The 110095-nt window shown below is 72.1% G+C and carries 112 protein-coding genes, 6 pseudogenes and 1 riboswitch (2 of these 119 running past the window's edge); of the genes and pseudogenes, 35 read left to right on the forward strand and 83 right to left on the reverse strand.

The window, feature by feature from the left end:
• A protein-coding gene (gene pcrA / locus ACGRHY_RS09940) for a DNA helicase PcrA (protein WP_394635031.1) crosses the window boundary here: on the reverse strand, positions 1–1464 show its 5' portion. It extends 1086 nt beyond the left edge of the window; the window shows 1464 of its 2550 coding nt (coding positions 1–1464); the start codon lies at positions 1462–1464; the stop codon falls past the left edge of the window.
• Positions 1465–1523: 59 nt separating this feature from the next.
• Here pcrA and ACGRHY_RS09945 point away from each other — a divergent pair, with 59 nt between their 5' ends.
• From ACGRHY_RS09945 to ACGRHY_RS09965, 5 genes are all read left to right on the forward strand, one after another.
• Positions 1524–2132: a DUF1707 SHOCT-like domain-containing protein gene (locus ACGRHY_RS09945; RefSeq protein WP_394635032.1), complete on the forward strand. Its 609-nt coding sequence runs from the start codon at positions 1524–1526 to the stop codon at positions 2130–2132.
• Positions 2133–2342: 210 nt separating this feature from the next.
• Positions 2343–2484, forward strand: a riboswitch (cyclic di-AMP (ydaO/yuaA leader).
• Between the two features lie 10 nt (positions 2485–2494).
• A complete protein-coding gene (locus ACGRHY_RS09950; protein WP_394635033.1) occupies positions 2495–3694 on the forward strand; it encodes a C40 family peptidase in 1200 nt (399 codons plus the stop codon).
• Between the two features lie 829 nt (positions 3695–4523).
• Positions 4524–5333 carry an ABC transporter ATP-binding protein gene (locus ACGRHY_RS09955; RefSeq protein ID WP_394635034.1) on the forward strand — a complete coding sequence of 270 codons (810 nt, stop codon included), beginning with the start codon at positions 4524–4526 and terminating at the stop codon, positions 5331–5333.
• Positions 5330–6091 carry an ABC transporter permease gene (locus ACGRHY_RS09960; RefSeq protein WP_394635035.1) on the forward strand — a complete coding sequence of 254 codons (762 nt, stop codon included), beginning with the start codon at positions 5330–5332 and terminating at the stop codon, positions 6089–6091. The genes ACGRHY_RS09955 and ACGRHY_RS09960 overlap by 4 nt, the downstream gene beginning before the upstream one ends.
• Positions 6092–6106: 15 nt before the next feature.
• Entirely contained in the window at positions 6107–6898 is a 792-nt protein-coding gene (locus tag ACGRHY_RS09965) for a MerR family transcriptional regulator (RefSeq protein WP_394635036.1), read from the forward strand.
• A 260-nt stretch (positions 6899–7158) separates the two neighbouring features.
• On the opposite strand, the gene ACGRHY_RS09970 is transcribed toward ACGRHY_RS09965, so the two are convergent.
• The gene (locus tag ACGRHY_RS09970; protein WP_394635037.1) at positions 7159–7512 is read right to left on the reverse strand and encodes a hypothetical protein; all 354 of its coding nucleotides are present in this window, start codon (positions 7510–7512) and stop codon (positions 7159–7161) included.
• A gap of 466 nt (positions 7513–7978) precedes the next feature.
• On the opposite strand from ACGRHY_RS09970, the gene ACGRHY_RS09975 reads away from it, so the two are divergent.
• Entirely contained in the window at positions 7979–9313 is a 1335-nt protein-coding gene (locus ACGRHY_RS09975; RefSeq protein WP_394635038.1) for a hypothetical protein, read from the forward strand.
• A gap of 138 nt (positions 9314–9451) precedes the next feature.
• On the opposite strand, the gene ACGRHY_RS09980 is transcribed toward ACGRHY_RS09975, so the two are convergent.
• Both ACGRHY_RS09980 and ACGRHY_RS09985 read right to left on the reverse strand, forming a co-directional pair.
• Positions 9452–9676: a hypothetical protein gene (locus tag ACGRHY_RS09980; RefSeq protein ID WP_394638212.1), complete on the reverse strand. Its 225-nt coding sequence runs from the start codon at positions 9674–9676 to the stop codon at positions 9452–9454.
• A 68-nt stretch (positions 9677–9744) separates the two neighbouring features.
• Positions 9745–10197: pseudogene (locus tag ACGRHY_RS09985) on the reverse strand (pectate lyase); the annotation flags it as partial.
• A gap of 26 nt (positions 10198–10223) precedes the next feature.
• Here ACGRHY_RS09985 and ACGRHY_RS09990 point away from each other — a divergent pair.
• Together ACGRHY_RS09990 and ACGRHY_RS09995 are read left to right on the forward strand one after the other, a co-directional pair.
• Positions 10224–10352, forward strand: a pseudogene (locus ACGRHY_RS09990) (SigE family RNA polymerase sigma factor); the annotation flags it as partial.
• A 4-nt stretch (positions 10353–10356) separates the two neighbouring features.
• Positions 10357–11082 (forward strand): hypothetical protein, encoded by a 726-nt coding sequence (locus ACGRHY_RS09995; protein ID WP_394635039.1) that lies wholly within the window; start codon positions 10357–10359, stop codon positions 11080–11082.
• A gap of 30 nt (positions 11083–11112) precedes the next feature.
• Here the strand turns inward: ACGRHY_RS09995 and ACGRHY_RS10000 are convergent, their stop codons facing one another.
• On the reverse strand, positions 11113–12600 hold the full coding sequence (locus ACGRHY_RS10000; RefSeq protein WP_394635040.1) for a PspC domain-containing protein: 1488 nt from the start codon (positions 12598–12600) through the stop codon (positions 11113–11115).
• A gap of 94 nt (positions 12601–12694) precedes the next feature.
• On the opposite strand from ACGRHY_RS10000, the gene ACGRHY_RS10005 reads away from it, so the two are divergent.
• From ACGRHY_RS10005 to ACGRHY_RS10015, 3 genes are all read left to right on the forward strand, one after another.
• Positions 12695–13996: a PspC domain-containing protein gene (locus tag ACGRHY_RS10005; protein ID WP_394635041.1), complete on the forward strand. Its 1302-nt coding sequence runs from the start codon at positions 12695–12697 to the stop codon at positions 13994–13996.
• 10 nt (positions 13997–14006) lie between these two features.
• Positions 14007–14693 carry a LuxR C-terminal-related transcriptional regulator gene (locus tag ACGRHY_RS10010; protein ID WP_394635042.1) on the forward strand — a complete coding sequence of 229 codons (687 nt, stop codon included), beginning with the start codon at positions 14007–14009 and terminating at the stop codon, positions 14691–14693.
• 67 nt (positions 14694–14760) lie between these two features.
• The gene (locus tag ACGRHY_RS10015; RefSeq protein ID WP_394635043.1) at positions 14761–16023 is read left to right on the forward strand and encodes an AAA family ATPase; all 1263 of its coding nucleotides are present in this window, start codon (positions 14761–14763) and stop codon (positions 16021–16023) included.
• A gap of 234 nt (positions 16024–16257) precedes the next feature.
• Here ACGRHY_RS10015 and ACGRHY_RS10020 read toward each other — a convergent pair whose 3' ends face one another.
• Positions 16258–16689 carry an ATP-binding protein gene (locus ACGRHY_RS10020; RefSeq protein WP_394635044.1) on the reverse strand — a complete coding sequence of 144 codons (432 nt, stop codon included), beginning with the start codon at positions 16687–16689 and terminating at the stop codon, positions 16258–16260.
• Positions 16690–16896: 207 nt separating this feature from the next.
• Here ACGRHY_RS10020 and ACGRHY_RS10025 point away from each other — a divergent pair, with 207 nt between their 5' ends.
• Together ACGRHY_RS10025 and ACGRHY_RS10030 are read left to right on the forward strand one after the other, a co-directional pair.
• Entirely contained in the window at positions 16897–17769 is an 873-nt protein-coding gene (locus ACGRHY_RS10025) for a helix-turn-helix domain-containing protein (RefSeq protein WP_394635045.1), read from the forward strand.
• Positions 17770–17779: 10 nt separating this feature from the next.
• On the forward strand, positions 17780–17977 hold the full coding sequence (locus ACGRHY_RS10030; protein WP_394635046.1) for a DUF397 domain-containing protein: 198 nt from the start codon (positions 17780–17782) through the stop codon (positions 17975–17977).
• 192 nt (positions 17978–18169) lie between these two features.
• On the opposite strand, the gene ACGRHY_RS10035 is transcribed toward ACGRHY_RS10030, so the two are convergent.
• From ACGRHY_RS10035 to guaA, 4 genes are all read right to left on the reverse strand, one after another.
• Positions 18170–18733 carry a dihydrofolate reductase family protein gene (locus ACGRHY_RS10035; RefSeq protein WP_394635047.1) on the reverse strand — a complete coding sequence of 188 codons (564 nt, stop codon included), beginning with the start codon at positions 18731–18733 and terminating at the stop codon, positions 18170–18172.
• 106 nt (positions 18734–18839) lie between these two features.
• A complete protein-coding gene (locus ACGRHY_RS10040) occupies positions 18840–19448 on the reverse strand; it encodes a Uma2 family endonuclease (RefSeq protein ID WP_394635048.1) in 609 nt (202 codons plus the stop codon).
• 123 nt (positions 19449–19571) lie between these two features.
• On the reverse strand, positions 19572–20183 hold the full coding sequence (locus ACGRHY_RS10045) for a Uma2 family endonuclease (RefSeq protein WP_394635049.1): 612 nt from the start codon (positions 20181–20183) through the stop codon (positions 19572–19574).
• A gap of 121 nt (positions 20184–20304) precedes the next feature.
• Positions 20305–21933, reverse strand: a complete 1629-nt coding sequence (gene guaA / locus ACGRHY_RS10050) for a glutamine-hydrolyzing GMP synthase (RefSeq protein ID WP_394635050.1) — start codon at positions 21931–21933, stop codon at positions 20305–20307.
• A gap of 321 nt (positions 21934–22254) precedes the next feature.
• Here guaA and ACGRHY_RS10055 point away from each other — a divergent pair, with 321 nt between their 5' ends.
• Positions 22255–22557 (forward strand): chorismate mutase, encoded by a 303-nt coding sequence (locus ACGRHY_RS10055; RefSeq protein WP_394635051.1) that lies wholly within the window; start codon positions 22255–22257, stop codon positions 22555–22557.
• A 343-nt stretch (positions 22558–22900) separates the two neighbouring features.
• Here ACGRHY_RS10055 and ACGRHY_RS10060 read toward each other — a convergent pair whose 3' ends face one another.
• The 5 genes from ACGRHY_RS10060 to ACGRHY_RS10080 all read right to left on the reverse strand — a co-directional run bounded on the left by ACGRHY_RS10060 (position 22901) and on the right by ACGRHY_RS10080 (position 32932).
• Positions 22901–24763 carry a GMC family oxidoreductase N-terminal domain-containing protein gene (locus ACGRHY_RS10060; RefSeq protein WP_394635052.1) on the reverse strand — a complete coding sequence of 621 codons (1863 nt, stop codon included), beginning with the start codon at positions 24761–24763 and terminating at the stop codon, positions 22901–22903.
• 56 nt (positions 24764–24819) lie between these two features.
• Positions 24820–26523, reverse strand: a complete 1704-nt coding sequence (locus ACGRHY_RS10065; RefSeq protein ID WP_394635053.1) for a succinic semialdehyde dehydrogenase — start codon at positions 26521–26523, stop codon at positions 24820–24822.
• Between the two features lie 144 nt (positions 26524–26667).
• Positions 26668–29031, reverse strand: coding sequence for a serine/threonine kinase C-terminal domain-containing protein (locus ACGRHY_RS10070; RefSeq protein ID WP_394635054.1), 2364 nt, complete (start codon positions 29029–29031; stop codon positions 26668–26670).
• Positions 29032–29172: 141 nt separating this feature from the next.
• A complete protein-coding gene (locus ACGRHY_RS10075) occupies positions 29173–31020 on the reverse strand; it encodes a serine/threonine-protein kinase (RefSeq protein WP_394635055.1) in 1848 nt (615 codons plus the stop codon).
• 196 nt (positions 31021–31216) lie between these two features.
• Positions 31217–32932 (reverse strand): glycerol-3-phosphate dehydrogenase/oxidase, encoded by a 1716-nt coding sequence (locus ACGRHY_RS10080; RefSeq protein WP_394635056.1) that lies wholly within the window; start codon positions 32930–32932, stop codon positions 31217–31219.
• Between the two features lie 214 nt (positions 32933–33146).
• Between ACGRHY_RS10080 and ACGRHY_RS10085 the strand changes: the two genes are divergently transcribed.
• Entirely contained in the window at positions 33147–34409 is a 1263-nt protein-coding gene (locus ACGRHY_RS10085) for a nucleotide sugar dehydrogenase (protein ID WP_394635057.1), read from the forward strand.
• Positions 34410–34536: 127 nt separating this feature from the next.
• On the opposite strand, the gene ACGRHY_RS10090 is transcribed toward ACGRHY_RS10085, so the two are convergent.
• The 4 genes from ACGRHY_RS10090 to ACGRHY_RS10105 form a co-directional block, all read right to left on the reverse strand.
• Entirely contained in the window at positions 34537–35646 is a 1110-nt protein-coding gene (locus ACGRHY_RS10090; protein ID WP_394635058.1) for a GuaB3 family IMP dehydrogenase-related protein, read from the reverse strand.
• A gap of 111 nt (positions 35647–35757) precedes the next feature.
• The gene (gene guaB / locus ACGRHY_RS10095) at positions 35758–37287 is read right to left on the reverse strand and encodes an IMP dehydrogenase (protein WP_394635059.1); all 1530 of its coding nucleotides are present in this window, start codon (positions 37285–37287) and stop codon (positions 35758–35760) included.
• A gap of 133 nt (positions 37288–37420) precedes the next feature.
• On the reverse strand, positions 37421–38017 hold the full coding sequence (locus tag ACGRHY_RS10100; RefSeq protein WP_394635060.1) for a sigma-70 family RNA polymerase sigma factor: 597 nt from the start codon (positions 38015–38017) through the stop codon (positions 37421–37423).
• A 397-nt stretch (positions 38018–38414) separates the two neighbouring features.
• Positions 38415–39026: a response regulator transcription factor gene (locus ACGRHY_RS10105; RefSeq protein ID WP_003948568.1), complete on the reverse strand. Its 612-nt coding sequence runs from the start codon at positions 39024–39026 to the stop codon at positions 38415–38417.
• A gap of 387 nt (positions 39027–39413) precedes the next feature.
• Between ACGRHY_RS10105 and ACGRHY_RS10110 the strand changes: the two genes are divergently transcribed.
• Positions 39414–39719 (forward strand): WhiB family transcriptional regulator, encoded by a 306-nt coding sequence (locus ACGRHY_RS10110; RefSeq protein WP_093660691.1) that lies wholly within the window; start codon positions 39414–39416, stop codon positions 39717–39719.
• A gap of 97 nt (positions 39720–39816) precedes the next feature.
• On the opposite strand, the gene ACGRHY_RS10115 is transcribed toward ACGRHY_RS10110, so the two are convergent.
• Positions 39817–40737: a LysR family transcriptional regulator gene (locus ACGRHY_RS10115; protein WP_394635061.1), complete on the reverse strand. Its 921-nt coding sequence runs from the start codon at positions 40735–40737 to the stop codon at positions 39817–39819.
• Positions 40738–40817: 80 nt separating this feature from the next.
• On the opposite strand from ACGRHY_RS10115, the gene ACGRHY_RS10120 reads away from it, so the two are divergent.
• Together ACGRHY_RS10120 and ACGRHY_RS10125 are read left to right on the forward strand one after the other, a co-directional pair.
• The gene (locus ACGRHY_RS10120; RefSeq protein WP_394635062.1) at positions 40818–41507 is read left to right on the forward strand and encodes an MOSC domain-containing protein; all 690 of its coding nucleotides are present in this window, start codon (positions 40818–40820) and stop codon (positions 41505–41507) included.
• A 47-nt stretch (positions 41508–41554) separates the two neighbouring features.
• Positions 41555–42325 (forward strand): SDR family NAD(P)-dependent oxidoreductase, encoded by a 771-nt coding sequence (locus ACGRHY_RS10125; protein WP_394635063.1) that lies wholly within the window; start codon positions 41555–41557, stop codon positions 42323–42325.
• A gap of 183 nt (positions 42326–42508) precedes the next feature.
• Here ACGRHY_RS10125 and groL read toward each other — a convergent pair whose 3' ends face one another.
• On the reverse strand, positions 42509–44134 hold the full coding sequence (groL, locus tag ACGRHY_RS10130) for a chaperonin GroEL (protein WP_394635064.1): 1626 nt from the start codon (positions 44132–44134) through the stop codon (positions 42509–42511).
• A gap of 106 nt (positions 44135–44240) precedes the next feature.
• The gene (groES, locus tag ACGRHY_RS10135) at positions 44241–44552 is read right to left on the reverse strand and encodes a co-chaperone GroES (protein WP_093660681.1); all 312 of its coding nucleotides are present in this window, start codon (positions 44550–44552) and stop codon (positions 44241–44243) included.
• Between the two features lie 258 nt (positions 44553–44810).
• Here groES and ACGRHY_RS10140 point away from each other — a divergent pair, with 258 nt between their 5' ends.
• The gene (locus ACGRHY_RS10140; protein WP_394635065.1) at positions 44811–44990 is read left to right on the forward strand and encodes a hypothetical protein; all 180 of its coding nucleotides are present in this window, start codon (positions 44811–44813) and stop codon (positions 44988–44990) included.
• 7 nt (positions 44991–44997) lie between these two features.
• On the forward strand, positions 44998–46209 hold the full coding sequence (locus ACGRHY_RS10145) for a class I SAM-dependent methyltransferase (RefSeq protein WP_394635066.1): 1212 nt from the start codon (positions 44998–45000) through the stop codon (positions 46207–46209).
• A gap of 228 nt (positions 46210–46437) precedes the next feature.
• Here the strand turns inward: ACGRHY_RS10145 and ACGRHY_RS10150 are convergent, their stop codons facing one another.
• The 4 genes from ACGRHY_RS10150 to tsaB are packed head-to-tail and all read right to left on the reverse strand — an operon-like array spanning position 46438 to position 49091.
• The gene (locus tag ACGRHY_RS10150) at positions 46438–46707 is read right to left on the reverse strand and encodes a hypothetical protein (RefSeq protein WP_394635067.1); all 270 of its coding nucleotides are present in this window, start codon (positions 46705–46707) and stop codon (positions 46438–46440) included.
• Entirely contained in the window at positions 46704–47825 is a 1122-nt protein-coding gene (gene tsaD / locus ACGRHY_RS10155; protein WP_394635068.1) for a tRNA (adenosine(37)-N6)-threonylcarbamoyltransferase complex transferase subunit TsaD, read from the reverse strand. Before tsaD ends, ACGRHY_RS10150 begins: the two co-directional genes overlap by 4 nt.
• On the reverse strand, positions 47818–48345 hold the full coding sequence (gene rimI / locus ACGRHY_RS10160) for a ribosomal protein S18-alanine N-acetyltransferase (RefSeq protein ID WP_394637985.1): 528 nt from the start codon (positions 48343–48345) through the stop codon (positions 47818–47820). The genes tsaD and rimI overlap by 8 nt, the downstream gene beginning before the upstream one ends.
• 44 nt (positions 48346–48389) lie before the next feature.
• Positions 48390–49091, reverse strand: a complete 702-nt coding sequence (gene tsaB, locus ACGRHY_RS10165) for a tRNA (adenosine(37)-N6)-threonylcarbamoyltransferase complex dimerization subunit type 1 TsaB (protein ID WP_394635069.1) — start codon at positions 49089–49091, stop codon at positions 48390–48392.
• 164 nt (positions 49092–49255) lie between these two features.
• On the opposite strand from tsaB, the gene ACGRHY_RS10170 reads away from it, so the two are divergent.
• Together ACGRHY_RS10170 and ACGRHY_RS10175 are read left to right on the forward strand one after the other, a co-directional pair.
• A complete protein-coding gene (locus ACGRHY_RS10170; RefSeq protein ID WP_394635070.1) occupies positions 49256–49858 on the forward strand; it encodes a hypothetical protein in 603 nt (200 codons plus the stop codon).
• Positions 49859–49995: 137 nt separating this feature from the next.
• Complete coding sequence (locus ACGRHY_RS10175; RefSeq protein WP_394635071.1) at positions 49996–50574, forward strand: DUF6328 family protein; 579 nt, start codon at positions 49996–49998, stop codon at positions 50572–50574.
• Positions 50575–50624: 50 nt separating this feature from the next.
• On the opposite strand, the gene ACGRHY_RS10180 is transcribed toward ACGRHY_RS10175, so the two are convergent.
• The 8 genes from ACGRHY_RS10180 to ACGRHY_RS10215 all read right to left on the reverse strand — a co-directional run bounded on the left by ACGRHY_RS10180 (position 50625) and on the right by ACGRHY_RS10215 (position 58350).
• On the reverse strand, positions 50625–50837 hold the full coding sequence (locus ACGRHY_RS10180) for a hypothetical protein (protein ID WP_394635072.1): 213 nt from the start codon (positions 50835–50837) through the stop codon (positions 50625–50627).
• A 169-nt stretch (positions 50838–51006) separates the two neighbouring features.
• Positions 51007–51516: a tRNA (adenosine(37)-N6)-threonylcarbamoyltransferase complex ATPase subunit type 1 TsaE gene (gene tsaE / locus ACGRHY_RS10185; RefSeq protein WP_394635073.1), complete on the reverse strand. Its 510-nt coding sequence runs from the start codon at positions 51514–51516 to the stop codon at positions 51007–51009.
• Between the two features lie 4 nt (positions 51517–51520).
• Complete coding sequence (locus ACGRHY_RS10190; RefSeq protein WP_394635074.1) at positions 51521–52777, reverse strand: alpha/beta fold hydrolase; 1257 nt, start codon at positions 52775–52777, stop codon at positions 51521–51523.
• A gap of 7 nt (positions 52778–52784) precedes the next feature.
• Positions 52785–53972, reverse strand: coding sequence for an alanine racemase (gene alr / locus ACGRHY_RS10195; RefSeq protein WP_394635075.1), 1188 nt, complete (start codon positions 53970–53972; stop codon positions 52785–52787).
• A gap of 199 nt (positions 53973–54171) precedes the next feature.
• Positions 54172–55722 (reverse strand): NAD(P)H-hydrate dehydratase, encoded by a 1551-nt coding sequence (locus ACGRHY_RS10200; RefSeq protein WP_394635076.1) that lies wholly within the window; start codon positions 55720–55722, stop codon positions 54172–54174.
• 83 nt (positions 55723–55805) lie between these two features.
• Positions 55806–56174 carry a holo-ACP synthase gene (locus tag ACGRHY_RS10205; protein ID WP_394635077.1) on the reverse strand — a complete coding sequence of 123 codons (369 nt, stop codon included), beginning with the start codon at positions 56172–56174 and terminating at the stop codon, positions 55806–55808.
• Positions 56175–56223: 49 nt separating this feature from the next.
• A complete protein-coding gene (gene glmS, locus ACGRHY_RS10210) occupies positions 56224–58071 on the reverse strand; it encodes a glutamine--fructose-6-phosphate transaminase (isomerizing) (RefSeq protein ID WP_394635078.1) in 1848 nt (615 codons plus the stop codon).
• Positions 58072–58107: 36 nt separating this feature from the next.
• On the reverse strand, positions 58108–58350 hold the full coding sequence (locus ACGRHY_RS10215) for a hypothetical protein (protein ID WP_394635079.1): 243 nt from the start codon (positions 58348–58350) through the stop codon (positions 58108–58110).
• A 257-nt stretch (positions 58351–58607) separates the two neighbouring features.
• On the opposite strand from ACGRHY_RS10215, the gene coaA reads away from it, so the two are divergent.
• Positions 58608–59588 carry a type I pantothenate kinase gene (gene coaA, locus ACGRHY_RS10220; protein ID WP_394637986.1) on the forward strand — a complete coding sequence of 327 codons (981 nt, stop codon included), beginning with the start codon at positions 58608–58610 and terminating at the stop codon, positions 59586–59588.
• Between the two features lie 323 nt (positions 59589–59911).
• Here the strand turns inward: coaA and glmM are convergent, their stop codons facing one another.
• The 4 genes from glmM to ACGRHY_RS10240 all read right to left on the reverse strand — a co-directional run bounded on the left by glmM (position 59912) and on the right by ACGRHY_RS10240 (position 64375).
• The gene (glmM, locus tag ACGRHY_RS10225; RefSeq protein ID WP_394635080.1) at positions 59912–61270 is read right to left on the reverse strand and encodes a phosphoglucosamine mutase; all 1359 of its coding nucleotides are present in this window, start codon (positions 61268–61270) and stop codon (positions 59912–59914) included.
• Between the two features lie 243 nt (positions 61271–61513).
• Positions 61514–62017 carry a 30S ribosomal protein S9 gene (rpsI, locus tag ACGRHY_RS10230; protein ID WP_093660649.1) on the reverse strand — a complete coding sequence of 168 codons (504 nt, stop codon included), beginning with the start codon at positions 62015–62017 and terminating at the stop codon, positions 61514–61516.
• A 40-nt stretch (positions 62018–62057) separates the two neighbouring features.
• Entirely contained in the window at positions 62058–62501 is a 444-nt protein-coding gene (gene rplM / locus ACGRHY_RS10235; protein ID WP_394635081.1) for a 50S ribosomal protein L13, read from the reverse strand.
• 254 nt (positions 62502–62755) lie between these two features.
• Positions 62756–64375 carry an ABC-F family ATP-binding cassette domain-containing protein gene (locus tag ACGRHY_RS10240; RefSeq protein ID WP_394635082.1) on the reverse strand — a complete coding sequence of 540 codons (1620 nt, stop codon included), beginning with the start codon at positions 64373–64375 and terminating at the stop codon, positions 62756–62758.
• 54 nt (positions 64376–64429) lie between these two features.
• On the opposite strand from ACGRHY_RS10240, the gene ACGRHY_RS10245 reads away from it, so the two are divergent.
• A complete protein-coding gene (locus tag ACGRHY_RS10245; RefSeq protein ID WP_394635083.1) occupies positions 64430–65308 on the forward strand; it encodes a hypothetical protein in 879 nt (292 codons plus the stop codon).
• A gap of 732 nt (positions 65309–66040) precedes the next feature.
• On the opposite strand, the gene ACGRHY_RS10250 is transcribed toward ACGRHY_RS10245, so the two are convergent.
• From ACGRHY_RS10250 to rpsJ, 34 genes and pseudogenes are all read right to left on the reverse strand, one after another.
• Positions 66041–66307, reverse strand: a complete 267-nt coding sequence (locus tag ACGRHY_RS10250; protein WP_394638213.1) for a hypothetical protein — start codon at positions 66305–66307, stop codon at positions 66041–66043.
• 74 nt (positions 66308–66381) lie between these two features.
• Positions 66382–67341: pseudogene (locus ACGRHY_RS10255) on the reverse strand (RHS repeat domain-containing protein); the annotation flags it as partial.
• 74 nt (positions 67342–67415) lie between these two features.
• The gene (gene truA / locus ACGRHY_RS10260) at positions 67416–68291 is read right to left on the reverse strand and encodes a tRNA pseudouridine(38-40) synthase TruA (protein ID WP_394635084.1); all 876 of its coding nucleotides are present in this window, start codon (positions 68289–68291) and stop codon (positions 67416–67418) included.
• Between the two features lie 106 nt (positions 68292–68397).
• Positions 68398–68952: a 50S ribosomal protein L17 gene (gene rplQ, locus ACGRHY_RS10265; RefSeq protein WP_394635085.1), complete on the reverse strand. Its 555-nt coding sequence runs from the start codon at positions 68950–68952 to the stop codon at positions 68398–68400.
• 206 nt (positions 68953–69158) lie between these two features.
• The gene (locus ACGRHY_RS10270) at positions 69159–70181 is read right to left on the reverse strand and encodes a DNA-directed RNA polymerase subunit alpha (protein WP_093660637.1); all 1023 of its coding nucleotides are present in this window, start codon (positions 70179–70181) and stop codon (positions 69159–69161) included.
• A 137-nt stretch (positions 70182–70318) separates the two neighbouring features.
• Entirely contained in the window at positions 70319–70945 is a 627-nt protein-coding gene (gene rpsD / locus ACGRHY_RS10275; RefSeq protein WP_394635086.1) for a 30S ribosomal protein S4, read from the reverse strand.
• Between the two features lie 27 nt (positions 70946–70972).
• Positions 70973–71377, reverse strand: a complete 405-nt coding sequence (gene rpsK, locus ACGRHY_RS10280) for a 30S ribosomal protein S11 (RefSeq protein WP_004571845.1) — start codon at positions 71375–71377, stop codon at positions 70973–70975.
• A 65-nt stretch (positions 71378–71442) separates the two neighbouring features.
• Complete coding sequence (rpsM, locus tag ACGRHY_RS10285) at positions 71443–71823, reverse strand: 30S ribosomal protein S13 (RefSeq protein ID WP_206348889.1); 381 nt, start codon at positions 71821–71823, stop codon at positions 71443–71445.
• 203 nt (positions 71824–72026) lie between these two features.
• Positions 72027–72140 carry a 50S ribosomal protein L36 gene (gene rpmJ, locus ACGRHY_RS10290; protein WP_003956441.1) on the reverse strand — a complete coding sequence of 38 codons (114 nt, stop codon included), beginning with the start codon at positions 72138–72140 and terminating at the stop codon, positions 72027–72029.
• A gap of 60 nt (positions 72141–72200) precedes the next feature.
• Complete coding sequence (gene infA / locus ACGRHY_RS10295; RefSeq protein ID WP_003948620.1) at positions 72201–72422, reverse strand: translation initiation factor IF-1; 222 nt, start codon at positions 72420–72422, stop codon at positions 72201–72203.
• A 305-nt stretch (positions 72423–72727) separates the two neighbouring features.
• A complete protein-coding gene (gene map / locus ACGRHY_RS10300; protein ID WP_394635087.1) occupies positions 72728–73564 on the reverse strand; it encodes a type I methionyl aminopeptidase in 837 nt (278 codons plus the stop codon).
• A 137-nt stretch (positions 73565–73701) separates the two neighbouring features.
• The gene (locus ACGRHY_RS10305) at positions 73702–74370 is read right to left on the reverse strand and encodes an adenylate kinase (protein WP_394635088.1); all 669 of its coding nucleotides are present in this window, start codon (positions 74368–74370) and stop codon (positions 73702–73704) included.
• On the reverse strand, positions 74370–75692 hold the full coding sequence (gene secY / locus ACGRHY_RS10310) for a preprotein translocase subunit SecY (protein ID WP_394635089.1): 1323 nt from the start codon (positions 75690–75692) through the stop codon (positions 74370–74372). Before secY ends, ACGRHY_RS10305 begins: the two co-directional genes overlap by 1 nt.
• A 198-nt stretch (positions 75693–75890) precedes the next feature.
• Positions 75891–76346 carry a 50S ribosomal protein L15 gene (gene rplO / locus ACGRHY_RS10315; protein WP_394635090.1) on the reverse strand — a complete coding sequence of 152 codons (456 nt, stop codon included), beginning with the start codon at positions 76344–76346 and terminating at the stop codon, positions 75891–75893.
• A 1-nt stretch (position 76347) separates the two neighbouring features.
• Entirely contained in the window at positions 76348–76530 is a 183-nt protein-coding gene (gene rpmD / locus ACGRHY_RS10320) for a 50S ribosomal protein L30 (RefSeq protein WP_093660623.1), read from the reverse strand.
• Positions 76530–77135, reverse strand: coding sequence for a 30S ribosomal protein S5 (rpsE, locus tag ACGRHY_RS10325; RefSeq protein WP_093660621.1), 606 nt, complete (start codon positions 77133–77135; stop codon positions 76530–76532). The genes rpmD and rpsE overlap by 1 nt, the downstream gene beginning before the upstream one ends.
• Before the next feature lie 43 nt (positions 77136–77178).
• On the reverse strand, positions 77179–77562 hold the full coding sequence (gene rplR, locus ACGRHY_RS10330; RefSeq protein ID WP_394635091.1) for a 50S ribosomal protein L18: 384 nt from the start codon (positions 77560–77562) through the stop codon (positions 77179–77181).
• Positions 77563–77565: 3 nt separating this feature from the next.
• Positions 77566–78105 (reverse strand): 50S ribosomal protein L6, encoded by a 540-nt coding sequence (gene rplF, locus ACGRHY_RS10335; protein WP_394635092.1) that lies wholly within the window; start codon positions 78103–78105, stop codon positions 77566–77568.
• A 24-nt stretch (positions 78106–78129) separates the two neighbouring features.
• Positions 78130–78528, reverse strand: a complete 399-nt coding sequence (gene rpsH / locus ACGRHY_RS10340) for a 30S ribosomal protein S8 (RefSeq protein WP_155071596.1) — start codon at positions 78526–78528, stop codon at positions 78130–78132.
• Positions 78529–78745: 217 nt separating this feature from the next.
• Positions 78746–78931 (reverse strand): type Z 30S ribosomal protein S14, encoded by a 186-nt coding sequence (locus ACGRHY_RS10345; protein WP_097230640.1) that lies wholly within the window; start codon positions 78929–78931, stop codon positions 78746–78748.
• A 3-nt stretch (positions 78932–78934) separates the two neighbouring features.
• Entirely contained in the window at positions 78935–79498 is a 564-nt protein-coding gene (gene rplE / locus ACGRHY_RS10350; protein ID WP_394635093.1) for a 50S ribosomal protein L5, read from the reverse strand.
• Positions 79498–79821: a 50S ribosomal protein L24 gene (gene rplX / locus ACGRHY_RS10355; RefSeq protein ID WP_093851453.1), complete on the reverse strand. Its 324-nt coding sequence runs from the start codon at positions 79819–79821 to the stop codon at positions 79498–79500. Before rplX ends, rplE begins: the two co-directional genes overlap by 1 nt.
• Positions 79822–79824: 3 nt before the next feature.
• Positions 79825–80193 carry a 50S ribosomal protein L14 gene (gene rplN, locus ACGRHY_RS10360; RefSeq protein ID WP_055718836.1) on the reverse strand — a complete coding sequence of 123 codons (369 nt, stop codon included), beginning with the start codon at positions 80191–80193 and terminating at the stop codon, positions 79825–79827.
• Between the two features lie 100 nt (positions 80194–80293).
• A complete protein-coding gene (gene rpsQ, locus ACGRHY_RS10365; protein ID WP_093660607.1) occupies positions 80294–80581 on the reverse strand; it encodes a 30S ribosomal protein S17 in 288 nt (95 codons plus the stop codon).
• Complete coding sequence (gene rpmC / locus ACGRHY_RS10370) at positions 80581–80805, reverse strand: 50S ribosomal protein L29 (RefSeq protein WP_394635094.1); 225 nt, start codon at positions 80803–80805, stop codon at positions 80581–80583. Before rpmC ends, rpsQ begins: the two co-directional genes overlap by 1 nt.
• On the reverse strand, positions 80805–81224 hold the full coding sequence (gene rplP, locus ACGRHY_RS10375; protein ID WP_093660605.1) for a 50S ribosomal protein L16: 420 nt from the start codon (positions 81222–81224) through the stop codon (positions 80805–80807). The genes rpmC and rplP overlap by 1 nt, the downstream gene beginning before the upstream one ends.
• Positions 81225–81229: 5 nt before the next feature.
• Positions 81230–82060 (reverse strand): 30S ribosomal protein S3, encoded by an 831-nt coding sequence (gene rpsC / locus ACGRHY_RS10380; protein ID WP_206348896.1) that lies wholly within the window; start codon positions 82058–82060, stop codon positions 81230–81232.
• Complete coding sequence (rplV, locus tag ACGRHY_RS10385; protein ID WP_006130776.1) at positions 82060–82407, reverse strand: 50S ribosomal protein L22; 348 nt, start codon at positions 82405–82407, stop codon at positions 82060–82062. Before rplV ends, rpsC begins: the two co-directional genes overlap by 1 nt.
• A gap of 46 nt (positions 82408–82453) precedes the next feature.
• On the reverse strand, positions 82454–82735 hold the full coding sequence (rpsS, locus tag ACGRHY_RS10390; protein ID WP_101255276.1) for a 30S ribosomal protein S19: 282 nt from the start codon (positions 82733–82735) through the stop codon (positions 82454–82456).
• A gap of 14 nt (positions 82736–82749) precedes the next feature.
• Positions 82750–83586, reverse strand: a complete 837-nt coding sequence (rplB, locus tag ACGRHY_RS10395) for a 50S ribosomal protein L2 (protein ID WP_093851457.1) — start codon at positions 83584–83586, stop codon at positions 82750–82752.
• A 39-nt stretch (positions 83587–83625) separates the two neighbouring features.
• Positions 83626–83949 (reverse strand): 50S ribosomal protein L23, encoded by a 324-nt coding sequence (gene rplW, locus ACGRHY_RS10400; RefSeq protein WP_237876904.1) that lies wholly within the window; start codon positions 83947–83949, stop codon positions 83626–83628.
• A complete protein-coding gene (gene rplD / locus ACGRHY_RS10405) occupies positions 83949–84599 on the reverse strand; it encodes a 50S ribosomal protein L4 (RefSeq protein ID WP_394635095.1) in 651 nt (216 codons plus the stop codon). Before rplD ends, rplW begins: the two co-directional genes overlap by 1 nt.
• A gap of 8 nt (positions 84600–84607) precedes the next feature.
• Positions 84608–85255, reverse strand: a complete 648-nt coding sequence (gene rplC / locus ACGRHY_RS10410; protein WP_394635096.1) for a 50S ribosomal protein L3 — start codon at positions 85253–85255, stop codon at positions 84608–84610.
• 14 nt (positions 85256–85269) lie between these two features.
• Positions 85270–85578, reverse strand: a complete 309-nt coding sequence (gene rpsJ, locus ACGRHY_RS10415) for a 30S ribosomal protein S10 (protein WP_004571821.1) — start codon at positions 85576–85578, stop codon at positions 85270–85272.
• A 1004-nt stretch (positions 85579–86582) separates the two neighbouring features.
• On the opposite strand from rpsJ, the pseudogene ACGRHY_RS30260 reads away from it, so the two are divergent.
• Positions 86583–86861, forward strand: a pseudogene (locus tag ACGRHY_RS30260) (transposase); the annotation flags it as partial.
• A 126-nt stretch (positions 86862–86987) separates the two neighbouring features.
• Here ACGRHY_RS30260 and ACGRHY_RS10425 read toward each other — a convergent pair.
• Together ACGRHY_RS10425 and ACGRHY_RS10430 are read right to left on the reverse strand one after the other, a co-directional pair.
• Positions 86988–87384, reverse strand: a pseudogene (locus ACGRHY_RS10425) (IS1380 family transposase); the annotation flags it as partial.
• Positions 87385–87562: 178 nt separating this feature from the next.
• Complete coding sequence (locus ACGRHY_RS10430) at positions 87563–88330, reverse strand: hypothetical protein (protein ID WP_394635097.1); 768 nt, start codon at positions 88328–88330, stop codon at positions 87563–87565.
• Positions 88331–88833: 503 nt separating this feature from the next.
• Here ACGRHY_RS10430 and ACGRHY_RS10435 point away from each other — a divergent pair.
• Positions 88834–89448 carry a hypothetical protein gene (locus ACGRHY_RS10435; RefSeq protein ID WP_394635098.1) on the forward strand — a complete coding sequence of 205 codons (615 nt, stop codon included), beginning with the start codon at positions 88834–88836 and terminating at the stop codon, positions 89446–89448.
• Between the two features lie 244 nt (positions 89449–89692).
• On the opposite strand, the pseudogene ACGRHY_RS10440 reads toward ACGRHY_RS10435, so the two are convergent.
• The 3 genes and pseudogenes from ACGRHY_RS10440 to ACGRHY_RS10450 all read right to left on the reverse strand — a co-directional run.
• Positions 89693–89884 (reverse strand): annotated as a pseudogene (locus tag ACGRHY_RS10440) (transposase); the annotation flags it as partial.
• A 101-nt stretch (positions 89885–89985) separates the two neighbouring features.
• Complete coding sequence (locus tag ACGRHY_RS10445) at positions 89986–93057, reverse strand: type 2 lanthipeptide synthetase LanM family protein (protein ID WP_394635099.1); 3072 nt, start codon at positions 93055–93057, stop codon at positions 89986–89988.
• On the reverse strand, positions 93015–93218 hold the full coding sequence (locus tag ACGRHY_RS10450; protein WP_394635100.1) for a DUF6229 family protein: 204 nt from the start codon (positions 93216–93218) through the stop codon (positions 93015–93017). The genes ACGRHY_RS10445 and ACGRHY_RS10450 overlap by 43 nt, the downstream gene beginning before the upstream one ends.
• Positions 93219–93737: 519 nt before the next feature.
• Between ACGRHY_RS10450 and drmD the strand changes: the two genes are divergently transcribed.
• Both drmD and ACGRHY_RS10460 read left to right on the forward strand, forming a co-directional pair.
• On the forward strand, positions 93738–97085 hold the full coding sequence (drmD, locus tag ACGRHY_RS10455; RefSeq protein WP_394635101.1) for a DISARM system SNF2-like helicase DrmD: 3348 nt from the start codon (positions 93738–93740) through the stop codon (positions 97083–97085).
• The gene (locus ACGRHY_RS10460) at positions 97085–101203 is read left to right on the forward strand and encodes an Eco57I restriction-modification methylase domain-containing protein (RefSeq protein ID WP_394635102.1); all 4119 of its coding nucleotides are present in this window, start codon (positions 97085–97087) and stop codon (positions 101201–101203) included. Before drmD ends, ACGRHY_RS10460 begins: the two co-directional genes overlap by 1 nt.
• Before the next feature lie 71 nt (positions 101204–101274).
• Here ACGRHY_RS10460 and ACGRHY_RS10465 read toward each other — a convergent pair whose 3' ends face one another.
• From ACGRHY_RS10465 to ACGRHY_RS10475, 3 genes are all read right to left on the reverse strand, one after another.
• Complete coding sequence (locus tag ACGRHY_RS10465; protein WP_394635103.1) at positions 101275–101481, reverse strand: DUF397 domain-containing protein; 207 nt, start codon at positions 101479–101481, stop codon at positions 101275–101277.
• Entirely contained in the window at positions 101478–102365 is an 888-nt protein-coding gene (locus ACGRHY_RS10470) for a helix-turn-helix domain-containing protein (protein ID WP_394635104.1), read from the reverse strand. The genes ACGRHY_RS10465 and ACGRHY_RS10470 overlap by 4 nt, the downstream gene beginning before the upstream one ends.
• 353 nt (positions 102366–102718) lie before the next feature.
• Positions 102719–103624, reverse strand: a complete 906-nt coding sequence (locus ACGRHY_RS10475; RefSeq protein WP_394635105.1) for a PASTA domain-containing protein — start codon at positions 103622–103624, stop codon at positions 102719–102721.
• A gap of 358 nt (positions 103625–103982) precedes the next feature.
• Here ACGRHY_RS10475 and ACGRHY_RS10480 point away from each other — a divergent pair, with 358 nt between their 5' ends.
• From ACGRHY_RS10480 to ACGRHY_RS10505, 6 genes are all read left to right on the forward strand, one after another.
• The gene (locus ACGRHY_RS10480) at positions 103983–104438 is read left to right on the forward strand and encodes an ATP-binding protein (RefSeq protein WP_394635106.1); all 456 of its coding nucleotides are present in this window, start codon (positions 103983–103985) and stop codon (positions 104436–104438) included.
• Positions 104439–104509: 71 nt separating this feature from the next.
• Positions 104510–104758: a type II toxin-antitoxin system Phd/YefM family antitoxin gene (locus ACGRHY_RS10485; RefSeq protein WP_394635107.1), complete on the forward strand. Its 249-nt coding sequence runs from the start codon at positions 104510–104512 to the stop codon at positions 104756–104758.
• Positions 104755–105021, forward strand: coding sequence for a type II toxin-antitoxin system RelE family toxin (locus ACGRHY_RS10490; protein WP_394635108.1), 267 nt, complete (start codon positions 104755–104757; stop codon positions 105019–105021). Before ACGRHY_RS10485 ends, ACGRHY_RS10490 begins: the two co-directional genes overlap by 4 nt.
• 308 nt (positions 105022–105329) lie before the next feature.
• Complete coding sequence (locus ACGRHY_RS10495; protein ID WP_394635109.1) at positions 105330–106217, forward strand: helix-turn-helix domain-containing protein; 888 nt, start codon at positions 105330–105332, stop codon at positions 106215–106217.
• Positions 106218–106414: 197 nt separating this feature from the next.
• Positions 106415–106873 carry a helix-turn-helix domain-containing protein gene (locus ACGRHY_RS10500; protein WP_394635110.1) on the forward strand — a complete coding sequence of 153 codons (459 nt, stop codon included), beginning with the start codon at positions 106415–106417 and terminating at the stop codon, positions 106871–106873.
• A gap of 3 nt (positions 106874–106876) precedes the next feature.
• Positions 106877–107431 carry a VapC50 family PIN domain-containing toxin gene (locus ACGRHY_RS10505; RefSeq protein WP_394635111.1) on the forward strand — a complete coding sequence of 185 codons (555 nt, stop codon included), beginning with the start codon at positions 106877–106879 and terminating at the stop codon, positions 107429–107431.
• A 31-nt stretch (positions 107432–107462) separates the two neighbouring features.
• Here ACGRHY_RS10505 and ACGRHY_RS10510 read toward each other — a convergent pair whose 3' ends face one another.
• From ACGRHY_RS10510 to ACGRHY_RS10520, 3 genes are all read right to left on the reverse strand, one after another.
• Positions 107463–107798, reverse strand: coding sequence for a hypothetical protein (locus ACGRHY_RS10510; RefSeq protein WP_394635112.1), 336 nt, complete (start codon positions 107796–107798; stop codon positions 107463–107465).
• A 72-nt stretch (positions 107799–107870) separates the two neighbouring features.
• The gene (locus ACGRHY_RS10515) at positions 107871–109034 is read right to left on the reverse strand and encodes a hypothetical protein (protein WP_394635113.1); all 1164 of its coding nucleotides are present in this window, start codon (positions 109032–109034) and stop codon (positions 107871–107873) included.
• Positions 109031–109546 (reverse strand): DUF4365 domain-containing protein, encoded by a 516-nt coding sequence (locus tag ACGRHY_RS10520; protein ID WP_394635114.1) that lies wholly within the window; start codon positions 109544–109546, stop codon positions 109031–109033. Before ACGRHY_RS10520 ends, ACGRHY_RS10515 begins: the two co-directional genes overlap by 4 nt.
• A gap of 204 nt (positions 109547–109750) precedes the next feature.
• Here ACGRHY_RS10520 and drmA point away from each other — a divergent pair, with 204 nt between their 5' ends.
• Positions 109751–110095: the 5' portion of a DISARM system helicase DrmA gene (gene drmA, locus ACGRHY_RS10525; RefSeq protein ID WP_394635115.1), read on the forward strand. The gene runs 3282 nt beyond the window's last position; the window shows 345 of its 3627 coding nt (coding positions 1–345); its start codon is at positions 109751–109753; the stop codon falls past the right edge of the window.

Here is a 110095-nt window from a genome sequence, read left to right on the forward strand (position 1 = left end):
CTCGGGGTTGGCCAGCACCCGCAGGTACGCCAGGACGTCGCGGACCTCCTTGCGCTCGTAGAAGCGCACCCCGCCGACGACCTTGTACGGCAGGCCGACCCGGATGAAGACCTCCTCGAAGACACGGGACTGGGCGTTGGTGCGGTAGAAGACGGCGACGTCGCCCGCCTTCGCCTCGTCCGCGTCCGTCAGCCGGTCGATCTCCTCGGCGACGAACTGCGCCTCGTCGTGCTCGGTGTCGGCCACGTAGCCCGTGATGCGCGAACCCGCGCCGGCGTCGGTCCACAGGTTCTTCGGGCGGCGGTTCTCGTTCCGCTCGATGACGGCGTTGGCGGCCGAGAGGATGGTCTGGGTGGAGCGGTAGTTCTGCTCCAGCAGGATGGTGGTCGCGTCCGGGTAGTCCTCCTCGAACTGGAGGATGTTGCGGATGGTGGCACCGCGGAACGCGTAGATCGACTGGTCGGCGTCGCCGACCACGCACAGCTCGGCGCGCCCGCCGCCGGCCGCTTCCCCCTCGCCGCCGTCCACGCCCACCAGCTCCCTGATCAGGGTGTACTGGGCGTGGTTGGTGTCCTGGTACTCGTCGACCAGCACATGACGGAAACGGCGGCGGTAGTGCTCGGCGACGTCGGGGAACGCCTGGAGCAGGTGGACCGTCGTCATGATGATGTCGTCGAAGTCCAGGGCGTTGGCCTCGCGCAGCCGTGCCTGGTACATCACGTACGCCTCGGCAAGCGTCTTCTCGAACCCTCCCCCAGAGCCTCCGGCCTGGGAGGCGCCCCCACTCGCCCTCGCCGCGAAGTCCTCCTCGTCGACCAGTTCGTTCTTCAGGTTCGACACCTGGGCGCTGAACGACTTGGGCGGGAAGCGCTTGGGGTCCAGCTCCAGGTCCCGGCAGACCAGCGCCATCAGACGGCGGGAGTCGGCGGCGTCGTAGATCGAGAAGCTGGAGGTGAAACCGAGCTTCTTGCTCTCGCGCCGCAGGATGCGCACGCACGCGCTGTGGAAGGTGGAGACCCACATCGACTGCGCGCGCGGGCCGACCAGCTCCGCCACGCGCTCCTTCATCTCGCCCGCGGCCTTGTTGGTGAAGGTGATCGCGAGGACCTCCCCGGGGTGGACGCCGCGCGCGCCCAGCAGATGCGCGATGCGGTGGGTGAGCACCCGCGTCTTGCCGGATCCGGCGCCCGCGACGATCAGCAGGGGCGAGCCGGTGTGCACCACGGCCGCGCGCTGCTGGTCGTTGAGCCCCTCCAGCAGGGCGGCCGGATCGACGACGGGACGGGCCGCGCCGTTGCCGTAGTAGGCGTCGCGCGCCCCGCCTCCGCCGAAGGCGCCCGCGAAGAGGTCGTCGGGGACGCCGTCCTGCGGCGGCGCGGACGCCTCCTCCGGCGGAGGCGGCGGCTCCTCGTCCCCGGAGGGCTCGAGGTCGGCCAGGAAGCTGTCGTCGAAGAGGCTGCTCATCGCCGTCGAGTCTAGGACGCCGTGCCCGCTGCCGGGGCGGCGCTCCTAAGATGGCGGGCATGACCGACGTCCCCGCGCCCCGCCCCCGTCCCGGCTCGGAACTGCGCGCCGGGCACACCGACCGCGAGGCGGTGGCCGAGCGGCTGCGCGAGGCCGCCGGTGACGGCCGCATCGACCTGGAGGAGCTGGACGAGCGGCTGGAGAAGGCGTTCGCCGCCAAGACCTACGGCGATCTGGAGGCACTGGTCGCGGACCTGCCCGGTCCCGGTCAGAACGCGGCGGGCCCGGCCCCGAGCGCTCAGGAGCCGCTGGCTCTCAGGACGGTCGCCGGGGACATCCGGCAGGACGGCCACTGGGTGGTGCCGGAGCGGGTAACCGCCAGGACCACGCTGGGGCGGATCGTGATCGACTTCACGCGGGCGGAGTGCCGCCACCGCGAGGTCGGCCTTGAGCTCGACGCGGGGATGGGTGAGGTCAGGGTCGTCGTGCCGCGCGGCTGGACGGTACGGGCCGAGGGGGTCACCTCCGGAATGGGCTCCGTCCGCAACCGGGCCACCGACCCGCCCGTGCCCGGCATGCCGGTACTGCGGATCAGCGGCGGCTCCAAGGTGGGGACGATCGTCGTGCGCCACCCGTACCGCTGGCCCGGGCGCCGCTCCCGCGACTGAGCGCCGCCGCTCCCGAACCGGCCGGTACGGCCGGTTCGGCCAGGGCGAACGGACCCGGTAGCGGCAGGAGACCCCCGAAACGGACGATAACCGACCGATAACGAATCGGTTTCGGGATATACCGAACACCAGCCTTCACAGGAGCCCCGCCGGTGCTCTACGGTCCAGCGTCAGGCGGCCCGGACCCCTCGCCGGCGACAGCGCCGGCACGGGCGGCCTCCGCCGAGCCCGGCCGTGCGGCCGGGGCCGGGGACCCACTCCCCACGGGGTGAATCGGGCCTGCGGGCCCGTAGGGCGGACTTCCGACGCCCGAACCCGTCAGCTAACCCGGCAGGCGGTGTTCCACGGAAGGAGCGCTCGCCTTGGCGTCGCACCGCAGACCGCGTACCCCTCTGCTGTCCCCCGCCTCCCGGCGCGGAGCGGCCGGATTCACCACCGCGGCCATCGCCTCCGCGACCCTCCTCTCCCAGGGCCCGGCCCAGGCCTCGCCCGAGGACGACCGGCCCTCGATCGAGGAGGTCCGCAACCGGGTGGACGCGCTGTACCGGGAGGCGGGCAGCGCGACACAGAAGTACAACGCGGCCAAGGAGAGGACGGACGAGCAGCGCGAGAAGGTCGACCGGCTCCTCGACGAGGCCGCCGAGCGCGCGGACAGGCTCAACGACGCGCGCCGCAAGCTGGGCGGCTACGCCACCGCGCAGTACCGCAGCGGAGGTGTGTCCGGCACCGCGGTGCTGCTCCTGTCCGACAACCCCCAGGACTTCTTCGGCCACAAGCACCTGATGGACCGGATCACCGACCGCCAGCGGCAGGCCGTCGACGACTACCGGGACGAGCAGCGCGCCGCGCGGAAGAAGCGGTCGGAGGCGTCGGCGGGCCTGGCCGAACTCACCGACGCCCAGAAGGAACTGGCGGACAGCAAGGAGACCGTCCAGGGCAAGCTGGCGCAGGCCCGGAAGCTGCTGTCGGAGCTGACCGCCGAGGAGAAGGCACGCCTGGCCGCGCAGGAGCGCAGGCGGCAGGAGGAGGCCCGCCGCAAGGCGGCCGCCGCCGCTGCCGAGCGCGAGAGGCGGGCCGAGGCCGCCGCGCGCGAGGAGCGGGCCGAGGCGCCGGCGGACGACGGCACGGAGGCGGACGGCGACGCGGGCACGGACACGGGGACCGGCGGCACGGACACCGGCACCGGCGGCGGCACCGCGGACGACTCGTACGCCGCGAAGGCCGAGAAGGTGCTCGCCTTCGCCGAGGCCCAGCTCGGCAAGCCGTACGTCTGGGGCGCCACCGGCCCCAACTCCTACGACTGCTCGGGCCTGACCCAGGCCGCCTGGCTCAGCGCGGGCGTCTCACTGCCGCGCACCACCTACGACCAGGTGGACACGGGCACCAGGATCGCCAGGGCCGACATGCGGCCGGGCGACCTGGTCTTCTTCTACGACGACATCAGCCATGTCGGCATCTACGCGGGCGGCGGCCAGATGATCCACGCGCCGAAGCCGGGCGCCGAGGTGCGCTACGAGTCCGTCGACCACATGCCCTTCCACAGCGCGGTCCGGCCGGCCTGAAACGGGCGGTGGGCTGCAGGGCCGCTTTAGATCTGTCGGATTCTCGGCGATCTGTCGCCAACCTGTCGTCTGCGACAGATCACCGAGAATCGCTCCGCAGAGTGATTCTCGGCCACTCACAGCATTCTTGCCCTCCCCGGGCGCATGGGACGGCGCGGTCCGGGTCTGTCAAACATTCGGCTCTGTCTCACTTCCGGTGGTGACGGAACGCAAGAGTTGAGCGGCGCTGCTTGCAGAGAGTGCGGCCGACGCTCTGACCTCGACAGTTCGAACGGATGGCAGCGCACCGAGACCACTGGGCCTGTCGCGCCATACTCTCGCGGACAGGTGCCGGGCCGGTCAGCCGGTACCGAAGAACGACCGCCACGGTCCGCTGACCTTCGGATTCTGGTCTACGACCTGCCCAACATTACTGTCACTTTCCGTCACCACCGGAAGTGAGACAGAGCCGAACGTTTTACGGTCCCACACCGCACAGCTCGATGAGTCTTTGGTTCTTTGGACGAGAGCGGTGAAGTGGCAGGTAAAGGGTCCTGCCATCACGTTGTTCGGGTACTCGGTGCTGGTCTGGGCGGCAGGCTGGAGTGGAGATCGTCCGGCAGAGCGGTTTCGCGGTTCTCCACTCGTTGTAGCCGGTGCCGCTCCTTCGATCCGGCCCGTGACAGACCCGACTCTGAAAGCTGGACCAAGTGCGAGCGCGCACAAGCGCCGGCGGTCGAGATGCCGTGGTCGGGGCTGGCTTGACCTTGACGCTGGGTCAACCCTCCATCCTCCCTGCAGGAGCTTCCTCACAGCCGACTGGAAAGCTTCGCGAAGGAGGCAGATGACCATGGTGACCCAGTCAATCGCCGGTCCGGCGATTCGCGTGCAGGGTCTGGAGAAGTCGTACGGGAAGCTCGAAGTGCTGCGCGGCGTGGACTTCGAGGTGGCGCGGGGTAACGTCTTCGCCCTGCTCGGGTCCAACGGGGCGGGTAAGACCACGACCGTGAGGATCCTCGCCACGCTCCTGAAGTCCGACGCGGGGACAGCCGTCGTCCATGGCTTCGACGTCGCCACGCAACCGGCGAATGTGCGGGAGTCCATCAGCCTCACCGGGCAGTTCGCGGCCGTCGACGAGATCCTCAGCGGTTGGGAGAACCTCGTACTCGTCGCCAGGCTGCGCCACCTCAAGGACCCGGGCGCGATCGCGGATGACCTGCTGAGGCGTTTCTCGCTGACCGACGCCGGCCCGCGGAAGGTGTCCACGTATTCGGGTGGGATGCGCCGCCGGCTGGACATCGCGATGAGCCTCATCGGAAATCCGTCCGTGATCTTCCTGGACGAGCCGACGGCCGGACTCGACCCCGAGGCGCGCATCGAGGTGTGGCATGCCGTCAAGGAGCTCGCCGAGTACGGCACGACGGTGCTGCTCACCACGCAGTACCTGGACGAGGCCGAGCAGCTCGCCGACCGGATTGCGATCCTCCACCAGGGCCGGACCATCGTGAACGGCACCCTTGCCGAGCTCAAGCAGCTCTTCCCGCCCGCCAAGGTCGAGTACGTCGAGAAGCAGCCGACACTGGAGGAGATCTTCCTTTCGGTCACCGGCGGCGGCGAAAAGAGCGACGCCACTGGCACGACAACTGGGGGAAAAGGATGACCGCGTACTTCTTCAGCGACACCGCCGCGCTCACGGGGCGGACCCTGCGCCATGTCACACGCAGTACGGACACCATCATCACGACCGTCATCACGCCGGTCGCCATGATGCTGATGTTCGTCTACGTGTTCGGAGGCGCCATTGATACCGGGTCGGTTTCGTACGTGAACTACATGCTGCCCGGCATCCTGCTCATGACCATCGCATCGGGCATCTCCTACACGGCGTACCGGCTGTTCACCGATGTGAAGAGCGGGATCTTCGAGCGATTCCAGTCCATGCCGATCGCGCGGTCGGGTGTGCTGTGGGCGCATGTCGTCACCTCTCTGGTCGCCAACCTGATCGCGCTCGTGCTCGTCGTGGGCGTCGCTCTGCTCATGGGCTTCCGCTCGGGGGCAGGAGTGTCGGCGTGGCTCGCGGTCGCCGGCATCTTGCTCTTGTTCACCCTGGCCCTGACCTGGCTCGCCGTGATCCCCGGGCTCTCCGCGTCGTCGGTCGAGGGAGCGGGCGCGTTCGCCTACCCACTCATCTTCCTGCCGTTCGTCAGCTCGGCGTTCGTGCCCACAGAGACGATGCCCGGCCCGGTGCGCTGGTTCGCCGAGAACCAGCCGGTGACGTCGATCGTCAACACGATCCGCGGCCTGTTCGCCCAGCGGCCGGTCGGCGACGACGTCTGGACCGCCCTCGCCTGGTGCGTCGGCATCCTCGTCGTGGCGTACGTCTTCGCGATGGCCGCCTATCGCCGGAAGATCGCCTGAGGCAGTCTGAGACCCATGCTCACCATCAGCCAGCTTGCGGCGCACGCCGGGGTGACGGTACGGGCGGTACGCCATTACCACAAGGTCGGGCTGCTGCCCGAGCCCGAGCGCGACCGGTCCGGGTACCGGATCTACGATGCCGCCGCGGTCGTGCGACTGATCCGGATCCGCACCCTGGCCGATGCAGGCGTGCCGCTGGCCAGGGTGCAGGAACTCCTCGACGCCGGCCCGGATGAGTTCGCCGGCGGTGTCCAGGAGATCGACAAGGGTCTGCGCGCCGAGATCCGGCGGCTGCAGGGCACCCGCAGCCGGCTCGCCCGGCTCGCCGCCGGAGAGTACCTGGCGCTTCCGCAGAGCGTCGTGGGCTACCTCGACCGGCTGCGCGGCCTCGGCGTCGGGGAGCGGTACATCGAGCTGGAGCGGGATGCCTGGACCATGATCGCCGCGCAGGTGCCGGACCTGATCGACTCCGTGATCGCCAAGAAGCACGAGGAACTGGACGACCCCGACATGGTGAGGCTCTACAGCTTCTTCACCGGGGAGCCCGGCTGGCGAGCCGGCGATCCACGGATCGTCGAGGTCGCCGACATCCTGGAGCGCCTGATGATTCGCGCCGTGGAGGCCGGCGAGATGGGTGCCGACGGCTTCGACGATCAGTTCGTCGCCCTGATGGACTCAGCCATGCTCGAGTCCGCACCGGGCGCCGAACTGGTGCTGGCGATTCTGAAGGAGCGTGGCTGGAGTGGCTGGACCCGCATCGAGCGAGTACCCGCTGACAGGCTCAACACTGAACGGCCTCCGTCCTGAAGGCAGGTCAGGGTCCTGGTGTGACGTCGTTCGGGGTGCTCGTGCCGGCTGTCCTATCGCCTCTTGGGCCACCCCAACGGCCCGACCACCGCCAGGGACCGGACACGGCGGTGAGAAAACCGCGCGGACAAATCGATGAGAAGTGATGACGAACGCCCAGCCCACGAGAACTCGGCCGGACAAGAGTGCTGAGAACCTACAGGGCGGTGGGCGGCGGTGCCGTCGCACCGCCGCCCACCGCCCGCCGTACGTGTGGCCGGCTAGGTCCACATGACGGCGATGAAGATGTTGGCGACGGTGAGCAGGCCTATGGTGCCGAACAGCGGCGCGGGCAGCCGCTCGTCGTCCCGTTTGACGTAGACCAGGCCGAGGATCACCACCAGCAGGGTGAGCTTCACACCGATCTTTATGTGGTTGACGGTCTGGCCGTCCGCCTCGTTCAGGCCGACCAGGGCCACGCCCGTCACCAGCATGGTGAGGGCTCCGTGCAGCATCGCCGGGACGATGCGGGCCTCGCCGGCGCCCATGGCCCTCATCTGGGTCATGAAGCCGCCGAGCAGGGCGCCGATGCCGACGATGTGCAGGCCGACGAAGAAGTGGGTGAGTGCCTCCATGGCACGCGAGCGTATCCGGGGGTCTCCCGCCTCCCTCGGCCAGGGCGCTCGTCGGCTCCCGCCGCGCCGACCGCACCCGCCGACCGCACCCGCCGAACCGGCCGGGGGACCGTCCGAGGAGGAGTCGGCCCGGCCCGGTCCCGAAGGGCCGGGCCTGGAGGCGGCGCCCGCCCGGCCGCCGGGTGGGCCCCTGCCCGAACGGTCTCCGTCACCCCCGGGAGGCACACCGTCCGCCGGGCCGCCTCACTCGTCCGGGTGGTGAGCACACGGCGCTCCCGAAGGCGTCCCCCTCCCCGCCACCGCCGCGGACCGGCTTCCGCGCCCGGGAGAGGGGACCCGACGGGCCGGGGACAGGCCGGGGAACAGCCGGGAACACCGCCCCGGCCCCCTTCTCCGTAGGGCACAATTCCCTCCCGTTGCCGGAGAGTCGGCGGCTCGGGGAGAGCCGGGGAGAGGTGGGTCGACAGTGGCCGTGGACACGGCGCGGGGCGGCGGTACGGCGAGCGCGCCACCGGGAGGGACGGCGAGGCCCGCCGGCGCGGCGGGCGGCGCTCCGCCGGCCGGGCACGGCGGCTGCGCCTGCACGGACTGCCCGCACGGGGTGCGGGAGGGCCGCCGCCGCGCACTCGCCGAGTTCCGGCGGCGACGCGACGAACTCGCGGCGGGCGGCGGAGTGCCCGCCGCCCTCGCCCACTCGCCCGGCGCGTCCCGCCAGTGGGTCTCCGACGAACTGACCCAGGCGGCCCGCACCGTCGCCGGGCACACCCGCGCCGAGGCCGCTTTCCGGCTGGGCGGGCTGTGGCGGCACACAGCCGTCACCGTCTGGGGTGCGGTCGCACTGCTGCTGGCCGGCCAGGCCGCCACGGCGGTGCTCGGCCCGGGCTGGACGACCGGGCGCACCGCCGGACTGGTGGCCGCGCTGGTCTGCGCGGCCGCGCTGACCGCCGCCGCGCTGCTGCACCGGGCGCGCGGCGGGGTGCTGGCGCCGGTGACCGGCGAGGACGGACGGCTGTCCACCTCGCGCACGGTCGCCGCCCTCTGGGTGCTGCTGGCCTCGTACTCCGTACTGGTCGTCGCCGTCGGTCTGGCCCTCGCACCCGGCGCGGACGCGCCCGCCCGGCTGCTCGCCGGCCTGGACCTGGAGCGCGGCGCCGGGCTGTTGAGCGTCCTCGCCCTGTGCTGCGCGGTCGCCGTCACCGTGCGCCGGACCGTCGTGCTGCGGGTGCGGGCGCAGCGCCTGCAGAAGGTGCGCGCCGACCGGCCGCGCGCCGCCGACCTGCTCACCGACGACAGCGGGCGCGGCGCCTTCACGGACGTGCAGTACGTGGCGGTGTGCTCGGTGGCGGCGGTCTTCGCCGCGGTACGGCTGGCCCGCCGGCCCGGCGAACTGCCGGATCTGCCGTGGGGTCTGGCGCTGCTGGTGGCGATCTCGGCGCTGACGTACCTGGCCGGGAAGTACTCCGAGGGCGGCCGGCCCGTCATCCTGTCCGTCGTCCGCTCCCGCGAGGTGGGCGACCTGGACTCGCCCATCCGCACCGGCGACGACATCGAGATCCGCGGCTCGGGCTTCGTGCCGCCCGGCGCGGAGGCGCCGGACCGGCTGGCCCGGACGACGGTGCGCATCGGCACCGTCCACGTCCACGTACCGCTGGTCCCGGTGGCCGGAGGCTTCGCCAACCCGGCCGACACCGTGCTGACCGTCCCCGTGCCGGTGGACGTCGAGCCCGGCCGGGTCGAGGTGCGGGTGATCACCGCGGCGGGTGTGGAGACCAACCTCTACTCCATCGACGTCCTGGAGTAAACAACTCGGCCCCTGAAGGGACCGGGCTCTCCGGCCGGGTCCCTGCGAGGCTCCGCTCATGCTCCCGGCCGCCCCCTACGACGGGGCGGTCACGGGGCACATCGCCCGGCCCCCGCACGGGGCCGGGTCGGGGCATGTTCACGAATACCCACGCCGGGCGTGCGCGGTCACGCGCGTTGACCCCGGCGACGTGGTCGGCCGGCCCGGCGAGGCCGCACCGACGACATAGGCCGGCGACCGCAGCTCCTTGACCGAGCCCTTGAGCCGGTGCTTCGCGAAGGCGCTTTCCGAGACCCGGTTCGCGCACTCGTTGACCGTGTGCGAGGTGCGCTCGAGCACCGATGCCTGCACGGCATCCGGCATCCGGCATCCGGCATCCGGCATCCGGCATCCGGCGTCAAGCGAACCTGCACGACCAATTTCATGATCTCACCGCACCTTCGTGTCCACATCACCCCGTCGGCCACGTCGAAGTTCCGCAGCGTCAGCGTGCCCACGCCGTTGACCTGGAAGGCCTTGTTCGAGGCCTTGCGGTCGCCGCCGCCTGTGACGGTGTACTTCACCGAGTGCGAGGTGCCCCTGAAGCCGGCGGCATCCCCGCCGGCGTCCTCCCACCACACTTTCCGCAGGGTGCGGCTGCCCGTGCAGTGCACGGCGTCGGCGGCGGGGGCGCCGGGGATCACGTCCTTCGGGACGGCTCCGTCCTTCGGCTTGGAGACCGGGTCCTGGCCCTCGTCCTGGCCGTCGCCGCCCAGTCCGCCGCTGCCGTGGTGGCGCTTCATGCCGCCGTCGTGGGTGCCCGACACCTCGGCGGTGGAGGAGACCGCCCTGGCGCCCCCGGCGGACGGCCAGGCCGCGGCGGCGGCCGCCGCTCCCGTGGCCACGGCGGCGGTCAGGGCCGCGGCGGTGGAAGGAGACCGCGCTCGCCCTCGGGGTGTCAGTGGGTACCGTCAAGAGCCAGACCTCCGAGGGCACGGCGGAGCTGCGCCGGCTGCTGGGCACACGGGCCGCCGGCGAACTGGTGGGAAGGGAGCGCTGAATCGATGGACCCCCTGCACGAGCTGCTGCGGGAAGAGGCCGGCTCCTACCGGCCGGACCGGGCGCGTATGTACGCACGGGTGAGCCGGGCCGTCTCCGCCGGGCCGGACGGCGGTTCCGGCCGCTCCCGCCTCCGGACGCGCGGTGTGCCATGGCCCCGCGTCGCCTTTGTCGCCGTGGCCTCGACCGCGGCGCTCCTCGCCGGCGCCCACGCCCTCGCCTCCCTGGTGCGCGAGGACGGCCCGGCGCGGGGGGCGGTCACCGCCCCGCTCCCGGCGGCACCCGGCCCGGACGCCGCGGAGCCCTCCCCCGCCGGCCGGGCCCCGGACGCGCCGAGCAGCGGGCCCCTGCGTTCCGAGGGCACCGTCGACCCCCGCAGCAACGCCCACCGGGCGCAGAGCAACGTCACACTCACCGCCCGAGAGCCCCTCACCTCGCTCGTGCTGGAGGTGCGGATCGTCCACAACGGCGCCGTACGGCACACCGGGAGCCGGCTGTCCCTGCCCGAGGCCGACTTCGCCGTCACGGCGCGCGAGGCGGCCGGTGCGCTGGTCTACCGCTGGGTGCTGCGGGAGGGCCGGACGGTCCCCGCCGGACGGCACGTCTTCGCGGCCCGGTACGACCACGCGGGAGGCGCGCGGGAGGCGGCGGGCGACGGCTACACCGCGACCGCCTCGGCGGCGGACGGCGAGCACACGGTCCGGGGCTCCTTCCGGAACCCGTCCGGCTGACGGCCGGCCGGCGGCCGGACGCACACCGCCTCACCGCGCGATCCCCGCCGGCTCCTTCCGCGGCTGCTCCCCCGGCTCCTTCCCCGGTGCCGCGGGGCCGTCCCCCTCCCCGGCCGCTCCGTCCGGCAGATGCTGCACGATCACGGCCTCGCCCACCCCGACGCGGACGGTCAGCCGCAGCGTGCCCCCCGGGCCGCCGTCCTCGGCCGGGGGCAGTGTGCGCCGCTCGGCGATCCCGATCCCGCCGCCCTGCGCGGTCCCCCAGCCGCCGTCCCCGGGCAACCCGGCCAGCCGGTAGCCGCCGACGCCCACGTCGACGGTCAGCTCCACCTCGACGCCGGGGGGGACCGTGATCCGCGCCTCGCCGGCGCCCAGGTCCAGCACCGTGCTCAGCGTCCGGCCCTCGCCCGGACTCGCCCCCGAGAGGTCGAGCAGGGCCGATCCGGTGCCCAGCTCGTACCGCTCCTCGACCGCGGCCGCGCTCGCCGGGCTCCACGCCCTCTCGGCCCAGTCGGTGGTGATGTCCCTCGGCAGCAGCATCGAGCCCGCCAGCAGCAGGCCGGTGCACATGATCGCGAAGAACGTCCCTCCGCCGATCCGCCCGTAGAAGACGCTGACCAGCGCGCCCAGGACGAAGACGCCCAGCGCCGAGCCGAGGCCGACGGACAGCGCGACACCCAGCGGCTGCGTGTGCCAGACGGCGGCGGCGCCGATCGCCGCCGCGGCCAGGGCCAGCAGGAAGACCGGGCCGCCGATGGATCTGCGCCCGCGCGGCGCGCCGGACCGCTCGGGGCCGGACCCGTCCCCGACCGGCGCCGCCTTCCGGTACGGGGGCGCGCTCGCGTACGGGGGCACGCTCGCGTACGGACCGGCGGACGACTCGTCCTCCGGCCCCCACAGGTACCCGGTGTCCGGTGGCGTCTGCGGCGGCCCGTCCTTCGTCAGCGGCTCGCGCCACCACGACGGCCCGGCCGGCGCGGGCGGGGCCTGGGCCTCGGGGGGCGCGTCGGCGACGGCGTGCGCCGTCATCGGCTCCGCCGGGCTCCCCTGCTCCTCCACGGTCACGGTGCGGCGCCGGTGCCGGGACCAGTAGGCCGCCCCGGCGACGGATCCGGCCAGCAGCACGGAGAACGTCTGCGTCCCGCCGTCGCCGCTGCCCAGCGAGTTCAGGAGCAGCCCGCTGCCCACGAGCGCGCACAGCACCGCGCTCAGCGTGGTGCCCTCCACGCGGCCCGACAGCAGCCGCCGCCCCTCGTTCTCGTCCTCGCCCTCCAGCGGGACGAGCAGCCAGGCGAAGCCGTAGAAGAGCAGGCCGAGACCGCCGACGACCGACAGCACGGCCAGCGTCACGCGGAAGATCACCGGATCGAGGTCGTAGTGGCGGCCCAGGCCGCCGCACACTCCGGCGACGACCTTGTGCCGGCGGCTGCGGGTGAGCCGTGCCCCGGTGTCCGGAGCCTCTGTGGTTTCCGGGGCTTCCGGCCGGGGCTCGCCGGAGGGCGGCTGGGCGTCTGTCATGGGGACCATGGTGGCGTGCCGACCGCTCCCGGACATCAGGGGGCGTCCCGGAGGCGACCCTGAGTTCTCCGGGCCGGATCAGGGACCGACCCTGATGCCCCGCGCCACTCGTCCGTGTGACGATCGTGGCGTGACAGCCACCGCTCCGCCGCCCGCCGCCGAGTCCCCACCCCCGCGCAGGCTCTACCGCAGCTCCGAGGGGCGGCTGCTCGGCGGTGTCGCACGCGGGTTGGCCGGCCACCTGGGCGTGCCGGTCTCCTGGGTTCGGATCGTCTTCCTCGTGCTGTTCATGACCAACGGCCTGGGCGCCCTGCTGTACGCCGCCTTCTGGTTCTTCGTGCCGCTGGGCGCGGGCGGCGTCGAGGCCCCGCCGAGGAAGGCGGAGGGGAAGGCGGAGGGGCCGCGGCATGTCCGCAGGCCCGACAAGGGCCAGCTCCTGGCGGTCCTGGTGCTGGTCGTGGCACTGGGCTCCCTGGGCTCCAACCTCCAGTTCGGCGAGGCGAACGCCTATGTCTGGCCGCTGCTGCTGGCCGGGATCGGCGTGGCCGTCGTCTGGCGGCAGGCGGACGACTCCCGGCGGGCCCACTGGGCGGAGGTCAGCCGCCGCAGGCGGCTGCTGCCCATCGCCCGCAGCGCGGCGGGCGCCCTCCTGGTCGGGGTGGGCATCACCGGTTTCGTCGTCACCCGGGGCCTGGGCCCGCATCTGGGCACGGTGCTCCAGGCGTCACTGGCGCTGCTGGTCGGTACGGCGCTGCTGGCCGGACCGTATCTGGTCCGCCTCACGCAGGACCTGTCCCAGGAGCGGCTGATGCGCGTCCGGGCGCAGGAGCGGGCCGAGGTGGCCGCCCACGTGCACGACTCCGTCCTGCACACCCTCACCCTGATCCAGCGCAACGCGGACAACCCCCGCGAGGTGGCCCGTCTCGCGCGCGCCCAGGAGCGCGAGCTGCGGGCCTGGCTCTACAGGCCGAGCGGTACGGGCAGGGACGAGGAGGAGGAGCCGGACACCCTGGCCGACGCGGTGCGCGGGGCGGCGGCCGAGGTGGAGGACCACCACGGGGTGCCGGTGGAGGTGGTCTGCGTCGGCGACTGCCCGCTGGACGAGAGGCTGGCCGCACAGCTCCAGGCCGCCAGGGAGGCGATGGTCAACGCCGCCAAGTACGGTGGCGAGGACGGCCCGGTGCAGGTCTTCGCGGAAGTCGAGGGACGTACGGTCTTCGTCTCCGTGCGCGACCACGGCCCCGGCTTCGACCTGGACTCGGTGCCGCCGGACCGGATGGGCGTACGGGAGTCGATCATCGGCCGGATGCGGCGCAACGGCGGTACGGCGGTGCTGCGTTCCGCCCCCGAGGGCGGCACGGTGGTGGAGCTGGAGATGGAGAGGGCGGACACATGAGGGCGGAAGCATGAACGAGGAACAGCACCGGGAGCAGCACCGGGCCCGGGTGGTCCTGGTGGACGACCACCGGATGTTCCGCACGGGCGTCCAGGCGGAGATCGGGGACACCGCCGAGACCGGGGTCGAGGTCGTCGGCGAGGCCGCCGACGTGGACCAGGCGGTCACGGTCATCACCGCCACCCGCCCCGACGTCGTCCTGCTCGACGTCCACCTGCCCGGCGGCGGCGGGGTGGAGGTGCTGCGCCGCAGCGCCACGCTGATGGCCGACCCCGAGCGCCCGGTGCGCTTCCTGGCCCTGTCGGTCTCGGACGCGGCCGAGGACGTCATCGGCGTCATCCGCGGCGGCGCCCGCGGCTACGTCACCAAGACGATCACCGGCGCGGACCTGGTCCGGGCCGTCTTCCGGGTCGCCGAGGGCGACGCGGTGTTCTCCCCGCGCCTGGCGGGCTTCGTCCTGGACGCCTTCGCCTCCACCGACGCCCCGCCGGTGGACGAGGACCTGGACCGCCTCACCCAGCGCGAGCGCGAGGTGCTGCGCCTGATCGCGCGCGGCTACGCCTACAAGGAGATCGCCAAGCAGCTGTTCATCTCGGTCAAGACAGTCGAGAGTCATGTCTCGGCGGTGCTGCGCAAGCTCCAGCTCTCCAACCGCCACGAGCTCACCCGCTGGGCGACGGCCCGCCGCCTGGTGTGAGTTCCCCTCTCCGGCGGGTACGGCCGGGTACCGCCCGGTTACCCTGTGCGCGAGACGAGGAGGACGCATGCTGCTGAGGTTCCGCGTGGCCAACGTGCGGTCACTGCGCGACGAGCAGGAGCTGTCCTTCGCCGCCCCCGCCGAGGGGGACGGCGCCGCCGCCCGCACGCTGCCGCTGTCCGACGGCAGGAGCCTGGAGCTCTACCCCGTGCTGGGGGTCTTCGGCCCGAACGCCTCCGGCAAGTCCAATGTGATCGCGGCCCTGCGGCTGATGCGCGAGGCCGTCCTCACCTCCTACGGCGAGTGGACGTCCTACCGCGGGCTGCCCCGGGAGGCGTTCGTTCTGGACCGCGAGGCCGCCGCCGAGAGCTCCTTCTGGGAGGTCGACTTCGTCCTGTCGGACGGGGTCCGCTGGACCTACGGCTTCGAGCTCGGGGACACCCGGGTGGAGAGCGAGTGGCTGCACGCCTACCCCAAGGGCCGCCGCCAGGTCTGGTTCGACCGGGAGGCGGGCCGGGAGAAGGAGTTCGACTTCCCCGCCGAGCGCGTCCAGGACCGGGCCCGGCTGGCCCGCACCACCCGCCCCAACGCCCTGCTGCTCTCCCGCGCCGCCGCCGACAACCACCCCCAGCTGACCCGGATACACCGCTGGTTCCAGGACAACCTGTGGGACGTCACCCCGGAGACCGAGCGCCCGCAGCGCGAGGCGTACACCGCCCAGCGGCTGCTGGACCCGCAGGTGCGGCACCGCATCGAGGAGCTGCTGCGGGTGGCGGACCTGGGCATCACCGGCGCCGAGGTGGAGCGGCGGCCCGGTGAGGCCCCGAGGATCCGCCTGCGGCACGCGGTCCGGGGAGCGGAGGGCGACGACTCGGTCGCCGTCGACTGGGAGAAGGAGTCCTTCGGCACCCGCTCCTGGTTCGCGCTGCTCGGCCCGGTGCTGCTGGCCCTCGACGAGGGCGCGGTGCTGATGGTGGACGAGCTGGACTCCAGCCTGCACCCCCAGGTGGCCGCCGAGGTCGTCCGCCTCTTCCAGCGCCCCCAGGTCAACCGCCGCAACGCCCAGTTGGTCTTCACCTCGCACGCCCCCTCCCTCCTGCGCGAGCCCGGCGGCGGGCGATTGCTGGAGCCGGGCCAGGTCTGGCTGACGGAGAAGGACGAACGCGGGGCGACCGAGGTCTTCCCCCTCTCCGACCTGAAACCGGCGACCACGGAGGACCTGATGACGTCCTACCTGGCGGGGGTCTTCGGCGGCGTTCCGCGCCTGTCGGAGGGCCAGGTGGGCCGCAGACTGCTGATGGCCGAGGCGATGGAGGCAGAGCGAGCCTGATGGCGAGGACCAGGGGGAAGGACGACACGCGCCGGCAGTCGCGGCGGGACGAGCGCAGCCGCAAACGCGCGGTCTACATCTACGCCGAGGGCGAGGTGACCGAGGAGGAGTACCTCGACCTCGTCATGGAGCACGGCACACCGGCCGATCCGGCCCGCCGGACCACTCACCACATCTGCACAGCCAACGCGGCGGCCAAGGACCGCAAACCGATCACGCTGGTGGACAAGGCCGTCAACCGCTCCGCGTCCGCCCCAGGTCGATCTCGGCCCAGACCGTCTCGCCGACCGTGCGCGGGTTGGCGCCCCAGCGCGCGACGAGGGCGTCCACGATCAACAGGCCCCGGCCGAACTGCTCGTCGTCGGCCGGAGTCCGGGGCTCCGGCCGACGTTCCCCGCATGCGTCGCTGACCTCGATGCGCAGCACCGACGCCGTCAGCATCAGGTGCACCCTGAACGGCCGCCCCAGCACACGGCCGTGCAGCAGTGCGTTGCCGGCCAGTTCGCTGACGATCAGCGATGCGTCCCCGGCCACGCCGGGGTATCCCCACTCACCCACCAGTCGCGCCGTCCGTCGCCGGGCCAGGCTCACGCTGCTGGGGAACGGGGTGTAGTCGAGCCTGTCCTCCTTGAGGACAACACCAGCGGTGGGGAGCTGTTCGGTCATGCGTGCACTTCTCAGGGACGTGTCGAGATAGCAGCATGGCGCTGCGCCATGCCGCACAAGGCACTTCTTGCGATCAGTCGATGACTCTCAGCAGAGTGCCCGCATGTCTCCTAAGTTGCAAGTGAATCAATTTGATTGAATTGAAGATCTAGTACGGTGTGCACATGGGGTGTGACAACATGCATGCGCGATGGCAGGGAGGCAGAGGTGTCTGGTGAGCTGAGGCCGACCGTGCGGCGCCGGGTGTTGGGAACCAACCTTCGGCGGCTGCGCGAGGAGAAGGGCCTGTATCTGGAGGACGCGGCAAGCGCGCTGAGCTGCCATCCGGGCAAGGTCAGTCGCATCGAGTCGGGACGCAGCGGCATCCGCCAGCTCGACCTCCGCGTCCTGCTGGACTTTTACGGAGTCAAGGACGACTCGGTGCGTGAGGGCTGGCTCGCACTCGCGCGCGAGAGCCGCCGCCAGCGCTGGTGGCGTGTCCTGGAGGACAAACTGCCGCAGGACTTCCTGGAACTGATCGGCCTGGAAGAAGAGGTGGCGACCTGCCGTGGCTTTCAACCGAGCACGGTGCACGCCCTGTTGCAGACCAAGGCGTACGCGACGGCCATCATCCAGGGCGGGAGCACCGGTCCCCTCAACGAGGACCAGCAGACCAGGCTGCGCATCAGGCTGGAGCGGCAGAAGGCGCTGACGCGCTCCGAGGCGGAACCGCTGAACATGTGGCTGGTGCTCGGCGAGACCGCTCTGCGGCAGCAGGTCGGCGGGCCGGCGGTGCTGAGCGAACAACTGCGCCACCTTGTAGAGATGGCGCGGCTTCCGAACGTAACGTTGCAGGTACTACCCTTCACAGCAGGGGCGTGCAAGGGAGGGATGCTCCCCTTCACCCTCTACGGCTTCCCCGCTCCGGCCCAGCTGGAGGTCGTGCTTCTGGAGCACTTCACCAGTCACGCCTACCTGGAAGCGGCTGACGACACGGCTCACTACAACAGCGTGTTCGACCACATCCGAGCCTCGGCCCTCAGCCCACTGGAGTCGGAAGCGTTGATCCTGCAGATCGCCGACGAACTGTCCCGAAGCTAAGGAAGAGGCCATGTCCGCTCTCAGTACCGAGTGGTTCAAGAGCAGTTACAGCATGCAGAACGGTGACTGTGTCGAGGTCCGCCACACAGAGAGGGGCATGGCCGTACGCGACTCCAAGGAGCCCACGGGCCCCTGCATACGCCTGTCCCCCACCACCTGGGCCGCGTTCCTCTCCACACTCCGCGGCGGAGACGAGCGAGCCGCGTAACCCCGTCAGCTCCCTTGCACAGGGTGGTGTGACAGCACCGGCGGCGCGAGGCAAGTGCACCGACGGCGTACCGGGCGGACGGCACCGCACCGGGCGGTCTTCTCCGGCTCCCGGCACCGCCGCCGGAAGGGCTGACCGTGTGCGCCGCGCGAACCCCCGTCCCGCGCGGCGCGTGGTGGGCGCCCGCGCCGGTCAGGAGCGCTTCGGCTCGTAGTGCAGAGCGGTGATCCCGCATTCGAACGGCCGGGCGGCGACGAGGCTGAGCCGGTGGTGGGAGCCGGTGTCGGGGAAGACGGGCATCCCGGCGCCGAGTGCGACGGGGTTGACGAACAGGTGGAGTTCGTCCAGCAGGTCCCGGGCGATCAGGTTCCGCACGAGAGTGGCGCCCCCGTAGGCGATGATGTCCCCGCCCGGCCGCTCCTTCAGCCGGTTGACCGTCTCGGTGAGGTCACCCCCGGCGACCGCGACGCCCTCCCATGGCGACTCGGTCAGGGAGTCGGAGATCACGGTCTTGGGCGTGTTGTTCATCCAGGCGATGGACTCCTCGGTCTCGCCCTCGGGCCCGGCCGCCCACGCCGGGATGAACCCCTCGGCGAGGCGGCGGCCCAGCACGATGTGGTCGACCGGCTTGGTGAGCGCGTCGATGTGGGCGCCGATGTCGTCGGTCCAGGGGAACGTCATCCAGTCCATCTCGCCGTCCGGCCCGGCCATGTAGCCGTCGACGCTGACCTGGACCTGGAGCTTGAACCTGCGCATGACTGCTTCCCTTCGGACCCGCTCGGGCTGATTCCGTGTCAGGGAAAAGCTAACGGCCGCCACTGACAGTGCCCCCGGTACGGCTCGCGGGCGGGCCGCGAGCCGGCTACATCCGGTCGATCGCGGTGAGGTCGATGTCGACGCCGAACGGAGCGGAGAGCGTCAGCCGCCCCTCGTGGACGCCGGTGAGGGCGTACGCCCCCGCCCCCGGGTCGAGCCGGTGGACGTGGACCACCGGGCGGCGGCCCGTGCCCTCCTCCACCAGCCAGAAGTGCGGGATGCCCGCCCGCGCGTAGAGCTGGGGTTTGCGTTCGCGGTCGCGGATCGCCGAGTCGGGGGCGACGGTCTCGACGGCCAGCACGACGTCCCTGGCGTCGTAGCGGTTGGCCTCCAGCCCCTGTACGGCCTCGGCCCGGATCACGGACACGTCCGGCTCGGGCGCCTGCCCGGGGCCGAGCACCACGACCATCTCCCGCCGCACCCGCAGATGTGCCGGGCAGGTGCGGCGCAGGCCCTCCACCAGCAGGGAGTTGGCCAGCGAGTGGTACGCGCTCTGCCGGGCGGGGAAGACCAGCGCGCCGTCGACGAGCTGGGTGTGGGACGGGAGGTCGGTCAGGCGGAAGAGGTCGTCGACGGTGAAGCCCCGGTACGGGGGCCGCAGCCACTCGGGGAACGGCTCGTCGTCGACTCCGTTTGCGGTCGCCACATCGTCCATGCCGTCATGGTGATCACCCCTCCGGTACGACTTGCCGCAAACCCCCGCCCCGCCGCTCGAAGGGGTGAGTAGTAGCACCGGTATTGACGGGATTCGGGAGCACCCCGCAGGGAGGCCGACGAGCTACAGCCGGTCGATCGCGGTGAGGTCGATGTCGATGCCGAAGGGGACGGTGAGCTTCAGCCGGTCGTGGTGGATGCCGGTGACCACATAGCTCCTGGTCACGGCGTCCAGTTCATAGACGTAGACGACGGGGTCGTCTTCCTCTCCGGTCATCTCCACCCGCCAGAAGTGCGGGATGCCGACGCGGGCGTACTTGTGGGGTTTGGTGTCGCGGTCCCTCTCCTCGGACTCGGGCGAGACGACCTCGACCGCGAGCACCACGTCCTCCGCCTCGAAGCGTGCCTGCCGGCGGCTCCGCACGGCCTCGGCCCGGAGCACGCAGAGGTCCGGTTCGGGCGCGGTGCGGTCGGTGAGCACCACGGCCATCTCGCGGCGTACCCGGTAGCGCTCGGGGACGGTCGTCCGCAGGCCGTGCTCCAGCAGGTACAGCGTCAGCGAATGGAAGTTCCGCTGCGGGCTCACGAAGACCAGGCTCCCGTCGATCAGTTCGGTGTGCGGCGGGAGGTCGGGCAGGCTGAAGAAGTCGTCCACGGTGTAGCCGTCCTGCGGCGGCATCGGCCACCGGCCGGTGGACGCACTGGGCAGCGGCTCGGCGGTCATGGTTCCTCCCATGGGCGGGATTCTCGGCCTCACCCCAGCGTATCGACCCGAAAACGCCCGCGCCGCCGCTCGAAAGGGTGAGCGGCGGCGCGGGCGTTGACGTTCAGGGGCGTTCAGGAGGGCGCGGAGGGCGTCACTCCCACTCGATGGTCCCCGGCGGCTTGCTGGTGACGTCCAGCACCACGCGGTTGACCTCGGCGACCTCGTTGGTGATGCGGGTCGAGATACGGGCCAGCGTCTCGTAGGGCAGGCGCGTCCAGTCGGCCGTCATCGCGTCCTCCGAGGAGACCGGGCGCAGCACGATCGGGTGGCCGTAGGTGCGGCCGTCGCCCTGGACGCCGACGGAGCGGACGTCGGCGAGCAGCACCACCGGGCACTGCCAGATGTCGCGGTCCAGCCCGGCCGCCGTCAGCTCCTCGCGGGCGATGGCGTCGGCCTCGCGCAGCAGGTCCAGGCGCTCCTTGGTCACCTCGCCGACGATGCGGATGCCCAGGCCGGGGCCGGGGAACGGCTGGCGGTGGACGATCTCCTCGGGCAGACCCAGCTCCTGGCCGACCATCCGGACCTCGTCCTTGAACAGCTTGCGCAGCGGCTCCACGAGCTGGAACTGGAGGTCCTCGGGCAGTCCGCCGACGTTGTGGTGGGACTTGATGTTGGCGGTGCCGGTGCCGCCGCCGGACTCCACCACGTCCGGGTAGAGGGTGCCCTGCACCAGGAACTCCACGGCCTCCTCGCCGGAGCCGGCCTCGGCGACGATCTCGCTCGCGGCCTGCTCGAAGACGCGGATGAACTCCCGGCCGATGATCTTGCGCTTCTCCTCCGGGTCGGAGACGCCGGCCAGCGCGTCCAGGAAGCGCTTCTCGGCGTCCACCACCTTGAGCTGGACGCCGGTGGCGGCCACGAAGTCCTTCTCGACCTGCTCGGACTCACCCTTGCGCATCAGCCCGTGGTCCACGTACACGCAGGTCAGGCGCTCGCCGATGGCCTTGTTGACCAGGGCTGCGGCCACCGCGGAGTCCACGCCGCCGGACAGGCCGCAGATCGCGCGCTTGGTGCCGACCTGGGCGCGGATGGCCGCGACCTGCTCCTCGACGACGCCTGCGGCCGTCCAGGTCGGCTTCAGGCCGGCGCCCCGGTAGAGGAAGTGCTCCAGCACCTGCTGGCCGTGCGTGGAGTGCATCACCTCGGGGTGGTACTGCACGCCGTACAGCCTGCGCTGGTCGTCCTCGAAGGCCGCCACGGGGACGCCGCCGGTGGAGGCGGTGACGGTGAAGCCCCCGGGGGCGGCCGAGCAGGCGTCGCCGTGCGACATCCACACCGACTGCTCGGCGGGGGTGCCCTCGAAGAGGGTGGAGCCGGGACGGGTCACGGTCAGGGCCGTGCCGCCGTACTCGCGGCGGCCGGTGTTGTCGACGGTGCCGCCCAGCGCCTGGGCCATCAGCTGGAAGCCGTAGCACATGCCGAAGACGGGCACCCCGGCCTCGAACAGCGCGCGGTCGATGCCGGGCGCGTCCTCGGCGTAGACGGAGGAGGGGCCGCCGGAGAGGATGATCGCCTTCGGGTTCCTGGCGAGCATCTCCGCCACCGGCGTGGTGGAGGGGACGACTTCGCTGTAGACCCGGGCCTCGCGTACGCGGCGGGCGATGAGCTGGGCGTACTGCGCGCCGAAGTCGACGACGAGGACGGTGTCCGGGGCATCGGGCGCGGCCGTGGACTCGGCGGGCGCGGTGGGCTCGGTGGGCTCGGTTGGCTCTGATGCCACGGGGCTGGCTGCCTTTCGGCGTGGATCTGGGCTGGGAAAGCCCAGTCTACCGGGGGTGTGCACCCGATCGGCCGTCCCACCATCCGGCCCCGCGCCCGCCCCGCTCCGCCTCCGGGTGCATACTGGACCGCATGTTCGCGCGGACCTTCTGGTTTATCTGTGGCACCGGCCCGGCCGGCCGCCATGGGATGCCGCACGCCGCGTGAACGACTGACGAGCGACTTCCCAGGCGCCCCGGGCCGGTCAAGGCCCGGGGCGCCTGCCGTGTCCCCGGGGCGCGACCGGCACTGGGCGCGACGACCCCAGGAGGGACGTACGGCCATGGCCACCACCACCCCCACCCCTGCCGCCACCGAAGCCGGAGCCGGAGCCGGAGCCGGAGCCGACGAGCGGATCGCGGAGGACCGCGAGCGGATCGACGAGCTGGACCGCCGGATCATCGCTCTGGTGCGGGAGCGCATGGATGTCTCCGCCCGCATCCAGCGGGCCCGGATCGGCGCGGGCGGGCGCCGGGTGAACCTCTCGCGCGAGATGGAGGTCCTCACCCGCTACCGCGAGCGGCTGGGCCGTCCGGGCACCTCCCTGGCCATGACCCTGCTGGAGCTGTGCCGCGGGCGCGTCTGACCCCACCGGAACCGTACTCCCGCCGGCGTCCCCCGCCCGCTCCACGCCTCCCCGGGGAACGACCACCCGTACGGCGCATTACCGCGGCGGGGCACGGTCGTTGGACCTGACGACCCCAGAGCCGGCCGGGCGCCCGGAGGCGTGGGGAGCGCATCGGAGCGATGAGACGCCGTCCTCCCCCGGGAGGTGAGGACCGGGCGTCGTGGGACCTCGCTCCGGTGCAGTGGCCGGACGGCAGGGGACAGCGGTCCGGCCACGACCCAGCGGTCGGTTCCCGGGACGCCGGGGACCGACCGCTCCGCGGTTCCGTCCCGGGCCGCGCTCCCTCCCCCCGCGCGTCCGCTCAGGCGTCGGCCGCCTCCGCCGTCTCCGCCTCCGGCGCCGTCCGCTTCGGCGGAACGGCCGGGACCGGCAGCACCGGCAGCACCGGCAGTTTCAGCGCCGCGAAAGCCTCCCCGGGCACCGCCGGGGCCCGGGGAGGCACCACGGGCACGCGTACGTAGTCGGTGCCCTGCTCGGGGCGCGGGTCGGTCTCGCCCTTGTTGGGCCACAGGGACATCGCCCGCTCCGCCTGGGCGGTGATGGTCAGCGACGGGTTGACGCCGAGGTTGGCGGAGACGGCCGAGCCGTCCACGACCGAGATGCCCGGGTGGCCGTAGAGCCGGTGGTAGGGGTCGATGACGCCGTCCCGCGGTGAGGCGCCGATCGGGCAGCCGCCCAGGAAGTGCGCGGTCAGCGGGGTGCCCATCAGCTCGCCGACGTTCGTCCCCGGAAAGCCGCCTATCTCCTCGGCGACGAGCCGTGCGGCCTCGGCGCCCTCGGGGATGTGGTCCGGGTTGGGCGCGCCGTGGCCCTGCTTCGCCGTCAGCAGGCCCTTGCCCAGCCCCTTGGGCTTGCGGTACGTGGTCAGGGAGTTGTCCAGGGACTGCATCACCAGACCGATGATCGTCCGTTCCGACCAGCGGTAGTTGGACAGCGCTCGCACTGCCTGCACGGGGTGGCGCAGGCAGTGCGCGAGGAAGGCCAGCGGCCTCGGCGCGCGGCCGTAGGGCACCTGGATGACGGAGAGGGCACCCATGGCGTTGGAGCCCTTGCCGTAGCGCACCGGCTCGATGTGGGTGTTGTCGTCGGGGTGGACGGAGGAGGTGATGGCCACCCCCCTGGTGAAGTCGAGCTCGGCGTCCGGCCCGTGCTTCCTGCGGTAGCGGCGCGGAGAGGTCATCGCGCCGACCAGGGCCTCGGAGTTGGTGCGGGTCAGCTCGCCCAGCCTCGGGGAGATGTGCGGCAGCAGGCCGGCGTCGCGCATCCGGTGCAGCAGCGTCTGGGTGCCGTAGGTACCGGCGGCGACCACCACCCTCTCCGCGCGCAGCACCGTACGCCGCCCCCGGCGCTTCCCGGTGCGCACCGTGGTCACCCTGAAGCCCCCGGCGCCGTCCTCGGTCACCTCGGTGACGGTGGTCATCGGGTGGATGACCGCGCCCGCCTTCTCGGCGAGGTACAGGTAGTTCTCGTTGAGGGTGTTCTTGGCTCCGTGCCGGCAGCCGGTCATGCACTCGCCGCACTCGGTGCACGCCCGGCGGGAGGGGCCCGCACCGCCGAAGTAGGGGTCGGGCACCTCCGCGCCCGGAGCGGCCTTGATCTCGCCCGCGGCGTCCTTGCCGTCGCCGAAGAAGACGCCCACCGGCGCCAGGTGGAAGGTGTCGCCCACGCCCATCTTCCCGGCCGCGGCCCTCAGGTGGACGTCCGACGGCGTCACCGTGGGGTTCAGCCGCACGCCCAGCATCCGCCTGGCCTGGTCGTAGTACGGCTTCAGCTCCTCCTGCCAGTCGGTGATGCGGCCCCACTGCCGGTCGGTGAAAAAGGCCGGCGGCGGCACGTAGAGGGTGTTGGCGTAGTTCAGCGAACCGCCGCCCACCCCGGCGCCGGCCAGGATCATCACCTTGTCCATCAGATGGATGCGCTGGATGCCGTACAGGCCCAGCGCCGGGGCCCACAGGTAGTTCCTCAGGTCCCAGGAGTTCCTCGGCAGCGTCCGGCGGGTGAAACGCCGCCCCGCCTCCAGCACCCCGACCCGGTAGCCCTTCTCCGTCAGCCGCAGCGCGGACACCGAACCGCCGAAACCGGAACCGACCACGATCACGTCGTAGTCGCACGGCTGCGGCGGGCCGGACGGCTGTGGCGCTGCTTCGTCCTGCGGTCGGGGCACGGGGACCTCCGGTGGTGCATATCGGTTCCGGGCGGAGAAGGCGGGAGGGAGTGGCGTCAGCGGAGGCGGAACGCCTTCATCGCGCGCAGGGCGGCGCTCATGAACGCCGCGTACCTCTCGTCGTCCATGCCGAGCGACGGGGCCATGGGCAGCAGCCGCTGGGTGGCGACGGTCTGCGCCTCGGTGTACTTGAGGATGCCCTCCGAGCCGTGCCGGCGGCCCACCCCGGACTCGCCCATGCCGCCCATCGGCGACTGGACGCTGCCGTACGCGGCGGCGTAGCCCTCGTTGACGTTCACCGTGCCGGTGCGCAGCCGGGCCGCGATCCCGCGGCCCCGGCGGGTGTTCTTCGTCCATACGCTGGAGTTGAGGCCGTAGGGGGTGGCGTTGGCCAGCGCGACCGCCTCGTCCTCGTCGGTGAAGCGGTAGACGGAGACGACGGGGCCGAAGGTCTCCTCGCCGCAGACGGCCATGGGGGCGGTGACGCCCTCCAGGACGGTCGGCTCGTAGAACAGCGGGCCTACGTCGGGGCGTGCCCTGCCGCCGGCCAGGACCTTCGCGCCCTTGGCGACGGCGTCGTCCACGTGCCGCACCACGTTCTCCAGCTGCCGCTCCGAGACGAGCGATCCCATGTCGGCGCCGTAGGCCAGCGCCGAGCCCAGGCGCAGCGCCCCGGTGCGGGCGGTGAACCGCTCCAGGAAGGCGTCGGCGACCGAGTCGTGGACGTAGAGCCGCTCGATGGAGATGCACAGCTGCCCGGCCGAGGAGAACGCGGCCCGTACCGCGCCCTCGGCCGCCCTGTCGAGGTCGGCGTCCTCCAGCACCAGCATGGCGTTCTTGCCGCCCAGTTCCAGGGAGGTCCCCACCAGGCGGAACGCGGCCCGCTGGGCGACCTCGCGGCCGGTGCGGGTGGAGCCGGTGAAGGAGACGTAGTCGGCGTGGTCGACGACGGCCGGGCCGACGACCGGCCCCTCGCCGATCACGATCTGCCAGACGCCGGCGGGCAGCCCGGCCTCGATCAGCAGATCGCGTGCCCACAGGGCGGTCAGGGCGGTCTCGGTGTCGGGCTTCATGACGACGGCGTTGCCCGCGGCGAAGGCGGGCAGCGCGTCGCCGACCGACAGCTCCAGCGGGTAGTTCCACGGGGCGATCTGCCCGACCACGCCCTTGGGGTGGCGCAGCTCCCGCACCCCGGTGAGCACCGGGATGGCACCGGTGTGGTTGCGGGGGCGCAGGTACGCCCGGGCCCTGCGGCCGTAGTGGCGGGCGGCGACGGCGACCGCCTGCACCTCCTCGTGGGCGTGCAGCCGCGCCTTGCCGGTCTCGAGCTGGACCAGGTCCAGCGCCTCCGACTGGCGGGAGAGCAGCAGGTCGTGGAAGCGCAGCAGGACGGCCGCGCGTTCGCGCACCGGCCGCGCCGCCCACGACCGCTGCGCCTCGCGGGCCCGGGCGTAGGCCTCGGCGACGTCCGCGGGGGTGGATTCGGGCAGGTCGGCCAGCTTCTCGCCGGTGAAGGGGGTGTGGCACGCGGTGCGGCCGCTGCCCGCCAGACCACGGGTCAGCCGGGCGACCAGCTCGCCGGTCACCACGTCGGCGGCGGTACGGGCGGCGGCGGGTGCGGTGGCGACCGGGTTGCCGGCCGTCGTGGGTGCCGCGGGGGCTGCGGGAGCTGCGGTGACCGCGGGAGCAGCGGGGGCGCCGGGGCCGGTGCCCGTCGTCCGCGCCGTCCCGGTGGCGGCGGTGCCTGGCGAATCCGTCATACCGGGGAGGGTACGGCGTGGGAAACCTCCTGTGTACCCGGCGGTAACCATTTTTCACGGAATCCGCCAGTGAACACTGGCACGGATCGCACGCGCACACGGGCGGCGGCCCGGGAAGCGGGCGGGCGCCCGTACGGGCTCGGCTCAGCCGGTGGCGCGGTAGGTGTCGGCGATCGTGTCGAAGACGCGGTCGATGTCGTCCTTCCGGCTCTCCGGCCCCCTGACCAGCACCGAGTGGTAGCGTCCGTCGACGATGACCGCCCGGTCGCACATGTAGGTGCTGTCCGCGCCCCCGCGCCAGCTGAACCGGCCTTCGGCCATCACCGTCCGGCCCACCTGTATCCGCCGCATCCCGGAGTTGGTCGCCCAGTCCGCGGCGCGGTACGCGTCCAGCTCCCGCTGGTCGTCGGTGAGGTACGCCATCGCGTCCGAACCGTACTCCTCGGTGGTGTCCCGGCCGGGCACCACGACGATCTCCAGGTCCCCGTGCGTGAAGACCGTCCGCCCCCGGCCGTCCGGCCCCGCCCGCCGAGCGTCCTCGGGGAGCGCGATCCGGAAGTCGGCCGCGTCCTTGTGCAGCACATAGCCGTCGAGTCCCTCCACCGAATCGCCGGCCTGCGGCCGCTCCGTGCCGGGCGCCCCCGAGTCCTCAGGCCCGCCCGGCTCCCCGGCCCCGGCCTCCCGCGGCGGGGCCTCCTGCACCGGCCGCTCCGGCTGCGCGCCCACGCTGCCGGGCCGCTGGTCGGCACTGTTTCCGGAGGAGCCGGCGCCGCCCTCGGGCATGTACACGGCCGCGTACACCAGCGTCCCGGTCAGCAGCAGGAGGACCAGCCCGACCAGGACCATGCCCAGCCGGCGCGGGGACCTCTGCTTCCGGGCGCGCCGGTGCCGGGCGTGGGCGGCCACCGGGGACCGCTCCGCCCGCTTCCTGCGCACCAGCTCGCCCCGGCGCCTTATGATCGGCAGCCGCCTGGGGTCGGCGGGCCGGCCGGCCTCCAGCGAAAGGGGCGCGGTGACCGTGTGCAGCCCGACCTCGGGCTCGGGCGCGGAGCGGATCAGGGAGCGCAGCCAGCCGCCCAGCTCCTCGAAGTCCGGCCGCTCGGTCGGGTCCTGGCGCAGCAGCGACTCCACGACGGGCCGCAGCGCACCGCACTCCTCGGCGAACGCGGGCGGCTCGGCGCACACCATCTGCACCAGCTCGGCCACCGACTCCTCGGGGTAGGGGGCGTGTCCCTGAACGGCCCGGAACAGCAGCGCGCCCAGACCCCACAGATCGGCCGCCGGGCCGACCGGCGGGGCCAGCCGCCAGTTCTCGTAGACGGGCCCGGCCTGCTCGGGGGCCCAGCGCTCGGTGACGGCGCCGACGATCGCCGTCCTGGTCTGGCGGGCGCGCTCGGCGGCGAGCGCGGTGGTGGGACCGCGGTAGCGGTCGCCGTCCTCCTCGCCCCAGCTCCGCGCGGGCGGCGTCCGTTCGCCGTGCGGCTCCTCGCCGTACGCCTCGCCGCCGTACGGAGGCGAGGCACCGGGGGGTACCGGGCTCAGGTCCCCGGCCTGCCGGCCGGCCTCGTCCCTGCGCGCCTCGACCTCGGCCCGGGCGGCGGCGGCACGTGCCCCGGCCCGGTAGGCGGCGATGGCGCCGCTGCGCGCGGCGCGTTCGGCGGCCGGGCCGCGCTCCGGGTGCCCGCCGCCGTCGTGGGACGCGTAGGGGCCGCGCGCCCCGTACTCCCGCGCCCCCGGGCCCTCGTCGGCGCCGGGGCCGGCCATCTGGCGGGGCACTCCGCCCGCCGCCGGGCCCTGGTCCGCCCCCCGGTAGCCGGGCGGCAGCCCGGGGACACCGCCGTCCCCGCCCCACCGGGCCCCGGGTACGTCGTCGGCATGGCCGTCCGCGGAGCCGTCCACATGACCGCGCGGCAGCACGCTCGGCGGCGCCGGGAGAGGGTCGTACCCGCACAGGGCCTCCTCCGCCGCGCCGGCGGCCAGCCCGGTGAGCACGGCACGGCCGTCGTCGCAGACGAGGACGGTGCGGGGGGTGATGTTGCGGTGGACCCAGCCGTGCGCGTGGACCGCGCGCAGGGCCGTGAGCAGGTCGGCGGCCAGCTCCGCCGCCCGGTGGGGGCTCAGCGGGCGCTCGGCGAGCAGGGCGGCCAGCGGCCGGGCCGCGACCAGTTCGCTGACGATCCACAGCCCGTCGCCCTCGACGAAGACGTCGAAGACCTGGTCGAGCCGCGGGTGGTCGGGTATGCGGGAGGCGGCCAGCGCCGCCTCCACCGCGCGCCGCACGGCGGGATCGGCCGGACGCCGCGTGGCACGGCCGGTGTGGGCGTGCCCGTGGCCGCCACCGCCGACGAACTCGGCCTCGACGACCTCCGGCAGCGGCACCTGGCGGACCAGCACCTCCTGCCCGCTGGCCGTGTCGTACGCGCGGGACTCCACCAGCTCGTACTCATCGGACGGCGGACGCGGCAAGCGGTACCGCTCGGCCAGCAGCCGACCCGAGTACTCGTCCACGGCGCCCTCCCCACACGGCCTGATGCCCTACGGTCCGTCAAGACCCTTTCCCACCGGCCGGATCACGGACGCACAGGGTCTGCGTACTATCACGATACGTGCCGGGACGGCCTCGCGTCGCCCGCCGGCCGGTTGTCCGTCTCAGTCCCGGGGGCGGAACGTCCGGAACGCGGTCTTCAGGACCGTGCGGCACTTCTCGCCGTCCCACTTGTCCGCCTCGCAGGTGATCATGATGGCGTAGCCGTGGGTGCCGTCGACCCGGAAGCCGCGGTTGAGGACGCGCACCCGCTTGCCGCTCTCCACGCGCTCGAACGTCCAGTCCGCGACGGTCGGGTAGTCCCGCCACTTCACGGGCTTGATGCCGACCAGGGAGTAGCCGGTGCTGCTGCCGCGCACCGCGGGCTCGAGGGAGCGCCAGGCGCCCGCCGCGCTGTCCCCGGGGCTGCCGTTGAAGTCGACCTGGACCCTGGGGTAGCCACCGCCGCGCGGAGCGTACTTGCCGCCGGAGTTCCGGCCCGCTATCCCGGCGCGCTCGTAGCCCTCGGGCATGGCCATCGAGAAGTGGAACCGGTCGTCGGTGACCGTCTCGAAGCCCTCGGGCGGTTCCTCGCCGGTCTCGCCGCCCTCCCGCTCCTCCCGGCCGTCCTCGTCGGCGGAGGGCTCGGCGGAGGGCCCGTCCGACCCGCCGTCCTTGCCGTCCTGCCCGGCGGTCGGGGCCGCGGACCGGCCGGATCCGGCCCCGGCCTCCTCGTCGTCGCCGGCGAGCGCGACCACCAGGACGGTGCCGAGCAGGGCCAGCACCACCACGGCGACCACCGCGAGCCCGGCGGGCTGCCGTGCCATACGGGCCGCGCGGGCCACACCGGCCGGGGCGGCGGTGGTGACCGCGGTACCGCCGCCGGCCGCCTGGGGGCCGCCCGCGGCGTCCTTCCCGCCGGTCCCCTCCCCGGTCTCCTTCCCGGTCTCCCTCTCCGCGCCACGCCCGGCCGGGGCGGCTGCCGGGGCGGCGCGTACGGACCGCGGCGCCTCGCGCAGCCGCTCACCGCCCGTGCCGGCCGGGCCGGACTCGCCGGCGCCGGTCACCGGGAGCACGGTCGCACGGGTGCCCTCCGGCTCCTCCTTCTCCCCGCCCCCGGCTCCGGCCCGCGGCCCGCGGGCCGCGCGCTCCAGCAGCACCCGCACGCCCGGCTCGTCCAGCCGCTCTTCCGCGTCCTTGTCCAGCAGGCCGTGGATGACCGCCTTCAGGGCCCCGGCGCGCTTGGGCGGCTCCAGAGGCTCGGTCATCACCGCGGTCAGGGTGGCGATCGCCGAACCCTTGTCGTACGGCGGGTGGCCCTCCACCGCCGCGTACAGCAGCCCGCCCAGCGACCACAGGTCGGACGGCGGGCCGGGGCGCTGACCGCGCGCCCGCTCCGGCGCTATGTAGGAGGGCGCGCCGACCAGCATGCCGGTGGAGGTGAGGGAGGGGTCGCCCTCGATCTGGGCGATGCCGAAGTCCGTGAGGACCACCCGGCCGTCCTCGTCGGCGATCAGGACGTTGGAGGGCTTCACGTCACGGTGCAGGATGCCCTCGCGGTGCGCGGCGCGCAGCACGTCGAGGATCGCCAGGCCCACCTCGGCCGCCCGCCGCGGCTCCAGCGGACCGTCCTCGCGCAGCACGTCGGCCAGGGAGCGGCCGTCGATCAGCTCCATGACGATCCAGGGGCGGTCGTCCTCGTCGACCACGTCGTAGACGGTGACGGCGCTGCTGCTGCGGATGCGCGCGATGGCCTTGGCCTCGCGCAGCGTACGGGTGATCAGCCGGCGCTTCTCCTCCTCGTCGATGCTGGAGGGGAAGCGCAGCTCCTTCACCGCGACGGTACGGCCCAGGACCTCGTCCTCGGCCCGCCAAACGGTGCCCATTCCGCCGCGGCCCAGGACGTCGCCCAGCCGGTAACGCCCGCCCAGCAGCCGTCCGGCCTTCTTGCCGCGGCCGTCCACGTCGCTCATGCGTCCCCTCACACTCAGCCCGCCCCAGCAGTGGCCCCATTCTCCCCCACGGGGCGGACAGCGGTGCACGCGGCCGGGGACACACAACCGGAACGGCGGTGCGCGGGAACGGGGCTGACGCCCCGGCATTCTCGCCGCACCCGCACACCAAACGCGCACCAAACGCCGGTGACGGGCCGTCACGGCGGCCGGACCGTCACAGCGGCTGGAGCGGCACGATGTCCGGCGCGCCCAGGCGTGCGGCGTCGGCGGTCTGGTCGTCGGGCTGGCGCTGGGACTCCCGCTCGGCCTCGACCCGCTTGTGGTAGTGCTCCACCTCTCGGTCGATCTGGCCGGCGTCCCAGCCGAGCACCGGCGCCATCAGCTCGGCGCACTCCCGCGCGCTGCGCGTGCCCCGGTCGAAGGTCTCGATGGAGATGCGGGTACGACGGGTGAGGACGTCGTCCAGGTGGCGCGCGCCCTCGTGTGTGCAGGCGTACACCACCTCCGCCCTGAGGTAGTCGTCCGCGCACGGCAGCGGCTCGCCCAGGCTCGGATCGGCGGCGATCAGCTCCAGCACCTCGTCGGTCAGCGAGCCGTACCGGCCCAGCAGGTGCTCCACGCGCGCCACGTGCAGGCCGGTGCGGGCGGCGAGGCGGGCGCGGGCGTTCCACATCGCGTGGTAGCCCTCGGCGCCGACCAGCGGCACCTCCTCCGTGGTGCACTCGGCGACGCGGTGGTCGAGCCCGTGGACGGCCTCGTCGACCGCGTCCTTGGCCATCACCCGGTACGTCGTGTACTTGCCGCCCGCGACGACCACCAGGCCCGGCACCGGGTGGGCGACGGTGTGTTCGCGCGAGAGCTTGCTGGTGGCGTCCGACTCCCCGGCCAGCAGCGGGCGCAGTCCGGCGTACACGCCCTCCACGTCGTCGCGTGTGAGCGGCACGGCCAGCACCGAGTTGACGTGGTCGAGCAGGTAGTCGATGTCGGCGCTGGAGGCCGCCGGGTGGGCCTTGTCCAGGTCCCATCCGGTGTCGGTGGTGCCGATGATCCAGTGCCGCCCCCAGGGGATGACGAACAGCACGCTCTTCTCGGTGCGCAGGATCAGCCCGGTGGTGGAGTGGATGCGGTCGCGGGGCACCACCAGGTGGATGCCCTTGGAGGCGCGGACGTGGAACTGTCCGCGTTCGGCGGTCAGCCGCTGGGTGTCGTCGGTCCACACGCCGGTGGCGTTGACGACCTGCCTGGCCCGGATCTCGTACTCGCCGCCCTGTTCCAGGTCCTCCACCCGGGCGCCGACCACGCGCTCGCCCTCGCGCAGGAAGCCCACCACGCGGGCCCGGTTGGCGGCGTGGGCGCCGTAGGCGGCGGCGGTGCGCACCAGGGCGGCGACGTAGCGGGCGTCGTCCATCTGCGCGTCGTAGTACTGCAGGGCGCCCACCAGCGCGTCCTTGCGCAGGGCGGGCGCCACCCGAAGGGCCTGGCGGCGCGTCAGGTGCCGGTGGTGGGGCAGGCCGCGGCTGCGTCCCGAGGCCGTGGCGAGCACGTCGTACAGCGCCACCCCGGAGCCCGCGTACAGCCGCTCCCAGCCCCGGTGCCGCAGCGGATAGAGGAAGGGGACGGGCCTGACCAGGTGGGGGGCGATCCGCTGGAGCAGCAGCCCGCGCTCCTTGAGCGCCTCGCGCACCAGCGCGAAGTCCAGCATCTCCAGATAGCGCAGCCCGCCGTGGACGAGTTTGCTGGAACGGCTGGAGGTGCCCGAGGCCCAGTCGCGCGCCTCGACGATGCCCGTCGACAGGCCGCGGGTCACCGCGTCCAGGACGGTGCCGGCGCCGACCACCCCGCCGCCGACGACCAGTATGTCCAGTTCGCGCTCCGACATGCGGGCGAGCGCCTCGGCCCGCTCGGCCGGTCCCAGTGCCGCTGTCCTCACCACTGCCTCCCTGATACGCCGGTGCCCCGGCCGATTGCCCGTCCGTACCTGCCCTGGTCCCTACCCGTTCGTCCGCCGATCCCACGACTCCGACCCGGGCGGACACCGCTCCGCACGCAATCCACCATATCTGTCATATATGCGCTTAACCTGACATCGCCCCACAAGCCAGCCAACCCCACGAGTCCGCCGACGGGGGAAGGGACGCCGCCTCATGCCCGCAGATCTCGCCGTCCTCGGTCTGGGTCATCTGGGTCTTCCCGCGGCCCAGGCCGCCACGGCCGCCGGTATCCGCACCATCGGCTACGACCCCGACGAGCACGCCGTGCGCGAGCTGGGCGCGGGGCGCCCGCCGGCGGGCGGCGGGCTGTCGGCGGCCGAGGTGCGCCGGATGGCCTCGGCCGGCTTCCGCGCCACCTCGGACCCGTCCGTGCTGGGCCGGGTCCGCACCGCCCTGATCTGCGCCCCCACCCCGCAGGGCGAGGGCCGCGCCCCGGACCTGGGTGCGGTACGGGCGGCGGCGCTCACGCTCGGCGAGCGGCTGCGCCCGCGGACAACGGTGGTGGTGGAGTCCGCCGTCCGTCCCGGCGGCACCGAGGAGTACGTCGCCCCGCTGCTGGAGAAGGCCTCGGGGCTGCGTGCCGGGTACGACTTCCACCTCGCCTGTGCCCCCTCCCGCCTCGACCCCGGCAACCGCTCCCACGGCTACGCCAACACCCCGAGGGTGATCGGCGGACTGACCCCGGCCTGCACGGAGGCCGCCGCCGCCTTCTACGGGCGGCTGGTGGAGAAGGTGGTGCGGGCCCGCGGCCTGCGGGAGGCCGAGACCACGGCGGTGCTGGAGACCAACTTCCGGCATGTGAACATCGCCCTGGTCAACGAGATGGCCGTGCTCTGCCACGACCTCGGCGTGGACCTGTGGGACGTGATCCGCTGCGCGGAGACCAAGCCGTTCGGCTTCCACGCCTTCCGGCCGGGCCCGGGCGTGGGCGGCCACGGCGTCCCCGTCGACCCGGCCTGCCTGGACCGCGCGGGGCGCACCCCGGGCTATCCGCTGCGCCTGGTCGAGGTCGCCCAGGAGGCCAACGCCCGGATGCCGCGCTACGTGGCCCAGCGAGCGGCGACCCTGCTCAACGAGCACGGCAAGTCGGCCCGCGGCGCCCGCGTCCTGCTGCTGGGCGTCACCTACAAGCCCGACCTGGCCGACCGGACCGGCTCCCCCGCCCCCGAGGTCGCCCTGCGGCTGATGGAGCTGGGGGCGCAGATCGGCTACCACGACCCGCATGTGCCGCAGTGGCGGGTGGCGGGCCGTCCCGTCCCGCGCGCCGACTCCCTCTACGAGGCCGCCGCCGCGGCCGACCTCACCCTGCTCCTCCAGCACCACCGCGTCTACGACCTGCAGAGCCTGTCGGCCAAGGCCCAGCTCCTGCTGGACACCCGCGGCGCCAGCCCGACGGGGGCGGCCCACCGGCTGTGACGCGAGCGCCCGCCGCGGCCGGTGCGCACACGCGAAAGGGGCCGGGCCCGGTGGTGCGTCCACCGGGCCCGGCCCCTTCGCCGCATGGGTTCCGCCACATGGGTTCCGCCGTACGGGCCGCCCGCGCTCAGCGGGAGACCGTGACCTCCACGCGCTGGAACTCCTTGAGCTCCGAGTAGCCCGTGGTGGCCATGGCCCGGCGCAGGGCGCCGAAGAAGTTCATGTGGCCCTCGGGGCTGTGCGAGGGGCCGAGCAGGATCTCCTCGGTGGTGCCGACCGTGCCGAGGTTGACGCGCCTGCCGCGCGGCACGTCCTCGTGGACGGCCTCCATGCCCCAGTGGTGCCCGTGACCGGGCGCGTCGGTGGCGCGGGCCAGCGGGGAGCCCATCATCACCGCGTCCGCGCCGCAGGCGACGGCCTTGGGCAGGTCGCCGGACCAGCCCACGCCGCCGTCGGCGATGACGTGGACGTACCGGCCGCCGGACTCGTCCAGGTAGTCGCGGCGGGCCGCCGCCACGTCGGCGACGGCGGTGGCCATGGGCACCTGGATGCCCAGCACGTTGCGGGTGGTGTGCGCGGCGCCGCCGCCGAAGCCGACGAGCACGCCCGCCGCGCCGGTGCGCATCAGGTGCAGCGCGGCGGTGTACGTGGCGCAGCCGCCGACGATGACGGGGACGTCGAGCTCGTAGATGAACTGCTTGAGGTTGAGCGGTTCGGCCGCCGAGGAGACGTGCTCGGCGGAGACGGTGGTGCCGCGGATGACGAAGATGTCCACACCCGCGTCCACGACCGCCTTGGAGAACTGCGCGGTGCGCTGCGGCGACAGCGCGGCGGCCGTCACCACGCCGGAGTCGCGCACCTCCTTGATCCGCCGCCCGATCAGCTCCTCCTGGACGGGGGCGGAGTAGATCTCCTGGAGCCGGCGGGTGGCCGCGGTCTCGTCCAGCTCGGCGATCTCGTGGAGCAGCGGCTCGGGGTCCTCGTAACGCGTCCACAGGCCTTCGAGGTTGAGCACCCCCAGGCCGCCCAGCTCGCCGATGCGGATCGCGGTGCTCGGCGAGACGACCGAGTCCATCGGGGCGGCCAGGAACGGCAGCTCGAAGCGGTAGGCGTCGATCTGCCAGGCGATCGAGACCTCCTTCGGGTCCCGCGTGCGGCGACTGGGCACCACCGCGATGTCGTCGAAGGCGTACGCCCGCCTCCCGCGCTTGCCGCGGCCGATCTCGATCTCAGTCACGTGCTGTGCCCTTCCTACGGTCTACGCCCCCAGTATCCCCGAGCGGGGCACCGGGGGCACCGGGCCGGTCACGGCCCGGGCGGGCCGTGACCGGTACCGTTCGGTTCCGTCTCAGCGCCGGGAGTAGTTCGGCGCCTCGGTCGTCATCTGGACGTCATGCGGGTGGCTCTCCTTGAGCCCGGCCGCGGTGATGCGCACGAAGCGCCCCCTGGCCTTCAGCTCCGGCACCGTCCGGCCGCCGACGTAGAACATCGACTGCCGCAGACCGCCGACGAGCTGGTGCACCACCGCGCCCAGCGGACCGCGGTAGGGGACCTGGCCCTCGACGCCCTCGGGGACGAGCTTGTCGTCGGCGGCGACCGCCTCCTGGAAGTAGCGGTCCTTGGAGTAGGACTTGGCCTGGCCGCGCGACTGCATCGCGCCCAGCGAGCCCATGCCGCGGTAGGACTTGAACTGCTTGCCGTTGATGAACAGCAGCTCGCCCGGCGACTCCTCGCAGCCCGCCAGCAGACTGCCGAGCATCACGGTGTCGGCGCCGGCGACCAGGGCCTTGGCGATGTCGCCGCTGTACTGGAGCCCGCCGTCGCCGATGACCGGGACGCCGCTCTCCCGCGCGGCGAGCGCGGCCTCGTAGATCGCGGTGACCTGCGGGACCCCGATGCCGGCGACGACACGGGTGGTGCAGATCGAGCCCGGCCCGACGCCGACCTTGACGCCGTCGGCCCCGGAGTCGACCAGCGCCCGGGCGCCGTCGCGGGTGGCGACGTTGCCGCCGACCACGTCGACCGGGGAGTTGGACTTGATCTTGGCGACCATCTCGCCGACCAGCTTCGAGTGCCCGTGCGCGGTGTCCACGACGATGAAGTCGGCGCCCGCCTCGATCAGCGCCTGGGCCCGCTCGAACGCGTCGCCGGCCACGCCGACCGCCGCGCCGACGATGAGACGGCCCTCGGCGTCCTTGGCGGCGTGCGGGTACTTCTCCGCCTTGACGAAGTCCTTGACGGTGATCAGGCCCTTGAGCACACCCTCGCCGTCGACCAGCGGCAGCTTCTCGATCTTGTGGCGGCGCAGCAGCTCCATGGCGTCCGCGCGCGAGACGCCCACCCCGCCGGTGACCAGCGGCATCGGCGTCATGACCTCGCGGACCTCGCGGCTGCGGTCGGTCTCGAAGGCCATGTCGCGGTTGGTGACGATGCCCAGCAGCCTGCCGGAGGCGTCGGTGACCGGCACGCCGCTGATGCGGAAGCGGCCGCACAGCTCGTCGGCCTCGCGCAGGGTGGCGTCGGGGCGGATGGTGATCGGGTCGGTGACCATGCCGGACTCCGACCGCTTGACCTGGTCGACCTGGTCGGCCTGGTCCTCGATCGAGAGGTTTCGGTGCAGCACGCCGACACCGCCCTGCCGGGCCATGGCGATCGCCATGCGGGCCTCGGTGACCTTGTCCATCGCCGCCGAGATCAGCGGGACGTTCACCTTCACGTTGCGCGAGACGTACGAGGAGGTGTCGATGTCCTGCGGGGCCATGTCCGACTCGCCCGGCAGCAGCAGCACGTCGTCGTAGGTCAGCCCGAGTGCGGCGAACTTCGCGGGAACCTCGCTGGCACTGCCGGCGCTGCCCGCACTGCCGACGCTGTCCGTCATGACGCCTTCCATGGCACCTTCCCCAATACTCTTGCCCGGCGCGGACGTCCATGCTAACGGGCCCGGAAGGGGCCCCGTACCGCCGCGGGTCCGCCGCCGGACCGCTCGCCGGATGGCCGTGACCGGCCCGGGATCACTGCTCCGCGAGGGCGCGCAGCCGCGACAGGGCTCGATGCTGGGCAACGCGCACGGCCCCCGGGGACATTCCGAGCATCTGCCCGGTCTCCTCTGCGGTGAGCCCGACCGCCACCCGCAGCAGCACCAGTTCGCGCTGGTGCTCGGGAAGGTTGGCCAGCAGCTTCCTCGCCCACTCCGCGTCGCTGCTCAGCAGGGCCCGCTCCTCCGGGCCGAGCGAGTCGTCGGGCCGCTCGGGCATCTCGTCCGAGGGCACCGCCGTACTGCCCGGTCCGCGCATGGCGGCCCGCTGGAGATCGGCGACCTTGTGCTGGGCGATGGCGACCACGAACGCCTCGAAGGGCTTGCCGGTGTCGCGGTAGCGCGGCAGCGCGCACAGCACCGCCAGGCAGACCTCCTGCGCCAGGTCGTCCACGAAGTGCCGGGCGTCTCCGGGCAGCCGGGTCAGCCGTGTCCTGCAGTACCGCAGGGCGAGGGGGTGGACACGGGCGAGGAGGTCGTGGGTGGCCCGCTCGTCGCCCTCCACCGCGCGCTGGACGAGGGCACCGATCTCACCGCGGCCGTCGGCCGGGGATGGCGTCTCGTCGTCACGCATCGGTCCATGGTGCACCCGGCGCGGTCGTTCCGCCGCACCCCGTCCGTGGTTGTGCACTGAAGCGTTATGGGCAGGGGCACTCGCTGTCACGTCCCGCGCCCTCCCCTCACGCCTGGCCGTCACGTCCCCGAGGAACTCCATACATCCAGGATGCGGCACGCCGGAGATTACGGCACCGGACCGTCGCCGGGAGGCCCCGCCTCCCCGGTGCTCCGGGACCGACGGGGCGTCCTCGGGGCACACGGCGCCCACCGCGAACGCGGTACGCACGGCGTGTGCGGCCGGCCGCGGGCGGGGGAGCGCGGCGGCTCCACCGCTCCGGTGCCGTCGGGTGTCCGCGGCCCGGAGGACGACCGGACCGGCGGACGGACTCTCGGCGGGACTGCTCCCACCGGGGCTAGCGGACGAGGCCCCAGCGGAAGCCGAGCGCCACGGCGTGCGCCCGGTCGGAGGCGCCGAGCTTCTTGAACAGCCGCCGCGCATGGGTCTTCACCGTGTCCTCGGACAGGAACAGCTCGCGTCCGATCTCGGCGTTGGAGCGGCCGTGGCTCATGCCCTCCAGCACCTGGATCTCGCGGGCGGTGAGCGTCGGCGCGGCGCCCATCTCGGCCGAGCGCAGCCGCCTCGGCGCGAGCCGCCAGGTGGGGTCGGCCAGCGCCTGGGTGACCGTGGCCCGCAGCTCGGCGCGCGAGGCGTCCTTGTGCAGATAGCCGCGGGCGCCGGCGGCGACGGCGAGCGCGACGCCGTCCAGGTCCTCCGCCACGGTCAGCATGATGATGCGGGCGCCGGGGTCGGCCGACAGCAGGCGCCGTACGGTCTCGACACCGCCCAGGCCGGGCATCCGGACGTCCATGAGGATGAGGTCGGACCGGTCGGCGCCCCAGCGGCGGAGGACTTCCTCGCCGTTGGCCGCCGTCGTCACACGTTCCACGCCGGGCACGGTCGCGACCGCGCGGCGCAGCGCCTCTCGGGCAAGCGGGGAGTCGTCGCAGACGAGGACGGAAGTCATGATCGCCCTCCGCAGCTCATGCGCATCACCTTAGGCCTCCAGGGCTGGTACGAATCGTCACCTGTGCGGTTGACCGCCCCGGACATCCGTCCGGCACTTGTCTGTGTCAACCGCCTCCGCACACTCAACGACGGTCACCCGAAAGAGTTACGGTCTTCGGCGCCCGCTTTCAACACCCTACGTGATGGCGCCGACACGGAGAGGGTATCCCGCGCAGATCAGCAGCCGTGTCGTCATTTGCCCTGTTTGGCGGGTTTTCTTTTTATTACTCGCGTATGTCCCGAAAATCTCGAAGATGCATATTTACATCTACTCATACCGTGGATGTACGGTCGTGACTGTTCTCGACTGGTTCACCAGCATCAGTTCGCTTCGAGAGGACAAGCCATGGCAGATTTCTCCCGCCTTCCGGGTCCCAACGCCGATCTGTGGGACTGGCAGCTGCTGGCCGCCTGTCGAGGAGTCGACAGCTCGCTGTTCTTCCACCCCGAAGGGGAGCGCGGAGCGGCCCGCAGCGCACGCGAGGCGTCCGCGAAGGAGGTGTGCATGCGCTGCCCGGTCCGGGCGGAGTGCGCCGCCCACGCACTCACCGTGCGTGAGCCGTACGGGGTGTGGGGCGGACTGACCGAGGACGAGCGCGAGGAACTCATGGGCCGGGCCCGCACCAGGCTGGTCGGCGCGGCCGGGGCATAGCACCGCTTCCCGCGCGCCCTCCGGGTGCTCCCCCGGCGCCCGGCGGGCCCGGACGCCGGACACGCGCGGGTGCCGGACGGGCCGGACGCGGTCCGCGTCAGCGGCGGGCCGCCTCCGACAGCCGGTCCAGCATGGCGGCGACCGCCGGCACCCGGGCGAGGTCCGGCAGTGTCAGCGCCGCCACCTCGCGCCGCACCCGCGGGCTGATGCCCACGGTCCGCACGCCCCGGGGCCGTACCGACTCCACCGCGAGCCCGGGCAGCACGGCCACACCCAGCCCCGCCCCCACCAGCCCCACCACGGCCGGGTAGTCGTCGGTGGCGAAGTCGATCCGCGGGGTGAAGCCCGCCCTCTCGCACACCTCCACCAGATGGCCGCGGCAGCGCGGACAGCCCGCGATCCAGGACTCCCCGGCCAGTTCCACCAGCCCGACGTCCTCCCCCGCCTCCGCCGCCCGCGCCAGACGGTGGTCCTCGGGGACCAGCCCCACCAGCCGCTCGGTCAGCAGCGGCCGCACCACCAGCTCCCCCCACTCCGGATCGCCCTCCACCGGCCCGGCGGCGTCCGGGTAGCGGTAGGCGAGGGCGATGTCGCACTCGCCCTCGCGGAGGGCCTCCACCGAGCGCGGCGGCTGCGCCTCGACCAGCGACACCCGGGCCCCGGGATACTCCGCGCGCATCGCGGCGACGGCCGCGGGCACGATCGCGGAGCTGGCGCTGGGGAAGGACACCAGCCGGACCCGGCCCGCACGCAGCCCGGCGATGGCGGCCACCTCCTCCTCGGCGGCGGCCAGCCCGGCAAGGATCCCCGCCGCGTGCCGGACCAGCGCCTCACCGGCCTCGGTGAGGCGCGTCTCACGGCCGGCGCGCACCAGCAGCGCAGTGCCCGCGGTCTGCTCCAGGGCCTTCATCTGCTGGCTGACGGCGGGCTGCGTGCAGCCCAGCGCGCGGGCGGCGGCCGAGAGCGAACCGGTACGGGCCACCGCGCGCAGCACACGGAGATGGCGTGCCTCGATCACTCCCCCACCATAAGCGGCCCTTGGCGCGCGGAACCGGTATCCGTTCGCGTCCTTGAGGGTGTCCTTCTACCCTGCGCGGCATGCGGCTTCTCTCCGTGAACCTCGCCCGCCCCCGCTCCGTCGGCTACACCAGCGCCCCGGGCGGCCTCACCGGCATCGACAAGCGCCCGGCAGACGGCCCGGTCGCCGTGGCCGCCCCCGGCTCCGGCGGCGGCAGCGGACTCGCCGGGGACGTCATCGGCGACCCGCTCTTCCACGGCGGCGACGACCAGGCGGTGTACGCCTTCGCCCGGGAGGACCTGGACGGCTGGGAGGAGGTACTCGGCCACGGACTGCCGAACGGGGTCTTCGGCGAGAACCTCACCACCGCCGGCGCCGACGTCAACGGGGCGCTGATCGGCGAGCGCTGGCGGATCGGGCCGGACGTGGTGCTGGAGGTCTCCTGCGCCCGCACTCCCTGCCGCACCTTCGCCGGCCGGCTGGGGGAGGCGGGGATCCTGCCGTCGGAGCGGGGGAGAGGGTGGATGAAGGCGTTCACCCGGGCCGCCGCGCCCGGGGCGTACCTGCGGGTGGCCGAGCCCGGCGAGATCCGCGCCGGGGACCGGATCGAGATCCTGCACCGGCCCGGCCACGGGGTGACCGTCTCCCTCCTCTTCCGCGCCCTGACCACCGAGCGTGCGCTGCTCCCCCGCGTCCTGGCCGCCGGCGACGCGCTGGCCGCCGCCGCGCGCCGGGAGGCGCTGGAGTACACCGCGAAGTACGCCTCCTGACGCATCCGGCACGCGGTCCGCCGGTCCCGGCCGGATAGCGTGCCCGTATGACGACTGCACTGATCACAGGGGCCACTGCCGGTATCGGCGCCGCCTTCGCCCGGCGGCTGGCACGCGACGGGCACAACGTGGTGCTGGTCGCCAGGGACACCGAGCGACTGCGGCGGCACGCCACCGAACTGCACGACCGGCACGGCGTCGAGGCGTCCATAATCACCGCCGACCTGGCCACCGACGAGGGCATCGCGGCGGTCGAGGAGCGGCTCGGCGACCGGAAGCACCCGGTGGACCTGCTGGTCAACAACGCCGGTTTCGGCAACAGGGGCCGCTATCTGGAGGTGCCGATGGCGGACGAGCTGCGCATGCTCAAGGTGCACTGCGAGGCCGTGCTGCGGCTGACCTCGGCCGCCGCGGAGAGCATGCGCGAGCGGGGCCGCGGCGGCGTCGTCAACGTGGCCTCGGTGGCGGCCTTCGTGCCGCGCGGCACCTACGGCGCCTCCAAGGCGTGGGTCGTGCAGTTCACCCAGGGGGCGGCGCGGGACCTGGGGCCGGCGGGGGTGAGGCTGATGGCGCTGTGCCCGGGGTTCGTGCGCACCGAGTTCCACCGGCGCGCGGGGATGTCGGCGCAGAGCGTGCCGGGCTGGATGTGGCTGAACGCCGACCGGGTGGTGGACGCGGCCCTGGAGGACCTGGCCAGGGGGAAGACGCTGTCCGTCCCGGATCCGCGCTACAAGGCTCTGCTGGGCCTGGCCCGGCTGGCGCCGCGCGGTCTGGTCTCGCGCGCCTCCTCCACCACCGGGCGCTTCAGCCCCAGGTGAGGGACGCACCGCCGCCCTTACGGCCGCCCCCGCCCGCCCGCTCCCACCGCGATCTCCCGTCCGCCGTCCCCGCGCCCCGTCCCCGCGCGGAGACGCGACGAGGCCCGGCTCCCCGGTGCACCTGGTGCACACGGGGAGCCGGGCCTCGTCGTACCGGCGGGCCGTACCGCGGGAGCCCGTGCCTCAGTGGGCGTGGCCGTGACCGCCCGCGGCGGCCTCCGGCTCCTCCTCGGCCGGCTTCTCGACGACCAGGGTCTCGGTCGTCAGCAGCAGCGACGCGATGGAGGCGGCGTTCTCCAGGGCGGAGCGGGTGACCTTGACCGGGTCGATGACGCCGGCCTTGACCAGGTCGACGTACTCGCCGTTCGCGGCGTTGAAGCCGTGGCCCTTCTCCATCTCGGCGACCTTGGAGGTGATGACGTAGCCCTCCAGGCCGGCGTTCTCGGCGATCCAGCGCATCGGCTCGACCAGGGCCCGGCGGACGACCGCGACGCCGGTGGCCTCGTCGCCGTCCTTGCCCAGGCTGTCGTCCAGCACCTTGGAGGCGTGGACCAGCGCGGAACCGCCACCGGAGACGATGCCCTCCTCGACCGCGGCGCGGGTCGCGGAGATGGCGTCCTCCAGACGGTGCTTCTTCTCCTTGAGCTCGACCTCGGTGGCCGCGCCCACGCGGATCACGCACACGCCGCCGGCCAGCTTCGCGAGGCGCTCCTGGAGCTTCTCGCGGTCCCAGTCGGAGTCGGTGGTCTCGATCTCGGCCTTGATCTGCGCGACGCGGGCCTGCACGTCCTCGCCCTTGCCGCCGCCGTCGACGATGGTGGTGTCGTCCTTGGTGACGGTCACCCGGCGGGCGGTGCCCAGCACGTCCAGACCGGCCTGGTCGAGCTTGAGGCCGACCTCCTCGGCGATGACGGTGGCGCCGGTCAGCGTCGCCATGTCGCCGAGCATCGCCTTGCGGCGGTCGCCGAAGCCCGGGGCCTTGACGGCCACCGCGTTGAAGGTGCCGCGGATCTTGTTGACCACCAGGGTGGACAGGGCCTCGCCCTCGACGTCCTCGGCGATGATCAGCAGCGGCTTGGAGCTGTTGGTCTGGATGATCTTCTCCAGCAGGGGCAGCAGATCCTGGATGGAGGAGATCTTGCCCTGGTGGATCAGGATGTAGGGGTCGTCGAGGACGGCCTCCATGCGCTCCTGGTCGGTGACCATGTAGGGCGACAGGTAGCCCTTGTCGAAGGCCATGCCCTCGGTGAAGTCCAGCTCCAGACCGAAGGTGTTGGACTCCTCGACGGTGATGACGCCGTCCTTGCCGACCTTGTCCATCGCCTCGGCGATCAGCTCGCCGACCTGCTTGTCCTGGGCGGACAGCGCGGCCACGGCGGCGATGTCGGACTTCTCGTCGATCGGACGGGCGGTGGCGTGCAGGTCGTCGGAGACGGCCTTGACCGCGGCGTCGATGCCCTTCTTCAGAGCGGCCGGGGAGGCGCCGGCGGCGACGTTGCGCAGGCCCTCGCGGACCAGCGCCTGGGCCAGCACGGTGGCGGTGGTGGTGCCGTCACCCGCGATGTCGTTGGTCTTGGTCGCCACCTCCTTCACGAGCTGGGCGCCCAGGTTCTCGTACGGGTCCTCGACCTCGACCTCGCGGGCGATGGTGACGCCGTCGTTGGTGATGGTCGGGGCGCCGAACTTCTTGTCGATGACGACGTTGCGGCCCTTGGGGCCGATCGTCACCTTCACGGTGTCGGCGAGCTTGTTGACACCGCGCTCGAGGGCGCGACGGGCGTCCTCGTCGAACTTCAGGATCTTCGCCATGGTTGCTTGGGTCCTCTCGGAGTCCTCGTCAAAGGAACCGCGCCCCGGCCCCGGACGTCTCGGACGCGGGTACCAGGGCGCGGATCACAGGCAGTCTTCGCGGTGCTTACTTCTCGATGATCGCGAGAACGTCGCGCGCCGAGAGGACGAGGTACTCCTCGTTGTTGTACTTCACCTCGGTGCCGCCGTACTTGCTGTACAGCACGATGTCGCCGACCTTGACGTCGAGCGGCAGACGGTTGCCGTCCTCGAAGCGACCCGGACCGACGGCGAGGACGGTGCCCTCCTGGGGCTTCTCCTTCGCGGTGTCCGGGATGACCAGGCCGGAAGCCGTGGTCTGCTCGGCGTCGAGCGGCTGGACCACGATGCGGTCCTCGAGCGGCTTGATGGCAACCTTGGAACTGGTGGCGGTCGTCACGATCCGACCTCCCCCTTCGGAGATCTCGGCGGGGTTTGGATGTCTGGGGTGGCGACCTGGTAGATCCGTCGTCGCGGGTGCCGGATCTGCCCGTCGCTTGAGTTGGCACTCTCCATGGGGGAGTGCCAATGCTGAGACTATGCGGGCGTTAGCACTCAGTCAACCGGAGTGCCAACGCACGGCGCGTTGCGCGCCGATGCGCCGGTACGCTGACCCCGTACCGCGTCACAGGTGCCCGCCCGTCAAGGAGTACCGCCGATGACCGCAGAGCCCCTGCCCGACTGGTTCCACCCGCCGCCCGGCGGCTGGACCGCCGACGAGCTGGACGACACCACCGGCACGTACGTCCCCACCGGGATTCACCACGACAAGCTCGTCGTCCCGGTGCCCTTCCCCATGGACATCGGCCTGACCACGTTGTACCGCGCGCCGCGGTGACGGGCCGGTGAGCACCAACCCGGCCGTCGGCGACCCCCTCTCCGCCTTCCACCGCCTGCTGACCGACGAGGGACAGGCGCTGCTGGCGGAGCTGCGGTCCTACGACCCCGGGCGGGAGCTGGCCGTCGCCACCCGGCTGCGCCGAGACCACCCGGCCGGACTGGTCTCGGCGGCCATCGCCCAGGCCCGGCTGCGGCAGCGGGCGGCTGCGAAGTTCGGGCCCGGGGACGCGGCGCGCATGTACTTCACCCCCGACGGCGTGGAGCAGGCCACCCGCGCGAGTGTGGCCGCGTACCGCGCCGGCCGCCTCGCCGCCCTCGGGGTACGGCGGCTGGCCGACCTGTGCTGCGGCAACGGCGGCGACGCCATCGCGCTCGCCCGCGCCGGCATCGAGGTCCTGGCCGTCGACCGCTCCCCGCTGACCTGCGCGGTCGCCCGCGCCAACGCCGGAGCGCTGGGCCTGTCCGACCTCATCGAGGTGCGCTGCGCGGACGTGACGGAGGTGGACGCCTCCGGCTTCGACGCCGTCTTCGCCGATCCGGCCCGCCGCGGCGGTCGGGGCGGACGCGGCCGGATCTTCGATCCCGAGGCGTACTCGCCGCCGCTGTCCTGGGCGGTGGAGGCCGCCCGGCGCGCCCCGCTCGCCGCGCTGAAGGTGGCTCCCGGCATCCCGCACGAGTCGGTACCGGCGGACGCGGCGGCGGAGTGGATCTCCGACGGCGGGGACGTCAAGGAGGCCGTGCTGTGGTTCGGCGCCGCCTCGCACGAGGCGCCCCGGGTGCGCGCCACCCTGCTGCCCGGGCCCCGGACCCTGGACTCCGCCGGCCTGCCGGATCCTCCCCCCGGCCCCGTCGGCCGCTACCTGTACGAGCCGGACGGCGCGGTGATCCGCGCGCACCTGGTCGCGGAGGTGGCCGAGCGGGTCGGCGGGCGCCTGATCGACCCGACGATCGCCTACGTCACCTCCGACGAGCACCGCCCGACGCCGTACGCGACCGCGTACGAGGTCACCGACGCCCTCCCCTTCAACGTCAAGCGGCTGAAGGCGCTGCTGCGCGAGCGCGGTGTCGGGACGCTGACGGTCAAGAAGCGCGGCTCGGCGGTCGAACCGGAGGAGTTGCGCCGGAAGGTGAAGCCGTCCGGCCCGGGCTCGGCCACGGTCTTCCTCACCCGCGTCGCGGGCGCACCGACGATGCTCCTGGGCCGTCCGGTCCGCTGACGCCGCGTCCCGCGCCGGGTCCCACCCGAACGAGTGACGATCACATGACCCCGCCTGTGCGTCGCGCGGGCCTGCCATGACCGGCTCCGTGGTTCCGCGTATGACGCGGCCCGGCGTCAGCGACGGGGGGCGAGACGGGGGTGAGTATCCGGTGAAGGACGCGCAGGACCCCGCCGACCTGCTGTGCGCGTTCCGGGGCGTCTCGGGCGCCTGGGAGCGGGTTCGCCCTCACCGGGCGTCTCCGTGCGCGTCCGCGCTCTCGAAACGCCAGCGGTGGACCGGACGGTGGAGCAACTCCTTTGGTGGCGAGGGGAGTTCGGCGAGTTCGGCGTCGTAGGGGGCATCCCACCAGGTGATGACCAGGACGCGGTCGGCCGGGGCGGTGAACGTCTCGCGACGCAGGGGGGCGGGGTCGAGCACCTGGGCGCGGACCCACTCCAGTAGCTCGGCCCCGCGGCCGTCCGCCGCGCGGGCCTCCCACATCAGGGCGACGGTCATGTGTAGAGGTTCTCCGCGCTCGTCTCGTGCACATGGTCGTGCGTGTGTGCGTGCCCGTGCGCGCCGCTGTGCGAGGTGCCCGGGACGTGCGGTTCGGTGACCGGCAGGGAGGAGTCGGCCGACAGGTCCCGGTCGGAGGGGGCCCGGTCGCGGGCGACCATCTCGGCGCCCAGGGCCGCGACCATCGCGCCGTTGTCGGTGCACAGCTTCGGGCGCGGCACCCGCAGGGTGATCCCGGCCGCCTCGCAGCGCGCCTCGGCCATCGCACGCAGCCGCGAGTTGGCCGCGACACCGCCTCCGATCATCAGGTGGTCCACCCCCTCGTCCCGGCAGGCGCGCACCGCCTTGCGGGTCAGCACGTCGGTGACCGCCTCCTGGAAGGACGCGGCGACGTCGGCGACCGGCACCTCCTCGCCCGCGCTCCGCTTCGCCTCGATCCAGCGGGCGACGGCGGTCTTCAGGCCGGAGAAGGAGAAGTCGTAGGGCGCGTCGCGCGGGCCGGTCAGCCCGCGCGGGAAGGCGATGGCGTCCGGGTCGCCCTCGCGGGCGTAGCGGTCGATGACGGGCCCGCCGGGGAAGCCGAGGTTCAGCACCCGGGCGACCTTGTCGAACGCCTCGCCCGCCGCGTCGTCGATGGTGGCGCCCAGCGGGCGCACGTCGGAGGTGATGTCGGAGGACAGCAGCAGCGAGGAGTGGCCGCCGGAGACCAGCAGCGCCATGGTCGGCTCGGGCAGTGCGCCGTGTTCGAGCTGGTCGACGCAGATGTGCGAGGCGAGGTGATTGACGCCGTACAGCGGCTTGCCCAGCGCGTACGCGTACGCCTTGGCCGCCGAGACTCCCACCAGCAGCGCGCCGGCCAGGCCGGGGCCGGCGGTGACGGCGACGCCGTCGAGGTCGCCCGCGGCGACGCCGGCGTCCTCCAGGGCGCGCTGGATGGTGGGGACCATCGCCTCCAGATGGGCGCGGCTGGCGACCTCGGGCACCACACCGCCGTACCGGGCGTGCTCGTCCACGCTGGAGGCCACCGCGTCGGCGAGCAGGGTGTGCCCTCGCACGATGCCCACGCCGGTCTCGTCGCAGGAGGTCTCGATGCCGAGGACCAGGGGTTCGTCAGCCATGGGTCGTCGTTCCTTGGTGTTCCGTTGCGGGGTCGGGGGCCTGGTCCGGCGCGGTGTCCGGCGCGGTGTCCGTCGCGGGGCCGGCCGGGCGGCGCATCACGAGGGCGTCCGCGTTCCCGGGCTGGTAGTAGCCGCGGCGCAGGCCGACGGCCTCGAAGCCGAAGCGCTCGTACAGGCGCCGGGCCCGGTCGTTGTCCACCCGGACCTCCAGCAGGACCTCGTGGCACTCGAAGTCGGTCGCGGCGGTGAGCAGCGCGCTGAGCAGCCGGGCGCCCAGTCCGGTGCCCCATCGGTCGCGGGCCGCGGCGATGGTCTGGACGTCCCCGGTGCCGCCCGCGGCGGCGAGTCCGCCGTAGCCGACGACGCGGCCCGCGCCGTCCTCGGCGACGAGGTAGCGGCGGGTGGCGTGCGGGCCGCGCGCGCGGGCGAGTTCGGACCAGAACAGGGCGGGCGACCAGGCGTCGTACGGGAACAGCTCCCGTTCCAGCTCCAGCACCGGTTCGATGTCCCACCAGCGCATCTCGCGCAGGACGGGCCGCTCGGGGGCCTTCTCGGCGGCCGCGGTCACCGGGGCGTGACCACCTTGTAGTTGGCGGGCACCCTCGCGTCCGGGCGCCGCAGGTAGAGCGGCAGCGGCGGCAGGAAGCCCACCGCCTCCCCGCCGGCCTCCCCGTCGGCACCGGTGCCGGCCGCGAGCCGCTCGGCGGCCAGCGCCGCCAGCGCGGCCGCACAGACGTGCTCGGGCAGGTCACCGCGTACGCCGGTGAAGGTGTCCGCGTACAGCCGGGCCCCCATGCCCACGGCGGGGACGCCGGCGACCAGTTCGGCGATGTCGGCCGGCCGGTCCACGGCCGGGTCCCCGAGGCGGGTGCGGGCGTCGGCGTAGCGCGCCCAGTACACCTCCTTGCGGCGGGCGTCGGTGGCGACGACGAAGGGGCCTTCCAGCCCGGCCTCCCCGGCGGCGTGGGCGATGCCGTCCAGCGTGCACAGGCCGTGGACGGGGATGCCGCGGGCGGCCGCGAAGGCCGTCGCCGTCATCAGGCCGACCCGCAGGCCGGTGTACGGGCCGGGGCCGACGCCGACGACGATGCCGGTCACGTCGCCGAGCGCGGCGCCGGCTTCGGCCAGGACGCGGTCGACGGCCGGGAGCAGCAGTTCGCCGTGGCGGCGGGCGTCCACCTCGTCGGCGGCTGCGAGGGTCCTCGTCCCGTCGTGCAGGGCGACGGTGACGGCGGGGGTTGCGGTATCCAGAGCGAGCAGGAGCACGCTCTCAGCCTACGGCGCACCGCGGGCCGCCGGTGCCCGCCCGCAGCACGGCGACCGCTACCGACTGCTACCGTCGGACTTACGATCACACCGGTCCTCCAGGGCTCCGACAGGGCTCCGGGCACCGGCGGGGGAAGCGGCGAGTACCGGAGGCGGGCGAGACGGTGGCACGGAACAGCGCGGGTACGTTCGTGGCCGGGCTGACCGCGGCGGCACTCGCCGTCGTCGGCTTCCTGGCCTACCAGGCGTCCGCCGCGCAGGACCGGCGCGGACCCGCCGGCGAACCCGGGGCCGCCGCGTCGGCCTCGCCCTCCCCCGGCGCCGCGCGGAAGGACGCCCAGGCCCGCGAGGACCGCGAGAAGTCCAGGGAGCGCGAGGAGGCCGCGCCGCCGGCCGGCTCCGGTGCCGGCGAACGCGTCGTGTACTCCCTGCGCGGCGACCGGGTCTGGCTGGTGGGCGCGAACGAGCGGGTCACCCGGACCTACCGCGTCGTCCCCGGTGCGGTGGACCCGCTGCCGGGCGAGTACACCGTGAGCGAGGGCGGCCGCACCGAGCGCGTCACCGGATCCGACGGGGTGCCCGTCGCCCATGTGGTGCTGTTCACGCAGGTGGACGGGGTCGTGGTGGGCTTCAGTGCCGCCGTGGACGGCTCACTGCCCGAGGGGCCGCCGAAGGAGGGCACGGGCGGCATCCGCTCCAGGGCCGCGGACGGCGAGGCGATGTGGCGGTTCGCCACGGCGGGCACGAAGGTCGTCGTCGTTCCCTGAGCCCGGGGAACCCATGAGGTCCGGAGCCCCCTGAGCCCACCGGTCCTCCGGTCCGCCAGAGCCGCGCCCACGTTTGCCTCTCCCTCTTTCGAACAGATGGGAACAAGCGGACGAGCACCGAAGAAGGGGGCGGCGCGATGGCTCTGGGAACGGGCACGGCACCTGACAGGGACGGCGGCGGACAGCGGTCCGCCGGCATCGGCGGCCGGGAGGCTCGGGAGGAGTACCGGGAGACCGAGAAGGAGCGGGCCGACCGGCGGTGGACGGAACTCCTGCAGGAGGTCAGGGTCGCCCAGATGGGCATCCAGATCCTGCTCGGCTTCCTGCTGAGCGTCGCCTTCACCGAGCGGTTCACCGACCTGGGGGCCGTGGACCGCAACATCTACGTCGTCACCGTCGTCCTCGGCTCGGCCGCGACCGGCACCCTGATCGCCCCGGTGGCCCTGCACCGCTTCGTCACCGGACACCGGATGAAGCCCCAGACGGTGGAGTGGGCCGCCCGCCTCACCATCACCGGGCTGGTCCTGCTGCTGTGCACGGTCACCTGTGCCCTGCTGCTGATCCTGCGCGTGGTGCTGCACAACGGCCTGGCCTGGTGGATCGTCGGCGCGCTGTTCACATGGTTCGTGGGCGCCTGGTTCCTGCTGCCGGCCTGGGCGCGCCGCGTCGGGCCGAGGCAGCGGCAGCGGCAGCGGCAGCGGCAGCGGGAGGAGTAGAGGGGGCGAGGAGCAGAGCTCCCGGCGCCCCTCCCGCCCCGTACGGGCCCTCAGGCCGCCTCGGCCCGGGGGCCCTCGTCGTCCGGGCGATCTCCGGGAGCGGTACGGCGCTCGGGGGCCGGCGGTGTGGAGACCGCGTCGGCCGCGGCGCACGAGGCCAGCAGATCGCGCATCGGCACCGCTCCGGCGCCCGGCAGGTGCCCGGACACACCGGCGGGCGCGTCCTGCGCGGTCGTTCCGGGCTCTCGCACCTCGGCCTCCATGGGTCCTCCCGTGGCTCATGGGGCGGGGTGGTAAGGCGTACCTAACCACTCTTTCCGGCCTCCATGTGAACACGCCGGAGGCGCCGTGCGCAACATCTTGCCGACACGGTGTCGGAACCCGGTTCCAGGCGCGTACCGGTCGGGGTGCGTCCGTGCGGGCCCCCGGCCCCTACGCGCTCCCCCCGGGCTCCGCGAGGACGGACAGGTCCTGCTCCGACCAGCGCCCGCCGACTCCGGTCACCGTCACCGTCCGCACGTCCTCCCCGAAGCCGCCGGCCGCGGCGTCCCCGGCGCCACCGGCCGTATCCGCGGCCACGGCCCCCACGGACCGCTCGATGACCACGTGCAGCCGGTCCTCCGACAGCTCCTCGACCCTCCCCTCGCCCCACTCCACGACCACCACCGACTCCGGCAGCGAGACGTCGAGGTCCAGGTCCTCCATCTCCTCCAGGCCGCCGCCGAGCCGGTAGGCGTCCACGTGCACCAGCGCGGGCCCGTCGCCGAGCGGGGGGTGGACCCGGGCGATGACGAAGGTGGGGGAGGTGACCGCGCCGCGCACGCCCAGCCCCTCGCCCAGCCCGCGGGTGAGGGTGGTCTTGCCCGCCCCCAGTTCGCCGGTGAGCAGGACGAGGTCGCCGGGCAGCAGCAGCCGGGCCAGCCGCCGGCCCAGCTCCCGCATCCGGTCAGGGGTCTCGACGCGGATCCTCGCGGTCCGTCCGGAAGCCCGGGGACTCCGGGGCTCCCGGGGACTCGGGGGGTTCTGCCGGCTCTCCGGAACGGCCCCGGGGGCGGTCCCCGCGGCCCGGCGGTGCGGTGTGTCCATGGGTGTGGATGGTACGCGTCAGCAGCTCGGCCAGGCGGTCGCCGACCGCCTCGGGGTGCTCCAGCATCACCAGGTGGCCCGCGCCCTCCACCACCACCAGATCCGCGTGCGGCAGCGCTCCGGCCATCGCCTCGCTGTGCTCGCGCGGGGTGAGCAGATCGCGGTCGCCGGTGAGGATCAGCGCCGGCCGACCCTCCTCGAAGGCGGCCAGCGCGGCGGTCTTGTCGTGCTCGGCGAAGGCGGGGTAGAAGTCGGCGACCACGTCGACCGGCACCGACTCGATCAGCCGCTCCGCGAAGCGCGCCACCCCCGGGTCCACGTCGCGGCCGCCGAACGAGTACCGCTTGACCAGCCCCGTGAAGAGATCGGCGGTCGCCCGGCGCCCCCGCTCCACCAGATCGGCCCGCGCGGCCAGCGTCCTGAGCACCCCCGGCGCCATCCGCCGCAGCGCCCGGGCACCGGCGGCGGGCAGCCCGTAGGTCACCTCCGTGAGGTTGCCCGCCGAGGTGCCCAGCAGGGCCACCGCGGCGACGCGCTCGGCGACGTACCCGGGGTGGTGGTGGGCGAGCGCCATCACCGTCATCCCGCCCATCGAGTGGCCGACGAGGACGACCGGTCCGTTGGGGACGGCGGCGTCGAGCACCGCCTTCAGATCGCGTCCGAGCCGGTCGATGGTGACCGTCTCGCCGGCCCGCCCGCGCCCGGAGCGGCCGTGGCCGCGCTGGTCCCAGTAGACGGCGCGCAGGGCGGGGGTGGGGGGCGCGGTGGGCGCGATGCCGCGCAGGGCGGCGCGCTGGAAGTGCCAGACGTCCTGGGCGAGGCAGTAGCCGTGGCTGAAGACGACCGTGGGCGCGCCCTCGGGTATCGCGCCCTCCGGCTCGTCGGTCTCGTAGTACAGCTCGGTGCCGTCGTCGGCCACGGCCCGGCCGGGAGTGCCGCGCAGCGAGCCGTACGGACCGGCCGCGTCCAGGGCCAGGCGCGCTCTGTGGCGCACCGCCCGGTGCACGGTCAGCCGCTCGACGGCCACTCCCGCGGCCACGCCGGCCGCGGCCAGTCCCAGCACCGCGCCGGCCGCCCCCGCGCGACGCGCCCATCCCCTGCCGCCCGCGTCCTTCACGCCCGCGTCACGCTTCCGCGTTCAGGTGGACGCGCGGCACCCGGGCGCCGATCCGGGTGACGATCTCGTACCCGATGGTGCCCACCGCGCGCGCCCAGTCCTCGGCCGTCGGCTCGCCCGCGTCGCCCGGCCCGAACAGGACCGCCTCGTCGCCCTCCGCGGCCGCGTCGCCGCCCAGGTCCACCACGAACTGGTCCATGGCCACCCGTCCGGCGACCGTCCGCCACTTGCCCGCCACCAGCACCGGCCCGCTCCCCGAGGCGTGCCGGGGGACGCCGTCGGCGTAGCCGGCCGGGACCAGGGCCAGGGTCGTCTCACCAGGGGTGGTGTAGTGGTGGCCGTAGCTCACCCCGTGCCCGGCGGGCACCCGCTTGACCAGGGCGAGGCGGGCGCGCAGGGTCATCACCGGCCGCAGCCCGAAGTCCGCCGGCACGCCGACCTCGGGCGAGGGCGCGAGGCCGTAGACCGACACGCCGGTGCGCACCAGGTCGAAGTGCGCCTCGGGGAGGGTGAGGGTGGCGGGCGAGTTGGCGATGTGCCGCACCTCCGGGTCGAGCCCGGCGCGGGCCGCGGCGGCCAGGGCCTCGCGGAAGACGGCGAGCTGGGCGGCGATGGAGGGGTGGCCGGGCTCGTCGGCGCAGGCGAAGTGCGACCACACCCCGGCGACCCGCACCGTGCCCTCGGCCTCGGCGGCACGGGCGGCGGCGGTCAGCGCCTCCCAGCCGGCGGCCGGGCAGCCGCTCCGGCCCAGCCCGGTGTCGATCTTCAGATGGACGCGGGCGGTACGGCCGCAGACGCGGGCGGCGGCGGTGATCTCCCGCAGCGCCCACGGGTCGCTCGCCGACACGTCGACGTCCGCCTCGACCGCCTCGCGCCAGGGCCCGCCGGGCGTCCACAGCCAGCACAGCAGCCGGCCCCGGTCCCCGGCGGCGCGCAGCGCCAGCGCCTCCTCGGGGGTGGCCGTACCCAGCCAGTCCGCGCCCGCCTGCCGCGCGGCACGGGCGCAGGGGACCATGCCGTGGCCGTACGCGTCGGCCTTGACCACGGCCATCAGCCCGGCCCCGGCCGCGCGCCCGCGCAGGGCGCGGACGTTGGCACGCAGGGCGGCCAGGTCGATCTCGGCACAGACCCGGTGCGCGTCCGGGCGGGGCCGCACTGCCGCGCCGGTGGCGAAGGGCTCACTTACGACGTCCATCGCCCACCAGTGTCTCAGGTCCGCTTCCGGACGCCTCCCGGCCCGCCCGGTGTGTGCGGCCGGCTTCCGGCGAGGTGCCGGACGCCCGCCTCCCGGTGCCCGCCGGGGCACGCCGGGGCACGCCGGGCGCGGTACGCCCGCACGGTGCACCGGCGAGGGCGGGCCGGGGGCCGGCCGGTCCGGCCGGCCCCCGGCCCGCTCACCGCCGCGAGGCCCGCGGCGTACCGGGCCGGACGTCCGCCGTCACCGCCGCGTCCCCGCCACCCCCGGCGGCCTCCACGACGTCCCGCCAGGCCGGGCGCAGCGCCCCGGCCACGTCGAGCGCGCTGACCAGCGGCGCCGCGCGGCGGCCCGCCAGGCCGTGGACGTAGGAGCCCGCCACCGCCGCGTCCACGGGCGCCAGGCCGCAGGCGAGCAGCGAGCCGGCCAGCCCGGAGAGCACATCCCCGCTCCCGGCCGTCGCCAGCCAGCCGGTACCGGTGGGGTTGACCCGCAGCGGACCGTCCCCGCCGGGCGGGGCGACCACCGTGGTCGAGCCCTTGAGCAGCACCGCCGCCCCGTACCGCCGCGCCAGCTCCCGCGCCGAGGCCAGCCGCGCCGACTCGACCTCCTCGCGCTCGACACCCAGCAGCGCCGCCGCCTCACCGGCGTGCGGGGTGAGCAGGACGGGGGCCGTACGCTCCCGCAGCGGCCCGGCGTCCACCAGCCGCAGCCCGTCGGCGTCCACCAGCACCGGTACGTCCGAGGCCAGCACGTCCCGGACGCTCTCTCGCGCCTCGTCACCGTCGCCGAGCCCCGGCCCGACGACCCACGCCTGCACCCGGCCCGCCCGCGAGGGCGGGCCGGAGGAGACCAGCGTCTCGGGGAAGCGGGCGATCACCGCGCCGGCCGCGGGCCCGGCGTAGCGCACGGCGCCCGCGCCGCCGCGCAGCGCCCCCGCCACCGCCAGCACCGCCGCGCCCGGGTAGCGGGCGGAGCCGGCCGCGACGCCGACCACGCCGCGCCGGTACTTGTCGCTCTCGGCCGACGGGCGGGGCAGCACGGCGGCCACGTCCGCGTGCCGCGCGGCGCGTACCGCCGGCTCGGCCGCCTCCAGGTACGGGCCCAGGCCGATGTCGACCAGCCGCAGCGCCCCGGCGTGCTCGCGTGCGGGGTCGACCAGCAGGCCGGGCTTGTACGCCCCGAAGGTCACCGTCGCCGCCGCCCGCACCGCCACGCCGTGCACCTCGCCGGTGTCGGCGTCCACACCACTGGGCAGGTCCACGGCGACGACGGGCACCCCGGCCTCCGCGACGGCGTCGGCGATCTCCACCGCGCCCGGCCGCAGGCCTCCCCGGCCGCCGATGCCGACGATGCCGTCCACCACCAGGTCGGCCCGCCGCAGGAGCGCGGGCACGCCGGCGGGCGCGCCCTCCAGCGCGGTGTGGGCGGCGGGGGCCGCGACGGCCCGGCCCCCGGCCGTCCGCAGCGCGGCGAGTCCGCTCTCATGGACCCTCTCCGGGCTGAGCAGCAAGGCGGTCACCCCGGCGCCGCGCCGGGCCAGGTACGCCCCGGCGAAGAGCGCGTCCCCGCCGTTGTCGCCGCTGCCCACCAGCAGGACGATCCGGGTTCCGTAGACGCGCCCCAGCATCCCGGCGCAGGCGGCGGCCAGCCCGGCGGCGGCGCGGCGCATCAGCGCCCCGGGGGGCAGGCGCGCCATCAGCTCCCGCTCGGCGGCCCGTACGGTCTGCACGCTGTAGGCATCTCTCATGTCCTCAAGTCTGACCGCCCGCCGCCGGATCCACCCGCCTTCGGCGGCGCCGGCCGGGCACCCCGGCGGCCGGCTCCCGGTGATCAGCTCTCGGCGATCACGACGGCCGTCGCCACCCCCGCGTCATGGCTGAGGGAGACGTGCCAGTGGCGCACCCCCAGCTCGGCGGCGCGGGCGGCGACGGTGCCGGTCACCCGCAGCAGCGGCTGCCCGTGCTCGGAGGCGTGCACCTCCGCGTCCGTCCACACCAGCCCGCCGGGCGCGCCCAGCGCCTTGGCCAGGGCCTCCTTGGCGGCGAACCGCGCCGCCAGGGAGGCCACCGAGCGCCGCTCCCCGCCGGGCAGGGTCTGCTCGGCGGGGGTGAACAGCCGATCGGCCATGGCGGGGGTGCGGGCCAGCGCGCCGGCGAAGCGGTCGATGGAGGCGACGTCGATCCCCACCCCGACGATCACCGGCGGACCCCCGCCCGCCGGGGGCCCCCGGTCCGGCCGCGGGTCCGGTTCACTCCACCGTCACCGACTTGGCCAGGTTGCGCGGCTGGTCCACCTCGTTGCCGCGGGCCGTGGCCAGCTCGCAGGCGAAGACCTGCAGCGGCACGGTGGCCACCAGCGGCTGGAGCAGGGTGGGCGTGGCGGGGATGCGCACCAGGTGGTCGGCGTACGGCACGACCGTCTCGTCGCCCTCCTCGGCGATGACGATGGTCCGCGCGCCCCGGGCCCGGATCTCCTGGATGTTGGAGACGATCTTGTCGTGCAGCACGGACCGGCCGCGCGGCGACGGCACGACCACCACCACCGGCAGGTCCTCCTCGATCAGCGCGATCGGGCCGTGCTTGAGCTCTCCGGCCGCGAAGCCCTCGGCGTGCATGTACGCCAGCTCCTTGAGCTTGAGCGCGCCCTCCAGGGCGACGGGGAAGCCCACATGGCGGCCGAGGAAGAGCACGGTGTTCTTGTCCGCCAGGGAGCGGGCCAGTTCCCGCACCGGCTCCATGGTGGCCAGGACCTTCTCGACCTCCGTGGAGATCTGCGACAGCTCCCGGATCACCGAGCCGATCTCGTCGCCCCACTTGGTGCCGCGCACCTGGCCCAGGTAGAGGGCGACGAGGTAGCAGGCGACGAGCTGGGTCAGGAACGCCTTGGTGGAGGCGACCGCGACCTCGGGCCCGGCGTGGGTGTAGAGCACCGCGTCGGACTCGCGCGGGATCGTGGAGCCGTTGGTGTTGCAGATGGCCAGCACCTTGGCACCCTGCTCACGGGCGTGGCGCAGCGCCATCAGGGTGTCCATGGTCTCGCCGGACTGGCTGATGGCGACGACGAGCGTGCGCTGGTCCATGATCGGGTCCCGGTAGCGGAACTCGCTGGCCAGCTCGGTCTCGCAGGGGACGCGCGTCCAGTGCTCGATGGCGTACTTGGCGATCATCCCGGCGTGGTAGGCCGTGCCGCACGCCACGATGACGACCTTGTCGATCTCGCGCAGCACGTGGTCGGGGATGCGCACCTCGTCCAGGGCCAGCCGGCCGGCCTCGTCGATGCGGCCCAGGAGGGTGTCGGCGACCGCCTTGGGCTGCTCGGCGATCTCCTTGAGCATGAAGTAGTCGTAGCCGCCCTTCTCGGCGGCCGAGGCGTCCCAGTCCACGTGGTAGGCGCGGGTGTCGGCGGGGGCTCCGTCGAAGTCGGTGACCGTCACCCGGTCCCGCCTCAGCTCCACGACCTGGTCCTGGCCCAGCTCGATGGCCTCGCGGGTGTGGGCGATGAACGCGGCGACGTCGGAGGCGAGGAAGTTCTCGCCCTCGCCGACGCCGACCACCAGCGGCGAGTTCCGCCGGGCACCGACGACGGTGTCGGGCTCGTCGGCGTGGACGGCGACGAGGGTGAAGGCGCCCTCCAGCCGGCGGCACACCTGCCGCATGGACTCGGCCAGGTCGCCGCAGGAGGAGAAGTTCTCGGCGAGCAGGTGGGCCACGACCTCGGTGTCGGTCTCGGAGGTCAGCTCGTGGCCGCGCTCGGCCAGTTCGGCGCGGAGCGCGGCGAAGTTCTCGATGATGCCGTTGTGGACGACCGCGACCCGCCCGGAGTTGTCCAGGTGCGGATGCGCGTTGGCGTCGGTCGGCCCGCCGTGGGTGGCCCACCGGGTGTGACCGATGCCGGTGGCGCCGGCCGGCAGCGGGCGCTCGTCCAGCAGCTTGCCGAGGTTGCCCAGTTTCCCGGCCTTCTTCGCGGCGGCCAGCCCGCCGTCGGCGAGGACGGCAACGCCCGCCGAGTCATAACCGCGGTACTCCAACCGCTTCAGTCCCGCGATGACGACGTCGAGGGCGGACTGCCCTCCCACATAACCAACGATTCCGCACATGTGATGCAGCCTAAGGGCAGTCGGGGGCGAGGGCTGTCAGCGCCCTCGCCCTATTCGTCCGACCGCCCGTCTGACGATCTCCAGGTACTCCGCCTCCTCGCACCGCGGCATGCCGCCCGGCCGGTACGTCTCCAGCGCGTCGTCGGGGTGCTCCCCCAGGTCCGCGTCGGGCAGTTCGTCCAGGAGTTCCTCCCACGCCCGGGCGTCGCACGCCTCGGCGGATCTCTGCGCGGCGAGGCGGCGGCGCGCCGTGCGGGAGCGCTGGAACGGAAGCGGCATACGGATCCCCTCCGGGCCGGTGGCAGACGGACCCCGCCGGAAGCGGGCAGGGGCCCGCGCGGCGGGTTCACACACATGGAGCAAGTGCGCGAATGCGGTCAACGTATCCGCGCCGGACCGCCGCGTACACCCCCTCGCACGCACATCTGTGCTGCTGATCACATGGGAACGGCCGTGAGACCGGCCGCGCGCGGCCCGACAATGGGCCCGTGTCCACCCCCGTCACCGCCTCCGGGCCCTCCGCCGCGTCCGGTGTCCTGTCGCAGCAGCGCCGCGGCCGGCCGTCCGACGCGAGTCCCTTCGTCGACCTCGGACGGGCCGAGTGGAGCGCCCTGCGGGAGAAGACCCCGCTGCCCCTGACCGCCGCGGAGGTGGAGGAGCTGCGCGGACTCGGCGACGTCATCGACCTCGACGAGGTGCGGGACGTCTACCTGCCGCTGTCCCGGCTGCTCAACCTCTACGTCGGCGCCACCCACGGGCTGCGCGGCGCGCTCAACACCTTCCTCGGCGACGCGGGCGGCGGGCACGGCGCCCAGCGCGGCACCCCGTTCGTCATCGGGGTCGCGGGCAGCGTCGCGGTCGGCAAGTCCACGGTGGCCCGGCTGCTGCGTGCGCTGCTGGCCCGCTGGCCCGAGCATCCGCGGGTGGAGCTGGTGACCACTGACGGCTTCCTGCTGCCGAACGCGGAGCTGCACCGGCGCGGGCTGATGGCGCGCAAGGGGTTCCCCGAGTCCTACGACCGCCGCGCCCTCACCCGGTTCGTCGCGGACGTCAAGTCGGGCCGGGAGGAGGTCACCGCCCCCGTCTACTCGCACCTGATCTACGACATCGTTCCCGGCGAGGTGCTGACGGTGCGCCGCCCCGACATCCTGATCGTCGAGGGACTCAACGTCCTCCAGCCGGCCCTGCCGGGCAAGGACGGCCGCACCCGGCTGGCCGTCGCCGACTACTTCGACTTCTCCGTCTACGTGGACGCGCGCACCGAGGACATCGAGCGGTGGTACCTGGGCCGCTTCCGCAAGCTGCGCGAGACGGCCTTCCAGAACCCGTTCTCCTACTTCCGCAGGTACACGCAGGTGTCGCAGGAGGAGGCGCTGGACTACGCGCGCGGGATCTGGCGGACGATCAACCGTCCGAACCTCCAGGAGAACATCGTCCCGACCCGGGGCCGCGCCGGCCTGATCCTGCGCAAGGGCCCGGACCACAAGGTCCAGCGCCTGTCGCTGCGCAAGCTCTGAACGGCCGCGGCACGCGCGCCGTCGGGCGGCGGCGTCCAGCCGCGGTCGGTGGTGGAGGCCGGGGCGTCCGTCGGGTACGGCCTGCCCGACGACCGTGAACCCCGCCCGCGCCGGCACCGCCCGCGAGGCCGGGTTGTCGAGCGTGATGACGGCCCTCGGCTCCGCGAGCCGGTACGGCCCGCCGGCCGGCCGCTTCGCCGCACCGCACGGAGGACACGGCCCGCGCCGGCTCGGCTCACGCCGGGCGTGAGGGACAGGAGGCGGGGGCGGCCGGGGCCGCCCCCGCCTCCTGTCGTGCCCGGGCCGCGCGCCCGCACGGACCGTCAGCCCAGCGCCGACTTGACCTCGTCCGCCAGCCGCTGAGCCACCGCGCGGGCCTGCTCCAGGTCGGCGGCCTCGACCATCACCCGCACCAGCGGCTCGGTGCCGGAGGAGCGCAGCAGCACCCGGCCGGTCTCGCCCAGTTCCTTCTCGGCCTCGTTCACGGCGGTGGCCAGCCGGGCCGAGGAGGTGACCCGGGTCTTGTCCACGTCCCGCACGTTGACCAGCACCTGCGGCAGGCGCCGCATGACGCCCGCCAGCTCCGCCAGGGGCCGGCCGGTGGCGGCCACCCGCGCGGCCAGCATCAGACCGGTCAGGGTGCCGTCGCCGGTGGTGGCGTGGTCCAGGGCGATCACGTGCCCGGACTGCTCGCCGCCCAGCGAGTAGCCGCCGCGCTTCATCTCCTCCAGCACATAGCGGTCGCCGACCGCCGTCTGGAGCAGTTCGACGCCCTCGTGCTCCATGGCGAGCTTGAAGCCGAGGTTGGACATCACCGTGGCCACCACGGTGTTCCTCCGCAGCGTGCCGGCCTCCTTCATGCCCAGGGCCAGCACGCTGAGGATCTGGTCGCCGTCGATCTCCTCGCCGGCCGCGTCCACGGCCAGGCAGCGGTCGGCGTCGCCGTCGTGGGCCACGCCCAGGTCGGCGCCGTGCTCGACGACGGCCGCGCGCAGCCCCTGGAGGTGGGTGGAGCCGCAGCCGTCGTTGATGTTGAGCCCGTCGGGCTCGGTGGCGATGGTGACCACCTCGGCGCCCGCCCGCGCGAACGCCTCCGGGGAGACCCGCGCCGCCGCGCCGTGCGCGCCGTCGATGACGACCCTGAGCCCGTCGAGCCGGTTGGGCAGGACGCCGACGAGGTGGGCGACGTACTTGTCGAAGCCCTCGTCGTACTCCTTCACCCGGCCCACCCCGGCGCCCGTCGGGCGGTCCCAGGGCTCACCGGAGGCGTGCTCGCGGTAGGTCCGCTCGATGCGGTCCTCCAGCTCGTCGGCGAGCTTGTGGCCGCCGCGGGCGAAGAACTTGATGCCGTTGTCGGGCATGGGGTTGTGGCTGGCGGACAGCATCACGCCCAGGTCGGCGCCGAGCGCGCCGGTCAGGTACGCCACGGCCGGGGTCGGCAGCACGCCCACCCGCAGCACGTCCACGCCCGCACTGGCCAGCCCGGCCACCACGGCGGCCTCCAGGAACTCCCCGGACGCGCGCGGATCACGTCCGACCACCGCCACCGGGCGATGGCCCTTGAACGTACCCGCCTCGGCGAGCACGTGCGCCGCCGCGACCGACAGACCGAGCGCCATTTCGGCGGTCAGGTCGGCGTTGGCGACTCCGCGCACACCGTCCGTACCGAAGAGTCGTCCCACCGTGGTTCCTCCGAGTTCCGAGCTGAGCTCCGGGCATGCCGAGGCCCGGTCGATCCAGGTATACGCCCCTTGGCGGCGGATTCGGCACGGCCGTGACCGCGGCGTGCCGACGGTCGCCCCACCGGACGCGCCGGTCCGGAGGCGGGCGGTGGCCCGAAGACGAGCGCCCCGACGCACCGTGACGGTGCTGTCGGGGCGCTCATCAGCGGATCCCAGGGATTCCAGCAGACAGCGAGGCGCTGATCAGCGCTTGCTGTACTGGGTACCCTTGCGGGCCTTCTTCAGACCGGCCTTCTTCCGCTCGACCGCGCGGGCGTCGCGGGTCAGGAAGCCGGCCTTCTTCAGCGGGCCGCGGTTGTTCTCCACGTCCGCCTCGTTCAGGGCGCGGGCCACGCCCAGGCGCAGCGCGCCGGCCTGGCCGGAGACGCCGCCGCCGCTGATGCGGGCGACGACGTCGTAGCGGTTGTCCAGCTCCAGAACCTTGAACGGCTCGTTGACTTCCTGCTGGTGCACCTTGTTCGGGAAGTAGGCCTCGAGGGTGCGGCCGTTGATCTTCCACTGGCCGCTGCCCGGAACGATGCGGACGCGGGCGATGGCGTTCTTGCGTCGCCCGGTGCCGGCGCCCGGCTGGGGCTCACCGAAACGGGACGCGAGGGACTCGGTAGTGTACTCCTCGACGCCCTCGGGGGTCTCGGTGGTGTACTGCTCGACCTCTTCGATCGGGGTCTCGGCGGTGGTCTCGGCCACGGTTCTCCTTAAGCTCTCTTCAGTCTTGGTTGTGGCCGGACTACTGCGCGACCTGGGTGATCTCGAACGGGACCGGCTGCTGGGCGCCGTGCGGGTGGTTCTCGCCCGCGTAGACCTTCAGCTTCGAGAGCATCTGGCGGCCCAGGGAGTTCTTCGGGATCATGCCCTTGATGGCCTTCTCCACGGCCTTCTCCGGGTTGTTCTTCAGCAGGTCGTCGTAGCGGACGGACCGCAGACCGCCGGGGTAGCCGGAGTGGCGGTAGGCCAGCTTCTGGGTCCGCTTGTTGCCGGAGAGGTGCACCTTGTCGGCGTTGATGATGATGACGAAGTCACCAGCGTCAACGTGCGGCGCGTACACCGGCTTGTGCTTGCCCCTCAGAAGGGTGGCGGCCTGGGAGGCCAGACGGCCCAGGACGACGTCGGTGGCGTCGATGACGTGCCACTGGCGCTGGACGTCGCCGGGCTTGGGGCTGTACGTACGCACGGTCGTAGCCTTCGCTTCTTCAGTGAGTGTTTCCTGACAAGGTCACCGGAGATCACGACAGCCCTGACCGCACTCCGGTGACGCAAGCCGGCGCGGGTCGCTGGTCATCGTCCTGGTGGACCAGGCGTAGCGGCCTCTCACGTGAGAACGAGCAAGCCAATACGCACAACGAACCAGCAGGATACCGGCCGTCCTCCGCACGGGTCAAAACGCCCCTCCCCCGGAGGGCGCGCCGGAGCCCTCCCGCGGACCTCTCAGCGCGCCCGCGCCACCCGCCCCTCCTCCCAGACCGGCTCCGGCGCCTCGCGCACCCTGCCGTCCGCGCCGAAGACCAGGAAGCGGTCGAAGGAGCGGGCGAACCAGCGGTCGTGCGTCACCGCCAGCACCGTCCCCTCGTACGCCTCCAGCCCCTGCTGGAGCGCCTCGGCGCTCTCCAGGTCCAGGTTGTCGGTCGGCTCGTCCAGCAGCAGCGCCGTCGATCCGGCCAGCTCCAGCAGCAGGATCTGGAAGCGGGCCTGCTGACCGCCCGACAGCTTCCCGAAGGGCTGCTCGGCCTGGCGGTCCAGCTCGTAGCGGCGCAGCGCGGACATCGCCGCGCCCCGGTCCTTCGCGTGCCCGGTCCACAGGACGTCGAGCAGGGTGCGGTCCTCCAGCTCGGGGTGGGCGTGTGTCTGGGCGAAGTGGCCGGGCACCACCCGGGCGCCCAGCTTCCACCCGCCGGTGTGGGCGACGTCGCCGCCGGCCAGCAGCCGCAGGAAGTGCGACTTCCCCGAGCCGTTGGAGCCCAGCACCGCGACCCGCTCCCCGTAGAAGACCTCCAGGTCGAACGGCTTCATCAGCCCGGTCAGCTCCAGCCCGGAACAGGTGACCGCCCGCACCCCGGTGCGCCCGCCGCGCAGCCGCATCCGGATGTCCTGCTCGCGCGGCGGCTCCTGCGGAGGGCCCGCCTCCTCGAACTTCCGCAGCCGGGTGCGGGCCGCCTGGAGGCGGGAGGCCATGCCGCTGTTGTAGGCGGCCTTCTGCTTGAGGGTGTTCACCAGTTCCTTCAGCCGGGCGTGCTGCTCGTCCCAGCGCCGCCGCAGCTCCTCGAAGCGGGCGAAGCGCTCCTTGCGGGCCTGGTGGTAGGTGGCGAAGCCGCCGCCGTGGACCCACACGTCCGATCCGGCCGGGCCCGGCTCCACGCTGACGATCTTCTGCGCCGCCCGGGCCAGCAGCTCGCGGTCGTGGGAGACGAACAGGACCGTCTTGCGGGTCTCGGCCAGCCGCTCCTCCAGCCAGCGCTTGCCGGGGACGTCCAGGTAGTTGTCCGGCTCGTCCAGCAGCAGCACCTCGTCCGGGCCGCGCAGCAGCGCCTCCAGCACCAGCCGCTTCTGCTCGCCGCCCGACAGGGTCCGCACCTGCCGCCACTGCGCCTTGTCGTAGGGGACGCCGAGCGCGGCGGTGGTGCACACGTCCCAGGCGGTCTCGGCCTCGTAGCCGCCGGCCTCCGCCCAGTCCGCCAGCGCCTGCGCGTAACCCATCTGGGCGGCCTCGTCGTCGACCTCCATGATCTTCAGCTCGGCGGCGTCCACAGCCTCCGCGGCCTGGCGCACCCGCGGCCGGGCCACCGAGACCAGCAGGTCGCGCACCGTGCGCTCGTCCCGGACCGAGCCCACGAACTGCGGCATCACCCCGAGCCCGCCACCGACCGTCACCGTGCCGCCGTGCGGCCTCAGCTCGCCGGCGACCAGCCGCAGCAGCGTCGTCTTACCGGCCCCGTTGGCGCCCACCAGGGCCACCACCGAGCCCTCCCCCACCCGGAACGAGACGTCGCCGAGCAGCGCCCTCCCGTCGGGCAGGTAGTACTCCAGGTGCGCGGCCTCGACGTGTCCCATCCCCCGACTGTGAACGCGCCGGCGGCCTCGCGGCAAGCGAATAAGATGCGGGGCATGAGCTTTGGGCAGGGGGGGCCGGGCTGGGGCCCGGGAGGGCCGTCCGGACAGCCGGGGCCGTCGGAGCCGTCCACGCCGGACTGGGCGGCGCTCGCCGAGCGGAGCGAGCGCGCCCGCACCCGGCGCCGCCGCTGGCTGGGGATCGGCGGCGGAGCGGTGGCGGCGGCCGTCGTCGCCGCGATCGTCGCGATCGCCGTCGTCAACGAGGGCGGACCGGGCTCCAGCCCTTCCGCCGCCGCCTCGGACTCCCCGACGCCTTCGGCCGCCGATACACCGCGGCCCGACCCGGAGCAGCCGGAGCCGACCTTCTCCTCCGAGCCGCCTCCCCCGCCACCGGACCCCCGGGACTTCCTCTCCAGCGCCGGGAAGGACACCGCCCCGCTCGGCGCCGGCACGCTCTTCCCCGGCGACTCGATGAAGGCCAACGACCGCACCTACGACAAGGGCGCCACGGCCTCCACCAAGAGCTGCGCGTCCGGCACCCAGGGCGCGCTCGGCGCGGTGCTGACCGACAACGGCTGCCGCGAGCTGATCCGGGTGACGTACGTGCGCGAGGGGGTGGCGGTCACCGTCGGCGTCGCGGTCTTCGACGACGCCGAGGCCGCGCGCACGGCCAAGGAGCGGTCCCGGCCCAACGTCGCCTCACTGCCCGGCTCGGGCGTGCCCACCTTCTGCCGGGGCGGCGTGACCTGCCGCACCTCCGCCAACGCGCTGGGCCGCTACGCGTACTTCACCATCTCCGGCTACACCGGCGGCAAGGACGTCACCCCCTCCGAGACCGCCGCCCGCCAGGCGGGCCTGGACGCCGCCGACTTCGCCTTCGCCCGCATCCTCGAACGCGGCCGGGAACAGGCGGCGGCCTCGGTCACGGGCTGACGCGCCGACCGGACCGGGGCCACGGACCGGGCGGCGCGGGGATGTCAGTCCTGTCAACGCCCCTGGTGGCCACCACGACCGCCGCGGCCACGATCTCGGTGGTGCCGGCCATCTCGCGCCGGGTGTCGGCGCTCTTGCCTCACAGGGCCTTGTCGGGACCGCTGTCCAGCGGGAAGGTGCCCTTGGCCGCTGTCCCAGACGGTCCCCGGCCGCCTGGACGGGTGCCGCCGTCGGGCCCGCCAGCACCACGACGCCGGCGGTTGCCCACCGGTACCGGCCAACCCCTCAGCAGCCTCCGCGAAGTCGACCACCTCCGGAATGAGAGTCGTGCCACCTGTCACACAGGTACCGCAGCGCACCGGAGTGCCGGACGAACCGCCACCCGGCGCCGCCCCCGTCCACTGACGTCGCCGTCAACTACTGCCGTCACCCCACGCAGAAGCCCCGCCAGGACACACCCGACGGGGCTTCAAACCTGCTATCGCGACCAAGAGACGAACCCCTGGGGGGGTTCACGCCGAAGAGTCTGCCTCAGCAAGGTTCCCGGCGATCATCCCCCGGAAGAAATCCGAGAAGGTTCGGTATCTTTCGATTTCCCCGCCTGCAAGCCGGATAACCGGAGCCGGTCGATTCGGCTCTCTCGCACACGGCATGACGAGGATGTCGATGTCCGTTCGTGACGCACCGATGGGAATCAAGCGGGAGAAATCCTCTCCTCGCTCAATCTGCACCTCATCCTCGATCAGCCGTCTCTCCGCACGCGGCGAGGTCGCCGCTGGAGAAGCAGTCCATCGCCGCGTTGATGCCGAGGATGTCCTTGGCGATCTCGACCAGTTCCTTGACCGCCCGCTTGACCCTCCGCTGAGCGGCCGCCTGCTGGGACTGGGCCATGTTGAAGGCGACCTCGGCCTCCTGGGCGTCCCTCTCCTCCCGGTGATCTCCGGTGGCTTGATGTCCCAGCCGTTCGCACCCAGGGAGCAGTTCCAGCCCTGGAAGCACTCGGCCGGTGCCGGACCGGTCGGGTCCGAGAGTGTGACCGGGCTGTCGTTGGCGTAGGCGTAGCCGTTGATCTGCTGGGGCTGGGTGTAGCCGATGACTGGATCAACGGAAATGAACTTGCCCAGCGACGAGTCGTACTCGCGCGCCCCGATGCTCGTCAGCCCGGTCCGGGCGTCGATCGTGCCGCCGACGAAGCCCTTCTCGCCCGGCCAGGTGCCGCTCGCCCGGCCCCGCTCCAGCCCGTAGGGGTCGGAGCGGCGCTGTGCGACGGTGCCGGTGGTGGCGTCGATGGCCAGCTCGCCGGTGCCGTGCTGGTCGGAGGCGAGGGAGGACAGCGTGCCGTCGTCGGTGCGGACGGCGACCGTCTGGCCGGCGAAGGAGTCGTAGCCGAACCAGTCCCCGGCCTCGGCCGCCGCGGCGGCGATGCTGCCGGATCCCTTGCCCTGGTGGAGGTCGAGGGCGGCGGGCCCCTTGCCCAGGCCGGCGGGCGGGCCGTAGAGGATCTGCGCCGATCCCGCGTCGGTCTCCTCACCGATGTCCTCGTAGGGGGGGAGCCGACCGCCAGGTCGGCGCGGCCGTCCTCGTTGTGGTCGAAGGTCGCCAGGGCGTGGCCGTAGCGGTCTCCCGGCTCGGCCGCCCCCGGGATCCCCCCGGTGTCCTGGGAGATCTCCTCCGCGCCCTGCCCGCCGCCGTAGACGATGTGGACGGCCCCGGCCTCGGGGTGTCCGGAGACCGTGGCCCCGGGGTCGGTGATCGCGATGCCGCGGACGCCGTCGCCGTTGAAGTCCGATTCGGTGCCGGCGGTGCACCCCGCGGCCACCGCCCGGCCGACAAGGGGCGGCGCACCGCCCGGCAAGGTCAGTGCGGCCACCAGGGCCAGCCCGAACAGCCTGTGCGTGTGCGCATGTCCCGCCCCCGCTTTGTGAAGATCCTTTGAGGCGAATGAAATCCCGGTGGGTCTTTCTTTTCGCATGTTCGCTGGTCAAGGACCTGACAAAGGAATGGCTGGAAACGCACGGTTGGGGGCTGGCCACCGGGGGCTCATCCGGCGGAAACGGCTCCGAACGCCACCGCCCCGCCCGGTCGGCGGGCAGGGCGTGGCGGCCGTTCAGCAGCAGCCGGCCGCCACGCCCGCCGCCGGGCCCGCGCCCGGGAGCGTACGGCGGTTGCGCGCCTCGGCGTTGCGCGCGGCCAGCAGTTCGTCGGCCGGGTAGCCGACCTCCTCCAGGGTGAGCCCGTGCGGCCGCACCACGTGCACCGCCGAGTCCCGCATCCCGGCCGCCAGCACCTGCCCCGGCCACGCCGGCGGGCGGTGCCCGTCGCCGACGAAGAGCAGTGCGCCCACCAGCGAGCGCACCATGTTGTGGCAGAAGGCGTCGGCGACCACCCTGGCCTCCACGACGCCGTCGGGGCGCCGCCGCCAGCTCAGCTCCCTGAGCGTCCGTATGGTCGTCGCGCCCTCGCGCCGCTTGCAGTAGGCGGCGAAGTCGTGCTCCCCCAGCAGGCGCTCGGCCGCCTCGTTCATGGCGTCCACGTCCAGCGGCCAGTCGTGCCACAGCACATGGCCGCGCTGGAGCGGGTCCACCCCTCCCGGGTGGTCGCAGACGCGGTAGGCGTAGCGGCGCCAGATCGCCGAGAAGCGCGCGTTGAAGTGGGGCGGGGCCTCACCGACGCGGTGCACCCGTACGTCGTGCGGCAGGCGCCCGGCCAGCCGGCGCGGCAGCCGCTCCCGGTGCGCCTCCCACAGGTCGGCGGGCAGGTCGGCGTGCGCCACCTGGCCGCGGGCGTGAACGCCCGCGTCGGTGCGGCCGGCCACCGTCAGCTCGAAGACCTCTTCCGAGCGGGTGACCACCCGCAGCGCGTCCTCCAGCTCGCCCTGCACGGTGCGCCGCCCGCGCTGCCGCGCCCAGCCGGAGAACTCCCTGCCGTCGTACGACAGGTCCAGCCGGACCCGTACGTACCCGGGCTCCACGTCGTCGCTCACACCGTGTTCCTCTCGAAAAGCGCGTAAACGGCGGCGGACCCGCTCCCGGAAAAGGGGAGGCGGGTCCGCCGCGGTGTGCTCGGAGTGCTCCGGAGCGGGGAACGCCTCAGGCGTCCTTCTTCTCCTCGGCCGGAGCCTCGGCCGCGGCCTCGGTCTCCCCGGACTTCTCCTCGGCCGGGGCCTCGGCGGCCTCGTCCTGCCCGGCGTCCTTCTTGAGGTCCTTCACGGCCTCGTCGCCCGCGGCTTCCTTGGCCGTGCGCTTCGTGGCGGCCTCGGCCTCGCCGACGGCCTCCTGCTGCACGGTCAGGGCCTCCACCAGCTCGATGACCGCCATGGGCGCGTTGTCGCCGCGGCGGTTGCCGATCTTGGTGATGCGGGTGTAACCGCCGGGGCGGTTCTCGTAGCGCGGGCCGATCTCGGTGAAGAGCGTGTGCACGACGCTCTTGTCGAGGATCGTGCGCATCACCTGACGGCGGTTGTGAAGGTCGCCCTTCCTCGCCTTGGTGATCAGACGCTCGGCCACCGGGCGCAGGCGGCGGGCCTTGGCCTCGGTGGTGGTGATGCGGCCGTGCTCGAAGAGGGCGGTGGCGAGGTTCGCCAGCATGGCCTTCTCGTGCGCGGCGCCGCCGCCGAGGCGGGCGCCCTTGGTGGGCTTCGGCATGGTTCTTCTCCTCGATGTCTGCACCGGCCGTATCAGGTACCGGTGTCAGTGTCCGTACGGGCTTGTGCCCGCCGGAGCCGGGGCGTGCGACCGCACTCGCAGGCTCGGTCGTACGCTCCGGAGAGCGTGGGCCGACCGGGCGCGGGCGGGTGCCGCGCCCGGCCGGGGTGCCGGTGTGGAACGGCGTCAGTACCGCTCGGTGCCGGTCAGTACTGCTCGGTCTCGACGAAACCGGAGTCCGCGTCGTCGTCGGCGCCGAAGGCGTCCGCGGCGGCGGTCGGGTCGAATCCGGGCGGGCTGTCCTTGAGGGTCAGACCCATGCCGGCCAGCTTCGCCTTGACCTCGTCGATCGACTTGGCGCCGAAGTTGCGGATGTCGAGCAGGTCCGCCTCGGAGCGGGCCACCAGCTCGCCCACCGAGTGGATGCCCTCGCGCTTGAGGCAGTTGTAGGAGCGGACGGTCAGCTCCAGCTCCTCGATCGGCAGGGCCAGATCGGCGGCGAGCGCGGCGTCCGTCGGGGACGGGCCCATGTCGATGCCCTCGGCGTCGACGTTCAGCTCGCGGGCCAGGCCGAACAGCTCGACCAGGGTCTTGCCGGCGGAGGCCATGGCGTCACGCGGACGCATGGACTCCTTGGTCTCGACGTCGACGATCAGCTTGTCGAAGTCGGTGCGCTGCTCGACACGGGTCGCCTCGACCTTGTAGGTGACCTTGAGGACCGGCGAGTAGATGGAGTCGACCGGGATGCGGCCGATCTCCTGGCCGGCCTGCTTGTTCTGCACGGCGGAGACGTAGCCGCGACCGCGCTCGACGGTCAGCTCCATCTCCAGCTTCCCCTTGCCGTTCAGCGTGGCGAGGACCAGGTCGGGGTTGTGCACCTCGACACCGGCCGGCGGGGCGATGTCGGCGGCGGTGACCAGACCCGGGCCCTGCTTGCGCAGGTACATCACGACCGGCTCGTCGTGCTCCGAGGAGACGACCAGGCTCTTGATGTTGAGGATCAGGTCGGTGACGTCCTCCTTGACGCCCGGCACGGTGGTGAACTCGTGCAGGACGCCGTCGATCCGGATGCTGGTCACGGCAGCACCGGGGATCGAGGACAGGAGCGTGCGACGCAGGGAGTTTCCGAGGGTGTAGCCGAAGCCCGGCTCCAGCGGTTCGATCACGAACCGGGAACGGAACTCGTCCACGACCTCTTCGGTCAGTGAGGGGCGCTGAGCGATCAGCATGGGGATGTGCCTCCAGTCTTCGGCAACCGCTATTTGATGCCGAGCACCGGGCGGGGGCCCGGTTGCCTACTGCAAGGGTACGGGCGGTGCGGCCCGTGCGGGCCGCACCGCCCGTGACCGTGAGCCGGTGCTCCGGATTACTTGGAGTACAGCTCGACGATCAGCTGCTCCTGCACCTGGGTGTCGATCACCTGGCGCTCGGGCAGCGAGTGGACGAGGATCCGCATCTTCGACGGGATGGCCTCGAGCCACGCCGGCACCGTCTTGTCCCCGGCCTCCGCCTGCGCCACCTGGAAGGGGGTCAGGTTACGGGAGGACGGGCGGACCTCGACGATGTCGCTGGGAGCGACGCGGGCCGACGGGATGTCGGTCTTGCGGCCGTTCACCATGATGTGTCCGTGGCGGACGAGCTGGCGGGCGTGGTCGCGGGACTTGGCGAAGCCGGCCCGGTAGACCACGTTGTCCAGACGGGACTCCAGAATGCGGAGCAGGTTCTCACCCGTCTTGCCCTGCTTGCGGTTGGCCTCGTTGAAGTAACCGCGGAACTGCTTCTCGAGGACACCGTAGATGCGGGCGGCCTTCTGCTTCTCACGCTTCTGCAGCAGGTACTCGCTGTCCTTGGTGCGCCCGCGTCCGTGCTCACCCGGGGGGTAAGGACGGATCTCGATCGGGCACTTCGCGCTCTCGCACTTGGCTCCCTTGAGGAAGAGCTTCTGCTTCTCCCGACGGCAACGCTTGCAGTCGGCCCCGGTGTAACGCGCCATGTTCGTGTATCTCCTACTTCTGCCGGCTCAGACGCGGCGACGCTTCGGCGGGCGGCAGCCGTTGTGCGGGGTCGGGGTGACGTCCTGGATCGAACCCACCTCGAGGCCGGTGGCCTGGAGGGAGCGGATCGCGGTCTCACGGCCGGAGCCGGGACCCTTGACGAACACGTCGACCTTGCGCATGCCGTGCTCCTGCGCGCGACGGGCGGCCGACTCGGCGGCCATCTGCGCGGCGAACGGCGTCGACTTGCGCGAACCCTTGAAGCCCACGTGACCGGCGGAAGCCCAGGAAATCACGTTGCCGGTGGGGTCGGTGATGGAAACGATGGTGTTGTTGAACGTGCTCTTGATGTGAGCGTGCCCGTGGGCGACGTTCTTCTTCTCCTTGCGGCGCACCTTCTTGGCGCCGGCCGTACGGCCCTTCGGAGGCATAGAAAAATACTCCTATGGAGGTGGTCGGTCCTGCGGTCCGGACCACTGACGGTGTCCGGTGAGGACTACTTCTTGCCCGGCTTCTTCTTGCCGGCGATCGCGCGACGCGGGCCCTTGCGGGTGCGGGCGTTGGTGCTGGTGCGCTGGCCGTGGACGGGCAGGCCGCGGCGGTGACGCAGACCCTGGTAGCTGCCGATCTCGACCTTGCGGCGGATGTCGGCCTGGATCTCGCGGCGGAGGTCACCCTCGGTGCGGATGTTGGCCTCGACGTACTCACGGATCCTGACGAGCTCTTCCTCGGTCAGGTCGCGGACGCGGGTGTCCGGGTTCACACCGGTGTTCGCAAGCGTCTGCTGGGAGAGCGTGCGACCGATGCCGAAGACATAGGTGAGAGCGACCTCCACGCGCTTGTCGCGCGGGAGGTCGACGCCTTCGAGGCGTGCCATGAACGTGGCTCCTGGTTTCGTTGGAGGTCTTCCGCAGCACCGTTCCCGTAGCGAGTACGAGCCGGGTCCCCGGCCTCCGTCCGGGGGTGTCGTCCCCACCGGCGTTAACAGATGTCACGGCGGGGGGTCGGGTGTCTGCGTATCTACATGTCGCTTGCGTCGCGCGAAGAACCGCGAGAGGTGCGAGGCGTCGAGGTCTTGCGTCAGCCCTGGCGCTGCTTGTGGCGCAGGTTGTCGCAGATGACCATGACCCGGCCGTGGCGGCGGATCACCTTGCACTTGTCGCAGATCTTCTTGACGCTCGGCTTGACCTTCATGGGATGTGAGGTTCTCCGGGTCAGGCCACCACCCCGCGCCGGGCGGAGTGAGGGCGAGATCTACTTGTAGCGGTAGACGATCCGCCCGCGCGTCAGGTCGTAGGGGGACAGCTCCACCACGACACGGTCGTCGGGAAGGATACGGATGTAGTGCATCCGCATCTTGCCGCTGATGTGCGCGAGGACCTGGTGCCCGTTCTGGAGCTCCACCTTGAACATCGCGTTCGGGAGAGACTCGACGACGGTGCCCTCGATCTCGATGGCCCCTTGTTTTTTGGCCATGCTTGAGCGCTTCACCTTCCGGGATCGGCTACCTGGGTCAGTCCGTGGGTGCACGCAGGCACACATGGACCGACGAGCCAGTCTACGCCACGGCTCCGGGAAAGACGAATCGGGGATGTATGCCCATCGGGGGAGATCTTTATGCGGACCGGAGGGACTTCACCCGGCCCGCAGCCCGGCTCCCGACTCACACCACCCGGCTCACCGCAGGACCGGTGGTGGTGCGTACGGAGCGCGCGCTCCGTACGGCCCGGCGGGCCGTACGTCGGCCCGGCCCCCGGGAGAGGGCCGGCCCGGAAGCCCGGTCAGTCCAGCGGATCGGGGGCGGTGGTGACGCCGTACTCCGCCAGCTTCGCCCGGCCACCGTCCGGCGCCGTCAGCACCAGCGGGCCCTGCTCGGTCAGGGCGACGGAGTGTTCCCAGTGGCAGGACCAGGTGCCGTCGTCCGTCTTGACCGTCCACTCGTCCTCGAGGACGTGGGTCCTGGCCGTGCCCAGGCTGACCATCGGCTCGATCGCCAGGCACATGCCCGGCACCAGCTTCGGGCCCCGGCCGCGGCGGCGCTCGACGTAGTTCAGCAGGTGCGGGTCCATGTGCATCTGGCTGCCGATGCCGTGGCCGCCGTAGTCCTCGATGATCCCGTAGCGGCCGGAGGCCGGGCGGGGCTGACGGCGGATGTAGCCCTCGATCGCCCTGGAGATGTCCACCAGTCGGTTGCCCCTGCGCATCGCCGCGATGCCGGCCCACATCGACTCCTCGGTGACCCGGCTCAGCTCGTGCACCTCGGGAGCGTGGCCCTCGCCGACGAAGACGGTGATCGCCGCGTCCCCGTGCCAGCCGTCGACGATCGCGCCCGCGTCGATGGAGATGATGTCGCCCGACTCCAGCACCGTCTCCCGGTCGGGGATGCCGTGGACGACGACGTCGTTCACCGAGGTGCAGATGTTACCGGGGAAGCCGCCGTAGCCGAGGAAGTTCGGCTTGGCGCCGTGGTCGGCGAGCACCTTCGCGGCGACCTCGTCGAGGTCCTTGGTGGTCGCGCCGGGCACCGCGGCCCTGCGGCAGGCCGCGTGCATCGCGGCGACGACCAGCCCGGCCGCACGCATCTTCGCGATCTGCTCGGGGGTCTTGATCTCCACCATGACGGCTGACGCCTTCCAGCTCGCGGTTGTCTGTGGCACATCCGGCCCGGCGCACTGCCGCCGGGCCCGTTCACTACACGATACGGCCGCGGTGCCCGCCCCGGGCACCGCGGCCTTCTCGCCGTTCCTCGCCGGGGTCAGGCCCCGGACTGCTCCGCCGTGTGGCCGAGCGCCTCCATCGCGCGCCGGGTGACCTCGGGCACCTTGCCGAGCGCCGAGATCGTCACCACCAGGCCCTGGGCCTTGTAGTAGTCGATGATCGGCTCGGTCTCGGTGTGGTAGACCTCCAGGCGCTTGCGGACGGTGTCCTCGTGGTCGTCCTCGCGCTGGTAGAGCTCGCCGCCGCAGATGTCGCAGACGCCCTCGGTCTCCGGCGGGGTGTACACGACGTGGAAGATGTGGCCGCTGTCGTTGCGGCACATCCGCCGTCCCGCGATCCGCTTCACGACCTCGTCCTCGGGGACCTCCAGGTCCAGCACGGCGTTCAGCCGGGTGCCGGACTCCCGCAGGATGCCGTCCAGGGCCTCGGCCTGGCCGATGTTCCGCGGGAAGCCGTCGAGCAGGAAGCCGTCGGCGGCGTCGGGCTGCTCCATCCGGTCCCGGGCCATCCCGATGGTGACCTCGTCGGGTACTAGCCTGCCCGCCCGCATGTACTCCTGCGCCTTCTGCCCGAGCTGGGTGCCCTGGCTGATGTTGGCGCGGAACAGGTCGCCCGTGGAGATGTGCGGAATGGACAGGTTCTCGGCCAGGTACGCGGCCTGCGTGCCCTTGCCCGCGCCAGGCGGTCCGACGAGGACGATTCGCATCAGCGGAGGAACCCTTCGTAATGGCGCTGCTGAAGCTGGCTCTCGATCTGCTTCACGGTCTCCAGACCGACACCCACGATGATCAGGATGCTGGTCCCGCCGAACGGGAAGTTCTGATTCGCGTTGAACAACACCAGCGCGACGGTGGGCACCAGAGCGATCAGACCCAGGTACAGCGAACCCGGCCACGTGATGCGGTTCAGCACGTAGCTCAGGTACTCCGCGGTGGGACGTCCGGCCCGGATACCCGGGATGAAACCACCATACTTCTTCATGTTGTCGGCAACTTCTTCGGGGTTGAAGGAGATGGCGACGTAGAAGAAGGCGAAGAACACGATCAGCACGAAGTACGTGATGATGTAGTACGGGTGGTCACCCGTGACGAGGTGCCGGTTGACCCAGTCGGCCCAGCCCGCCTGCGACCCGCTGAACTGAACGATCAGCGCCGGGATGTAGAGCAGGGAGGAGGCGAAGATGACGGGGATCACACCCGCCTGGTTCACCTTCAGGGGAATGTAGGTGGAGGTACCGCCGTAGGAGCGGCGCCCGATCATCCGCTTGGCGTACTGCACGGGGATGCGGCGCTGCGCCTGCTCGACGAAGACCACCAGGGCGACCATCGCCAGACCCGCGAGGACCACCACACCGAACTCGATCCAGCCGTCCGCCAGGTTGCCCTGCACCTTGATGGCCCACAGCAGACCCGGGAAGCCGGCGGCGATCGAGACGAACATCAGGATCGACATGCCGTTGCCGATGCCGCGGTCGGTGATCAGCTCACCCAGCCACATGATCAGCGCGGTGCCGGCGGTCATGACGATCACCATGGTGATCGTGGTGAAGATCGAGTCGTCCGGAATGATCTGGTCACGGACGCTGCACTGCGCGAAGAGGCTGCCGCTGCGGGCCGTCGCCACCAGGCCGGTGGCCTGGAGCACGCCGAGCGCCACCGTCAGGTAGCGGGTGTACTGTGTGATCTTCGCCTGGCCGGACTGCCCCTCCTTCTTGAGGGCCTCCAGCCTCGGGATCACCACCACCAGCAGCTGCAGGATGATGCTCGCCGTGATGTAGGGCATGATCCCGAGCGCGAAGATGGTCAACTGCAGCAGCGCGCCACCACTGAACATGTTGACCAGGCCGAAGAGACCGGCACCGGCACCGCCGGCCTCGGCCTCCTTCACACACAGGTTGACGTTCTCGAAGCTGACACCCGGGACGGGGATGTGTGCCCCGAGGCGGAAGAGCACCATGATGCCGAGGGTGAACAGCAGCTTCTTGCGCAGGTCGGGCGTCTTGAACGCCCGGGCGAACGCGGTGAGCACGGTGCCTCCTGCGCCCCCCGCGTCACACGCGAGAGGTTACGGTCGTGAGGATCAACGGATAAAACGGTTCAGATTCCACAGGAGGGATCCTGCGGAGGTCAATAACGCACGACACCTTACCGGCGACCGTGCCCCCCATGGAACGACCAACCGGGGACGCCCGTTCCTGGGCGCCCCCGGTTGCTCACTTCACCGTGCTCAGACGAGCTCGGTGACGGTGCCTCCGGCGGCGGTGATCTTCTCCTTGGCGGAGGCGGAGACCTTGTCCACGGTCACCTGCAGCGCCACGGAGATCTCCCCGTTGCCCAGCACCTTCACGAGCTGGTTCTTGCGAACCGCACCCTTGGCGACCAGACCCTCGACGGTGACCTCGCCACCCTCGGGGTACAGGTCCGCCAGCTTGTCCAGGTTCACGACCTGGTACTCGGTGCGGAAGGGGTTCTTGAAGCCCCTGAGCTTGGGCAGCCGCATGTGCAGCGGCATCTGCCCGCCCTCGAAGCGCTCCGGAACCTGGTAGCGGGCCTTGGTGCCCTTGGTGCCACGACCGGCGGTCTTGCCCTTGGACGCCTCACCACGACCCACACGGGTCTTGGCGGTCTTGGCGCCCGGGGCGGGCCGGAGGTTGTGGACCTTCAGCGGCTTCTGCTCCGCCATGTCAGTCGACCTCCTCGACCGTCACGAGGTGGCGGACGGTCTGCACCATGCCGCGGATCTCGGGACGGTCCTCCTTGACGACCGAGTCGTTCACTCGCCTGAGGCCGAGGGAACGCAGGGTGTCGCGGTGGTTCTGCTTGCTGCCGATGTAGGACTTGGTCTGGGTGACCTTCAGGCGTGCCATCAGGCGCTCACCCCAGCCCGCGCCCGCAGCAGAGCGGCGGGAGCAACGTCCTCCAGCGGCAGGCCGCGGCGGGCGGCGATCTCCTCGGGGCGCTGCAGGCCCCGCAGAGCGGCCACCGTGGCGTGCACGATGTTGATGGGGTTCGACGAGCCGAGCGACTTGCTCAGCACGTCGTGGATGCCCGCGCACTCCAGCACGGCGCGCACCGGGCCGCCGGCGATCACACCGGTACCGGGCGAGGCCGGCTTGAGCAGCACGACACCCGCGGCCTCCTCACCCTGGATCGGGTGGGGGATGGTGCCCTGGATCCGGGGGACCTTGAAGAAGTGCTTCTTGGCCTCCTCCACACCCTTGGCGATGGCGGCCGGCACCTCCTTGGCCTTGCCGTAACCGACACCCACGGTGCCGTCACCGTCGCCCACCACGACCAGCGCGGTGAAGCTGAAGCGGCGACCACCCTTCACAACCTTGGCGACGCGGTTGATCGCGACGACCCGCTCGACGTACGCGGTCTTCTCGGCGGCCGCGCCACCGTCCCGCCGGTCCCGTCGGTCCCGCCGCTCGCCGCCACCGGCGCCGCCACCGCGGCGCTGGGGTCCAGCCATTGGAATTACCTCTCTCTATGCGTCCGCTTGCGTGGGGACCGGCTCAGAACCTGAGCCCGGCCTCGCGGGCGGCGTCGGCCAGGGCGGCGATCCGCCCGGCGTACTTGTTGCCGCCGCGGTCGAACACGACGGCCTCGATGCCCGCGGCCTTGGCGCGCTCGGCGACCAGGGACCCGACCTGCTTGGCCAGGGCGGTCTTGTCGCCCTCACCGCTGCGGATCGAGCTGTCCAGCGTCGACGCCGAGGCCAGCGTGTGGCCCGCGATGTCGTCGATGACCTGGGCCACCATGTGGCGGTTCGAGCGCGTCACCACCAGGCGCGGACGCTCGGGGGTGCCCGACACCTTCTTGCGGACGCGGATGTGGCGCCGCTTGACAGCGGCGGCCTTGCGCGCGCTGCCCTTCGCGATCTTCACACCGTATGCCATGGCTTACTTACCAGCCTTTCCGACCTTGCGGCGGATGACCTCGCCCGCGTACTTCACGCCCTTGGCCTTGTACGGGTCGGGCTTGCGCAGCTTGCGGATGTTCGCGGCGACCTCGCCGACCTTCTGCTTGTCGATGCCCTCGACGCTCAGCTTGGTCGGGGACTCCACCTTGAAGGAGATGCCCTCGGGAGCGTTCACCGTGATCGGGTGGCTGTAGCCCAGGGAGAACTCCAGGTCGGAGCCCTTCGCCTGGACGCGGTAACCGACACCGCTGATCTCGAGCTGCTTGCTGTAGCCCTGGGTCACGCCAGTGATCATGTTCGCCACCAGCGTGCGGGACAGACCGTGCAGGGCCTTGTTCCGGCTCTCGTCGTTCGGGCGGGTGACGTTGATGACGCCGTCCTCACCCTTGGCGACCTCGATGGGCGCGGCGACGGTGTGCGAAAGGTTGCCCTTGGGCCCCTTCACGTTGACCGTCCGGCCATCGATGGTGACGTCCACACCGGCGGGAACCTGGATGGGGAGCTTGCCGATACGCGACATGAGCTTTACCTCCGTTCCCTTCCGTTACCAGACGTAGGCGAGGACTTCCCCACCCACGCCCTTCTTCTGAGCCTGCTTGTCGGTGAGGAGCCCGTGGGAGGTGGAGATGATCGCCACGCCCAGGCCGCCGAGCACCTTCGGCAGGTTGGTGGACTTTGCGTAGACCCGCAGGCCCGGCTTGCTGATCCGCTTGATGCCGGCGATCGAACGCTCGCGGTTCGGACCGAACTTGAGCTCCAGGACGAGGTTCTTGCCCACCTGGGCGTCCTCGACCTTCCAGCCGGTGATGTAACCCTCCTGCTGGAGGATCTCCGCGATGTGCGACTTGATCTTGCTGTGCGGCATCACGACGGTGTCGTGGTAAGCCGAGTTCGCGTTTCGCAGACGCGTCAGCATGTCTGCGATCGGATCGGTCATGGTCATGTGATGGCCTTCGGCCTCTCTCGCCGGGGTTTCCTGTCTGCTCCGTCCCTCTCCCCGTACGCGGGACGCGACGGGACGGGTGCGGTGCGGGGACCTACGGCGTAGTAAGACGGTCATGGGCGGCGAGCGCCCAACCCACAAGCCTAGGGCACGCGGGGAGGGCGTTCGCCGGCCAGGATGCTCTTACCGAGAGTCCTGCGGGTCCGCTTGCGCGGACCTACCAGGAGCTCTTGGTGACGCCCGGCAGCTCGCCGCGGTGGGCCATCTCACGAAGGCACACGCGGCACAGGCCGAACTTGCGGTAGACGGAGTGGGGTCGGCCGCAGCGCTGGCAGCGCGTGTAGCCACGCACCGAGAACTTCGGCTTGCGGGCGGCCTTGGCAATCAGAGCCTTCTTCGCCACGGCTCACGCCTCCTTGAAGGGGAATCCGAGGTGACGCAGCAGGGCGCGACCTTCCTCGTCGGTGTTCGCCGTGGTGACCACGGTGATGTCCATGCCTCGGACCCGGTCGATCTTGTCCTGGTCGATCTCGTGGAACATGACCTGTTCCGTGAGACCGAAGGTGTAGTTGCCCCTGCCGTCGAACTGCTTCGGCGACAGACCGCGGAAGTCGCGGATGCGCGGCAGCGCGAGCGACAGCAGGCGGTCCAGGAACTCCCACATCCGGTCGCCCCGCAGGGTGACGTGGGCACCGATCGGCTGGCCCTCGCGCAGCTTGAACTGCGCGATGGACTTCCGGGCCTTGGTCACGGCCGGCTTCTGGCCGGTGATCGTGGCGAGGTCGCGGATGGCGCCCTCGATCAGCTTGGAGTCGCGGGCGGCTTCGCCCACACCCATGTTGACCACGATCTTGGTGAGACCGGGGGTCTGCATGACGTTCTCGTAGCGGAACTCGTCACGCAGCTTGCCCGCGATCTCCTCGCGGTAGCGCGCCTTCAGACGCGGCTGCACGTTCGTGGCGGTAGTCATCAGATGTCCTCACCGGTCCGCTTGGCAACGCGGATCTTGTTGCCGTCCTCGTCGAAGCGGTAACCGACGCGGGTGACGACCTTGTTGCCGTCCTTCTCCACGACGAGCTGAACGTTGCTCACGTGGATCGGGGCCTCGGTCGTCACGATGCCGCCGGTCTTCGAGCCGCGAGCGGTCTGGCCGGCCTTGGTGTGCTTCTTGACCCGGTTGACACCCTCGACCAGGACACGGTCCTCGCGGGGGTAGGCCTCGATGACCTTGCCCTGCTTGCCCCTGTCCTTGCCGGTGATGACCTGGACCAGGTCGCCCTTCTTGATCTTCATCGGTTACAGCACCTCCGGCGCGAGGGAGATGATCTTCATGAACTTCTTCTCGCGCAGCTCACGGCCGACGGGGCCGAAGATACGGGTGCCGCGGGGGTCGCCGTCGTTCTTGAGGATGACGGCGGCGTTCTCGTCGAAGCGGATGTACGAGCCGTCGGGGCGGCGGCGCTCCTTGACGGTGCGCACGACGACGGCCTTGACGACGTCGCCCTTCTTCACGTTGCCACCGGGGATCGCGTCCTTGACGGTGGCGACGATGACATCCCCGATACCCGCGTAGCGGCGGCCGGAGCCACCGAGAACACGGATGCAAAGGATCTCCTTCGCGCCCGTGTTGTCGGCGACACGCAGCCGCGACTCCTGCTGGATCACGTCTATCTCCTGATCGTCTGCCGGTTCCCGGCGGGTGCGCGCTCACCGCGCGCACCTCGCCGAGCCTGGCGGAACTCGTCCCGAGAAGGGATCTCGGGAATTACTTGGCCTTCTCGAGGATCTCGACGACGCGCCAGCGCTTCGTCGCGGACAGCGGCCGGGTCTCCATCAGGAGGACGCGGTCGCCGACACCCGCGGCGTTCTGCTCGTCGTGCGCCTTGAGCTTGTTCGTACGGCGGATGACCTTGCCGTACAGGGCGTGCTTGACGCGGTCCTCGACGGCGACGACAACGGTCTTGTCCATCTTGTCGCTGACGACCAGACCCTCACGGGTCTTGCGGAAGCCGCGGTTCTGCTCTGCAGTCTCAGTCACATTCGTCTCGCTCATCAGGCGCTCTCCACCGTCTCGATGCCGAGCTCGCGCTCACGCATCAGGGTGTAGATCCGGGCGATGTCCTTGCGGACGGCCTTCAGCCGGCCGTTGTTCTCCAGCTGTCCGGTCGCCGCCTGGAAACGGAGCTTGAACAGCTCCTCCTTGGCCTCGCGCAGCTTCACGAGGAGTTCCTCGTCGCTGAGCTCGCGCAGCTCACTCGCCTTGGTACCGGCCGCCATCACGACTCACCTGCCTCGCGCCGCACGATCCGGCACTTCATCGGAAGCTTGTGAGCAGCGCGGGTGAGCGCCTCACGAGCAATCTTCTCGTTCGGGTAGGACAGCTCGAACATCACCCGGCCGGGCTTGACGTTCGCGACCCACCACTCCGGCGAACCCTTACCGGAACCCATGCGGGTCTCGGCGGGCTTCTTGGTCAGCGGACGGTCCGGGTAGATGTTGATCCACACCTTGCCGCCACGCTTGATGTGACGGGTCATGGAGATACGAGCTGCCTCGATCTGCCGGTTCGTCACGTAGGCAGCGGTCACGGCCTGGATGCCGTACTCGCCGAAAGCAACCTCGGTGCCGCCCTTGGCCATGCCCTTGCGCTTCGGGTGGTGCTGCTTGCGGTGCTTGACCCTGCGGGGGATCAGCATGACGGTCAGGCCTCCTTCCCGGCAGAGCCGGTGCTCTCGGCGGCCGGAGCGGCAGCGGTGCCCTCGGCGGCCTTGGGCGCCTCGGTCCGCTCCTGCTGCGGCTTGCGGCCGCGGCCGCCGCGCTCGCCACCGCGGCGCGGGCGGTCGCTGCCACCGCGCGACGGACGGTTGCCGGCGCGGGCGGCGGCGTTCTCGGCGCGGACCTCGGCGATGTTCTTGACGTCGCCCTTGTAGATCCAAACCTTCACACCGATCCGGCCGAAGGTCGTCTTGGCCTCGAAGAAGCCGTAGTCGACGTTGGCGCGCAGGGTGTGCAGGGGAACCCGGCCCTCGCGGTAGAACTCCGAGCGGGACATCTCGGCGCCGCCGAGGCGGCCACCACACTGGATCTTGATGCCCTTGGCGCCGGCCTTCATCGTGCTCTGCATCGACTTGCGCATCGCACGGCGGAAGGAGACGCGGGAGGACAGCTGCTCGGCGACGGCCTGGGCCACCAGCTGAGCGTCCGTCTCCGGGTTCTTCACCTCGAGGATGTTGAACTGGATCTGCTTGCCGGTCAGCTTCTCCAGCCGACCGCGGATGCGCTCCGCCTCGGCGCCGCGGCGGCCGATCACGATGCCCGGACGGGCGGTGTGAACGTCGACGCGGACGCGGTCACGGGTGCGCTCGATCTCCACCTTGGAGATGCCGGCCCGCTCCATGCCCTGCGTGAGCAGGCGGCGGATCTCGACGTCTTCCTTGATGTAGTCCTTGTACAGCTTGTCGGCGTACCAGCGGGACTTGAAATCCGTGGTGATGCCGAGCCGGAACCCGTGCGGGTTGACCTTCTGCCCCATTACCGGGTTCCTTCCTTGCTGCTGACGACCACCGTGATGTGGCTGGTCCGCTTACGGATCCGGTAGGCGCGGCCCTGGGCGCGCGGCCGGAACCGCTTCAGGGTCGGGCCCTCGTCGACGTAGGCCTCGGAGATGAAGAGGCTGTCGACGTCCGTGTGGTCGTAGTTGTGCGCGGCGTTGGCGATGGCGCTGTCGAGCACCTTGCCGACGGGCACGCTCGCGGCCTGCGGGGCGAAACGCAGGACCGCCTGAGCCTCCGTGGCGTCCATGCCACGGATGAGGTCCACCACGCGGCGGGCCTTCATGGGCGTGACGCGGATGTACCGCGCCTGGGCCCTGGCTTCCATGGTTGTCCCTTCGGTGTCAGTCATAGGTCTTCGCTACTTCCGCACATCAGCGACGACGCGACTTGCGGTCGTCCTTCTCGTGGCCGCGGAAGGTGCGGGTCGGCGCGAACTCGCCGAGCTTGTGGCCGACCATCGACTCGGTGACGAACACCGGGACGTGCTTGCGGCCGTCGTGCACCGCGATCGTGTGGCCCAGCATGGCCGGGACGATCATGGAGCGGCGGGACCAGGTCTTGATGACGTTCTTGGTGCCTGCGTCGTTCTGTACGTCCACCTTCTTCATCAGGTGGTCGTCGACGAAAGGCCCCTTCTTGAGACTGCGCGGCATCGAAAACCCGCCTCCTAGCGCTTCTTGTTCGTCTTGCGGCGGCGGACGATGTACTTGTTGCTGGCCTTCTTCGGCGAGCGAGTACGTCCTTCCTTCTTGCCCCACGGCGAGACCGGGTGACGACCACCGGAGGTCTTGCCCTCACCACCACCGTGCGGGTGGTCGACCGGGTTCATGACCACACCGCGGACGGTCGGGCGGACGCCCTTCCAGCGCATACGGCCGGCCTTGCCCCAGTTGATGTTCGACTGCTCGGCGTTGCCGACCTCGCCGACGGTGGCGCGGCAGCGGACGTCGACCAGGCGGATCTCACCGGACGGCATGCGGAGGTGGGCCATGCGGCCCTCCTTCGCCAGCAGCTGCACGGAGGCACCCGCGGAACGGGCGAACTTCGCGCCGCCGCCGGGCCGCAGCTCGATGGCGTGGATGGTCGTACCGACCGGGATGTTGCGCAGCGCGAGGTTGTTGCCCGGCTTGATGTCGGCACCGGGGCCGTTCTCGACGCGGTCGCCCTGCTTCATGCCGGCCGGCGCGAGGATGTAGCGCTTCTCGCCGTCGACGTAGTGCAGCAGCGCGATGCGCGCGGTGCGGTTGGGGTCGTACTCGATGTGCGCGACCTTGGCCGGCACGCCGTCCTTGTCGTGACGACGGAAGTCGATCACGCGGTAGGCGCGCTTGTGGCCGCCGCCCTGGTGGCGGACGGTCACACGACCGGTGTTGTTACGGCCGCCCTTGCTGTGCAGGGGGCGGACCAGCGACTTCTCCGGCGTGGACCGCGTGATCTCGACGAAGTCGGCGACGCTGGAGCCACGACGGCCCGGGGTCGTCGGCTTGTACTTGCGGATACCCATTTCTCAGTCCTCGTCCGATATCGGACGGTACGACCTCCGTTAGGAGACCGGACCGCCGAAGATGTCGATACGGTCGCCCTCGGCGAGGGTCACGATGGCGCGCTTGGTGTCGGCGCGCTTGCCGTAACCGGTGCGGGTGCGCTTGCGCTTGCCCTGGCGGTTGATCGTGTTGACCCCGGTGACCTTGACCGAGAAGACCGCCTCGACGGCCTGCTTGATCTGGGTCTTGTTGGCACGCGGGTCGACGACGAACGTGTACTTGTTCTCGTCCAGCAGCGCGTAGCTCTTCTCGGAGACCACCGGCTTCACGAGGATGTCGCGGGGGTCGGAGAAGGTCTTGCTGGTGACGGTGGTCTCGGCCATCAGGCCTCGCTCCCTTCGTGCTGGGCGGCCTTGCGGCCGGCCACGAAGCTGTCGAGGGCGGCCCTGGTGAAGACCACGTCGTCGGAGACGAGCACGTCGTAGGTGTTCAGCTGGCCCGGCTCCAGGATGTGGACCTGGGGCAGGTTGCGGGCGGACAGCCACGCGGCCTCGTCGCTCCGCTCGGCGACCAGCAGCACGTTCTTGCGCTCGCTGATCTTCCCGAACAGGGTCTTGGCGGCCTTGGTGGAGATCTCGCCCTCGACCACGCCGCTCACGACGTGGACGCGGCCGTGGCGCGCCCGGTCGGAGAGGGCGCCGCGCAGGGCGGCGGCCTTCATCTTCTTCGGGGTCCGCTGCGAGTAGTCGCGCGGCACGGGGCCGTGCACGACGCCACCGCCGGCGAACTGCGGGGCGCGGGTCGAACCCTGGCGGGCGCGGCCGGTGCCCTTCTGGCGGTACGGCTTCTTGCCGCCGCCGCGGACCTCGCCGCGGGTCTTGGTCTTGTGCGTGCCCTGGCGGGCAGCGGCCAGCTGTGCGACGACGACCTGGTGGATCAGCGGAACGCTGACCTGCGCGTCGAAGATCTCCGCGGGGAGTTCGACGGTCCCGGCCTTGTCGCCTGCCGGCGAAAGGATGTCAATGGTGCTCATCGGTTACCTCAGGCCCCCTTGGCCGCGGTACGGACCAGGACGAGGCCGCCGTTCGGACCAGGAACCGCGCCCTTGATGAGCAGCAGGCCCTTCTCCGCGTCAACGGCGTGGACGGTCAGGTTCTGGGTGGTGACCCGCTCGTTGCCCATGCGGCCGGCCATGCGCAGGCCCTTGAACACGCGGCCCGGGGTGGCGCAGCCACCGATGGAGCCGGGAGAGCGGTGCTTGCGCTGCGTGCCGTGGCCGGCGCCGAGACCGGCGAAGCCGTGGCGCTTCATGACACCGGCGGTGCCCTTGCCCTTGCTCTTGCCGGTGACGTCGACCTTCACGCCCGACTCGAACACCTCGGCGGTGATCTCCTGGCCGAGCGTGTACTCGCCGGCGTCGGCGGTACGCAGCTCCACCAGGTGGCGGCGCGGGGTGACGTCGGCCTTGGTGAAGTGGCCCTTGAGGGGCTTGTTCACCTTGCGCGGGTCGATCTCGCCGAAGGCGATCTGGACGGCCTCGTAGCCGTCCCTGTCTGCGGTGCGCACCTGGGTGACGATGCAGGGGCCGGCCTTGACGACGGTGACCGGGACGACACGGTTGTTCTCGTCCCAGACCTGGGTCATGCCGAGCTTCTCGCCCAGGACACCCTTGATCTGCTTGGTGGTCATCTCTACCGCGCCTCTCAGAGCTTGATCTCGATGTCGACGCCGGCCGGCAGGTCCAGGCGCATCAGCGAGTCAACGGTCTTGGGCGTCGGGTCGAGGATGTCGATCAGGCGCTTGTGGGTACGCATCTCGAAGTGCTCGCGCGAGTCCTTGTACTTGTGCGGCGACTTGATGACGCAGTACACGTTCTTCTCTGTGGGCAGCGGCACCGGGCCCGCGACCGACGCACCAGTACGGGTCACCGTCTCGACGATCTTCTTCGCCGAGGTGTCGATGACCTCGTGGTCGTAGGCCTTGAGCCGGATGCGGATCTTCTGTCCCGCCATGGCTACTTCGTAGTCCTGTCTCTCGTCACGCTCCGGGACCCGGCGGGACCACACTCTCCTCCGACCCACGCGGTCGGGCGTGTCGCATTCCCGCCACCATGGAAATCCTTGAATTTCCCTGCCTGGGGATGCGGTGCGCGAGACCGCGGAACCGGGGGAGGAAACCCACCGGGCGCCTGGTCGGTACCCCGCCCACGCTTCCCGGAAGATTCCCGTACTTCCGCCCCTGACGAGGGGCGACGAATACGTTGGGACTCGCTTCCGGTCCTCCCGGCGGGAGGCGCGCAGCATCGGCACTCAACCGAGCAACCCGGACAGTCTGCCACACGGGGCATCGCCGATGCCAATCGGACCCATCACGTTACCCCGCCGGAACGCCGCCGAACCATGCCGCTCGGCGGCTCTCCGGTTCCTCTGCGCGCGGGGCCGTACGCGGAGTCCATGACCACACGCTCTGGTGGAAGCGCCGCGCGGTCGCCGGATCACGAGTGGCCGGAACGTTTCCGTCCCGGGCGCTCCCGGACGTTTCCCGGAGGCTCCGTGTCACCCCTCCGCGGCATGACGACCGTACGGCCACAGTGCGAACTCACCTCCTGTCGGGGGGAATTGGGCCAGAAGCCGGCGGCGCCCGTACCGAGTACGTCCACGACGCCGCAGGACGCCCCGTAGGCGCCGCCTCGCCCACTTCCAGCCTCACCGTGGAGCGCGACATCCTCGGTCGCGTTCTGGCCGAGACGGTCGACGGTCGCACCACCCGCTACACCTACGACGCCCTGGTCCGCCGTACCTCCCGCATCACCCCCACCGGGGCGGTCACCGAACTGGCCTACGACGCGGCGGGCAACCGCACCGCCCTGACCGCCTCCGGCCACACCCTGGCCACCGTCTTCGACGTCCTCGGCGCGAAGCTCGGTCCGGAACCGCTGAAGGCTCTGTTCGCTCAGGTGGCCCGGCCGTTGGCGGCAGAGTCGACCCCGGGCGCCTTCCATCGCCGGTGGCGGGTGATGGCCGTCGACGGCACGGTCTTCGACGTCCCCGACAGCGAGGAGAACGCCGCGCACTTCGGGCGCCCGAAGACGCACCGCACCGAGCGGTGCGCGTTCCCGCAGGTGCGGGTGGTGGCGCTGGCCGAGCGCGGCACCCATGCCATCACCGCCGCCGCTCTGGGCCCGCGGACCGTGTCCGAACCCGTGCTGGCCCGGGAGGTGCTCGGGGCTCTGGGCGAGGGTGATCTGCTGCTGGCCGACCGCGGCTTCACCGGCCTGGAGCTGTGGCGGGCGGCGTCGGCCGGCGGGGCGGACCTGCTGTGGCGCATCCGTGCCCACCAGGTGCTGCCCGTGCGCGAGGAACTGCCGGACGGTTCCCATCTGTCGGAGATCGTCGCCGCCAGGGACCACCGGAGGCGCGCCGACCCGGTTCTGTGCAGTGTGATGCGGGGACAGGTTCCGCAGCCCGGTGGCCCGGGCGGCCCGGATGCGGTCTTCGGCCCGGGCCCGCAGGCGGTGACGGAGTTCGAGGTCGGCGATCGGCCGGTCTCTGGTGTTGGTGGCGAATCAGGTGAGCCGCATGCCATCAGCGTCGATGAGTATCAACTGGGCCGCAGTGCGGCCGTTCCGTGGGGACGGTCAACTGCATGCCCTTCACCCAGTCGACCAGGAGGTCACCTGTGAGTTCGGCAGCCCAGGCGCCATCCCGGGTCTCGTGGTCCGGCTCAACGGCCGGTGTCCAGGCCGACGCCGGGACCTTCAGCACGTGGCGGTGGACCGCGCCGGTGATCACCATGCCGGCCGGGCCCGATACGCTTCTTCACCTGGAAAGTACCGCCGACGTGGCAGGAACAAGGATCTCGACAATCCTCATTCTTGCTTGTCAGTGGAATTTTTCGTTTGCCTGACCATCCGCCGGACGGCCCGCCTCATGAAAGCGCGAGGCCAAAGAACAGGCTCAGGGCTGGGTGTCCGAGCGGTCATCCCCAGGGGCACTGTCAAGCGGAACCGGAAGACGTCAGGACCGTCCTTCCCTGCTCCACTGCCCCGTGATGCTGTTCCGCCTCCTCGGGCGTGAGGACTCCCCGGCCGACGGCGTGGTCAATACTCTGGTGCTGGTATTCCTTATGTGCGGTGACGGGGTCCATCTGCTGCTGGAACTGATAGATTTCCTCCATTTTCTTCAGGTAGGCCGGCGCCGCATCGTCGCCGATCTCCTGGCTGACGAGGTTGATCAGCACATCGATCGGGACCGCCGTGTGATCGACGACAGAGCGCCCGAAGGAATAACAGAAGACGTTCTGCGTGTTACCGATCACACCCTTGTCGGAAAAATTATAGCGCCAGAACTTGACGTCCACGCGGACGATGGCGTTATGCTCCAGAGCAATGAAGGTCTTGTCGTCGAGTTGCTCCCCCATGGAGGAATTTCCGAGGATTGCGTTCACCGCCGTGGTGACGAGCGAATGGATGCCACTCTTAACGGCCCCATCTTTTCCTGCGAAGAAGGTGTCGACGGCACTGGAGATCCCTGCGTCCGCGCCTTCGTGCACATTTGCCAGATATCCATGGTCGTAGTATGTGGGAACGCCCACGATCTTGATGAGCTGGGACTCGGGATCGCTGTAAGAAAGCCGAAGTTCGTTATCGAAAACCTCTCCCTTGTTCTTCGCGGCGTTCAGCATGAAGTCGAGTTGTTCCTGCTGCCTCCTCTGGTCCGCGTCTGAGGTGTTGAGCGCATTACGAAGGGCGCTGATGACGGACATCTCAACTCCATTCTCTTCAGTGATGCCTCGCAGAGGGATCGCTGCTCATGCCTACGCCGGCGCAAACCAACCCCACCACATACTCACCCCTTCCGGTTGCTTCCGGCGTAGGGGGATATCCCAGTGGGTACGAGAAGAGACAGGGTCGGCTTCGCAAGGAGAAACCTTTTACCTCTGCCACTGCCGCGCCAGAATTGACCTGACCCCCGAAGCTCCTGTTTCGGAGCGAGGGTGAAGGTGCTCGGAGTCGTGTCCGGGCCGGCCATGAAGACGCACGGATCCGCGCACGCGCACTCTCGGTGCACGCCTTGCGCACGCCCCAGGGCGGGGGCGCTCGCACCAGCCCCTGTGCGCACCGGCCATCACCTTTACCAGATGGGGTGGTTTAGCTGGCCGCTGGATGATCTCCCGGTCAGTGACGTGCATCATTGGCTCATCTCCCATGCGTGCACCCAATTTCCAAGAGGTGAAAGATGACCCGCGGTTGGAACAGAGAACAGTTCATGGACGCCGCCATGGAAGCACGGGGCCTGTACGACAACGCGGGCACGGCTGTGATCAACGGGAGAGACTCGTTCGGGACGCCGTGGGTGGACGTGGCGTGGTGGGTGTACGACAGCACGCTTCGGGCGTGTCGGTCGAACGCCATCGAGGGTCTCATCGCGGGCGGTCTCCGGTCGGGGCGGCCCGGCGAGCCCGGAGGAGCTGGAATCGATGACATTCTGCGTGAAAACCTCAAGACCATCGATGAACGCGTTCCGGGTGTCGATCAGGGTGCGATTCTCCACACCAGGAACTGGTCGATTCTCGTCAACGACTCCTGGCTTCTCGGCGGTGTCCACTCGGGTGTCCCCTTCTACCTTGCCTCCGAGCGACGGCAGGAAAATCTTTATCTAGCGCCGAAGCTCAAGGTATTCGGGAGGGAGCTGGCCAACCTCAGGTCCTTCGGCTACCAGATTGTCATGGGCGTTCAGGAAGCCACCGGAGAAGCAACCGTCCTTCCGGACGCGGCAGATCCGAAAGCGGATTTCGTCTCCTGCCAGTCCAATGCCACGGAGTACGAGACAGGCGAGAACTGGCGTGTACTGGAAGGAAAAATCGGCGAGCCCTGGGACTGAGAGGTTGTCTCACGTGGCGATGCCGTGGGGTGCGGCACCATGACGGTTTGTGAGCGTCGATCTTTCGCGGCGGCCTGTTCCTGACGAACTGTGGGAACCGGCCTCGGGCTTGCATGACGGTCCGCCAACGGAGTCGGTGGACCGTTCCGCTTTCTCTGACCGGTAGTGGGCAGGCTCAGAAGCCGTGTGTCGTCTCGGGTGGATGCCGGGTTCCATCGCTCCGGCCTGTGCTGGCTCCCTCGGAGTCGTGGACGGCCCGCAGTCTGCGCCACGGCGTCAGAGCTGCCGATACGGCCTGGTCAAGACCGGTCTTGCGGGCCGTTTCGACGAGCAGGACCGAACCGGCCTGCGAGACCACGTGACGGCCGTCCCCCAGGACACGGACACGCGGGTACGACGCGATAGGCTCTCTCACCTGGAAAGTGCTCTTTCCCATGCAGCCAACAGGACCCTCAGCAAGTCCTGTCGTTGCAGGTCAAGAGCACTTTCTGTGTTTCTGATCAACCTTCGGGCAGGCCACTTCGTGAAAGCGCGAGGCTAGCGCGGACCTTGGCCCCCGGGAGCGGTGAGGAGCAGAGGGGTACGGGGACGTCCGGGGCCGGTGGCGTCCGGGGTGAGGCGGAGCAGCAGGTGCAGGACCCCGCTGAGGCCGGGCATCAGGCCCGGGGAGAAGGACTCCCGGGCCAGTCCGCCGACCGGGCCGCGGTGTTCGAGGTCGGTGAGCAGCCTGGCCAGCAGGTCCCGGGCGTCGGGGACGTGAACCGGAGGCGGGACGGGCACGGCGCCGGGAGCGGGGTCGGGTTCGGGTGCGGGCAGGGCGCGCAGGTGGGTGAGCAGCTCGATGAGCCCCAGGTCGCCGTGGCACAGGGTGTGGCTCCAGCCGAAGCCGTCGGCCAGGCCGGCCGCCGCCGCGCGGTGGGCGTTGACCAGGTGGGTCCGGTCCCCGGTGCGGTGGTAGAGGTCGACGGCGGCCAGGCCGATGCCGGCGCTGCCGTGGCACCAGGCGGTGGCGTGGTCCTGCTGGCTGCCGATGCGTGCGTCGTGCCAGTTGCCGGCCGCCGGGTCCCACAGCGATTCCTCGTAGGACAGGGCGGCCCCGGCCAGCTCGCGCCAGCGGCGGCGGTCGGCGTCGGTGCCGGCCTCGCTGAGGGCCAGCCGGTGCAGCGCCCAGCCCATGCCGGTGGCGCCGTGGGCGAAGCCGCCGATGCCTTCGGCGAAGAGCGCGGTGGACCAGCGGGCTCCGCGGTCGTCGCGGACGGCGGTGCGTTCCAGACGGCGGGCCGCGCGGGCGGCGGTGGCCAGCCACCGTTCCTCTCCGGTGAGGTGCGCGAGGTTCAGCAGCGGGACGATCACCCCGGCGGCGCCGCCGAGGATGTCGAGGTCGGTGTCCTCGTCGAGGATCTCGGGGGTGAGCGCGGCGGCGCGGAGCCGGGCGCGGGCCAGGTGGGCCCCGTCGCCGAGCAGTCCGTGGAGTTCGGTCCACGTCCACACCTGGGAGGCGATGCCGGTGTAGCCGCCGGCGAAGGTGGTGGCCGTGGTGTCCTCGGTGGCGGCCAGCACGCGCAGCGCGCCCTCCAGGACGCCCTCGAGCCCGGGTACGGGTTCGGCCCGGCCGCGCCGCACCTCCCGCAGGTACCCGGCCAGGGCGACCGCGACGCCTCCCTGCCCGGTGTACAGCTCGGCGGTCAGCGGGCGGATGGCCCAGCCGACGCCGGTGAGCACCGGGCTCACCCAGGTGACGGTGGAGTCCTCGCCGTGGACGGCCTCCTCGCACAGGGTTCGGACGATCCCCGCCGCCATGGCGCGCCGACGCGGCTCCAGTTCGTCGTGCCGGGGGGCGGGCAGGTCCGCCCGTACGCGGGGCGGCAGAGTGCGTTCGTTGAGGTAGGCGCCCACCAGGGCGCCCTGGATGACGGACTCCTCCATCCGGAAGTCCGCGCTGCGCCAGTCCGTCACCGCGCGCCGGACCGTCGCCTCGTCCACCACCGCGGTGAACACCGGGACGTCGCCGGTGAGCAGGTCCTCGATCTCCGATTCGATGATCTCGGGGGAGTCCGGGGCGCCGGGCAGTGCCCGGGCGTTGCCGAGCAGCACCTCGCGGGCTCGCCGCCGGGCCTCGTCCGGCCGGTGCAGGGAGGCCGGGTGCCACAGCATCCGGCCGATGTCGACGTACGCCTGGGTGCCGCGGCGCAGGTTGCGGACCTGGTGGCCGGTGAACGGCCGCAGCAGTTCGGGAAGCCCGCCGTCCTCGGAGTCCAGCCGGTGCAGGTGGGCGGTCAGTTCGCGGAAGCCGTCGAGCACCTGGTCCCAGTGCCGGAACAGGGCGGGTTCGGCGGCGGGCAGGTTCGCCGAGAGCGGCGGGGCGATGAGTTCGGTGTCCATCCGGGCGCCGTCGGTGCCGCCGCCGGTGATGACGGGCACCGGTATCAGGGGCTGCTGTCCGGGGATCGCCCCGGCCGCCGAGAGGTCGGTGCCGCCCATGGCGTAACCGCCCATCCGGGTCGGCAGGATGCCGGTGCGCAGCACGGTGCGCCGGATGACGGCGGCGGCGGTGTCCACGGCGGCGCCGCGCCCGCTGTCCTCGGCGGGCGGGACGTCCTGGGTGAACAGGCACTCGGCGTCCACGACGACGGGCTCGGGGCCGTGGGCGATGAGGTTCTCGGCGTGCAGGTCGGTGCCGCCGGTCAGGCGCATCAGGGCCAGCCAGTGGCCCAGAGTGCGGTAGTACTGCGCGAGTTCGGCCTCGTCGGCGCAGTAGCGGTGTGGGACGTGAGCGGTCCAGCCGTAACCGTCCCGCAAAAGCGCACGCGGGGTGCGCGGGCGGGGTCCGGAGGGCGCGCCGGGGTGCGACCAGAGGCGGACGAGCAGGTGCTCCAGGGCGGTGTCGGTGTCCAGGGGGCGCGGTTTGTACATCACGCTGCCGCCCTCGAAAGCGAGGTGGGCGACGGTACGCCCGCCCCGGTGGGGGTCGCCTGCCCCGAGGCGGAGGGCTGTCAGCTGCCCGGCGGGGCGGCCGAGGAGTGCCGAGAGCCGGTCGCGGTCGCCGGCCAGGCGCCGGGCGAGTTCGGCGGCGGCGTCGATCAGGGGTGCGGTGGCGCGTGCCACGCGCTCGCCGAGGCCGGGGTACCGGGTCTCCAGGTGCTCGCGGAATTCGGGGGTCCGGGCCCGGCTCTGGAAGGCCGTCCAGCGTTCGTGGCCGTCCGCCCCGGGGAGCACGCCTGCGAGGGCCCCGGCCCGCAGTTCCAGCAGCAGGACCCGATTGAGCTTGCGTTGCAGGGAGGCGAGCTGGGCGGTGCGTGCGGTGGCCGCGATCAGGGTCCGCTCCGCGCCGCTCAGACCGGGCACGGCCGCCAGGCGGCGGCGCAGCTCGGCGGGGAACTCGGCGGTCCAGGCGGCCACCGGCGCCTCGAAGTGGCCGGACTCGGCCGGGGTGTCCTGCCTGCCGGTGACGTCCGTCATGGCCTGCACGCTCCTGTCGGTGTCCGCGGCCGCGCCGCGGCGGGGGAGGTCCTCCGGTGGTGCCCCGGACGGCGGCGTGGCACCGTCCGGGGCGGTGGTGGCGCCGGTCAGCAGCAGAAGGTGGTCAACGAGCCGGTGCAGCTGCTGCACGCGGTGAACAGGGCGTCGGTGGCGTCCACCAGTGCGGCCTCGGTGGCGGCACCGCCCACGTACAGCGGGCCGGCCGGGTTGGGTTCGCCGTGGGAGCTCTCCGCGCCGTCGAGCCAGGCGGCGACGATCTCGTCGGCCCGCGTCAAAGTTGCCTGGGGCATGACAAACCTCCAGAGTGGTGGGAAGTGTGGAGGTCAAGGTTCAAGTATTCACACTCCGTCCACAAGGACACCGGGCGGAATCCGGACTCTCCTCACTGGCGACAACAGGAGCTTGCGTCCGGGAGGGTGTCGGCCCCCGGCGACTCCCGCCGGAGCGCCCCGGACAGACCGGCGGCGCGGTGACATGAGACGTTGTGCGCCCCGGCGCGCGCTCCCCTTGCCCGGCGGCCCGGAGGGCCGCCCGTGCGGGCCCCGGCGCACGCCGGAACCGGCCATGATCCGTCGGCCGACAGGGCCCGATTGTGCGGTCCGGCCCCCGGTGGGCCCGCCCCGGTGGCCCCACCGGCCCCGGTCGTACCGCCGCCGGTCGCCCCGGCCGCCCGGGAGGCCCGGGGATGATCGCGGTTCCGGGTACAAGCCACCCGCACGGTCCGTAGGCTTCCCCAATGCCATGGTGTGCCGCGCGCCGCGCGGACCCTGGTGCGCGACAGCACGAGGCGAGGCGGGGAGCTGAGGAAGATGGCCGGCGCGACCGTGGAGACCGTCCCGGCCGGGGGCCCCGGCGGCCCGGCGGGCCCGGGGAACCGTCCGCCCGTCCCCGCCCCCGGCCAGCTCGTCACCGTCCGCAACCGCCAGTGGGTCGTCTCGGAGGTGACCCGCTCCACGGTCGCGGGCGAGGATCCCGCCCGTCTGGCCGACGCCGTCGCACCCCATCTCGTCGCGCTGGTCTCCGTCGAGGACGACGCCCGCGACGAGGAGTTACGGGTGGTGTGGGAGCTGGAGCAGCGCCCGGTCGTCCACGAGCGCGAGGCCCTGCCCTCCCCCGCCGCCGGCTTCGACGCGCCCGGCCGCCTGGACGCCTTCCTGGACGCGGTCCGCTGGGGCGCGGTCGCCTCGGCCGACCGCACCGCCCTCCAGGCGCCCTTCCGCTCCGGGGTGGAGATCCAGGACTACCAGCTCGATCCGGTGGTGCGCGCCCTGTCCATGCCGCGCACCAACCTGCTGATCGCCGACGACGTCGGGCTGGGCAAGACGGTCGAGGCGGGCCTGGTGATGCAGGAGCTGATGCTGCGCCACCGCGCCCGCACGATGCTGGTCGTCTGCCCCGCCGGGCTGACCCTCCAGTGGCGGGACGAGATGCGCGACAAGTTCGGCCTGGACTTCCGCATCGTCGACGGCCGCCTGCTGCGCGAGCTGCGCCGCTCCCGGGGCCTGTACGCCAACCCCTGGACGCACTATCCGCGTCTGATCGTCTCCGTGGACTGGCTCAAGCGCGAGCGCCCGCTGCGGATGCTGCGCGAGGTGCTGCCGCCGGTGCCGGGATATCCGCGCGCCTTCGACCTGCTGGTGGTGGACGAGGTGCACACCTGCGCGCCGTCCGGCACGGGCCGGTACGCCGTGGACTCGCAGCGCACCCGGGCCGTCCGCGCCCTCGCCCCGCACTGCGAGCACCGCCTGTTCCTCTCGGCCACCCCGCACAACGGCTACCTGGAGTCCTTCACCGCGCTGCTGGAACTGCTGGACGACCACCGCTTCGCCCGCGGTGTGCGCCCCTCGCCCGAGCAGCTCAGGCGGGTGATGGTGCGCCGTCTGAAATCGGAGCTGCCGCCCGCCTGGAACGGGAAGCCCCGCTTCCCGCGGCGCGTCCCGCACGCCCTGGAGGTGGCCTACGGCGAGGAGGCCCGGGGCGCCTACGCGAAGCTGTCCGAGTACGCCCGCTCCCGCCGCGAGGGTGGCGCCGGGCGCGCCGAGCGCACGGCCGCCGACTTCGTGACGACACTGCTGAAGAAGCGTTTCCTGTCCTCCCCGAAGGCGTTCGCCGAGACGATCGACGTCCATCTGAGGACGATGACCGGCGCCGCCGGCGGCCTGCCCCCGGCCTCCCGGGGCCCCGGCGAGCGGGCCGAGCGGGTCCTGCGTCCGCTGATCGAGCGGGTGGAGGAGACCGCCGAGAGCGACGAGGAGCACACCGAGGCCGCCGAGCGCGCGCTGACGGCCGTGCGCGGTCTGACCCGCCCCCTCACCACCCGTGAGGAGGGCCTGCTGCGGGAGTTGTCGGCGTGGGCCAGGCAGGCGGCCGGCCGCCCGGACGCGAAGTTAGACGCGTTCCGCGCGTGGCTGGAGCCGATCGTCTGCCCCTGCGGCCCGAAGGGCGAGTGGGAGGAGGCGCGGGTCATCGTCTTCACCGAGTACCGCGACACCCAGCGCTGGCTGCTGGACCGGCTGGTCGCCGCCGGTTACCCGGCCGAGCGCGTCGCCCAGCTCCACGGCGGCCAGGACCCCGCCGAGCGCGAGCACGTCAAGACGGTCTTCCAGGAGGACCCGTCGCTGTCGCCCGTCCGCGTCCTGCTGGCCACCGACGCCGCCAGCGAGGGCATCAACCTCCAGGCCCACTGCCACCGCCTGCTGCACTGGGAGATCCCCTGGAACCCCAACCGCCTGGAGCAGCGCAACGGCCGCGTGGACCGCCACGGCCAGCGGGCCGACCAGGTGGACGTCCTCCACTTCGTGCCCGCCGGCTGGCAGCGGGCCGCGCAGGGTTCGGGGCCGGAGCGCGGCGCCTCGCTGCACGGCGCCCGCGGCTCCTCCCGCACCGCGCCGGAGGGCCGGGCCGCGCTGACGGAGGTCCCGGAGGAGTCGGCGCACGACGACGGCACCCTGGAGGACGAGCTGCACTTCCTGGCCGTCGCCGCCCGCAAGACCGAGGCGATCCGCGAGGACCTGGGCAGCGCGGGCGAGGTCATCGCCGCCCGCGTGGAGCGGAAGATGCTGGGCCGCCGCGCCGACTGGTCGTCCGCCGACGCCGAGATCACCAGGCGCTCGGGCCGTGCCGTGCTGAAGGTGGAGCGGGATCTGGCGCGCGAGCTGGAGAAGCTGGTCGGCGAACTGGCGGGCAGCCGCGACGCCCTGCACCTGACCCCCGCCACCGTCGAGCGCGTGGTGCGCACCGCGCTGCTGCTGGCCCACCGCAAGGACCTGGCCGAGGTCCCCGACCCGGCCGGGCGCGGCGCCCGCTGCTTCCGGCTGCCGGAGCTGCCCGGCGCCTGGGCCCACGCCCGCAACGACGGCCTGCGCCACCCGCTGACCGGCGCCGAGCGCCTGGCCGTCTTCGACGAGACCGAGGCCCGCGACCGCACCGACGTGGTGCTGCTGCACCTGGGTCACCGCCTGGTGCGGATGTGCCTGCGGCTGCTCCGCGCCGAGCTGTGGTCGGGCGGAAGGGAGGCGCGGCTGTCGCGGGTGACGGCCCGGGTCGTCCCCGGCGACCTGCTGCGCACCCCGGCCGTGGTGGCCCACGGCCGGGTGGTGGTCTCCGGCAGCGGCGGCGCCCGCCTGCACGAGGAGGTCATCGCGGCGGGCGGCGTGATCGGGGCGGGCCGGCTGGAGACCGCCCGCGGCGAGCAGGTGGACGCCTGGCTGGCCGCCGCGGCCGACGAGCCGCCCGCCGAGGGTGTGCTCACCGAACTCGCCGGGCTGTGGCCCGCGCTGGAGGACCGTCTCGCCCGCGCCCTGCGCAACCGCGCGAACGCCCGCTTCCGCTCCCTGGAGGCCGTCCTGGCCAGGCACTGCGAACGGGAGGTCGAGGGCGTGCGGGAGGTGCTGGCCGAGCTGGAGCGCTCCATCCGCGACCGCCTGGACGACCGCGGCCACTGGGAGCAGGGCTCCCTCTTCGAGGCCGACGAGGAGCGCCGCCAGCTGCGCGCCGACCGCGAGGCGCTCCAGGAGCGGCTGCGCGCCATCCCCGAAATCACCGAGCGGGAGACACAGGCGCTGCGCCGCCGCTGGGCCGATCCGGTGCCGCGCTGGTTCCCCGTCGCCGTCACCTTCCTCGTACCGTCCGCCCTCGCCCGTGGAGACCTCCGCTGATGCCGCCCGCACGACGCCGCATCCCGAAGGGGGCCCAGGCCCCCACCCCCGCCGAGCAGCACGAGGACTGGCTGAGGCTGCTCCGCCCCGACGGCCCGTTCGTCTCGCTGCCGGTGCTGACGGAGGTCTTCCCGCAGGGCCTGGACGACGTCCCGGCCGAGGTCCGGGCCCGGCTGCGCCAGGCGTGGGAGGAGGTCCGGGAGGACCCGGACCTGCTGCGCCCCGCCTGGGAGGAGCTGGTCACCGGCGAACTGCTCGGCTGGACGCCCGGCCTGCGCGAGGGCGCCGCGCTGCCCGAGTCGCTGCGCGCGGGCGGGCACACCCCCGACGCGGTGCTGACGGGCCCCGCCGCCCCCGGCGACGGCACCGGCGCGCGGCCCCGCGTGCTGCTGCTGCGTACCGGCTGGAACGAGTCCCTGACCCGCGCCCGCGGCGAGGACCTCTCCCCCGCCGACCGCGCCGGCGAGGCCGCCCGCCGCCACGGCGTCCCGCTGGCGGTGCTCACCAACGGCCGCGAGTGGGCGCTGGTGCACACCCGCCCCAGGCAGGCCCGCGCGCTGGCCGTCTTCGACGCCGACCTGTGGCTGGAGGAGCCGCTGCTGCTGCGGGCGTTCGCGAGCCTGCTGCACGCCCGCCGCGCCGCCCTCCCCGAGCGGGACCGCGACGGCGGTCTCACCTCCTCGCTCGCCGCGCTGTTCACCCGTACCGCCGAGCGGCACTCCGAGGTCACCGACACCCTGGGCCGCCAGGTCCGCGAGGCCGTCTCCCTGCTGGTGGCCGAACTGTCGCGGCTGGACCGCGAGACGGGCGGCGGGCTGCTGGCCGGCGTGGGCGACCGGCGCGTGTACGAGGGCGCGCTGACGGTCATGATGCGCCTGGTCTTCCTCCTCTACGCCGAGGAGCAGCGCCTGCTGCCCGCCGGGGACGGGCTGTACGACGCCTCCTACGCCGTCTCACCGCTGCTGGACGCCCTGGAGGAGCAGCAGTCCCGCCACGGCGACGAGCTGGGCGACCGCCGCGCCGCCGTCTGGCCGCGCCTGCTGGCGGTCTTCGCCGCCGTCCACGGCGGCTGCGTCCACGACCGGCTGCGCATCCTGCCCTACGGCGGCTCGCTGTTCGACCCGGACCGCTTCCCCTGGCTGGCCGCCGCCAAGGTCACCGACCGGGTCGTCCACAAGATCCTGGACGCGCTGCTGGTACTGCGCCGCCGGGGCCGGGGCCGCGAGGCCCTGTCCTACAAGGGCCTGGACGTGGAGCAGATCGGCCACGTCTACGAGGGCCTGCTGGAGTACGGCTGCGTCCGTGCCCACGAGCCCCATCTGGGACTGGAGGGCAGGTACGAGGCGGTGCTGACGCTGTCCGCGCTGGAGGAGTGGGCGGCGGCGGGCGTACTGGAGAAGGAGCTCGCCGGGGCGACCGGCGCCACACCGCTGCGAATACGGCGCGCACTCGACGCCCGAACAACCGGGGCGGTCGCCGCCGACCTCGACGCCGCCTGCGACAACGACGAGCGGTTGTCCTCCCGCGTCGCCCCCTTCGCCGGGCTGATACGCAGGGACCTGCGCGGCCACCTCATGGTCTTCCCGGCCGGGTCGGTGGTGATGGTCCGCTCCAGCGACCGCCGCGACACCGGCACCCACTACACGCCCAAGGTCCTCGCCGAGGAGATAGTCGAGCACACCCTCGCCCCGCTGTGCTTCTCCCCCGGCCCGGCGGACGGCGGCACCGAACCGGGCGTGTGGCGGGCGAAGCGGGCCGGGGAACTGCTGGCGCTGCGGATACTGGACCCGGCCATGGGCAGCGGCGCGTTCCTCGTCTCCGCCTGCCGCTACCTGGCCGACCGCGTGGTGGACGCCTGGCTCCGCGACGGCCCGCCCGCCGAGATCGGCCGCGACGTGGCCGAGGGCGACCGCGAGGAGCTGCTGCGCATCGCCCGCCGCCTGGTCGCCGACCAGTGCCTGTACGGCGTGGACCGCGACCCCATGGCCGTGGAGCTGGCCAAACTGTCGCTGTGGCTGATCACCCTCGCCAAGGACCGGCCCTTCTCCTTCCTCGACCACGCGCTGCGGTGCGGCGACTCGCTGGTCGGCACGGTCGACCTGGAGCAGATCAGGGCGTTCCACCTGGACTCCGGGGCGCGGCAGCTCAGCGACGAGGTGTCGCGGGCGCTGGACGTGACGGAGACGCTGCTGTCGCGGGCCGCCGGGCTGCGCCGCGAGATCGAGGCCACCCCCGTCAGCGACATCCGCTCGGTGCGCGCGAAGGCGGAGAAGCTGGCCGATGCGGAGGAGCTGTCGGAGCAACTGCGGCTGGCGGCCGACGCCGTGGTGGGCGCGGCGCTCGCCGCCGAGGGCATCTCGGACGACGAGGCCGAGGACCTGACCGGCGAGACGAACACCGGCGGCAGGCGGGGGGCCGCCGCGTTCCGCGCGGCCAGGCAGGACGCCAAGGCGGCGGCGTACGAGAACCGCCTGGCGGCGGTGGCCGGACTGGTCGTGGCGGCCATGATGGACGGCCCCGGCTCGGCCTCGGCGGAACGCGCACGGAAGATGGTGGACGGCTGGCTGCGCGGCCCCCGCAAGGAGCCGGTCCGGCCCCTGCACTGGCCCCTGGAGTTCCCCGAGATCATGGGCGCCGGCGACTCGAAGGGCTTCGACGCGGTGATCGGCAACCCGCCGTTCATCGGCGGCCAGAAGCTCACCGGCGCCCTGGGCACGGACTACCGCGAGTACCTGGTCAACCGCATCGGCGACGGGGTGCGCGGCAGTGCCGACCTGTGCTCCTACTTCCTGCTGCGGAACCTCTCCCTGGCCCCCAAGCGCCGCACGGGCATCATCGCCACCAACACCATCGCCCAGGGCGACACCCGCGAGGTCGGCCTCGACCAGGCGACCGCGAACGGATGGACGGTCTACCGCGCGGTGAAGTCCCAGCCCTGGCCGGGCACGGCGGCCCTGGAGGTCTCCCTGCTGTGGCTGGGCGGGCAGGTGGGCGAGGACGAGAAGCCGGTACTGGACGGCAACGAGGTGCGCGGCATCACCCCGAACCTGGACCCGCAGTCCCGGGTGACCGGCAGGCCGTACCGCCTGGCGGCGAACGCCGGGCAGTCCTTCCAGGGGTCGAACGTCCTGGGCAAGGGCTTCGTCCTCACGCCGGAGCAGGCGCGGGAACTCATCGCCAAGGATCCGCGCAACAAGGACGTGCTCTTCCCCTACCTCAACGGCGAGGACCTCAACTCGCGGCCGGATTGCTCGGCCAGCCGATGGGTCATCAACTTCCACGACTGGTCACAGGAGAAGGCAGCCACGTACGAGGACGTGTTCGCCATCGTGGAGCGGGACGTCAAGCCCGTGCGGGCTACCAACAACCGCAAGGTTTATCGGGATTATTGGTGGCAGTACGCGGAGAAGCGTCCGGCGATGTTGGCGGCGATCGTAAACCTCAAAGAAGCAATCGCCATAGCCCGAGTCAGCAAGTACGCAATCCCCATTAGGCAATCGACCGACCAAGTAATGAGCGAACAGATCGTCATATTCGCCACAGACTCCACAGCCCGACTTGCCTCACTCTCCAGCACACAGCACCAAGCATGGGTAGTCGGAAAAGGCTCCACGCACGAAACCCGAATTCGCTACACTCCCGCAGATGTGTACGAGAACTTTCCTATACCTATAGACACAAAACGCCTCCAGAAGTCCGGAAAGGTTCTTGAGGGGACACAGAGGGACGCCATGACCGCTCGGGGCATCGGACTGACCAAGCTCTACAACCTCGTTCACAACCAGGCCGAGCAAGCAGTAGATATCGATGCCCTCCGCGCTGCGCATGTCGAGGTGGACGAAGCTGTTTCCGAGGCGTACGGCTGGACCGACCTCGACCTGGAGCATGACTTCTACGAGACGCGGCAGGGCGTCCGGTTCACCATCGACCCTGTAGCCCAGACCGAAGTCCTGGATCGTCTACTTCTGCTCAACCACACCCGCTACAAGCAGGAGCAGGAAGCCGGGCTGCATCTACCGAAGCAGAGGAAGGCGTCTCCGAAGCGGAGGAAGAAGGAAGATTCGAAGGAGGAGCAGTTCCAGGACGGACTTTTCGCACCTCCCGGCGGACTCTTCTAATCGGCCGCACAGCAACGTGTCCCGCGCCCGGCCAGAGCCGGACGCGGGACGCGGGACGCGGGCCGTTGGGGTCAGCGACCTGCCGTGCGCGACAGGAAGTCGTCCCACGCGCCGGGCTCGAAGGCGAGCTGCGGGCCCTGCACGTCCTTGGAGTCGCGGACATGGATGGCGCCAGGGGTGGCCGCGACCTCGACGCAGTCGTTGTTGTCGCTGCCGCTGTAGCTGCTCTTGACCCAGTTCGGCGCGGAACCATCTCCGGCGGAGGGCTTGAGCGTCATGTGATCTCTCCCAGCAGTTTCTCGATGAAGGCCGAGGACTCCCGTGGGCTGAGAGCCTGGGCGCGGATGATGCCATACCGCAGCTCAAGCACCTGGACTTCCTTGGGGTCGGAGACCAGGTGGGTGATGAGCTGCGCCTCGGAGTACGCCACCGCTGTGCCGTCCTTGAGCTTCAACACCTGAAGCTGACCTCCCATCCCTGCGTGGTCTTCACGATCCAGCGGCATCACCTGGATCTCGACATGCCTCAACTGGTCGATGTCCAGAAGGTGTTCGAGCTGGCGGCGCAGCACCATTCTGCCCCCGAGCGGGCGTCGGAGCGTCGCCTCGTCCAGGACAAAGCCCAGTGTGGGAGTAGGTGTTCGCTCGAAGATCCTCTGTCGGGCCAGACGTGCCGCCACGTGCCGTTCGAGATCGTCCTTGGAGTAGGTGGGCCGCCGCATGTTGAACAGCGCCCTTGCGTATTCCTCTGTCTGCAACAAGCCGTGGATGTTGTGGCTGCCATATGCCCCCAGCTCAACGGCATCGGCCTCCAGCTTGGCCAGATCCCGCACCTTCTTCGGGTACCGGGCCTCCTCCACGTCCTTCTTCAACGCGGCGAGCTTGCCGCCCGCGCCCACGACCTCGTCCGCCTTGCCCAGGAACTCCGGGTGCGGCAGGCGCCTGGCGCGCTCGACCGCCGAGACCATGCCCAGGCTGTAGCCGATGGCGTCGCCCAGCTCCTGCTGCGTCAGCCCGGCCGATTCCCGCCACAGCTTGATCTGGCGGCCGGCGGCCTTCACCACCGGTGCGTACTCGTCGTCCCAGTCGGGTTCCCAGGACGTGCCGTCCGCGCCGTCCGTGGTGTGGCTCCCGCGTGCCGCGCCGTCGTTGTCCACAGCCATGTGCACCAGCCCCTCCGTGTTCGCCGTGCCCGTGTCCAACAGCGCCCGAACCGAAGCCGTCACGCCGTACAAGCCGCACAGTCCCGGCCCGCACTCGCACAGCCACTCCCCGTTCGAGCGCCGTAACCAAGAGTCACATTAGACACAGAGAGCCCATTACCGCACTCATCCGGCGGAAAATCCCTCGAACAGGAAATTCCACTTCATACAGTCGTTCCGTCGGAGCCATGAGCAGGACCGGCGGACTCGGGCACGGCGGGACGACGAGGCCCCTGCCCGTCGCGCCGGTGGTCGCGTCCACCAGCACTTCGGACAGGGGCCTCACCGCTCGGCATCCCCTACCGGGTCACGCCCTACGAGTAGTTCCAGCGCTGCCCGTCGGCACGCTCCTTGCAGTAGATGATCCGGCCGGCGGAGTTGTGCGTCTGCATACCGAGGTGCTTGTTGGCGCAGAACTGGCCGGCCTGGTAGCAGTTGCCCGCCGGGGAGGTCAGCTCGCACTGGCCGTTCCACTGGGCGGCACCACCGGAGCCGCCCGAACCGCCCGAGGAGCCGGAACCGCCGGTGGAACTACCGGATCCGCTGTTGCTCGGGGGAGGCGGCGGGGTGTAGTCGGGGTCGTTCTTCCGGTCCTTGTAGGTGCCCTTGCCCGACGGGCAGGAGCCGCCCTCGACCAGGGTCAGCTTCGCCTCGGTGCCGGGCTTGACGTCCTTGCCCGCCGAGGGCGACTGGAAGCAGACCTTGTAGCCGTCCGCGTCCTCCTCCACGTCGGCGGCGGAGACGGACACGTCCTTGTACGCCGACTCGACGTCGATGTCGTCCTCGTCGAGCCCCACCTTGGCCAGCGCCTTGACGGCCTTGGCGTAGACCTTGCCGGTGACGTCGGGAATCCGGGGCCAGGCGAGCGGGCCGCCGTCCTTCTTCGGGCAGAGAGCGCCCTCCCGGACGGCCCCGTAGTCGACGGTGCCGTAACCGATCTCCTCGAAACACACCTTCCATTTCCCGGAAGGCTCGGCGTCGCCCTTGTTGGCGTTGTGGACGGAGACCTCGTAACCGGCGTCCTCGGCGGTTTCCCTGGCTGCTTCGAGCGCCTCGCCCTTCTGGGAGGAGATCCTCTCCGGTTCCGCCGTCACGGTGGCGGTCGCGGTCGCGGTGACGGTGACGGTCTCCTTCGGCTCAGCCCCGGCATCACCATCCGAGCAGGCCCCGAGCAGAAAAGCGCCGAAGACTCCGAAGGCGATGAACCTCCCGCGGATCACGGCGCGGCCCCCCGCCCGCTTTCCCCGTCCCGGAAGACCCCGGGTCACCTTCCGGTCATGCGCTCGCTGTCCGCGCGATATGTTCCGCGCAGCGTGAAACAACGTCATTCCGCCCCCCTGGCAGTGCCGTTCGTACGGCGAACGCTAGCCGGACGGGGCCGCCGGGGCGGGCGATACGCAAAACCGGTTCTCACCCGTTTCGAGCGCCCGGGTCGAATGCCGCGCACAGCGGGACGGGACGGGGCGGCGCTCACACGGGCCGCACCGGCCGTACCGGCCGGCACGCGAGCCGGACAGGGATCTCCTGAGCAGGCGTCAGGCCTGGCCGGGGCGGACACGAGTGGACACGCTGGGTGATGTGACTCCAGAGATCACCCGAACCGAGAGCCCCGCCTCCGCCCCCGCCCGGGAGCTCGCCGTGCTCCTGTCCTCCACTCGCCGGGGAGCACGGCTGGCCCGGCTCCTGACCGTCGCGCACCTGGCCGACCAGGGATTGCCCACCGAGGCGGCCGCGCAGATCACCGCCGAACTGGCGGGCAACGCCGTCCTGCACGGGCGCGTGCCCGGCCGGGACTTCCGGCTGGGCCTGCGCGTCACCGGGAACAGCGGTGACGGCGACGGCGTCACGCTGCGCATCGAGGTGTCCGACGCGCGCGGCGACCGTCTCCCGGCCGCGCCCGGCCCGCCGGCGTCCGAGGACGCGGAGGGCGGGCGCGGACTGCTGCTCGTCGAGGCGCTGGCCGACCGCTGGGGCGTGGCGGCCTGGCCGCCGCCGCGCAAGACGGTCTGGGCGGAACTCGATCTCCGCCCCTGACCCCGCCGCACGTACCGCACCCGCACACCGACCGCACGCACCGCCCACGCACCGCCATGGACACGCCCCCGATGACCAGTGAGACCGCCCGCGCCGCGCGCAACCGCCTCGGCGACCTCATCGACCGCGCGCTGCGCGGCGAGCACACCGTGATCACCCGCAACGGCAAGGAGGCCGCGGCCGTCGTCCCCGTCTCCCTCCTGCGCAGGCTGCGCCTGCTGGAGGACGCCGCCGACCGCCGCGCCGTCCTGGACGCCCTCCACGAGCCCGTCCACGCCCTGGACGAGGTGCTGCGCGAGACGCTGGAGCGCTGCCTGTGATCTACGACGTCCGCCTCGCCGCCACCGCCCGCGACCACCTCCGCTCGCTCGACCGGGAACGGGCCCTGCGCATCCTGGGCAGACTCACCGACCTGCTGTCCGACCCGTACGCGCCGGACACCACCGCCCTGCCCGGCTCGTACGAGAGCGAGCGGCGGCTGTGCGCGGGCGACCACCACGTGGTCTACACCGTCCACGACCGTCGGCGGCAGGTGCACGTCGTCCGCATCGCCCACCGCGACGAGGTCCACCGGCCCTCCTGACCCGCCCACCGGCTCGCGGCGAGGCGCGTTCCGGTGGGTGAGAACCCGGTGGGGCGCGGCGTCAGAAGCATCAAAGAACCGGGGAGAGAACCCCACCCAACCCAACCGGACTCCGTCACCCGTACGGGTGAGCTGCGGGGTCGGACCGGCGTGGCGGCCGGCTCTCCGGCATAGGCTCGCCGCGACAGGCACCAGCGAGCACTGCGGGGCACCGCGGAGCACCGCCGCCACCGCAGACATGCGACGGCCCCCGCCGGGACGGCCATCCCGGACGAGGGCCTGACCACCGAGGAAGAGGTAGCTTCCCGATGGCTGAGCCGCAGCTTAGCGCGCCCTCGCGCGCCCCATCCGCCGTTCCGCGCGGCGGCGTCGTCCACGTCACCGTCCGGCACACCGAGCGCTTCACGGTCGTCGGCAACCACCTCGCCCAGCACCGTGAGCTGTCGCTGACCGCGATCGGGCTGGCCGTCCACATCCAGTCGCTGCCCGACGGCGCGCGGGTGGACATCCGCACCCTCGCCTCCCGCTTCGCCGAGGGCGAGACGCGGATCGCCGCCGCGCTGCGCGAGCTGGAGGCACACGGCTATCTGTCGCGGACGCGGGAGCGGCTGCCGAGCGGGCGGGTGGTCACCCGCACGGTGTCCTACGACAACCCGGCGGCGACACGAGCGGACAAGGCGGAGCGGGTGCGGCCGTCGCGACCGCCCGTGCGCCTGCCGGAACCACGGCCGGTCCCGGCCCCTACCGCCGAGCCCGGGACCACGCCGCCACCGCCGCCGCTCCCCGAACCCCGCACCACCGACAACCCGGTGCGCGAGCGGGCCGCCACCGCGATCCTGGCCGAGTTGCGGCGCGACGACCCCCGCCTGCTGCTCTCCGAGCGGGACGTGGCACGCCTGGCCCCCGCCGTGACGGCCTGGCTGGAACGCGGGGCCGCACCCGACGCCGTACGCCGCACCCTGGCCGCCGGCCTGCCCACAGAGCCGCTGCGCCACCCCGCCGCCCTGCTCGCCCACCGCCTCACCGCGCTGCTGCCGCCTCACCTCCCGGCCGCCCCACCGGCCGCACCCCGGCCACCGCGACCGGACCCGCTCCAGAACTGCGACGGCTGCGACCGCGCCTTCCGCTCCCCCGCCCCGGGCCTGTGCCGCGACTGCCGCGAGGCCACCGCCGTTCCACCGCCACTGGTGGCATGACCGCTTCGAGACACGTCCCGAAGGTGGAGGCACTTGCGCGGAAAGGCTGCCGTCAGGCCGTCTTCCCCGGCGGCCGGGCGCAGGCAGGAATACGATCCGGCCATTCGTTTGTTGCGTTTGTTTCGTATGCTTCGAATAATGGAAGAGTGTCGAAGAAGGCCCCTGCCGGCATACACCCGCACCCGAGGGAGCCATACATGAGCAAGACAGACATCCGTCCCGTCCGCCTGCCCCCCGAGGAGACGGAAACGGCCAACCGTGCCCTGTCCCGGGTGCGCGGCTACCTGGAGAGGCACCGCGACACCCCGAAGATCGACGTCACGGTCGAAGGCGAAGGAGCCGAACCGCTGACACTGCCGCGAGAGGCGGTGGAGCTACTGGCGACCATGCTCGCCCACATGGCCGCCGGGCGCAGCGTCTCCATCGTTCCGCAGAACGCGGAACTCACCACCCAGCAGGCGGCCGACCTGCTCAACGTCTCACGGCCGTTCCTCATCGGGCTCCTGCAAGCCGGCGAGATCGAGTACCGCAAGGTCGGCAAACACCGGAGGATCCCGGCCTCCTCACTGCTGGAGTACAAGCGGCGCGACGACGAGCGCCGCCGCGAGGCCGCGGAGGAACTCACCCAACTGGGCCAAGAGATGGGACTGATCTGACGCATGGCCTTCGTCGCCCTGTACGACGCCAACGTGCTGTACCCGAGCACCCTGCGCGACCTGCTCATATCCATAGCGCAGGACGGTCTTGTGCAGGCCAAGTGGACCGATCGCATCCTCGATGAGACGTTCGGCAACCTGAAGGCCAAGCGACCCGATCTCGACCCCGCCCGGCTCGACCGGACCAGACAGGCGATGATGAGGGCCGTGCGCGACTGCATGGTCAGGGGTTACGAGCCCCTCATCGGGGCCGTCGAGCTTCCCGACCCGGATGACCGCCACGTCCTCGCGGCGGCCATCCGGGCCAAAGCCCAGGTCATCGTCACGTTCAACCTCAAGGACTTCCCTTCGGACGTCCTGTCGGCGTGGGACGTGGAGGCCAAGCACCCCGACGCCTTCATCGAGGACCAGATCGACCTGGATCCGGCCGCCGTGTATGCGGCGGTGCGGCAGATCGCGGACAGATGGAAGAACCCGCCGGGAACCGTGGAGGACGTGCTCGGACGGCTGGAACGAGACGGCATGGTCGCCGCCGCGGCGGCTCTGCGAGCGCTCTGACCGGACCGGGAACCTCCTGCCCGGCCCGCCCCTACGGCAGCGGCCACCCCTGCTCGCGCAGCACTGCCCGCCACCGCTCCCGCACGGGCCGCGCCCACGCGGGCTCCGCACCGAGGGCGTAGGCGATCAGCCCGTCGACATGGTTGACGAGGCCGGCCATGGAGGCGAAGCCGCGATGCTGCTGGTGGGCGCGGATTCCGAACCTCTCGATGCCGTGAAGGTGGCCGCGGACACGGGATTCGAAGTCCCCGGTGAGTCGCAGGGTGTCGCCGTCCACCAGCGGACCGAGCACCGACCTGCGGGCGCCGGGCTCGCGCACGTCCCGCGGTGAAGGAGCCTCCGACGAGGCACCACTGTCACCGGGCATACGGTGCTCCTTCCGCACGGGGCAGGCCGGCACAGACGTCCCGGAGCGGTCCTGCCACCGCCCGGCGTCACGTCAATCGTCCACGTACTGGAGGTGGAAACCGGTGACCCGCTCCATGCGTGCGGCGGTGCCGTGGGCCGTGAGATCGCCTTCCACGATCACCTCGTGCCCTTCCTTGTGGGCAAGGGCGGCCCTGTCGTAGTGCTCCCTGCCGAGAGTCATCCGCACCCGGCGAGTCCGGTCGTCCTCGTCCACCAGATAGCCGGAGACCGTGACCTCGCCCGGGCCGCGCGGGAAATCCCGACGCAACCGGACCACCGTGCCCCGCACCGTCACACCCCGCCGGCCGAGGCGTGCCCGGAGATCCTTGGCGCCCTCCTCCAGAGCCTCCAGGAGACGCTGACCGATGGCGACCGGGGGAGTGCTCTGTTCAACGGGCAGATCGGCGGACCAGGCGAAGCTCAACCGGTAACCCCTGCGTTCCTCGCCCGCGATCCTCACCAGGGCCTCGCAGAGGTTCGCGGAAAGCCCCGCGTGAACGTACCGGGCGAAATCGTCCAGCGAGTCGCCGGCCACCGAGCGTTCGGCGGCCTGACGGGCGCAGACCACACCCGCGTACAGGCGGCGGGACACCAGGCGCTCGAACGGCTCCTGCGGCAACGCGTCGGGCAGGGGCAGTTCCGGCTGGGCGGGCGGCTCGGACAGCGGAGTGTGCGCGGCGATCACGTAACTGCCGACCCGGGTCTGGTCCAGACGCACCGAGGCCACGTAGTCCTTGACTCTCTGCGGTTTCTGCGCGGGCTGCACCGGTTGCGGCTCGGTGGCCACCGTCGCCGCCGCGGCTGCCGTCATCAGGTCCCGCAGCCCTGCCAGCGCGGGTACCAGATCCACCAGCGGAGCCGTACCGGACGGGCCCGGCGGGGCGAGCCGCAGGTACTGCCAGTCGGCGGGGGGCAGGGACATCTCCCGCAGGATCTCGGCGGGGCGGCGCCCCTCCACGGCGGACAGCGTCTCCAGGAGGTCGGCGACCCTGCCCTGGTAGTCGCGGACCTGCCGCTCCATCGGCACCAGGACCTGGAACGGCGGGCCGTGGTCGTCGGCCGTGCGCAGCTCCCACAGCTGTCCACGGCCGAAATCCCGGGCGAATCCCCAGCCACGTGCCCGCAGATACCTCAGAACGGCTTTCGGAGCCGTCCCGGCGGCCTGCTCGAACTCGGCGTCGGTGATCGCGGTCATGACCCCACCAGCGCTTCGCGGAAGTCCTCGGCGAACAGGCCGTGCAGCGCGTCGACGGTCAGCAGGTTCGCCCGGGGCACGTCCACCGTGTACGTGCTGTTCTCACGCCTTTCCGACGGAAGCGGCTCCAGATCGTGGAAGGACGCCCAGTACGCGGCGTGGCGCATCAGCAGCGCGTCGGGGGTGACGCGGACCCACTGGCTCGCCTCCACCGGCGCGATGACGAGGAAGAGGAAGCGGGGGAGCTGCCAATCGTGCCCCGCGAGCCAGTTGAAGTTCTTGACCCTGAGCGGATAGCGCAGCGTCTCCGGGTCGTCGTTGGGAGTGGACCAGCACTTCACCTGGACCTCGATGGACGGAAACCTGCGGGTGCCGGCCCGGCCGGGGTAGCCGAGGCTCCAGTCGACACCCACCCGGTCGCGGTCGCGGCGGGAGGCGTCCAGGTTGGCGGCGGCGGCCAGGGCCCGGACGAACTGCTCGCCGTAGTCACCCCGGTGGCCGCCGTCCCCCATGGGTAACTCCTCCAGAGCGCCACCCAGGGGGTACTGGTGCGGGAAACCCCCGTTCGGTCCGTCGGTCATCTGCTCCCCCGCATCTCCCCGTACGCGTACCGTGGCTCACGGTAGCGATCGTTCGGCTCTCCGGGGAAGAGTCTGATCACCTTGCGTGCCGGAAACCCCGCCCACCGTCAGCGGCCGTCACTAGGGTGTGGCGGTGTGAGCCAGCACAGCGACACCCCCCCGCCCGCGGGCACCGGCGGCCGGCCGGTCCTCACCGCGCCCACACCGCAGCGGATCAGGGACGAGCTGGCCGAGCTCGTCGTCACCGACCTCCTCGGCCCCATCGGGGGCGAGACCGAGGAGCTGCCCGGCAAACCGACCGACCACTACATCATCGGGCGGCTCGCGCCGGGCGGCGCCTTGTCCGGCGGCGAAACGGCGCCGGCCGGGCAGGTGATCGAGCCGGACGAGCTGGACGGGAACCCGGTGGCCGCCGTCCCGGACACCGAGGAGGGCGACCACGACCCCGACGCGCCCAACGTGCCCAGCCTCCAGCCCTCC

The organism is Streptomyces shinuiensis, assembly GCF_043660855.1.
GTDB lineage: Bacteria > Actinomycetota > Actinomycetes > Streptomycetales > Streptomycetaceae > Streptomyces.

Excerpts from the sequence above, each read along its gene's own strand:
- rplV (WP_006130776.1), bottom strand. The coding sequence starts at position 82,407 with ATGGAAGCCAGGGCCCAGGCGCGGTACATCCGCGTCACGCCCATGAAG.
- ACGRHY_RS10430 (WP_394635097.1), bottom strand. The coding sequence starts at position 88,330 with ATGTCCGTCATCAGCGCCCTTCGTAATGCGCTCAACACCTCAGACGCG.
- ACGRHY_RS10485 (WP_394635107.1), top strand. The coding sequence starts at position 104,510 with ATGACCAGTGAGACCGCCCGCGCCGCGCGCAACCGCCTCGGCGACCTC.
- ACGRHY_RS10240 (WP_394635082.1), bottom strand. The coding sequence starts at position 64,375 with ATGGGACACGTCGAGGCCGCGCACCTGGAGTACTACCTGCCCGACGGG.
- rplR (WP_394635091.1), bottom strand. The coding sequence starts at position 77,562 with ATGGCATACGGTGTGAAGATCGCGAAGGGCAGCGCGCGCAAGGCCGCC.
- infA (WP_003948620.1), bottom strand. The coding sequence starts at position 72,422 with ATGGCCAAAAAACAAGGGGCCATCGAGATCGAGGGCACCGTCGTCGAG.
- ACGRHY_RS10015 (WP_394635043.1), top strand. The coding sequence starts at position 14,761 with ATGCTGCTGAGGTTCCGCGTGGCCAACGTGCGGTCACTGCGCGACGAG.
- ACGRHY_RS10040 (WP_394635048.1), bottom strand. The coding sequence starts at position 19,448 with ATGGACGATGTGGCGACCGCAAACGGAGTCGACGACGAGCCGTTCCCC.
- rpmC (WP_394635094.1), bottom strand. The coding sequence starts at position 80,805 with ATGGCGGCCGGTACCAAGGCGAGTGAGCTGCGCGAGCTCAGCGACGAG.
- ACGRHY_RS09995 (WP_394635039.1), top strand. The coding sequence starts at position 10,357 with ATGGACCCCCTGCACGAGCTGCTGCGGGAAGAGGCCGGCTCCTACCGG.
- tsaD (WP_394635068.1), bottom strand. The coding sequence starts at position 47,825 with ATGGCTGACGAACCCCTGGTCCTCGGCATCGAGACCTCCTGCGACGAG.
- ACGRHY_RS10020 (WP_394635044.1), bottom strand. The coding sequence starts at position 16,689 with ATGACCGAACAGCTCCCCACCGCTGGTGTTGTCCTCAAGGAGGACAGG.
- rplD (WP_394635095.1), bottom strand. The coding sequence starts at position 84,599 with ATGAGCACCATTGACATCCTTTCGCCGGCAGGCGACAAGGCCGGGACC.
- ACGRHY_RS10000 (WP_394635040.1), bottom strand. The coding sequence starts at position 12,600 with ATGACAGACGCCCAGCCGCCCTCCGGCGAGCCCCGGCCGGAAGCCCCG.
- rpsM (WP_206348889.1), bottom strand. The coding sequence starts at position 71,823 with ATGGCACGCCTCGAAGGCGTCGACCTCCCGCGCGACAAGCGCGTGGAG.
- ACGRHY_RS10100 (WP_394635060.1), bottom strand. The coding sequence starts at position 38,017 with ATGCGTGACGACGAGACGCCATCCCCGGCCGACGGCCGCGGTGAGATC.
- ACGRHY_RS10460 (WP_394635102.1), top strand. The coding sequence starts at position 97,085 with ATGCCGCCCGCACGACGCCGCATCCCGAAGGGGGCCCAGGCCCCCACC.
- rpsE (WP_093660621.1), bottom strand. The coding sequence starts at position 77,135 with ATGGCTGGACCCCAGCGCCGCGGTGGCGGCGCCGGTGGCGGCGAGCGG.
- rpsS (WP_101255276.1), bottom strand. The coding sequence starts at position 82,735 with ATGCCGCGCAGTCTCAAGAAGGGGCCTTTCGTCGACGACCACCTGATG.
- ACGRHY_RS10515 (WP_394635113.1), bottom strand. The coding sequence starts at position 109,034 with ATGACCGCGATCACCGACGCCGAGTTCGAGCAGGCCGCCGGGACGGCT.
- ACGRHY_RS10105 (WP_003948568.1), bottom strand. The coding sequence starts at position 39,026 with ATGACTTCCGTCCTCGTCTGCGACGACTCCCCGCTTGCCCGAGAGGCG.
- rplB (WP_093851457.1), bottom strand. The coding sequence starts at position 83,586 with ATGGGTATCCGCAAGTACAAGCCGACGACCCCGGGCCGTCGTGGCTCC.
- guaB (WP_394635059.1), bottom strand. The coding sequence starts at position 37,287 with ATGACGGACAGCGTCGGCAGTGCGGGCAGCGCCGGCAGTGCCAGCGAG.
- ACGRHY_RS10125 (WP_394635063.1), top strand. The coding sequence starts at position 41,555 with ATGACGACTGCACTGATCACAGGGGCCACTGCCGGTATCGGCGCCGCC.
- ACGRHY_RS10495 (WP_394635109.1), top strand. The coding sequence starts at position 105,330 with ATGGCTGAGCCGCAGCTTAGCGCGCCCTCGCGCGCCCCATCCGCCGTT.
- ACGRHY_RS10055 (WP_394635051.1), top strand. The coding sequence starts at position 22,255 with ATGGCCACCACCACCCCCACCCCTGCCGCCACCGAAGCCGGAGCCGGA.
- ACGRHY_RS10500 (WP_394635110.1), top strand. The coding sequence starts at position 106,415 with ATGAGCAAGACAGACATCCGTCCCGTCCGCCTGCCCCCCGAGGAGACG.
- ACGRHY_RS10005 (WP_394635041.1), top strand. The coding sequence starts at position 12,695 with ATGCCCCGCGCCACTCGTCCGTGTGACGATCGTGGCGTGACAGCCACC.
- ACGRHY_RS10200 (WP_394635076.1), bottom strand. The coding sequence starts at position 55,722 with ATGAGAGATGCCTACAGCGTGCAGACCGTACGGGCCGCCGAGCGGGAG.
- rplW (WP_237876904.1), bottom strand. The coding sequence starts at position 83,949 with ATGGCCGAGACCACCGTCACCAGCAAGACCTTCTCCGACCCCCGCGAC.
- ACGRHY_RS10270 (WP_093660637.1), bottom strand. The coding sequence starts at position 70,181 with ATGCTGATCGCTCAGCGCCCCTCACTGACCGAAGAGGTCGTGGACGAG.
- rpsD (WP_394635086.1), bottom strand. The coding sequence starts at position 70,945 with ATGGCGCGTTACACCGGGGCCGACTGCAAGCGTTGCCGTCGGGAGAAG.
- ACGRHY_RS09960 (WP_394635035.1), top strand. The coding sequence starts at position 5,330 with ATGACCGCGTACTTCTTCAGCGACACCGCCGCGCTCACGGGGCGGACC.
- rplF (WP_394635092.1), bottom strand. The coding sequence starts at position 78,105 with ATGTCGCGTATCGGCAAGCTCCCCATCCAGGTTCCCGCCGGTGTGGAC.
- ACGRHY_RS10030 (WP_394635046.1), top strand. The coding sequence starts at position 17,780 with ATGTCCGCTCTCAGTACCGAGTGGTTCAAGAGCAGTTACAGCATGCAG.
- rpsC (WP_206348896.1), bottom strand. The coding sequence starts at position 82,060 with ATGGGGCAGAAGGTCAACCCGCACGGGTTCCGGCTCGGCATCACCACG.
- ACGRHY_RS10175 (WP_394635071.1), top strand. The coding sequence starts at position 49,996 with ATGGCTCTGGGAACGGGCACGGCACCTGACAGGGACGGCGGCGGACAG.
- ACGRHY_RS10470 (WP_394635104.1), bottom strand. The coding sequence starts at position 102,365 with ATGGCTGTGGACAACGACGGCGCGGCACGCGGGAGCCACACCACGGAC.
- ACGRHY_RS09980 (WP_394638212.1), bottom strand. The coding sequence starts at position 9,676 with ATGCCGGATGCCGTGCAGGCATCGGTGCTCGAGCGCACCTCGCACACG.
- alr (WP_394635075.1), bottom strand. The coding sequence starts at position 53,972 with ATGGACGTCGTAAGTGAGCCCTTCGCCACCGGCGCGGCAGTGCGGCCC.
- groL (WP_394635064.1), bottom strand. The coding sequence starts at position 44,134 with ATGGCGAAGATCCTGAAGTTCGACGAGGACGCCCGTCGCGCCCTCGAG.
- ACGRHY_RS10140 (WP_394635065.1), top strand. The coding sequence starts at position 44,811 with ATGACCGCAGAGCCCCTGCCCGACTGGTTCCACCCGCCGCCCGGCGGC.
- ACGRHY_RS10505 (WP_394635111.1), top strand. The coding sequence starts at position 106,877 with ATGGCCTTCGTCGCCCTGTACGACGCCAACGTGCTGTACCCGAGCACC.
- rimI (WP_394637985.1), bottom strand. The coding sequence starts at position 48,345 with ATGCGCTGGTGGGACATCGAACCGGTGCTGGAGCTGGAACGGGAGCTG.
- ACGRHY_RS10510 (WP_394635112.1), bottom strand. The coding sequence starts at position 107,798 with ATGCCCGGTGACAGTGGTGCCTCGTCGGAGGCTCCTTCACCGCGGGAC.
- ACGRHY_RS10120 (WP_394635062.1), top strand. The coding sequence starts at position 40,818 with ATGCGGCTTCTCTCCGTGAACCTCGCCCGCCCCCGCTCCGTCGGCTAC.
- ACGRHY_RS10215 (WP_394635079.1), bottom strand. The coding sequence starts at position 58,350 with ATGCCGCTTCCGTTCCAGCGCTCCCGCACGGCGCGCCGCCGCCTCGCC.
- ACGRHY_RS10045 (WP_394635049.1), bottom strand. The coding sequence starts at position 20,183 with ATGGGAGGAACCATGACCGCCGAGCCGCTGCCCAGTGCGTCCACCGGC.
- ACGRHY_RS10035 (WP_394635047.1), bottom strand. The coding sequence starts at position 18,733 with ATGCGCAGGTTCAAGCTCCAGGTCCAGGTCAGCGTCGACGGCTACATG.
- ACGRHY_RS10520 (WP_394635114.1), bottom strand. The coding sequence starts at position 109,546 with ATGGGGGACGGCGGCCACCGGGGTGACTACGGCGAGCAGTTCGTCCGG.
- rplC (WP_394635096.1), bottom strand. The coding sequence starts at position 85,255 with ATGACCACCAAGCAGATCAAGGGTGTCCTGGGCGAGAAGCTCGGCATG.
- rplP (WP_093660605.1), bottom strand. The coding sequence starts at position 81,224 with ATGCTGATCCCCCGCAGGGTCAAGCACCGCAAGCAGCACCACCCGAAG.
- ACGRHY_RS10465 (WP_394635103.1), bottom strand. The coding sequence starts at position 101,481 with ATGACGCTCAAGCCCTCCGCCGGAGATGGTTCCGCGCCGAACTGGGTC.
- rpsJ (WP_004571821.1), bottom strand. The coding sequence starts at position 85,578 with ATGGCGGGACAGAAGATCCGCATCCGGCTCAAGGCCTACGACCACGAG.
- rplE (WP_394635093.1), bottom strand. The coding sequence starts at position 79,498 with ATGACTACCGCCACGAACGTGCAGCCGCGTCTGAAGGCGCGCTACCGC.
- ACGRHY_RS10075 (WP_394635055.1), bottom strand. The coding sequence starts at position 31,020 with ATGAGCGACGTGGACGGCCGCGGCAAGAAGGCCGGACGGCTGCTGGGC.
- ACGRHY_RS09945 (WP_394635032.1), top strand. The coding sequence starts at position 1,524 with ATGACCGACGTCCCCGCGCCCCGCCCCCGTCCCGGCTCGGAACTGCGC.
- rplX (WP_093851453.1), bottom strand. The coding sequence starts at position 79,821 with ATGAAGATCAAGAAGGGCGACCTGGTCCAGGTCATCACCGGCAAGGAC.
- ACGRHY_RS10010 (WP_394635042.1), top strand. The coding sequence starts at position 14,007 with ATGAACGAGGAACAGCACCGGGAGCAGCACCGGGCCCGGGTGGTCCTG.
- drmD (WP_394635101.1), top strand. The coding sequence starts at position 93,738 with ATGGCCGGCGCGACCGTGGAGACCGTCCCGGCCGGGGGCCCCGGCGGC.
- ACGRHY_RS10110 (WP_093660691.1), top strand. The coding sequence starts at position 39,414 with ATGGCAGATTTCTCCCGCCTTCCGGGTCCCAACGCCGATCTGTGGGAC.
- glmS (WP_394635078.1), bottom strand. The coding sequence starts at position 58,071 with ATGTGCGGAATCGTTGGTTATGTGGGAGGGCAGTCCGCCCTCGACGTC.
- rpsH (WP_155071596.1), bottom strand. The coding sequence starts at position 78,528 with ATGACCATGACCGATCCGATCGCAGACATGCTGACGCGTCTGCGAAAC.
- ACGRHY_RS09965 (WP_394635036.1), top strand. The coding sequence starts at position 6,107 with ATGCTCACCATCAGCCAGCTTGCGGCGCACGCCGGGGTGACGGTACGG.
- rpmD (WP_093660623.1), bottom strand. The coding sequence starts at position 76,530 with ATGGCACGCCTGAAGGTCACCCAGACCAAGTCCTACATCGGCAGCAAG.
- ACGRHY_RS10180 (WP_394635072.1), bottom strand. The coding sequence starts at position 50,837 with ATGGAGGCCGAGGTGCGAGAGCCCGGAACGACCGCGCAGGACGCGCCC.
- ACGRHY_RS10085 (WP_394635057.1), top strand. The coding sequence starts at position 33,147 with ATGCCCGCAGATCTCGCCGTCCTCGGTCTGGGTCATCTGGGTCTTCCC.
- ACGRHY_RS10450 (WP_394635100.1), bottom strand. The coding sequence starts at position 93,218 with ATGCCCCAGGCAACTTTGACGCGGGCCGACGAGATCGTCGCCGCCTGG.
- ACGRHY_RS10150 (WP_394635067.1), bottom strand. The coding sequence starts at position 46,707 with ATGACCGTCGCCCTGATGTGGGAGGCCCGCGCGGCGGACGGCCGCGGG.
- tsaE (WP_394635073.1), bottom strand. The coding sequence starts at position 51,516 with ATGCGGGAGCTGGGCCGGCGGCTGGCCCGGCTGCTGCTGCCCGGCGAC.
- rplQ (WP_394635085.1), bottom strand. The coding sequence starts at position 68,952 with ATGCCGAAGCCCACCAAGGGCGCCCGCCTCGGCGGCGGCGCCGCGCAC.
- ACGRHY_RS10305 (WP_394635088.1), bottom strand. The coding sequence starts at position 74,370 with ATGCGAATCGTCCTCGTCGGACCGCCTGGCGCGGGCAAGGGCACGCAG.
- rpsQ (WP_093660607.1), bottom strand. The coding sequence starts at position 80,581 with ATGAGCGAGACGAATGTGACTGAGACTGCAGAGCAGAACCGCGGCTTC.
- ACGRHY_RS09955 (WP_394635034.1), top strand. The coding sequence starts at position 4,524 with ATGGTGACCCAGTCAATCGCCGGTCCGGCGATTCGCGTGCAGGGTCTG.
- rpsK (WP_004571845.1), bottom strand. The coding sequence starts at position 71,377 with ATGCCTCCGAAGGGCCGTACGGCCGGCGCCAAGAAGGTGCGCCGCAAG.
- ACGRHY_RS10435 (WP_394635098.1), top strand. The coding sequence starts at position 88,834 with ATGGACGCCGCCATGGAAGCACGGGGCCTGTACGACAACGCGGGCACG.
- ACGRHY_RS10065 (WP_394635053.1), bottom strand. The coding sequence starts at position 26,523 with ATGACGGATTCGCCAGGCACCGCCGCCACCGGGACGGCGCGGACGACG.
- rplO (WP_394635090.1), bottom strand. The coding sequence starts at position 76,346 with ATGGCGGAGCAGAAGCCGCTGAAGGTCCACAACCTCCGGCCCGCCCCG.
- rpmJ (WP_003956441.1), bottom strand. The coding sequence starts at position 72,140 with ATGAAGGTCAAGCCGAGCGTCAAGAAGATCTGCGACAAGTGCAAGGTG.
- ACGRHY_RS09970 (WP_394635037.1), bottom strand. The coding sequence starts at position 7,512 with ATGGAGGCACTCACCCACTTCTTCGTCGGCCTGCACATCGTCGGCATC.
- map (WP_394635087.1), bottom strand. The coding sequence starts at position 73,564 with ATGGTGGAGATCAAGACCCCCGAGCAGATCGCGAAGATGCGTGCGGCC.
- ACGRHY_RS10245 (WP_394635083.1), top strand. The coding sequence starts at position 64,430 with ATGAGCTTTGGGCAGGGGGGGCCGGGCTGGGGCCCGGGAGGGCCGTCC.